General features: G+C 71.2%; 109 protein-coding genes, 2 pseudogenes and 1 riboswitch (2 of these 112 running past the window's edge). Of the genes and pseudogenes, 38 read left to right on the top strand and 73 right to left on the bottom strand.

What is annotated here, in order from left to right; all coding sequences use genetic code 11:
• The 8 genes in view from nuoH to ACZ7L4_RS21065 are tightly spaced (at most 34 nt apart) and all read right to left on the bottom strand, a layout consistent with a single transcriptional unit that may run on beyond the window.
• Positions 1-204, bottom strand: the 5' portion of a protein-coding gene (gene nuoH / locus ACZ7L4_RS21100; RefSeq protein WP_450817110.1) for an NADH-quinone oxidoreductase subunit NuoH. The gene continues 1,170 nt to the left of window position 1, outside the view; only the first 204 of its 1,374 coding nucleotides appear in the window; the start codon lies at positions 202-204; its stop codon lies beyond the left edge, outside the window.
• A 26-nt stretch (positions 205-230) separates the two neighbouring features.
• A complete protein-coding gene (locus ACZ7L4_RS21095; protein WP_472104564.1) occupies positions 231-2,732 on the bottom strand; it encodes an NADH-quinone oxidoreductase subunit G in 2,502 nt (833 codons plus the stop codon).
• Positions 2,729-4,096: an NADH-quinone oxidoreductase subunit NuoF gene (gene nuoF, locus ACZ7L4_RS21090; RefSeq protein ID WP_450817082.1), complete on the bottom strand. Its 1,368-nt coding sequence runs from the start codon at positions 4,094-4,096 to the stop codon at positions 2,729-2,731. The genes ACZ7L4_RS21095 and nuoF overlap by 4 nt, the downstream gene beginning before the upstream one ends.
• Positions 4,096-4,956, bottom strand: coding sequence for an NADH-quinone oxidoreductase subunit NuoE (gene nuoE, locus ACZ7L4_RS21085; RefSeq protein ID WP_472104562.1), 861 nt, complete (start codon positions 4,954-4,956; stop codon positions 4,096-4,098). Before nuoE ends, nuoF begins: the two co-directional genes overlap by 1 nt.
• Positions 4,953-6,275: an NADH-quinone oxidoreductase subunit D gene (locus ACZ7L4_RS21080; protein ID WP_472104560.1), complete on the bottom strand. Its 1,323-nt coding sequence runs from the start codon at positions 6,273-6,275 to the stop codon at positions 4,953-4,955. Before ACZ7L4_RS21080 ends, nuoE begins: the two co-directional genes overlap by 4 nt.
• Entirely contained in the window at positions 6,275-7,027 is a 753-nt protein-coding gene (locus tag ACZ7L4_RS21075; protein ID WP_472104558.1) for an NADH-quinone oxidoreductase subunit C, read from the bottom strand. The genes ACZ7L4_RS21080 and ACZ7L4_RS21075 overlap by 1 nt, the downstream gene beginning before the upstream one ends.
• On the bottom strand, positions 7,024-7,578 hold the full coding sequence (locus tag ACZ7L4_RS21070) for a NuoB/complex I 20 kDa subunit family protein (RefSeq protein WP_450817078.1): 555 nt from the start codon (positions 7,576-7,578) through the stop codon (positions 7,024-7,026). Before ACZ7L4_RS21070 ends, ACZ7L4_RS21075 begins: the two co-directional genes overlap by 4 nt.
• A 34-nt stretch (positions 7,579-7,612) precedes the next feature.
• On the bottom strand, positions 7,613-7,972 hold the full coding sequence (locus ACZ7L4_RS21065) for an NADH-quinone oxidoreductase subunit A (protein WP_306321116.1): 360 nt from the start codon (positions 7,970-7,972) through the stop codon (positions 7,613-7,615).
• Between the two features lie 710 nt (positions 7,973-8,682).
• Here ACZ7L4_RS21065 and ACZ7L4_RS21060 point away from each other — a divergent pair.
• Complete coding sequence (locus tag ACZ7L4_RS21060) at positions 8,683-9,516, top strand: C40 family peptidase (RefSeq protein WP_450817077.1); 834 nt, start codon at positions 8,683-8,685, stop codon at positions 9,514-9,516.
• Positions 9,517-9,701: 185 nt separating this feature from the next.
• On the opposite strand, the gene ACZ7L4_RS21055 is transcribed toward ACZ7L4_RS21060, so the two are convergent.
• Positions 9,702-10,022: a putative quinol monooxygenase gene (locus ACZ7L4_RS21055; protein WP_472104555.1), complete on the bottom strand. Its 321-nt coding sequence runs from the start codon at positions 10,020-10,022 to the stop codon at positions 9,702-9,704.
• A 74-nt stretch (positions 10,023-10,096) separates the two neighbouring features.
• Positions 10,097-11,389, bottom strand: a complete 1,293-nt coding sequence (locus tag ACZ7L4_RS21050) for a geranylgeranyl reductase family protein (RefSeq protein ID WP_472104553.1) — start codon at positions 11,387-11,389, stop codon at positions 10,097-10,099.
• 96 nt (positions 11,390-11,485) lie between these two features.
• Between ACZ7L4_RS21050 and ACZ7L4_RS21045 the strand changes: the two genes are divergently transcribed.
• Positions 11,486-11,989 carry a GNAT family N-acetyltransferase gene (locus ACZ7L4_RS21045; protein WP_472104551.1) on the top strand — a complete coding sequence of 168 codons (504 nt, stop codon included), beginning with the start codon at positions 11,486-11,488 and terminating at the stop codon, positions 11,987-11,989.
• 162 nt (positions 11,990-12,151) lie between these two features.
• On the top strand, positions 12,152-12,457 hold the full coding sequence (locus ACZ7L4_RS21040; protein WP_472105628.1) for a PASTA domain-containing protein: 306 nt from the start codon (positions 12,152-12,154) through the stop codon (positions 12,455-12,457).
• A 90-nt stretch (positions 12,458-12,547) separates the two neighbouring features.
• Here the strand turns inward: ACZ7L4_RS21040 and ACZ7L4_RS21035 are convergent, their stop codons facing one another.
• The 6 genes from ACZ7L4_RS21035 to ACZ7L4_RS21010 all read right to left on the bottom strand — a co-directional run bounded on the left by ACZ7L4_RS21035 (position 12,548) and on the right by ACZ7L4_RS21010 (position 19,810).
• Entirely contained in the window at positions 12,548-13,243 is a 696-nt protein-coding gene (locus tag ACZ7L4_RS21035; protein WP_472104549.1) for a demethylmenaquinone methyltransferase, read from the bottom strand.
• Positions 13,244-14,367: 1,124 nt separating this feature from the next.
• Entirely contained in the window at positions 14,368-14,970 is a 603-nt protein-coding gene (locus ACZ7L4_RS21030) for a hypothetical protein (protein WP_472104547.1), read from the bottom strand.
• Positions 14,971-14,977: 7 nt separating this feature from the next.
• A complete protein-coding gene (gene mqnC / locus ACZ7L4_RS21025; RefSeq protein ID WP_472104545.1) occupies positions 14,978-16,177 on the bottom strand; it encodes a cyclic dehypoxanthinyl futalosine synthase in 1,200 nt (399 codons plus the stop codon).
• 126 nt (positions 16,178-16,303) lie between these two features.
• Positions 16,304-17,017, bottom strand: a complete 714-nt coding sequence (locus tag ACZ7L4_RS21020; RefSeq protein WP_472105626.1) for a prepilin peptidase — start codon at positions 17,015-17,017, stop codon at positions 16,304-16,306.
• 22 nt (positions 17,018-17,039) lie between these two features.
• On the bottom strand, positions 17,040-18,689 hold the full coding sequence (locus tag ACZ7L4_RS21015) for a serine/threonine-protein kinase (protein WP_472104543.1): 1,650 nt from the start codon (positions 18,687-18,689) through the stop codon (positions 17,040-17,042).
• 269 nt (positions 18,690-18,958) lie between these two features.
• On the bottom strand, positions 18,959-19,810 hold the full coding sequence (locus tag ACZ7L4_RS21010) for a menaquinone biosynthetic enzyme MqnA/MqnD family protein (protein WP_472105624.1): 852 nt from the start codon (positions 19,808-19,810) through the stop codon (positions 18,959-18,961).
• Positions 19,811-20,122: 312 nt separating this feature from the next.
• Here ACZ7L4_RS21010 and ACZ7L4_RS21005 point away from each other — a divergent pair, with 312 nt between their 5' ends.
• A complete protein-coding gene (locus tag ACZ7L4_RS21005) occupies positions 20,123-20,326 on the top strand; it encodes a cold-shock protein (RefSeq protein ID WP_003998944.1) in 204 nt (67 codons plus the stop codon).
• A gap of 112 nt (positions 20,327-20,438) precedes the next feature.
• Here ACZ7L4_RS21005 and ACZ7L4_RS21000 read toward each other — a convergent pair whose 3' ends face one another.
• From ACZ7L4_RS21000 to ACZ7L4_RS20975, 6 genes are read right to left on the bottom strand one after another with little or no spacing between them, the layout of a single operon-like run.
• The gene (locus ACZ7L4_RS21000; RefSeq protein ID WP_472104541.1) at positions 20,439-21,254 is read right to left on the bottom strand and encodes an ABC transporter ATP-binding protein; all 816 of its coding nucleotides are present in this window, start codon (positions 21,252-21,254) and stop codon (positions 20,439-20,441) included.
• A complete protein-coding gene (locus ACZ7L4_RS20995; RefSeq protein WP_472104539.1) occupies positions 21,251-22,270 on the bottom strand; it encodes an ABC transporter ATP-binding protein in 1,020 nt (339 codons plus the stop codon). The genes ACZ7L4_RS21000 and ACZ7L4_RS20995 overlap by 4 nt, the downstream gene beginning before the upstream one ends.
• A complete protein-coding gene (locus ACZ7L4_RS20990) occupies positions 22,270-23,112 on the bottom strand; it encodes an ABC transporter permease (RefSeq protein ID WP_472104537.1) in 843 nt (280 codons plus the stop codon). Before ACZ7L4_RS20990 ends, ACZ7L4_RS20995 begins: the two co-directional genes overlap by 1 nt.
• A complete protein-coding gene (locus ACZ7L4_RS20985) occupies positions 23,109-24,077 on the bottom strand; it encodes an ABC transporter permease (protein ID WP_472104535.1) in 969 nt (322 codons plus the stop codon). Before ACZ7L4_RS20985 ends, ACZ7L4_RS20990 begins: the two co-directional genes overlap by 4 nt.
• Positions 24,074-25,747 (bottom strand): ABC transporter substrate-binding protein, encoded by a 1,674-nt coding sequence (locus ACZ7L4_RS20980; protein ID WP_472104533.1) that lies wholly within the window; start codon positions 25,745-25,747, stop codon positions 24,074-24,076. Before ACZ7L4_RS20980 ends, ACZ7L4_RS20985 begins: the two co-directional genes overlap by 4 nt.
• 8 nt (positions 25,748-25,755) lie before the next feature.
• Positions 25,756-26,922, bottom strand: a complete 1,167-nt coding sequence (locus tag ACZ7L4_RS20975; RefSeq protein ID WP_472104531.1) for a C45 family autoproteolytic acyltransferase/hydolase — start codon at positions 26,920-26,922, stop codon at positions 25,756-25,758.
• A gap of 147 nt (positions 26,923-27,069) precedes the next feature.
• On the opposite strand from ACZ7L4_RS20975, the gene ACZ7L4_RS20970 reads away from it, so the two are divergent.
• Positions 27,070-27,948 carry a MurR/RpiR family transcriptional regulator gene (locus ACZ7L4_RS20970; RefSeq protein WP_472104529.1) on the top strand — a complete coding sequence of 293 codons (879 nt, stop codon included), beginning with the start codon at positions 27,070-27,072 and terminating at the stop codon, positions 27,946-27,948.
• A gap of 27 nt (positions 27,949-27,975) precedes the next feature.
• Here the strand turns inward: ACZ7L4_RS20970 and ACZ7L4_RS20965 are convergent, their stop codons facing one another.
• A complete protein-coding gene (locus ACZ7L4_RS20965) occupies positions 27,976-28,584 on the bottom strand; it encodes a helix-turn-helix domain-containing protein (RefSeq protein WP_472104527.1) in 609 nt (202 codons plus the stop codon).
• Between the two features lie 110 nt (positions 28,585-28,694).
• Here ACZ7L4_RS20965 and ACZ7L4_RS20960 point away from each other — a divergent pair, with 110 nt between their 5' ends.
• Together ACZ7L4_RS20960 and ACZ7L4_RS20955 are read left to right on the top strand one after the other, a co-directional pair.
• Entirely contained in the window at positions 28,695-29,420 is a 726-nt protein-coding gene (locus ACZ7L4_RS20960) for an AzlC family ABC transporter permease (RefSeq protein ID WP_472104525.1), read from the top strand.
• Entirely contained in the window at positions 29,417-29,731 is a 315-nt protein-coding gene (locus ACZ7L4_RS20955) for an AzlD domain-containing protein (protein ID WP_472104523.1), read from the top strand. Before ACZ7L4_RS20960 ends, ACZ7L4_RS20955 begins: the two co-directional genes overlap by 4 nt.
• Positions 29,732-29,736: 5 nt before the next feature.
• Here ACZ7L4_RS20955 and ACZ7L4_RS20950 read toward each other — a convergent pair whose 3' ends face one another.
• A complete protein-coding gene (locus ACZ7L4_RS20950) occupies positions 29,737-30,228 on the bottom strand; it encodes a DUF2000 family protein (RefSeq protein ID WP_472104522.1) in 492 nt (163 codons plus the stop codon).
• Here ACZ7L4_RS20950 and ACZ7L4_RS20945 point away from each other — a divergent pair.
• Positions 30,227-31,069 carry a helix-turn-helix domain-containing protein gene (locus ACZ7L4_RS20945; RefSeq protein WP_472104521.1) on the top strand — a complete coding sequence of 281 codons (843 nt, stop codon included), beginning with the start codon at positions 30,227-30,229 and terminating at the stop codon, positions 31,067-31,069. The two genes, ACZ7L4_RS20950 and ACZ7L4_RS20945, sit on opposite strands and share 2 nt — an antisense overlap.
• A 31-nt stretch (positions 31,070-31,100) precedes the next feature.
• Here the strand turns inward: ACZ7L4_RS20945 and ACZ7L4_RS20940 are convergent, their stop codons facing one another.
• Complete coding sequence (locus ACZ7L4_RS20940) at positions 31,101-32,528, bottom strand: MFS transporter (RefSeq protein ID WP_472104519.1); 1,428 nt, start codon at positions 32,526-32,528, stop codon at positions 31,101-31,103.
• 242 nt (positions 32,529-32,770) lie between these two features.
• Between ACZ7L4_RS20940 and ACZ7L4_RS20935 the strand changes: the two genes are divergently transcribed.
• Positions 32,771-33,613: a helix-turn-helix domain-containing protein gene (locus ACZ7L4_RS20935; protein ID WP_472104517.1), complete on the top strand. Its 843-nt coding sequence runs from the start codon at positions 32,771-32,773 to the stop codon at positions 33,611-33,613.
• Positions 33,614-33,681: 68 nt separating this feature from the next.
• On the opposite strand, the gene ACZ7L4_RS20930 is transcribed toward ACZ7L4_RS20935, so the two are convergent.
• The gene (locus ACZ7L4_RS20930; RefSeq protein WP_472104515.1) at positions 33,682-35,004 is read right to left on the bottom strand and encodes an acetyl-CoA C-acetyltransferase; all 1,323 of its coding nucleotides are present in this window, start codon (positions 35,002-35,004) and stop codon (positions 33,682-33,684) included.
• Positions 35,005-35,092: 88 nt separating this feature from the next.
• On the opposite strand from ACZ7L4_RS20930, the gene ACZ7L4_RS20925 reads away from it, so the two are divergent.
• A complete protein-coding gene (locus tag ACZ7L4_RS20925; protein WP_472104513.1) occupies positions 35,093-36,427 on the top strand; it encodes a 3-oxoacyl-ACP reductase in 1,335 nt (444 codons plus the stop codon).
• Positions 36,428-36,720: 293 nt separating this feature from the next.
• Positions 36,721-37,599, top strand: a complete 879-nt coding sequence (locus tag ACZ7L4_RS20920; protein WP_472104511.1) for a MaoC family dehydratase — start codon at positions 36,721-36,723, stop codon at positions 37,597-37,599.
• On the opposite strand, the gene ACZ7L4_RS20915 is transcribed toward ACZ7L4_RS20920, so the two are convergent.
• The 4 genes from ACZ7L4_RS20915 to ACZ7L4_RS20900 form a co-directional block, all read right to left on the bottom strand.
• A complete protein-coding gene (locus ACZ7L4_RS20915) occupies positions 37,596-38,210 on the bottom strand; it encodes a TetR/AcrR family transcriptional regulator (RefSeq protein ID WP_472105622.1) in 615 nt (204 codons plus the stop codon). The genes ACZ7L4_RS20920 and ACZ7L4_RS20915 overlap by 4 nt on opposite strands.
• 167 nt (positions 38,211-38,377) lie before the next feature.
• Entirely contained in the window at positions 38,378-39,697 is a 1,320-nt protein-coding gene (locus ACZ7L4_RS20910) for a dicarboxylate/amino acid:cation symporter (RefSeq protein ID WP_450817249.1), read from the bottom strand.
• A 368-nt stretch (positions 39,698-40,065) separates the two neighbouring features.
• Positions 40,066-40,362 (bottom strand): DUF4229 domain-containing protein, encoded by a 297-nt coding sequence (locus tag ACZ7L4_RS20905; RefSeq protein WP_472104509.1) that lies wholly within the window; start codon positions 40,360-40,362, stop codon positions 40,066-40,068.
• Between the two features lie 114 nt (positions 40,363-40,476).
• Positions 40,477-41,055 carry a DoxX family protein gene (locus tag ACZ7L4_RS20900; RefSeq protein ID WP_472104507.1) on the bottom strand — a complete coding sequence of 193 codons (579 nt, stop codon included), beginning with the start codon at positions 41,053-41,055 and terminating at the stop codon, positions 40,477-40,479.
• Positions 41,056-41,215: 160 nt separating this feature from the next.
• Between ACZ7L4_RS20900 and ACZ7L4_RS20895 the strand changes: the two genes are divergently transcribed.
• Positions 41,216-41,755, top strand: a complete 540-nt coding sequence (locus ACZ7L4_RS20895; protein WP_472104505.1) for a GNAT family N-acetyltransferase — start codon at positions 41,216-41,218, stop codon at positions 41,753-41,755.
• A 57-nt stretch (positions 41,756-41,812) separates the two neighbouring features.
• Here ACZ7L4_RS20895 and mqnE read toward each other — a convergent pair whose 3' ends face one another.
• Positions 41,813-42,976, bottom strand: coding sequence for an aminofutalosine synthase MqnE (gene mqnE, locus ACZ7L4_RS20890; protein ID WP_472104503.1), 1,164 nt, complete (start codon positions 42,974-42,976; stop codon positions 41,813-41,815).
• 45 nt (positions 42,977-43,021) lie between these two features.
• A complete protein-coding gene (locus tag ACZ7L4_RS20885) occupies positions 43,022-43,477 on the bottom strand; it encodes an Lrp/AsnC family transcriptional regulator (protein ID WP_450817254.1) in 456 nt (151 codons plus the stop codon).
• A gap of 148 nt (positions 43,478-43,625) precedes the next feature.
• Here ACZ7L4_RS20885 and ACZ7L4_RS20880 point away from each other — a divergent pair, with 148 nt between their 5' ends.
• A complete protein-coding gene (locus tag ACZ7L4_RS20880) occupies positions 43,626-43,760 on the top strand; it encodes a hypothetical protein (RefSeq protein ID WP_399237854.1) in 135 nt (44 codons plus the stop codon).
• 11 nt (positions 43,761-43,771) lie between these two features.
• Here the strand turns inward: ACZ7L4_RS20880 and ACZ7L4_RS20875 are convergent, their stop codons facing one another.
• Complete coding sequence (locus tag ACZ7L4_RS20875) at positions 43,772-44,455, bottom strand: UbiX family flavin prenyltransferase (protein WP_472104501.1); 684 nt, start codon at positions 44,453-44,455, stop codon at positions 43,772-43,774.
• Positions 44,456-44,629: 174 nt separating this feature from the next.
• Between ACZ7L4_RS20875 and ACZ7L4_RS20870 the strand changes: the two genes are divergently transcribed.
• Complete coding sequence (locus tag ACZ7L4_RS20870; protein ID WP_472105620.1) at positions 44,630-45,157, top strand: rhomboid family intramembrane serine protease; 528 nt, start codon at positions 44,630-44,632, stop codon at positions 45,155-45,157.
• A gap of 30 nt (positions 45,158-45,187) precedes the next feature.
• Here the strand turns inward: ACZ7L4_RS20870 and mqnP are convergent, their stop codons facing one another.
• Both mqnP and ACZ7L4_RS20860 read right to left on the bottom strand, forming a co-directional pair.
• Entirely contained in the window at positions 45,188-46,093 is a 906-nt protein-coding gene (gene mqnP, locus ACZ7L4_RS20865; RefSeq protein WP_472104499.1) for a menaquinone biosynthesis prenyltransferase MqnP, read from the bottom strand.
• Positions 46,093-47,550 (bottom strand): menaquinone biosynthesis decarboxylase, encoded by a 1,458-nt coding sequence (locus ACZ7L4_RS20860; RefSeq protein ID WP_472104497.1) that lies wholly within the window; start codon positions 47,548-47,550, stop codon positions 46,093-46,095. The genes mqnP and ACZ7L4_RS20860 overlap by 1 nt, the downstream gene beginning before the upstream one ends.
• Positions 47,551-47,637: 87 nt before the next feature.
• Between ACZ7L4_RS20860 and ACZ7L4_RS20855 the strand changes: the two are divergent.
• The 3 genes and pseudogenes from ACZ7L4_RS20855 to ACZ7L4_RS20845 form a co-directional block, all read left to right on the top strand.
• Positions 47,638-47,916: pseudogene (locus tag ACZ7L4_RS20855) on the top strand (PLD nuclease N-terminal domain-containing protein); the annotation flags it as partial.
• Between the two features lie 8 nt (positions 47,917-47,924).
• Positions 47,925-48,383, top strand: a complete 459-nt coding sequence (locus ACZ7L4_RS20850) for a nucleoside deaminase (protein WP_472105618.1) — start codon at positions 47,925-47,927, stop codon at positions 48,381-48,383.
• A 189-nt stretch (positions 48,384-48,572) separates the two neighbouring features.
• Positions 48,573-49,166 (top strand): TetR/AcrR family transcriptional regulator, encoded by a 594-nt coding sequence (locus ACZ7L4_RS20845; protein ID WP_472104495.1) that lies wholly within the window; start codon positions 48,573-48,575, stop codon positions 49,164-49,166.
• Between the two features lie 54 nt (positions 49,167-49,220).
• On the opposite strand, the gene ccsB is transcribed toward ACZ7L4_RS20845, so the two are convergent.
• The 7 genes from ccsB to hemL form a co-directional block, all read right to left on the bottom strand.
• Positions 49,221-50,312, bottom strand: coding sequence for a c-type cytochrome biogenesis protein CcsB (gene ccsB, locus ACZ7L4_RS20840; RefSeq protein ID WP_472104493.1), 1,092 nt, complete (start codon positions 50,310-50,312; stop codon positions 49,221-49,223).
• Positions 50,309-52,027: a cytochrome c biogenesis protein ResB gene (resB, locus tag ACZ7L4_RS20835; protein WP_472104491.1), complete on the bottom strand. Its 1,719-nt coding sequence runs from the start codon at positions 52,025-52,027 to the stop codon at positions 50,309-50,311. The genes ccsB and resB overlap by 4 nt, the downstream gene beginning before the upstream one ends.
• Positions 52,028-52,030: 3 nt before the next feature.
• Positions 52,031-52,795, bottom strand: coding sequence for a cytochrome c biogenesis CcdA family protein (locus ACZ7L4_RS20830; protein WP_472104489.1), 765 nt, complete (start codon positions 52,793-52,795; stop codon positions 52,031-52,033).
• Between the two features lie 6 nt (positions 52,796-52,801).
• Positions 52,802-53,422 (bottom strand): TlpA family protein disulfide reductase, encoded by a 621-nt coding sequence (locus ACZ7L4_RS20825; RefSeq protein WP_472104487.1) that lies wholly within the window; start codon positions 53,420-53,422, stop codon positions 52,802-52,804.
• A 66-nt stretch (positions 53,423-53,488) separates the two neighbouring features.
• Positions 53,489-54,724 carry a polysaccharide deacetylase family protein gene (locus ACZ7L4_RS20820; RefSeq protein WP_472104485.1) on the bottom strand — a complete coding sequence of 412 codons (1,236 nt, stop codon included), beginning with the start codon at positions 54,722-54,724 and terminating at the stop codon, positions 53,489-53,491.
• Between the two features lie 166 nt (positions 54,725-54,890).
• Entirely contained in the window at positions 54,891-55,583 is a 693-nt protein-coding gene (locus ACZ7L4_RS20815; RefSeq protein WP_472104483.1) for a histidine phosphatase family protein, read from the bottom strand.
• Positions 55,580-56,905 (bottom strand): glutamate-1-semialdehyde 2,1-aminomutase, encoded by a 1,326-nt coding sequence (gene hemL, locus ACZ7L4_RS20810; RefSeq protein ID WP_472104481.1) that lies wholly within the window; start codon positions 56,903-56,905, stop codon positions 55,580-55,582. The genes ACZ7L4_RS20815 and hemL overlap by 4 nt, the downstream gene beginning before the upstream one ends.
• A 205-nt stretch (positions 56,906-57,110) precedes the next feature.
• Between hemL and ACZ7L4_RS20805 the strand changes: the two genes are divergently transcribed.
• Positions 57,111-57,683 carry a hypothetical protein gene (locus ACZ7L4_RS20805; RefSeq protein WP_385755655.1) on the top strand — a complete coding sequence of 191 codons (573 nt, stop codon included), beginning with the start codon at positions 57,111-57,113 and terminating at the stop codon, positions 57,681-57,683.
• A 9-nt stretch (positions 57,684-57,692) separates the two neighbouring features.
• Here ACZ7L4_RS20805 and ACZ7L4_RS20800 read toward each other — a convergent pair whose 3' ends face one another.
• A complete protein-coding gene (locus tag ACZ7L4_RS20800; RefSeq protein WP_472104479.1) occupies positions 57,693-58,559 on the bottom strand; it encodes an LLM class flavin-dependent oxidoreductase in 867 nt (288 codons plus the stop codon).
• Between the two features lie 136 nt (positions 58,560-58,695).
• Here ACZ7L4_RS20800 and ACZ7L4_RS20795 point away from each other — a divergent pair, with 136 nt between their 5' ends.
• The gene (locus ACZ7L4_RS20795) at positions 58,696-59,898 is read left to right on the top strand and encodes a glycosyltransferase family 4 protein (protein WP_472104477.1); all 1,203 of its coding nucleotides are present in this window, start codon (positions 58,696-58,698) and stop codon (positions 59,896-59,898) included.
• Positions 59,899-60,289: 391 nt separating this feature from the next.
• Here the strand turns inward: ACZ7L4_RS20795 and ACZ7L4_RS20790 are convergent, their stop codons facing one another.
• From ACZ7L4_RS20790 to ACZ7L4_RS20780, 3 genes are all read right to left on the bottom strand, one after another.
• On the bottom strand, positions 60,290-60,937 hold the full coding sequence (locus ACZ7L4_RS20790; RefSeq protein ID WP_472104476.1) for a CE1759 family FMN reductase: 648 nt from the start codon (positions 60,935-60,937) through the stop codon (positions 60,290-60,292).
• Complete coding sequence (locus tag ACZ7L4_RS20785) at positions 60,934-62,025, bottom strand: LLM class flavin-dependent oxidoreductase (RefSeq protein WP_472105616.1); 1,092 nt, start codon at positions 62,023-62,025, stop codon at positions 60,934-60,936. Before ACZ7L4_RS20785 ends, ACZ7L4_RS20790 begins: the two co-directional genes overlap by 4 nt.
• A 122-nt stretch (positions 62,026-62,147) precedes the next feature.
• Positions 62,148-62,738, bottom strand: coding sequence for a TIGR03086 family metal-binding protein (locus tag ACZ7L4_RS20780; RefSeq protein WP_472104474.1), 591 nt, complete (start codon positions 62,736-62,738; stop codon positions 62,148-62,150).
• A gap of 94 nt (positions 62,739-62,832) precedes the next feature.
• Here ACZ7L4_RS20780 and ACZ7L4_RS20775 point away from each other — a divergent pair, with 94 nt between their 5' ends.
• Positions 62,833-63,642, top strand: coding sequence for a DUF6597 domain-containing transcriptional factor (locus ACZ7L4_RS20775; RefSeq protein ID WP_472104472.1), 810 nt, complete (start codon positions 62,833-62,835; stop codon positions 63,640-63,642).
• Between the two features lie 11 nt (positions 63,643-63,653).
• On the opposite strand, the gene ACZ7L4_RS20770 is transcribed toward ACZ7L4_RS20775, so the two are convergent.
• From ACZ7L4_RS20770 to ACZ7L4_RS20760, 3 genes are all read right to left on the bottom strand, one after another.
• On the bottom strand, positions 63,654-63,851 hold the full coding sequence (locus tag ACZ7L4_RS20770) for a hypothetical protein (protein ID WP_472105614.1): 198 nt from the start codon (positions 63,849-63,851) through the stop codon (positions 63,654-63,656).
• Positions 63,826-64,605 (bottom strand): SDR family NAD(P)-dependent oxidoreductase, encoded by a 780-nt coding sequence (locus ACZ7L4_RS20765; RefSeq protein ID WP_472104470.1) that lies wholly within the window; start codon positions 64,603-64,605, stop codon positions 63,826-63,828. Before ACZ7L4_RS20765 ends, ACZ7L4_RS20770 begins: the two co-directional genes overlap by 26 nt.
• 67 nt (positions 64,606-64,672) lie before the next feature.
• On the bottom strand, positions 64,673-65,866 hold the full coding sequence (locus tag ACZ7L4_RS20760) for an RtcB family protein (protein WP_472104468.1): 1,194 nt from the start codon (positions 65,864-65,866) through the stop codon (positions 64,673-64,675).
• Positions 65,867-66,066: 200 nt separating this feature from the next.
• Here ACZ7L4_RS20760 and ACZ7L4_RS20755 point away from each other — a divergent pair, with 200 nt between their 5' ends.
• The 3 genes from ACZ7L4_RS20755 to ACZ7L4_RS20745 all read left to right on the top strand — a co-directional run bounded on the left by ACZ7L4_RS20755 (position 66,067) and on the right by ACZ7L4_RS20745 (position 69,280).
• Positions 66,067-66,939: a DUF3558 domain-containing protein gene (locus tag ACZ7L4_RS20755; RefSeq protein ID WP_472104466.1), complete on the top strand. Its 873-nt coding sequence runs from the start codon at positions 66,067-66,069 to the stop codon at positions 66,937-66,939.
• 149 nt (positions 66,940-67,088) lie between these two features.
• Positions 67,089-67,892: a DUF3558 domain-containing protein gene (locus ACZ7L4_RS20750; RefSeq protein ID WP_472104464.1), complete on the top strand. Its 804-nt coding sequence runs from the start codon at positions 67,089-67,091 to the stop codon at positions 67,890-67,892.
• Between the two features lie 137 nt (positions 67,893-68,029).
• Positions 68,030-69,280: a DUF2637 domain-containing protein gene (locus tag ACZ7L4_RS20745; protein WP_472104462.1), complete on the top strand. Its 1,251-nt coding sequence runs from the start codon at positions 68,030-68,032 to the stop codon at positions 69,278-69,280.
• Positions 69,281-69,340: 60 nt separating this feature from the next.
• Here ACZ7L4_RS20745 and lysS read toward each other — a convergent pair whose 3' ends face one another.
• Positions 69,341-71,110 (bottom strand): lysine--tRNA ligase, encoded by a 1,770-nt coding sequence (lysS, locus tag ACZ7L4_RS20740; protein WP_472105612.1) that lies wholly within the window; start codon positions 71,108-71,110, stop codon positions 69,341-69,343.
• A gap of 140 nt (positions 71,111-71,250) precedes the next feature.
• On the opposite strand from lysS, the gene argS reads away from it, so the two are divergent.
• A complete protein-coding gene (gene argS / locus ACZ7L4_RS20735) occupies positions 71,251-73,011 on the top strand; it encodes an arginine--tRNA ligase (RefSeq protein ID WP_472104460.1) in 1,761 nt (586 codons plus the stop codon).
• A 22-nt stretch (positions 73,012-73,033) separates the two neighbouring features.
• Positions 73,034-73,398 (top strand): annotated as a pseudogene (locus tag ACZ7L4_RS20730) (PH domain-containing protein).
• Positions 73,399-73,410: 12 nt separating this feature from the next.
• Here the strand turns inward: ACZ7L4_RS20730 and ACZ7L4_RS20725 are convergent.
• Positions 73,411-74,991, bottom strand: a complete 1,581-nt coding sequence (locus ACZ7L4_RS20725) for a FadD3 family acyl-CoA ligase (protein ID WP_472104458.1) — start codon at positions 74,989-74,991, stop codon at positions 73,411-73,413.
• A gap of 109 nt (positions 74,992-75,100) precedes the next feature.
• Here ACZ7L4_RS20725 and ACZ7L4_RS20720 point away from each other — a divergent pair, with 109 nt between their 5' ends.
• From ACZ7L4_RS20720 to ACZ7L4_RS20710, 3 genes are all read left to right on the top strand, one after another.
• Positions 75,101-76,249: a lipid-transfer protein gene (locus ACZ7L4_RS20720; RefSeq protein WP_472104456.1), complete on the top strand. Its 1,149-nt coding sequence runs from the start codon at positions 75,101-75,103 to the stop codon at positions 76,247-76,249.
• 82 nt (positions 76,250-76,331) lie between these two features.
• Entirely contained in the window at positions 76,332-76,790 is a 459-nt protein-coding gene (locus ACZ7L4_RS20715; protein ID WP_472104454.1) for a Zn-ribbon domain-containing OB-fold protein, read from the top strand.
• A complete protein-coding gene (locus ACZ7L4_RS20710) occupies positions 76,787-77,563 on the top strand; it encodes an enoyl-CoA hydratase/isomerase family protein (protein ID WP_472104452.1) in 777 nt (258 codons plus the stop codon). The genes ACZ7L4_RS20715 and ACZ7L4_RS20710 overlap by 4 nt, the downstream gene beginning before the upstream one ends.
• A gap of 9 nt (positions 77,564-77,572) precedes the next feature.
• On the opposite strand, the gene ACZ7L4_RS20705 is transcribed toward ACZ7L4_RS20710, so the two are convergent.
• From ACZ7L4_RS20705 to ACZ7L4_RS20695, 3 genes are all read right to left on the bottom strand, one after another.
• A complete protein-coding gene (locus tag ACZ7L4_RS20705) occupies positions 77,573-78,046 on the bottom strand; it encodes a hypothetical protein (RefSeq protein WP_472105610.1) in 474 nt (157 codons plus the stop codon).
• Between the two features lie 86 nt (positions 78,047-78,132).
• The gene (afsK, locus tag ACZ7L4_RS20700; protein ID WP_472104450.1) at positions 78,133-80,535 is read right to left on the bottom strand and encodes a protein serine/threonine kinase AfsK; all 2,403 of its coding nucleotides are present in this window, start codon (positions 80,533-80,535) and stop codon (positions 78,133-78,135) included.
• A 158-nt stretch (positions 80,536-80,693) separates the two neighbouring features.
• Positions 80,694-81,410, bottom strand: a complete 717-nt coding sequence (locus tag ACZ7L4_RS20695; RefSeq protein ID WP_472104448.1) for a VOC family protein — start codon at positions 81,408-81,410, stop codon at positions 80,694-80,696.
• Positions 81,411-81,573: 163 nt separating this feature from the next.
• On the opposite strand from ACZ7L4_RS20695, the gene ACZ7L4_RS20690 reads away from it, so the two are divergent.
• Positions 81,574-82,221 (top strand): TetR family transcriptional regulator, encoded by a 648-nt coding sequence (locus ACZ7L4_RS20690; RefSeq protein ID WP_472104446.1) that lies wholly within the window; start codon positions 81,574-81,576, stop codon positions 82,219-82,221.
• Positions 82,222-82,299: 78 nt separating this feature from the next.
• Here the strand turns inward: ACZ7L4_RS20690 and ACZ7L4_RS20685 are convergent, their stop codons facing one another.
• Together ACZ7L4_RS20685 and ACZ7L4_RS20680 are read right to left on the bottom strand one after the other, a co-directional pair.
• Positions 82,300-82,776 (bottom strand): nitroreductase family deazaflavin-dependent oxidoreductase, encoded by a 477-nt coding sequence (locus ACZ7L4_RS20685; protein ID WP_472104444.1) that lies wholly within the window; start codon positions 82,774-82,776, stop codon positions 82,300-82,302.
• On the bottom strand, positions 82,776-83,975 hold the full coding sequence (locus ACZ7L4_RS20680; protein ID WP_472104442.1) for an acyl-CoA dehydrogenase family protein: 1,200 nt from the start codon (positions 83,973-83,975) through the stop codon (positions 82,776-82,778). The genes ACZ7L4_RS20685 and ACZ7L4_RS20680 overlap by 1 nt, the downstream gene beginning before the upstream one ends.
• Before the next feature lie 116 nt (positions 83,976-84,091).
• On the opposite strand from ACZ7L4_RS20680, the gene ACZ7L4_RS20675 reads away from it, so the two are divergent.
• Positions 84,092-85,261, top strand: a complete 1,170-nt coding sequence (locus ACZ7L4_RS20675; protein ID WP_472104440.1) for a thiolase C-terminal domain-containing protein — start codon at positions 84,092-84,094, stop codon at positions 85,259-85,261.
• A 114-nt stretch (positions 85,262-85,375) separates the two neighbouring features.
• Positions 85,376-86,050 carry a pyridoxine/pyridoxamine 5'-phosphate oxidase gene (locus tag ACZ7L4_RS20670; protein ID WP_472104438.1) on the top strand — a complete coding sequence of 225 codons (675 nt, stop codon included), beginning with the start codon at positions 85,376-85,378 and terminating at the stop codon, positions 86,048-86,050.
• Here the strand turns inward: ACZ7L4_RS20670 and ACZ7L4_RS20665 are convergent.
• The 3 genes from ACZ7L4_RS20665 to ACZ7L4_RS20655 form a co-directional block, all read right to left on the bottom strand.
• Positions 86,028-86,930 (bottom strand): GNAT family N-acetyltransferase, encoded by a 903-nt coding sequence (locus ACZ7L4_RS20665; RefSeq protein WP_472104436.1) that lies wholly within the window; start codon positions 86,928-86,930, stop codon positions 86,028-86,030. The genes ACZ7L4_RS20670 and ACZ7L4_RS20665 overlap by 23 nt on opposite strands.
• 64 nt (positions 86,931-86,994) lie before the next feature.
• Positions 86,995-87,417 (bottom strand): Zn-ribbon domain-containing OB-fold protein, encoded by a 423-nt coding sequence (locus ACZ7L4_RS20660; protein WP_472104434.1) that lies wholly within the window; start codon positions 87,415-87,417, stop codon positions 86,995-86,997.
• Positions 87,414-87,866, bottom strand: coding sequence for a DoxX family membrane protein (locus ACZ7L4_RS20655; RefSeq protein WP_266718772.1), 453 nt, complete (start codon positions 87,864-87,866; stop codon positions 87,414-87,416). The genes ACZ7L4_RS20660 and ACZ7L4_RS20655 overlap by 4 nt, the downstream gene beginning before the upstream one ends.
• A gap of 198 nt (positions 87,867-88,064) precedes the next feature.
• Here ACZ7L4_RS20655 and ACZ7L4_RS20650 point away from each other — a divergent pair, with 198 nt between their 5' ends.
• The 3 genes from ACZ7L4_RS20650 (at position 88,065) to ACZ7L4_RS20640 (ending at position 92,505) form a co-directional block, all read left to right on the top strand.
• Positions 88,065-89,225: a flavin-containing monooxygenase gene (locus ACZ7L4_RS20650; RefSeq protein ID WP_472104432.1), complete on the top strand. Its 1,161-nt coding sequence runs from the start codon at positions 88,065-88,067 to the stop codon at positions 89,223-89,225.
• A gap of 195 nt (positions 89,226-89,420) precedes the next feature.
• Entirely contained in the window at positions 89,421-91,643 is a 2,223-nt protein-coding gene (locus ACZ7L4_RS20645; RefSeq protein ID WP_472104430.1) for an acetate--CoA ligase family protein, read from the top strand.
• 43 nt (positions 91,644-91,686) lie between these two features.
• Complete coding sequence (locus tag ACZ7L4_RS20640) at positions 91,687-92,505, top strand: enoyl-CoA hydratase/isomerase family protein (RefSeq protein ID WP_472104428.1); 819 nt, start codon at positions 91,687-91,689, stop codon at positions 92,503-92,505.
• 72 nt (positions 92,506-92,577) lie between these two features.
• On the opposite strand, the gene ACZ7L4_RS20635 is transcribed toward ACZ7L4_RS20640, so the two are convergent.
• The 3 genes from ACZ7L4_RS20635 to ACZ7L4_RS20625 all read right to left on the bottom strand — a co-directional run bounded on the left by ACZ7L4_RS20635 (position 92,578) and on the right by ACZ7L4_RS20625 (position 94,373).
• A complete protein-coding gene (locus ACZ7L4_RS20635; protein WP_472104426.1) occupies positions 92,578-93,204 on the bottom strand; it encodes a 50S ribosomal protein L11 methyltransferase in 627 nt (208 codons plus the stop codon).
• Between the two features lie 68 nt (positions 93,205-93,272).
• Entirely contained in the window at positions 93,273-93,911 is a 639-nt protein-coding gene (locus ACZ7L4_RS20630; protein WP_472104424.1) for a GNAT family N-acetyltransferase, read from the bottom strand.
• Between the two features lie 10 nt (positions 93,912-93,921).
• A riboswitch (SAM riboswitch) is annotated at positions 93,922-94,008 on the bottom strand.
• Between the two features lie 74 nt (positions 94,009-94,082).
• Complete coding sequence (locus tag ACZ7L4_RS20625; protein ID WP_472104422.1) at positions 94,083-94,373, bottom strand: winged helix-turn-helix domain-containing protein; 291 nt, start codon at positions 94,371-94,373, stop codon at positions 94,083-94,085.
• Between the two features lie 470 nt (positions 94,374-94,843).
• Here ACZ7L4_RS20625 and ACZ7L4_RS20620 point away from each other — a divergent pair, with 470 nt between their 5' ends.
• Entirely contained in the window at positions 94,844-95,113 is a 270-nt protein-coding gene (locus tag ACZ7L4_RS20620; protein WP_472104421.1) for a hypothetical protein, read from the top strand.
• Between the two features lie 444 nt (positions 95,114-95,557).
• On the opposite strand, the gene ACZ7L4_RS20615 is transcribed toward ACZ7L4_RS20620, so the two are convergent.
• Complete coding sequence (locus ACZ7L4_RS20615) at positions 95,558-96,556, bottom strand: GlxA family transcriptional regulator (RefSeq protein WP_472104419.1); 999 nt, start codon at positions 96,554-96,556, stop codon at positions 95,558-95,560.
• 19 nt (positions 96,557-96,575) lie between these two features.
• On the opposite strand from ACZ7L4_RS20615, the gene ACZ7L4_RS20610 reads away from it, so the two are divergent.
• Positions 96,576-97,958 carry an MFS transporter gene (locus ACZ7L4_RS20610; RefSeq protein WP_472104417.1) on the top strand — a complete coding sequence of 461 codons (1,383 nt, stop codon included), beginning with the start codon at positions 96,576-96,578 and terminating at the stop codon, positions 97,956-97,958.
• On the opposite strand, the gene ACZ7L4_RS20605 is transcribed toward ACZ7L4_RS20610, so the two are convergent.
• The 4 genes from ACZ7L4_RS20605 to ACZ7L4_RS20590 all read right to left on the bottom strand — a co-directional run bounded on the left by ACZ7L4_RS20605 (position 97,947) and on the right by ACZ7L4_RS20590 (position 101,811).
• The gene (locus ACZ7L4_RS20605; RefSeq protein WP_472104415.1) at positions 97,947-98,564 is read right to left on the bottom strand and encodes a flavin reductase family protein; all 618 of its coding nucleotides are present in this window, start codon (positions 98,562-98,564) and stop codon (positions 97,947-97,949) included. The two genes, ACZ7L4_RS20610 and ACZ7L4_RS20605, sit on opposite strands and share 12 nt — an antisense overlap.
• A gap of 74 nt (positions 98,565-98,638) precedes the next feature.
• Positions 98,639-99,688, bottom strand: coding sequence for a Zn-dependent alcohol dehydrogenase (locus tag ACZ7L4_RS20600; RefSeq protein ID WP_472104413.1), 1,050 nt, complete (start codon positions 99,686-99,688; stop codon positions 98,639-98,641).
• Positions 99,685-100,881 (bottom strand): acyl-CoA dehydrogenase family protein, encoded by a 1,197-nt coding sequence (locus tag ACZ7L4_RS20595; protein ID WP_472104411.1) that lies wholly within the window; start codon positions 100,879-100,881, stop codon positions 99,685-99,687. The genes ACZ7L4_RS20600 and ACZ7L4_RS20595 overlap by 4 nt, the downstream gene beginning before the upstream one ends.
• A gap of 15 nt (positions 100,882-100,896) precedes the next feature.
• Entirely contained in the window at positions 100,897-101,811 is a 915-nt protein-coding gene (locus tag ACZ7L4_RS20590; protein WP_472104409.1) for an SDR family NAD(P)-dependent oxidoreductase, read from the bottom strand.
• 101 nt (positions 101,812-101,912) lie between these two features.
• Here ACZ7L4_RS20590 and ACZ7L4_RS20585 point away from each other — a divergent pair, with 101 nt between their 5' ends.
• Positions 101,913-102,839 carry a cyclase family protein gene (locus ACZ7L4_RS20585; RefSeq protein ID WP_472104407.1) on the top strand — a complete coding sequence of 309 codons (927 nt, stop codon included), beginning with the start codon at positions 101,913-101,915 and terminating at the stop codon, positions 102,837-102,839.
• 55 nt (positions 102,840-102,894) lie between these two features.
• On the opposite strand, the gene ACZ7L4_RS20580 is transcribed toward ACZ7L4_RS20585, so the two are convergent.
• The 4 genes from ACZ7L4_RS20580 to ACZ7L4_RS20565 all read right to left on the bottom strand — a co-directional run bounded on the left by ACZ7L4_RS20580 (position 102,895) and on the right by ACZ7L4_RS20565 (position 107,047).
• Positions 102,895-103,350, bottom strand: a complete 456-nt coding sequence (locus ACZ7L4_RS20580; protein WP_472104405.1) for an ATP-binding protein — start codon at positions 103,348-103,350, stop codon at positions 102,895-102,897.
• Positions 103,351-103,835: 485 nt separating this feature from the next.
• Positions 103,836-104,693: an acyl-CoA dehydrogenase family protein gene (locus ACZ7L4_RS20575; protein WP_472104404.1), complete on the bottom strand. Its 858-nt coding sequence runs from the start codon at positions 104,691-104,693 to the stop codon at positions 103,836-103,838.
• Between the two features lie 2 nt (positions 104,694-104,695).
• The gene (locus tag ACZ7L4_RS20570) at positions 104,696-105,844 is read right to left on the bottom strand and encodes an acyl-CoA dehydrogenase family protein (protein ID WP_472104402.1); all 1,149 of its coding nucleotides are present in this window, start codon (positions 105,842-105,844) and stop codon (positions 104,696-104,698) included.
• Between the two features lie 9 nt (positions 105,845-105,853).
• A complete protein-coding gene (locus ACZ7L4_RS20565) occupies positions 105,854-107,047 on the bottom strand; it encodes an amidohydrolase family protein (protein ID WP_472104400.1) in 1,194 nt (397 codons plus the stop codon).
• A gap of 147 nt (positions 107,048-107,194) precedes the next feature.
• On the opposite strand from ACZ7L4_RS20565, the gene ACZ7L4_RS20560 reads away from it, so the two are divergent.
• Positions 107,195-108,727: a class I adenylate-forming enzyme family protein gene (locus tag ACZ7L4_RS20560; RefSeq protein ID WP_472104398.1), complete on the top strand. Its 1,533-nt coding sequence runs from the start codon at positions 107,195-107,197 to the stop codon at positions 108,725-108,727.
• An 89-nt stretch (positions 108,728-108,816) separates the two neighbouring features.
• On the opposite strand, the gene ACZ7L4_RS20555 is transcribed toward ACZ7L4_RS20560, so the two are convergent.
• Both ACZ7L4_RS20555 and ACZ7L4_RS20550 read right to left on the bottom strand, forming a co-directional pair.
• Entirely contained in the window at positions 108,817-109,314 is a 498-nt protein-coding gene (locus tag ACZ7L4_RS20555; protein WP_472104396.1) for an EF-hand domain-containing protein, read from the bottom strand.
• A 120-nt stretch (positions 109,315-109,434) separates the two neighbouring features.
• Positions 109,435-109,766 carry the 3' portion of an STAS domain-containing protein gene (locus tag ACZ7L4_RS20550; protein WP_399237791.1) on the bottom strand. It continues 43 nt past the right edge of the window, so the window shows 332 of its 375 coding nt (coding positions 44-375); its start codon lies off the right edge, out of view — the gene reads right to left on this strand; the stop codon is at positions 109,435-109,437.

Genomic DNA, 109,766 nt, shown 5'->3' with positions numbered 1-109,766 from the left:
GGCGAGCGACTGGAGCATGCCCCAGGGGCCGTGCCGGTTCGGGCCGATGCGCAGCTGCATCCAGGCGACGACCTTGCGCTCCCACACGATGGAGAACAGCACGGTCACCATCAGGAAGGCGAAGCAGAAGACCGCCTTGACGACGACGAGCCACCAGGGGTCGCGCCCGAACATCGAGAGATCCTCGGCGGCCAGGGGGCTCAGCGCCACCTGGCTCATTCCCAGTGAGTTCATGACTGCACCTCCGGGGCTCCGGCGGCGACGGCCGGGCCGATCTTCACCAGGTCGCCGGGGACGGCCCCCGTGTCCGAAGCGACGCCGCCGCCCTCGGAGTTGAGCGGCAGCCACACGACGCGGTCGGGCATCTCGGTGACCTGGAGCGGGAACGCGACGCTACCCAGGGCCCCGGTGACCGTCAGTACGTCGCCGTCCTTGACGCCCGCCTCGGCGGCGGTCGCAGCGGACACGCGCGCGTGGGCGGCGTGCCGGGTCCCGGCGAGCGCTTCGTCGCCCTCCTGGAGGCGGCCCAGGTCGAGCAGCAGCCGGTGCCCGGCGAGGACGGCCTCTCCGGAGGAGGGGCGCGGCAGCTGACCTGACGTCTCCAGCGGCTCGGTCGCGTGCGGCCCGTCCCAGTTGCCCAGCCGGTCCAACTCGCCGCGCAGCGACCGCAGATCCGGCAGCCCCAGGTGGACGTCCATGGCGTCCGCCACCATCTGCAGCACGCGCGCGTCCGTGGGCGCGACCTGCCGCGTCATCTGGTCGGGCTTCAGCGCGGCCTCGAACATCCGGGCGCGTCCCTCCCAGTTGAGGAACGTGCCCGCCTTCTCGGCGACCGCGGCCACCGGAAGGACGACGTCGGCGTGGTCGGTGACCTCGCTGGGCCGCTGCTCCATGGAGATCAGGAAGCCCACCTCGTGAAGGGCTTCACGCGCGCGTGCCGGGGACGGCAGGTCGGCGACCTCGACGCCGGCGACCACCAGGGCCCCCAGTTCGCCGGTGGCCGCGGCCTCCACGATCTGCCCGGTGTCCCGCCCGAAGCGGTGCGGCAGCTCGGCCACACCCCAGGCGGCGGCGACCTGGTCCCGCGCGCGCGGGTCGGTCGCGGGCCTGCCGCCCGGCAGCAGCGACGGCAACGCGCCCGCCTCGACGGCGCCGCGCTCACCGGCCCTGCGCGGGATCCACACCAGCTCGGCCCCGGTCGCGGAAGCGGCCCGTACGGCGGCGGTGAGACCACCGGACACGGCCGCGACCCGCTCGCCGACGACGATCACGGCGCCTTCGCCGCGCAGCGCCTGCGCGGCGTCCGCTCCCCCGCCTTCGAGGCCGACACCGGAGGCGAGCGCGTCCAGCCACTCGGGCTCGGTGCCGGGAGCGGCCGGCAGCAGCATGCCGCCCGCCTTCTCCAGGCCGCGCGTCTCGTGCGTGGCCAGCGAGTAGACCTTCTGCCCGTGCCCCCGCCAGGCCTTGCGGAGCTTGAGGAAGACGCCGGGCGCCTCCTCCTCCGACTCGAACCCGACGAGGAGAACGGCCGGGGCCTTCTCCAGCTTCGTGTACGTGACGCCGCTGCCGTCCAGATCGCGACCGCGACCGGCGACGCGCGCCGCAAGGAAGTCCGCTTCCTCGCTGCTGTGCACGCGCGCGCGGAAGTCGATGTCGTTCGTGTCGAGGGCGACGCGCGCGAACTTGCTGTACGCGTAGGCGTCCTCGACGGTGAGACGGCCACCGGTGAGCACCCCGGCCCGGCCGCGGGCGGCGGCGAGCCCGCGCGCGGCGGTCTCCAGCGCCTCCGGCCAGGCAGCGGGCCGCAGTTCACCGCTCTCCGCGTCCCGTACGAGAGGGTGGGTGAGCCGGTCGGGCTTCTGCGCGTACCGGAAGCCGAAGCGGCCCTTGTCGCAGATCCACTCCTCGTTGACCTCGGGGTCGTTGGCCGCGAGGCGGCGCATGACCTTGCCGCGCCGGTGGTCCGTGCGGGTCGCGCAGCCGCCGGCGCAGTGCTCGCACACGCTCGGCGACGACACGAGGTCGAAGGGCCGGGAGCGGAACCGGTACGCCGCCGAGGTCAGCGCGCCGACCGGACAGATCTGGATCGTGTTCCCGGAGAAGTACGACTCGAAGGGGTCGCCCTCACCCGTGCCGACCTGCTGGAGCGCGCCGCGCTCGATCAGCTCGATCATCGGGTCGCCCGCGATCTGGTTGGAGAACCGGGTGCAGCGCGCGCACAGCACGCACCGCTCGCGGTCGAGCAGCACCTGCTTGGAGATCGGGACCGGCTTCTCGTAGGTCCGCTTCTTGCCCTCGAAGCGCGAGTCGGCCTGGCCGTGCGACATCGCCTGGTTCTGCAGCGGGCACTCGCCGCCCTTGTCGCAGACCGGGCAGTCGAGGGGGTGGTTGATGAGCAGCAGCTCCATGACCCCCTTCTGCGCCTTCTCGGCGACCGGGGAGGAGAGCTGGCTCTTGACCACCATGCCGTCGGTGCAGGTGATGGTGCAGGACGCCATCGGCTTGCGCTGGCCCTCCACCTCCACGATGCACTGCCGGCAGGCGCCCGCCGGGTCGAGCAGCGGGTGGTCGCAGAAGCGCGGGATCTCGATGCCGAGCATCTCGGCGGCCCGGATGACCAGGGTCCCCTTGGGGACGCTGATCTCGATGCCGTCGATCGTCAACGACACGAGGTCCTCGGGCGGAACCGCCGCCTCGCCGCCCCCGGAGGGAGCGCTAGCGGTCACAGTCATGCGTTCACCTCCGTGCGGTGCTTGTCGGCCCGGTCCGCCCAGAGCGTGGACCTGGCCGGGTCGAAGGGGCAGGCCTTGCCCGTGATGTGCTGCTCGTACTCCTCGCGGAAGTACTTGAGCGAGGAGAAGATCGGCGAGGCGGCGCCGTCGCCTAGGGCGCAGAACGACTTGCCGTTGATGTTGTCGGCGATGTCGTTGAGCTTGTCGAGGTCGGACATCGTGCCCTTGCCGGCCTCGATGTCGCGGAGCAACTGGACGAGCCAGTACGTTCCTTCACGGCACGGCGTGCACTTGCCGCAGGACTCGTGGGCGTAGAACTCGGTCCACCTCGTGACCGCGCGCACGACGCAGGTCGTCTCGTCGAAGCACTGCAGCGCCTTGGTGCCGAGCATCGATCCGGCGGCGCCGACACCCTCGTAGTCGAGGGGTACGTCGAGGTGCTCCTCGGTGAACATCGGCGTCGAACTGCCGCCCGGGGTCCAGAACTTGAGGCGGTGGCCCGGGCGCATGCCGCCGCTCATGTCGAGCAGCTGGCGCAGCGTGATGCCGAGCGGCGCCTCGTACTGGCCGGGGCTCGCGACGTGGCCGCTGAGCGAGTACAGCGTGAAGCCCGGGGACTTCTCGCTGCCCATCGATTTGAACCAGTCCTTGCCCCGATTGATGATGGCGGGAACCGACGCGATGGACTCGACGTTGTTCACCACAGTGGGGCAGGCGTAGAGGCCCGCGACGGCAGGGAAGGGGGGACGGAGTCGCGGCTGACCACGGCGGCCTTCGAGCGAGTCCAGGAGTGCGGTCTCCTCACCACAGATGTACGCGCCCGCGCCGGCGTGCACGGTGAGTTCGAGATTGAGCCCGCTGCCCAGGATGTTCTGCCCGAGATACCCCGCGGCGTAGGCCTCGCGCACGGCCTCGTGCAGGCGCCGCAGTACGGGGACCACTTCACCCCGAAGGTAGATGAACGCGTGCTCGGAACGGATCGCGTAACAGGCGATCACGATGCCCTCGATGAGGCTGTGCGGGTTCGCGAAGAGGAGCGGGATGTCCTTGCAGGTCCCCGGCTCCGATTCGTCGGCGTTGACAACTAGATAGTGCGGCTTGCCGTCTCCCTGCGGGATGAACTGCCACTTCATCCCCGTCGGGAACCCGGCGCCACCACGCCCGCGGAGCCCCGCGTCCTTCACATACGCGATCAGGTCGTCCGGTGCCATGGCGAGGGCCTTGCGCAGCCCCTCGTATCCCTCGTGCCGGCGGTACACATCCAAAGACCAGGACTTGTCCTGGTCCCAGAAGGCCGACAGGACCGGAGAGAGCAGCTTCTCCGGGCTGGTGTCGTTGTTCTCGATCTCGGCTGCCAAGGTCATCACTCCCCCTCCTCGGCGGTCGGTCCCGCTGGGTGCTGCGGGTCGGAGGCCGACGTGTCCTGCGGCGCGTCGTGCGAGCTCAAGTGCTCGGTGGGCGACGGGTCGTGGGGCGGCTCGCCCTCGATGCCCTCGCCGCGCGGGTGGACCACGCGCGCGGGCTCCGTCTCGCCCTTGGCCAGGCGGAGCCCGATCAGCGAGGCGGGCCCCGCGCTGCCGCCGGCCTCGACGGCCCCCGCGCGCTCGTCGGGGAACCCGGCCAGGATGCGCGCGGTCTCCTTGAAGGTGCACAAGGGAGCGCCGCGCGTGGGCGTCACCTCGGCGCCCGAGCGCAGGTCGTCGACGAGCTGCTTGGCGGTCTCGGGCGTCTGGTTGTCGAAGAACTCCCAGTTGACCATCACCACGGGAGCGAAATCACAAGCGGCGTTGCACTCGATGTGCTCCAGCGTGATCTTGCCGTCGTCCGTCGTCCCGTTGTTGCCGACCTCGAGGTGCTCCTGGAGCGACTCGAAGATGGCGTCACCGCCCATGACGGCGCACAAGGTATTGGTGCAGACACCCACCTGGTAGTCGCCGCTCGGCTTCCTTCGGTACATCGTGTAGAAGGTCGCGACGGCCGTGACCTCGGCGGTGGTCAGGCCGAGCATGTCCGCGCAGAACTGCATGCCGGTGCGCGTGACATGGCCTTCCTCCGACTGCACGAGGTGCAGCAGCGGAAGCAGCGCCGAGCGGGAGCCGGGGTAGCGGGAGATGATCTCCTTCGCGTCGGCCTCCAGGCGGGTTCGGACGTCGTCCGGGTACGCGGGCGCGGGCAGCTGTGGCATGCCCAGACTCACGCCCTGCTCCGAAGAACTGGTGGTCACCGGTCGACGCCTCCCATCACGGGGTCGATGGACGCGACGGCGACGATGACGTCGGCGACCTGGCCGCCCTCGCACATCGCCGCCATGGCCTGAAGGTTGGTGAAGGACGGGTCGCGGAAGTGGACCCGGAACGGGCGGGTGCCGCCGTCGGACACGGCGTGCACACCCAGCTCGCCCTTGGGCGACTCCACGGCCGCGTAGGTCTGTCCCGGCGGGACGCGGAAGCCCTCGGTCACCAGCTTGAAGTGGTGGATGAGGGCCTCCATGGAGGTGCCCATGATGTTCTTGATGTGGTCCAGCGAGTTGCCGAGACCGTCCGGGCCGAGGGCCAGCTGGGCGGGCCAGGCGATCTTCTTGTCGCCGACCATGACCGGGCCCGGCTCCAGGCGGTCCAGGCACTGCTCGACGATGCGCAGCGACTGGCGCATCTCCTCCAGGCGGATCAGGAAGCGTCCGTAGGAGTCGCAGGTGTCGGCGGTCGGGATCTCGAAGTCGTAGTTCTCGTAGCCGCAGTAGGGCTGCGCCTTGCGCAGGTCGTGCGGCAGGCCTGCGGAGCGCAGGATCGGTCCTGTGGCGCCGAGGGCCATGCAGCCCGCGAGGTCGAGGTAGCCGACGTCCTGCATACGGGCCTTGAAGATGGGGTTCCCGGTGGCGAGCTTGTCGTACTCGGGAAGGTTCTTCTTCATCTTCTTCACGAACTCGCGGAGCTGGTCCACCGCGCCGGGCGGCAGGTCCTGGGCGAGCCCGCCGGGCCGGATGTACGCGTGGTTCATGCGCAGGCCGGTGATCAACTCGTAGATGTCGAGAACGAGTTCACGATCGCGGAATCCGTAGATCATGATCGTGGTCGCGCCGAGCTCCATGCCGCCGGTGGCGATGGCCACCAGGTGCGAGGACATCCGGTTCAGCTCCATGAGGAGCACGCGGATGATGTTGGCGCGGTCCGGGACCTCGTCCTCGATGCCGAGGAGCTTCTCGACGGCGAGGCAGTACGCCGTCTCGTTGTAGAAGGGCGTCAGGTAGTCCATGCGCGTCACGAACGTGGTGCCCTGGGTCCACGTGCGGTACTCGAGGTTCTTCTCGATGCCGGTGTGGAGGTAGCCGATGCCGCAGCGGGCCTCGGTGACCGTCTCGCCGTCGATCTCCAGGATCAGGCGCAACACCCCGTGCGTGGAGGGGTGCTGGGGACCCATGTTGACGATGATGCGCTCGTCGTCGGACTTGGCGGCCGCCTCGGCGACCTCGTCCCAGTCACCTCCGGTGACCGTGTAGACGGTGCCTTCGGTGGTCTCGCGCGGGGAGGCAGAAGAAGTGGTCATCAGGAGTACGACCTCCGCTGGTCCGGAGCCGGGATCTGGGCGCCCTTGTACTCGACGGGGATGCCGCCGAGGGGGTAGTCCTTGCGCTGCGGGAAGCCCTGCCAGTCGTCCGGCATCATGATCCGAGTCAGCGCGGGGTGGCCGTCGAAGACGAGCCCGAAGAAGTCGTACGCCTCACGCTCGTGCCAGTCGTTCGTCGGATACACCGGGACCAGGGACGGAATGTGCGGGTCCGCGTCGGGCGCGGAGACCTCGAGGCGGATCAGCCGGTTGTGGGTGATCGAGCGCAGGTGGTAGACGGCGTGCAGCTCGCGGCCCTTGTCCTCGGGGTAGTGCACCGCCGAGACCCCCGTGCACAGTTCGAAGCGCAGGGCCGGGTCGTCGCGCAGCGTGCGGGCGACGCGGACCAGGTGCTCGCGCTCGATGTGGAAGGTGAGCTCGTCGCGGTCGACGACCGTCTTGTCGATGGCGTTCTCGGGGACGAGGCCCTGTTCCTCCAGGGCGCCCTCCAGCTCGTCCGCCACCTCGTCGAACCAGCCGCCGTAGGGGCGGGAGGATTCTCCGGGCAGCCGGATGGAGCGGACGAGGCCGCCGTAGCCGGAAGTGTCACCGCCGTTGTTGGCGCCGAACATGCCGCGCTGGACGCGGATCTCCTCGCCCTGATCGCCGCGCTGCCCCGGAAGGTTGGAAGCGCTGAGGTCCTTTTCGGGGTTGACCCCGTTCGATCCCTTGTCGCCGTGCGCGTCGCTCACCGCAGCAGCCCCTTCATCTCGATCGTCGGGAGCGCCTTGCGCGCCGCTTCCTCCGCCTCACGGGCCGCCTCCTCGGCGTTCACGCCGAGCTTGCCGCCCTGCACCTTCTCGTGGAGCTTGAGGATCGCGTCCATCAGCATCTCGGGCCGGGGCGGGCAGCCGGGCAGATAGATGTCGACCGGAACGACGTGGTCGACGCCCTGCACGATCGCGTAGTTGTTGAACATCCCGCCGGACGAGGCGCAGACGCCCATGGAGATGACCCACTTGGGGTTCGGCATCTGGTCGTAGACCTGGCGGAGGACAGGCGCCATCTTCTGGCTCACCCGCCCGGCCACGATCATCAGGTCCGCCTGGCGGGGCGATCCGCGGAAGACCTCCATGCCGAACCGCGCCAGGTCGTAGCGGCCCGCGCCCGTCGTCATCATCTCGATGGCGCAACAGGCGAGTCCGAACGTGGCGGGGAACATGGACGACTTGCGCACCCAGCCCGCGGCCTGTTCGACGGTGGTCAACAGGAATCCGCTCGGCAGCTTTTCTTCGAGTCCCATTGGTCTGTGGCTCCTGGTCTCCCCTATACGGGGCTCAGTCCCATTCCAGGCCGCCGCGCCGCCATACGTACGCGTACGCGACGAAGACGGTGAGCACGAAGAGCAGCATCTCTACGAGCCCGAACACCCCGAGGGCGTCGAAGGTGACGGCCCAGGGGTAGAGAAAGACGATCTCGATGTCGAAGACGATGAAGAGCATCGCCGTCAGGTAGTACTTGATGGGGAAGCGCCCGCCACCGGCCGGCGTGGGGGTCGGCTCGATCCCGCACTCGTAGGCTTCCAGCTTGGCCCGGTTGTACCGCTTTGGACCGACAAGCGTGGCCATGACCACGGAGAAGATCGCAAAGCCTGCCCCGAGGGCTCCCAGTACGAGGATGGGCGCATAAGCGTTCACCGCTCCTCGCTCCTCTCAGTCGGCATTGACTGCTGGCGGTTGCATGAACCCGCGCCCCGCACCCCACGTCCTGCGAACGGTCGAAGATCGCCTACATGTGAAGCGGGTCACAAGCCCAACTTGCCCCGCATCCTATGCCTGCAACTCTGTGATCTGCGACACGGGGTGCGCCAACTACTTTGTGATCTCCACCACCTGACGAAGGATCATGAAGTCGGATGAGCGGTGATCTTCACACGCGAAGCACCTGAGTGATCACCAGTGGTGACAACTTGGCGCGTTACCCCTGGTCGGGGCGGTGCGTCCACTATCAAGAGGTGGCGCATGCAAGCAAATTGGTGCTGGACGGGGTTGGCTGATAGTGGACGCCGTTCACACGTTGGAGGGATGGGTGTGAATGGAAGTGGACGCGAGATGTGTTCATCGCGTGTGCACCGCACCCCCTAGGGGTCCACTTGTGACCTGCATCACGTGGTAGTCACACCGTCAGAAACCGGGCTTGGCCAACGGCCTCAACGGGTGGTAAGCGTCGGGCAATTCGGGCGTATTGCTGAAAACCCGTGCTCAGCGCGGTGCGAAGGCTTGTCCAATATGCCCGTTACGGCGTCAATAAAGCCTGTCGGGCGCCGGTTTCGGCTCTCCGCTCCACAACTGTGGCGCACCACACGTTTCTTGAAGGGATCGGGGAGGCCCTGATACCGGTTGGTCTCATGTCCCACACCGCTCACATACCCAGCCACCGGAAGCCCCGTCGCAGCGCCTCGAAGATGGCCCTGCGCGCCGGAGTTACCGGTGGCGTCCTCAGCACCCTGGCAGTCGCTGGTGCGGCTGGTTCGGCCAACGCCGCCGAGCCGGTGACGCAGACCATCGAGATGCCCACGCTCACCACCGACCTCTCTTCCCAGGTCGCCCAGTCCGCGGACGCCACCCAGCAGGCCGCGGCCAACTACCAGGTCCAGGCCGAGCGCGACGCCGCGTTCGACAAGGCCGCGACCCAGGCGAAGAAGGACCAGGTCGCCGCCGAGAAGAAGGCCGAGGCCCAGAAGAAGGCCGAAGCGAAGGCCAAGGCCGAGGCCGAGGCGAAGCGCCAGGCCGAGGCGAAGGCCGAGGCCTCCCGCTCCAGCGAGCGCACCACGCTGGCGTCCACCGCCGCGTCGTCCTCCTCGTCGGAGGCCCCCGCGCCGGCCAGCGGCTCCGCCGCCGCCATCGTGTCGTTCGTGAAGTCGCACATCGGCGACGCCTACGTCTCCGGTGGCACGGGCCCCAGCTCGTGGGACTGCTCGGGCCTGGTGCAGGCCGCGTACAAGCAGGCCGGTGTCGACCTGCCGCGCGTCTCGCAGGACCAGTCGACGCAGGGCACCCAGGTCGGCCTCGACAACCTGCAGCCCGGCGACATCCTCTACTGGGGCAGCGCGGGCAGCGCCTACCACGTGGCGATCTACGTCGGCGGCGGCAACTTCGTGGGCGCGCAGAACTCCTCGACCGGTGTCGTCGAGAAGCCGCTCTCCTACGACCAGCCGACCGGCGCGGTGCGCGTGCTCTGAGCGCTCCCCGAGCGTTCTGCGAGGTTTCTGTGAACCTCAGGGCCCCCGGGGCCCCGCGGCCGACTGAGGGCCGCACACGGCCGCCTGACGCCCCTTGAGGGACGAAGGCGACAAACAGTGGCATACGGCGAAGGCCGCCGCTCCCCTCGTGGGGTGCGGCGGCCTTCGGCGTCTGCGAATCCGGACTACTGGGCCAGTTCGCCCATTTCACCCCAACCCGAGTTCGGGATGTCGGCGTTGATGATCTCCGGGGTGGAGGCGATGAGCGGCTTCATGGTCTCGAGGCCCGCCTTGAAGTGGTCGGACCCCACGTGCGCGGCCCCGGCGTCGCCGTCCCGGAAGCCCTCCAGGAGCACGAACTGGTGGGGGTCCTCGACGCTGCGGGACCAGTCGAAGAAGAGGTTGCCCTCCTCGGCGCGGGTGGCCGCGGTGAACGCGGCGGTCTTCTCCAGCCACGAGTCGGCGTGCTCGGGGCGGACGGTGAACTTCACGGCGATGAAAATCATGGGTCCACCCTCCCCCGAGCCGCCCGGCCCGGCAAAGCCGGGGCCGGACGGAAACCCTGGTGAGCAGGCCTGGGTCAGGCCTTCGGGGCGACCTTGCTCAGCCCGTTGATGACCCGGTCCATCGCGTCGCCGCCGGTCGGGTCCGTCAGGTTCGCGAGCATCTTCAGCGTGAACTTCATCAGCATCGGGTGGGTCAGACCCCGCTGCGTCGCGATCTTCATGATCTTCGGGTTGCCGATGAGCTTCACGAAGGCGCGGCCCATCGTGTAGTAGCCGCCGTAGGTGTCCTTGAGAACCTTCGGGTAGCGCTGCAGGGCCAGTTCGCGCTGGGCGTCGGTCGCGCGCGCGTGGGCCTGCACGATGACGTCGGCCGCGATCTGGCCGGACTCCATGGCGTACGCGATGCCCTCACCGTTGAACGGGTTGACCAGGCCGCCCGCGTCGCCGACCAGGAGCAGGCCCTTGGTGTAGTGCGGCTGGCGGTTGAAGGCCATGGGGAGGGCGGCGCCGCGGATCGGCATCGTCATGTTGTCCGGGGTGTACCCCCAGTCCTCGGGCATCGACGCGCACCAGGCCTTGAGGACCTCGCGCCAGTCCAACTCGCGGAAGGCCTTCGAGGAGTTGAGGATGCCCAGGCCGACGTTGGACGTGCCGTCGCCCATGCCGAAGATCCAGCCGTAGCCGGGAAGCAGCCGGTCCTCGGCGCCGCGCCGGTCCCACAGCTCCAGCCAGGACTCCAGGTAGTCGTCGTCGTGTCGGGGCGAGGTGAAGTACGTACGGACGGCGACGCCCATCGGGCGGTCCTCACGGCGGTGCAGGCCCATCGCGAGCGAGAGCCGCGTGGAGTTGCCGTCGGCCGCGACGACCAGCGGGGCGTGGAAGGTGACCGGGGTCTTCTCCTCGCCCAGCTTGGCGTGCACGCCGGTCATGCGGCCGGTGCGCTCGTCGGTGATCGGGGCGCCGACGTTGCACCGCTCGTAGAGCCGCGCGCCCGCCTTCTGCGCCTGGCGCGCGAGCTGCTCGTCGAAGTCGTCGCGCTTGCGAACGAGTCCGTAGTCCGGGTACGAGGCGAGGTCGGGCCAGTCGAGCTGGAGGCGGACGCCGCCGCCGATGATGCGCAGGCCCTTGTTGCGCAGCCAGCCGGCCTCCTCGGAGATGTCGATCCCCATGGAGACGAGCTGTTTCGTGGCACGGGGGGTGAGGCCGTCGCCGCACACCTTCTCGCGCGGGAAGGCCGTCTTCTCCAGCAACAGGACGTCGAGGCCGGCCTTGGCGAGGTAGTAGGCGGTCGTCGAACCGGCGGGTCCGGCCCCGACGACGATCACGTCCGCGCTGTGCTCGGAGAGGGGCTTGGGCTGCTCGGTCACGGCGGGTTCTCCCCAGGCTCGAAAACGGTGTGCCGTCCGGCACGGACATGGGCAGTCTATTCAGCGACTGAGATCACCCAGCCGAAGGGCCAGCCCATGAGTCGAGTTCTGCCCGCCGTGGATCTGCGCGTCCCCACCCATGAGGACGCGCTCGCCTGGCACGGGGTGTTCGACCACCCCGAGGTCATGGAGTTCCACGGAGGCGCGTCGGCGGAGCTCTCCGTGTACGAGGAGCTGACCGCGCGGCAGCGCAGGCACGAGGCGGAGCACGGGTTCTGCCTGTGGACGATGACCGACGGGGAAGGCGACGTCATCGGGTTCACGGGCGCGCAGCCCTGGGAGCGGGAGTGGGGGCCGACCGGCGAGATCGAGATCGGCTGGCGGCTCGGGCGCGCGTACTGGGGGCAGGGGTACGCGACGACGGCCGCGCAGCTGACCCTTGAGCGGGTCCGGGCGGCGGGCATACCGAGCGTCGTCGCGATGGTCGACGCCCGCAACGAGCGCTCGATCGCGGTGACCCGGCGCCTCGGCATGGAACTGGCCGAGACGTTCGTGACGCCGACCGGGAGGCAGGGGCACTGCTTCCGCCTGGAGCTCTGACCCCGCGCGCGGGAGCGCTGACCGGACCTTCCGGACACCACGCCCCAGGAGCTACCCTTCCGGTACCTCCTGGGGGTGACATCTGTGGTGAAGACACCCAAGACGCCCAAGACACCGGATGCCGGGCCGCCGGACGTGCCCGTGCCGAAGCTCGTCGGCCTGATGGCGGTCGATGCGCGGCAGGCGGCCCGTGAGCAGGGCGTGCTGATCGTGGCGGCGGACCGGGACGACGTCGACCGGGTGGTGGTGGAGTACGTGGTGCGCCAGTACCCGCTGCCCGGCGTCGAGGTGCCGCGGGACGCGGTCGTCACGGTCTGGTTCGACCTCGGTGAGGGCGAGGGCGGTGGCGGCGGGGCCGGTGTGCGCGTGCCGCGGGCGCCGGGGCCACGGGGTGGCGGCATGCGCAGGGAGCTCGGCGAGCCGGACGAGCCGCCGGCGCGCGCCGGGTCGTTCAGTCCGTGTCCGTGAGGGGCTTGTCCGGGTCGCCGGGCTCGCAATGGGTTTGCCGTCAGGGGCGGTTGAACCGTTACGCGGGCGTGCTCACGTACGCGCGCGTGCTCACGCCTTCTTGTAGCCGCGGTGCAGCGTGACGATGCCGCCGGTGAGGTTCCGCCAGGCCACCCGCTGCCAGCCGGCGTCCTGCATCAGCGCGGCCAGCTCGGGCTGCGTGGGCCAGGCGCGGATGGACTCGGCGAGATAGACGTACGCGTCCGGGTTCGAGGACACCGCGCGCGCGACCGGCGGCAGGGCGCGCATCAGGTACTCGGTGTAGACGGTGCGGAAGGGGGCCCACGTCGGGTGGCTGAACTCGCAGATGACGACGCGGCCGCCGGGCTTGGTGACGCGGTGCAGCTCGCTCAGCGCGGCCTCGGTCTCCTGGATGTTGCGCAGCCCGAAGGAGATCGTCACGGCGTCGAACGTGTCGTCCTTGAACGGCAGCTTCGTGCCGTCGCCAGCGGTGAACGGCATCCACGGGTGGCGCTGCTTGCCCACGCGCAGCATGCCGAGGGAGAAGTCGCAGGGGACGACGTAGGCGCCGGCCTGGGCGAAGGGCTGCGAGGAGGTGGCGGTGCCGGCGGCGAGGTCGAGGACCTTCTGTGCGGGGCGGGCGTCGACGGCCTTGGCGACCTCCTTGCGCCACAGGCGGGTCTGCCCGAGCGACAGCACGTCGTTCGTGAGGTCGTACTTCTCCGCCACGTCGTCGAACATCGAGGCGACTTCGTGGGGCTGCTTGTCCAGGGATGCACGGGTCACCGCGCCATTGTGTCAGGCGGCGTGGGGCCTCCGGCGGTGACCCGTGCCGGGGCGGGGGCCGCGGTGAGGGTTCCGGGGGCCGGGGTGGCGCCTTGTCGGGGTTGACGCCTGTCGTGAGGGTGGCGCGGGGCCGGGGCGGCGCCATTGCCGGGGTCGACGCCTGTCGTGAGGGTTCCGGGAGCCGGGATGGCGCGTAGTCGGGGTCGACGTCTGTCGTGAGGGTCGCATGGAGCCGGGGTGGTGCGTAGTCGGGGTTGGCACTCACCGCGAGGGTTGCGCCGGGCCGGGGGTGGCGCCTTGCCGGGGCCCGCCCGTCGCGAGAGTCGCGCGGAGCGTTTCCCCGGGGTGGCGCCTGTCGTGAGGTTTGCGCGGCACCGCCTTTTGCTCCGGTTCCCGCTCATCTCCCGCCCACCCGCCCCCTCCGGGGGCTCGGCCCCCGTGGCCCCGGGGCCGTGCCGGGGCGGCGCTCGTCGTGTCCGTGACGCGGCGCCGAAGACGGGGCTCGGCCCCGCATCACCGTTGCGCGGCACCGAGCTGATGGGCTGTACCGGGGCGTGGTCCGTCGTCCCTGTTGCGCGGCACCGGGGGCCGCCTTGCCCACCCTGCCGCCCCAGGCGGCAGATTGCCCAAGGTGGGGGGGGCGGGCAACCGCAACGGTGGGGAAGCGAGCCCCCGCGGCAGTTGCCAGCGGCGGGGCAACTGCCGAGCGCGATGGGCGGGAACCGGGCCTGGCTGCGGTTCGTAGTAGGCGGGGCGACACCGCGTGTGGCCGACGCCCCTGGAGGGGGCGGGTGGGTGGGAGATGGGCGGCGGCACGAGGCCGTAGTGCCGGTGCCGGTGGCGATTCGCGGCCCGGGGCCGGTTCGGGTCCGGGGCCGGTTCGAGTCCGGGGCCGGTTCGAGTCCGGGGCCGGTTCGAGTCCGGGGCCGGTTCGGGGCCGGGTTCGAGTCCGGGTCCGTGTCCGGGCCGCGAACGCCTGCCGCGGGTGGGCAAATCAAGCCCCGCCGGCGATTGAGGCGCGGGGTCCGGGGCGGAGCCCCGTGGCCGGAACGCCGGTGCCGGTGCCGGTGCCGGTGCCGGAACGCCGGTACCGGTAGACGAAACCCCGCCCCCCGACCGCCCCGTCAATGGGCCCGGTACACCAACCGCCCGCCGACCACCGTCGCCACGCACGTGGTCGCCCCCTGGGCCACAAGGTCCGCGCGGTCCGTCACGTCGAAGATCGCGAAGCGGGCCGGGCCGTCGACCGTCAGGGGCGGGAGCAGGACCATGGGCCGCGGGGACAGTGACACCGGGCCCGGCAGCCGCTCCGGGCGGGCGCCGAACGCGAGGCCGGAGCGGCGCGCCACCTCGAGGACCGCCTTGGAGCGGAGCTCCCCCGCGAGCGCCACCGTCCCGTGCGCGAACAGCCGTTGCACACCGCGCCGGGCACTCGCGCCGAGCCGGGACGGGTCCCCGCGGAAGATCTCCCGCGCCCGCTCCCCGCCGATCGGCGCCGTCCCGTACGTGTCCGCCTCACGCGAATCCGGGTGGTACGTGTGCTCGAGGATCTCGGGACCGTACGGGTTGAGGAGGCCGGGCGTCAGGATGCCGGGCCAGCGCCGCACCCGCGCCTGCGACGAGGCCTCAAGCGCGGCCAACTCCTCGTACGGGCCCAGCGCCTTGATCGTCTCGCCCTCGACGAGGACGGCCGAACCGTCCGCCTCGGTGACGTGAAGTGTCGCCAAGGCGGGCTCAGTTGGTGGAGACGAGCTTCAGCTCGGGGTGAGCCGTCCCGCCGTCGATCGCGGTCGACGAGATGTGCGAGGTGACGCGGTCGTCGACCGGGTCGTTCGCCGGGTCGTCGTGCACGACGAGGTGCTCGTACGTCGTGGCGCGCTGCGCCGGCACGCGGCCCGCCTTGCGGATCAGCTCGATGATCTCCATGCGGTTGGAGCGGTGCTTGGCACCGGCCGAGGAGACCACGTTCTCCTCCAGCATGATCGAGCCGAGGTCGTCGGCACCGTAGTGGAGCGACAGCTGACCGACCTCCTTGCCGGTCGTCAGCCACGAGCCCTGGATGTGCTGGACGTTGTCCAGGAAGATCCGGGCGATCGCGATCATCCGCAGGTACTCGAAGAGCGTCGCCTGCGTGCGGCCCTTCAGGTGGTTGTTCTCCGGCTGGTACGTGTACGGGATGAAGGCGCGGAAGCCACCCGTCTTGTCCTGCGTGTCACGGATCATGCGCAGGTGCTCGATGCGCTCGGCGTTGGTCTCGCCCGTGCCCATGAGCATCGTGGACGTCGACTCGACGCCCAGCCGGTGCGCCGTCTCCATGATCTCCAGCCAGCGCTCGCCGGACTCCTTGAGAGGGGCGATCGCCTTGCGGGGACGCGCCGGGAGGAGTTCCGCACCCGCGCCCGCGAAGGAGTCGAGCCCGGCGGCATGGATCCGCTGGATCGCCTCCTCGACCGACACCTTGGAGATGCGGGCCATGTGCTCGACCTCCGAAGCGCCGAGGCTGTGGATGACGAGCTCGGGGTACTCCTTCTTGATGGCCCCGAAGTGCTCCTCGTAGTACTCGACGCCGTAGTCCGGGTGGTGGCCGCCCTGGAACATGATCTGCGTGCCGCCCAGCTCGATCGTCTCCGCGCAGCGCCGCAGGATGTCGTCGAGGTCGCGGGACCAGCCCTTCTTGGTGTCCTTGGGGGCCGCGTAGAAGGCGCAGAACTTGCACGCCGTGACGCACACGTTCGTGTAGTTGATGTTCCGCTCGATGATGTACGTCGCGATGTGCTCGATGCCCGCGTACTTGCGGCGGCGGATCGCGTCGGCGGCGGCGCCGAGCGCGTGCAGCGGGGCGTCGCGGTAGAGGGCGACGGCCTCCTCGGGGGTGATCCGCCCACCGTCGGCGGCGCGGTCGAGGACGGACTGAAGCGCGGCCTTCTCGGTCACCGGGCGAGCCCCTTTCGGAGGATTCTGACGAGTCCGAGCTGGAATCTCGACGAGTCTGAGCTGAAATCTCAGCGTACGTCAGGCCCCCGCTCCCCTTACACGTCAGGCCCCCGCTCTCCCCGCGCGTCAGGCCCCCAGGCCGCCCAGCAGAACCCCCGCGAGGGCGCCCAGAATCATGAAGGGCCCGAAGGGGATCTCGGTCCCCTTCCCGGCCCGCCGCGTCACCACGAGGACCAGGGCGTACAGGCCGTTGAACAGCACTCCGGCGAACGCCCCCAGGAACAGCACGCCCCACCCGTACCAGCCGAGCGCCGCGCCGAGCCCCACCGCGAGCTTCACGTCCCCGAAGCCCATGCCCTTCGGGTACGCGAGGAGCAGGAGCAGATATCCGGCGCCGAGGCCGAGCGCGCCCCACAGTGCGCCGCTCCACGCCCCGCCCGCCTCCGGCAGCAGCGCCGCCGCGCCGAGCGCCAGCAGGGCGAGCCCGGCGAGCGGCAGCGTGAGCACGTCGGGCAGCCGCTTCACCGCGAAGTCGACGGTGGCCAGGAGCACGCCGAGCGGCGCGAGCAGCAGCCAGGCGCCCAGTTCGGGGCGGGTGCCTGTGGTGGTGGCGAGCAGCGCGCAGACGAGCGCGGTGACGGCGGCGAGCCCTGCGGCCCTGGGCCCGGGGCGGGCCCCCAGCCAGCCGCGGGCCGGACGCCACGGCTCGCCGGGTTCGACGGACAGCCGGTACGCGGGCCGCGGCAGCAGCAGCCCGCAGGCCGCGCCCCACACCGCGGCGAGCACGACCAGCGCGACCGGCGCTCCCGCCTCGGTGGCGATCAGCGGCCCCCCTTGCACCACGCCTCCCTCTCCCCCTGCCTCAGCCGCTCTTGACCCGGTCGAGGTCCGCCGTCGGGTCACCGGCGGCCGGGTACCGCGAGGTGTACTTGAGGGAGGCGCCCTCCCGGGTGAGGCGCACGGTGTGCGGGCCCTTCGCGCAGGTGCCCGGGTTGCCGGGGGCGGCCCGGCCCGCGGCGACCAGCGCCTTCCCGTCGGCGGACGTCAGGGTCAGTACGTCGACGCACTGGATGCCCAGCGGGTCCGTCGACGTCACCTTGCCGACCTGCTTGCCGGCCTCGGCCTGCTTGAGGTCGACGCGGAAGGTGCCGAAGGAGATCCCCGCCTGTTTCGCCGGGCCGTCCCACGAGCCCAGGTAGAACTTCGGCACGCCCGGCGCGCTCGGCGTCCTCGGCGCGGCGGACGAGGCGGGCCCGGCATCGCTCGCGCTGCCCTGGTCGCTGCCGCCGCCCTCGCTCGGCAGCACACTGAACAGGACCACTCCGCCGACGGTCACCGCCGCGAACGCTCCGGCCACGGCGAGCGCCACCGTGCAACTGACGCGGCGGCCCCTGCCGTTCGGCTTGTCGGGGGTCGAGCTCGCCGTCACGGACATCGACAGGCGCCCCGGCGCGGCGTCCTGCTTCGGCCCCTCGGTGGGCGGCTCCTGGGTACGGGGCGTGGGCACGGGCGCGTACGAGGGATCCGGCGGTCCGAAGACGCCCGCGGGCCCCGACCCCCCGGGGACGGCGGGGCTGCTGAACTCCATGGGCCCCGAGTGCGGGACGTCGGCGGGCGCGCCCTCCAGGTCCAGGAGCCGCACCGCGTCGCGCGAGACCTCCTCCACCATCGGGCCGGGCAGCCATCCCGCCTGGACGAGCCGCGCAGCTCCGTCCGGGGCGAGGCGCCGGGCGATCTCCCCGGGAGCGGGGCGCGCGGCCGGGTCCTTCGCGAGGCAGGCCGCGGCGACCTCGCGCAGCTCGCCGGTCAGCGAGCCGAGTTCGGGCTCCTCGTGGACGACCTTGTAGAGCAGCGCGGCGGACGAGTCACCGGGGAAGGGGGACGACCCCACGGCCGCGTACACGAGGACCGCGCCGAGCGAGAAGACGTCGGCGGCGCCCGTGACGCCCTTGCCGAGGATCTGTTCGGGCGACATGTAGCCGGGCGAGCCGATGGAAACGCCGGTGGAGGTGAGGGAGGCCGTGCCGTCGGTGGCGCGGGCGATGCCGAAGTCGATGAGCCGCGGCCCGTCGAGGGTCAGCAGCACGTTCGAGGGCTTGACGTCGCGGTGCACGAGACCCAGGCCGTGCACCGCGGCGAGCGCCTCGGCGAGGCCGGCGCCCAGGACCCGTACGGAGTGCTCGGGCAGTCCCGCGCCCTCGCTCGCGGCCTGGGTGAGCGAGGGGCCCGCGACGTATCCCGTCGCCACCCACGGCACCTCGGCGTCCGGGTCGGCGTCGAGCACCGGCGCCGTCCAGGCGCCGCCCACCCGGCGGGCCGCCTGCACCTCGCGCTTGAAACGCGCCCGGAATTCGTCGTCGAGCGCGAAGTGCGGGTGCACGATCTTCACGGCGACGGTGCGTCCCCCGACGCTGCGGCCCAGATAGACCCGGCCCATGCCGCCCGAACCGATCCTGCCGAGCAACCGGTAGGGCCCCACCGCCGTGGGTTCCCCGGTCTGAAGCGGCTGCATGATGCGGACCTCCCCCGTGTGCACGCACGCATCAGCAGCGTAGCCCCGCGCCTCACCCGCGCACATGCCTCTCGAACGCACCGGAGCACATCCGGAACGCACCCGGGAACACATACGGAACGCATCGGGAGCACACGGGAGAGCGGAGCGGATCACCGCGAATTCATGCCGAATTCACCCCACCGGTGCGGAATTCCCGTACAAGGTTCCGGAAATCCCGCGCCGGAGAACGCCCGCGACCCACGGGCCACGGGCGCGTACAGGGGAATTCACGACATCAGCAGCTCGACCCGTACATCCGCGGGAAATCCCGTCGTGGGTCCGACCCTGCGCGCGAACTCCGTGACGCCTTCCAGCTGCGCGGGACCGAAGCGGAAGTCGAGCGTCGTGAAGTACTCCTCGAGGACCTTCTCGTCGAAGACCTCCCAGCGGGCCGCCTGCTCGGCGACCTTGGCGACCTCTTCGAGGGACAGATCGCGCGAGGCGAGGAACGCCTCGTGCACCTTCTGCGTGATCTGCGGCTCGCGCTCCACGTACTCCTTGCGCGCCGCCCACACCGCGAAGACGAACGGGAGACCCGTCCACTCCTTCCACAGCGCGCCCAGGTCGTGCACCTCCAGGCCGAGCCGCGGGGCGTCGTGCAGGTTGGCCCGCAGCGCCGCGTCCCCGATCAGTACGGCCGCCTCCGCGTCCTGCATCATCAGACCCAGGTCGGGCGGGCACGTGTAGTAGTCGGGCCGGACGCCGAAGCGCTCGGCCAGCAGCAGCTGCGCGAGCCGCACCGACGTGCGGGAGGTGGACCCGAGGGCGACACGCCGGCCGTCCAACTGGTCGAGGGGGACCTGCGAGACGATCACGCAGGACATCACGGGGCCGTCGCAGCCCACCGCGAGATTGGGGAACGCGACGAGGTCGTCGGCCGCCTTGAGGAACTCGACGAGGGTGATGGGACCGATGTCGAGGTCACCGTTCACCAGCTGCTCGCTCAGCTTCTCCGGCGTGTCCTTCGTCAGCTCGAAGTCCAGGAGCGAGCCCGTCCTGGCAAGTCCCCAGTACAGGGGCATGCAGTTCAGGAACTGGATGTGGCCCACTCGCGGACGAGTGCGCCGCGCGGCCTTCAGGGTCTCGGGAGAATTGTCCACATCGCGAGACTAAACCCAGTGCGGTACGGTGCAGGATCCGGGTCCGGCGCGGCCCCGGGTCAACCCCCACGGGAACCAGATCAAACCTGAGGGTGAAGTGATCTTGCCCTCTATTGCATTCGGCTGCCTGCGTGCTAGGCTCGCCGCAAGTTGCAGTTTGGTTTCCCTTGCAGTACAGAGCCTGCGGAGCATGTGACCGCGGGCTCTCGTCGTTTTCAGACTTTTGCAGTTGTTCGCAAGCGCATTTGCAGGTTCTGGAGCAGGGCAACCCTTTGGCCCATGGGAGGGCTTATGGCTACCGGAACCGTGAAGTGGTTCAACGCTGAAAAGGGCTTTGGCTTCATCGCCCAGGAAGGCGGCGGCCCGGACGTTTTCGTCCACTACTCCGCGATCAACGCAAGCGGCTTCCGCTCCCTCGAGGAGAACCAGGCCGTGTCCTTCGACGTCACGCAGGGCCCGAAGGGCCCGCAGGCGGAGAACGTCACCCCCGTCTGATCCCCTTCGTGATCACACGGTGGTTGCCGTGATCTGATCCGGAACCTAGTGCAGTACCCAAGGAGCCCCGCGCCTTACGGCAGCGGGGCTCCTGCCTTTTCTCCGTGAATTTCTACGTGAGCGCGGCGCGGGCCGCGACGGCGTCCGCCGGGTCCCAGCCCCTGCCCGGCACCGAGGCGAGCAGCAGCTTTGTGTACGGGTCGGTGGGCTCGCTCAGGACGCGGCGCGTGGGCCCCTGCTCGACCACTCGGCCCCGCCGCATCACCAGGACCTCGTCCGTGACGTGCTGGACGACCGCCAGGTCGTGGCTGACGAAGACCAGGGCCACCGCGGTGTCCCGGCGGATCTCGTCGAGGAGCCGCAGGATCTGCGCCTGGATGGAGACGTCGAGCGCGGCGACCGCCTCGTCGAGGACCAGGATGCGGGGGTCGACGGCGAGGGCGCGGGCGATGGCCAGGCGCTGGCGCTGGCCGCCGGAGAGGTGGCGGGGCAGGGCCGTGGCCTCGCGTGCGCCGAGGCCCACCTGGTCGAGGAGCGCGGACGCGGTGGATTCGTCGCGGCCGTGCAGGCGCAGGGCGGAGCGCAGGCACTGTTCGGCGGTGAGGCGGGGGTCGAGGGAGACGTACGGGTCCTGGAACACCATCTGGATCTGGCGGGCCCTGGCGAGGCGGGGGGCCTTGCCGCGCGGGGGTTTCGCGGGTCTCGGGGTGCCGTCGACCTTGATGGTGCCGTGGTCGGGGCGGACGAGGCCGACGAGCATGCGGGCGACGGTGGTCTTGCCGGAGCCGGATTCGCCGACGATGCCGAGGGCTCCGCCGGGGGTGAGGGTGAAGGTGATGGCGTCCGCGGCGGTGTGGCTGCCGCCGGTCGGCAGGGGGTACGTCTTGCGGAGGTCCGTGACCTCCAGGAGTGGTGGTTGCGTGGTCACTTGGGGCCTGCCCCCTCTTTCTCGTTGCGCGGCACCGGGGGCTGTGCCCACCCGTCCCGCCGTGCGGGACGCCTGCCCACAGCGATGCACATCGCCGAACCGTCGTCCACCTCGTGTGCCTGGGGTGTCCATGTGTGGCAGTCGGGCTCCGCGTCCGGGCAGCGGTCCGCGAACGGGCAGCCCGGGAACGTGTCCGACAAGGACGGGGGCCTGCCCGGGATCGGGGTCAGGGTGCTGGACTCGCCCAGGGTCGGGGAGCAGGTGAGGAGGCCGCGGGTGTACGGGTGGGCCGGGGTCGTGAACAGGGCGTCCGCCGTGCGGTGTTCGACGACGCGGCCCGCGTACATGACGTGGACGCGGTCGCAGTAGGCCGCTGCCAGGTGCAGGTCGTGCGTGATGAAGAGGAGGCCGGCGCCCCGGGACTCACGGGCCTCGCGGAGTTGCGTGAGGATCTCCGCCTGGGTCGTCACGTCGAGCGCGCTGGTCGCCTCGTCGGCGAGGAGGAGCCGGGGGCGGGCCGCCAGGGCTCCCGCGATGACGACGCGTTGGAGCATGCCGCCGGAGAGTTCGTGCGGGCGCTGGCGCAGGTGGCGGGCGGGGGCGGGCAGGCCGACCGCGGCGAGCAGGTCGAGCGCCTCGTCCTTCGTCGCGCCGCGTTCGGTGAGGAAGTCGCCGATGCGGCGGACGGGGTTGAGGGCGGCGCGCGGGTCCTGGTGGATCATCGCGACGGTGTCCGACCTGTGCCTTCGCAATTCCTCTCCGCGCAGGGACAGGACGTCCGCGCCCTCGACCTGGACCGTTCCCGTGGTCGTGGCCCCGTCCGGCAGCAGGCCGAGCGCGGCCTTCGCCGTCGTCGACTTGCCCGAGCCGGACTCCCCCACCAGGCCGACGACCTCGCCCTCGGCGACGTTCAGGGAGACCTGGTCGAGGAGGGGGCGGGCGGCGCCGGGGACCGTGACCGTGAGGTTCTCGATCGAGAGCAGCGTCTTCGTGGTGGTGTTCATCGTCGTGGTCATCAGTTCTGCCTTCCGAGGCGGTCGGCGGCCCAGACCCCGACGACGTTGAAGGAGACGACGACCAGGGCGATGGCCGTGCCGGGGACGAGGGCGGGCAGGAGCGCGCCCTGGACGATCGCGGCCTGGCCCTCCTGGACCATCAGGCCCCAGTCGGAGGACGGCGGTTGAGCGCCGAAGCCCAGGTAGGAGAGGGTCGCGAGCGACATCAGGGCCTCGCCGAAGAGGACGACCACGTAGCCGAGGATCGACCGGCCCAGGTTCGGGACCAGGTGCAGCGCGCAGATCCGGGCGCCGCCCATGCCCTGCACGCGGTACGCGTCGACGTACGGCTTGCGGGCCTCGGACAGGGCGAGGGAGCGGGTGTACTTGGCGATGGTCGGGGTGAAGGCGAGGCCGAGGGCGAGGATCGCCGTCGTCATGCCCGCGCCGAACACGGCGATGATCAGGACCGTGAAGAGCAGCCCGGGGAAGGCGTACATCACGTCGGTGAGGCGGGAGACGAACGTGTCCACCCAGCCGCCGCGCCAGGCGGCGAGCACGCCGAGCGTCACCCCGAGGGCCGCCGCGACCGCGAGCAGCGCGACCGGTGCGACGAGGCTGGACCGGGCGCCGTAGAGCACGCGCGAGAGCAGGTCCTGGCCCGAGGAGTCGGTGCCGAGGAGGTGCTCGGCGCCGGTGCCGACGAGGGAGGCGGAGAGGTCGATGGCGTCGGGGGCGTAGGGCGCGAGCAGGGGTGCGGCGAGGGCCGCGAGGACGACGAGGGCGAGCACCGCCGCGGCGAGGGTGACGCCGAGGGGGCGTCGCGTGGTCCTGACGGGGGTCAGGGTGAGGGCCGCCGTCATGCGTGGGCCTCCTTCACTCTCGGGTCGAGGAGGGGGTGGGCCAGGTCGACGAGCGTCGTCACGACCACGTAGCCGGTGACCATCAGGAGGAGGACCGCCTGGGCGACCGGGAAGTCATGGGTGTTGATGGCGTTGACCAGCAGGGAGCCGATGCCGCTGATGCCGAACGCCGTCTCGACGACGACGGTGCCGGCGAGCATGCCCGCCATGACGAGGCCGCACATGGTGACGATGGGGCCGAGGGCGTTGCGCAGGACATGGCGGCGGACGATGTCGCGTTCCGGGACGCCGGAGGCGCGGGCCGCCTCGACGTGGTCGGAGGCGGCGGCGTCCGCCATGGCCTGCCGGGTGACGCGGCTGATGATGGCGAGCGCGCCGAGGGCGAGGGAGACGGCGGGCAGGGTGAGGTGGTGGACGGTGCCGGCGAAGCCGTCGCCCGCCCCGGTCACCGGGAACCAGCCGAGCTGGACGCCGAACAGCGAGACCAGCGCGATCGCGGCCACGAACGAGGGGACGGACGCGGCGAGGGTCGTGCCGCCGACCACCGCCGAGTCGACCCAGGTGGAGCGCCGTACGGCCGCGAGGATCCCGGCGCCGACGCCGAGGATCACGTACAACACCGTTGCGTACGCGACGAGTTCGAGGGTGGTGGCGAGGCGGGAGGAGATGAGGTCCGCGACCTGGTCGCCGTACTTGAAGGAGCGGCCGAGGTCGAGGTGGACGGTGTCCCACAGCCAGCGGCCGTACTGGACGGCGAGCGGTTCGTCGAGGTGGTACTGGGCGCGGACCTGGGCGAGCCGTTCGGGGGTCAGCTTGTCGCGGCCGCCCGCGAGGAAGACGGCGGGGTCGCCGGGCGCCGCGTACACGGCGGCGAAGATGACGAACGAGGCGGCGACGAGGGTCGCGACCAGACCGGCGATGCGGCGCGAGAGGAGTGTCACCGCGCGCAGGGGCAGCGTCTTCACTGGTGGCCCCCTCGCGCGCCGAGCCCGGCGGCCCACGGGTAGTAGAGGTAGGACTGCGAGGCCGTCGGCCCGGTCAGCTTCTTGTTCAGGACGAGGATCGTGGGGACCTGCGCCACCGGGATCCACACCGCGTTCTCGACGAAGGTGCGCTGGACGGTGGTGGCGAGCTTCGCTCGGGCCGCGTCGTCGAGGGTGCCGAGGGCCTGCTTGACCTGCCGGTCGTACGTGGCGTCCTTGAAGCCGACCCAGTTGTTCGGGGAGTCGGAGAGCCCGTTGTCGTAGAACCCCATGGGGTCGGCCTTGGAGATGTACCAGTCGCCCACGAGTACGTCGATGTCGGCGCGGGCCGTCGGGTCGCTGTAGAACTCCTCGAACTGGGCCGTCGGCACGGTCTTGATCTCCGCGCGGACGCCGACGCGCTGGAGGGCGGCGCGGGTGGCGTTCGCGATGACGGTGCGGCCCTGGCTGGCGTCGGTGCCGATGACGACGGGTTCTGTGGGGGCGCCGGCCTCCTTGACGAGCTTCTTGGCGCGGGCGAGGTCGGACGCGGTGGGCGAGGCGGGGGCGAGGCGCGTCAACTTCTTCTGCGCGGCGGCGAACGCGGCCTTCTCGTAGCCCCAGGCGCCCGAGCCGACCGGGGACGCCCACGGCTGGACCAGGCCGCCGTAGCCGGAGTCGGCGATGCCCGTGCGGTCGAGGGAGAGCGAGAGCGCGCGGCGGATCCGCGGGTCGGTGAGGCCGCCGCGGTCGGTGGAGATGAGGGCGAGCGATGCGGTGGAGGGGCCGTAGTACTGCGCCAGGTCCTTGTCCGCGCGCAGCGCCGCCGCCGTGTTCGGGGACTCCGCGTACGCGCCGTCGGCCGCGCCCGTCTTGAGCGCGTTGACCAGGGCGCTGTCGGAGGCCCAGCGGAAGACGACTTCGCGGGTGAGGGGCTTCTTGCCCCAGTAGTCGTCGTACGCGCGGATGGCTATCGAGTCGCCGGACTTCCAGCGGGCGAGTTCGTACGGTCCCGAGCAGGCGTCCGGCTGTCCGGGTGTGCCGAACTCCTTTCCGGAATCGGTGACTTGCCTCTTGTTCCAGACGATGCCGGCGTCGCCTGCCATGGCCTTGAGGAACATGGCGTCGGGCGCCTTGAAGGTGACGGTGACGCGGTGGGGTGCCGTCTTCGTCATCGAGGTGACGTTCTCGAACTCGTCGGACTGCTCCATGTCCTTGGCGGCGTGCCGCTTCAGGGACCACAGCACGTCGTCGGCGGTGAGCTTCGTGCCGTCGTGGAACGTGACGTCGTCGCGGACGGTGAAGGTCAGCTTGCGGCCGCCGTCGGAGGTCTCGGCCTTCTCGGCGAGCAGCGGCTTCGTCGTCATGTCGGGCTGGAGCTGGTAGAGGCGCTCGCAGACGTTGGTGAGGACGACGCGGCCCGCGCTGGTGCCCTGCGCGTCCAGGTCGAGGGAGTCCGGCTCGTCCTCCAGGAGCCAGTTCGCCTTCTTCACCGGGCCTTTGGCGGCGGGCGTGGTCGCGTCCAGCTTCAGGTCGGCGGCCGGGGTGCCGGCGCCCTGGCCCTCGGGGCGGTCGGCGCCCGCGCAGGCGGTGGCGGCGAGGAGGGTGGCCGTGGCGAGCAGGGCCGCGGCCGGCACTCTTCGGGACTTCGTCGTCGCCAAGGGCAGTCTCATCGGGCGTCTCATCGGGCGTCTCCGTACGGGCCGTCGTAGAGGTTCCAGGGCAGGTGCTGGTAGTCGCGGTCGCAGGGGGTGCCCGCGGTGACGTGGTAGTCGCCGCTGGTCAGGTCGACGCAGGACGAGACGAGCGTCATCCAGTGCTTGACCTCGGGCTCGCGGGCGTCGGGGTGGGTGCACAGGGACTCGGGCAGGCCGAGGTGGTCCGACATCGCCTCCTTGATGAGCTTGCGGGACGCGTCGGGGTCGGCGGATCCCCGCAGCGCGGCGAGGCCCTGTTCGGCGCGCGGGACGCGGACCAGGGAGTCGGAGGACATCGGCCGGTAGTCGGCGGCGAGAGCCGCGGGGACACCGGCCTGGTAGTGGTTGCCGTGCACGAGCAGGCCGCCCGTCGGGTACAGCCAGCCGATGCCCGCGGGCGTCGTCTCCAGGTCGACGGCGAAGCCCTCGCGGCAGGTCAGCAGGGCGTTGCTGGCGATGTGGGCGCGGGTGCGGCACAGCACGTCGAGGGCGTCGGTGACGGTGTGGGTGTCGAGGACGCTGCGGCGGACGACCGTCTGCGGGAGGCCGATCGCGTCGTTGAAGCGGCCGCCGAGGCCGTTGGCGTTGAGGGCGATTCCGGCGGAGTTGGCGCCCTGGCGGCCGATCTGGCCCGCCTCCACCTGCATGATCACGGTGGGCTTGGGCGGCTGCACGATCCGGATCATGACGACGGTGTCGGCGACGCCGGCCCGCCAGTCCCAGTTCTGGCCCGCCCAGACGTGGCCGTCGCCGCTGGCCTCGCCGAAGGCGGCGAACGAGGTGCAGCCCTCGGCGGGTTCCTCCTCCCGCTCGGCCGCCATGTCCTTGAACGAGCGGTCGTAGATGACCTCGCCGCGGGCGTTGAGCGCGAGGACGTCGAGCACGTCGACACCCGCCCCGTCGGCGATCCCCCGCATCTCGTCGAGGAGTTCGGGGGCGTACGCGCGCACCGGCTCCAGCCAGCGGGCGGCGCGGGCGGTGACCCGGTCCCAGGTCAGACCGGCCGACTGGCCGAAGGCCTGCTCGTAGTAGCCGATGGCGGCGTGCAGTTGGGGCCTGACGGCCTCGCCGTACTGGCGGCCGCGGTCCAGAGGGGCGCCGCTGATCTCGACGACCGGGAGGGTTCGGGGTGCGGTGGTGCGGGGTGCCATTGTTCTCCTCGCCACGGAGAGGGTCCGTGCGGGCCCGGAGGGGTCCGCCTCCCGAAACCGTGCTGTAACGTCGATTACGAGATGCTCTCCACTTGGAATGCGTTGCCCAGGAGAGTAACGGCCGTCACACGAGAGTCAATAGCTGTAATGGAAATTACCGATGGGGTCGCCAGACTGCGCGGCGCCGTGCGCGAGCACTGGGACGAACTGTCCGCGTCCGAACGGGCCGTGGCCCAGTACCTGGTGAGCGCGCCCGCCGAATCACTCCTCTTCGCCTCCGCGCAGGAGCTGGGGGCGGCGAGCGGCACCAGCAACGCGAGCGTGGTGCGGACGCTGCAGCGGCTCGGGTACGCGGGGCTGCCCGCGCTCAAGCGGGAGCTGGCCTCGGACCTCACGTCCGCGGTGGCCCCCGAGGTGCGGCTGAAGCAGCGCATCGACCACGTCGGCCGGGACCTGGACGCGATCTGGGGCGAGGTCTTCGACGAGGCCGCGGAGCGCATCGAGCACGCCCGGCGGCTGACGCCCGGCGACGCGCTGCGGGCGGCGGTGGGCTTCCTCGCGGAGGCCGGCGAGATCCACTGCTACGGGGTCGCCGCCTCCGAACTCGCCGCGCGGCACCTGGCGTTGGCGCTCGGCAGGGTCGGACGCCGGGCACAGTACATCGGCTCCACGGGCTTCGCCCTCGCGGACCAGCTGCTGCGGCTGCGCCGGGGCGACGCGGTCGTCATCTTCCAACCCGGCCGCGATCTGCCCGAGTTGACGGTCCTCATCGACCGGGCGCGGGCGGTGGGCGCGCGGGTCGTCCTGGTCACGGACGAACTGGCCGAGCGGTACGGGGAGCGGGTCGACGCGGTCCTCACCGCCCCGCACACCCCCACGGGAATCACCGCGGAGGCCCTGACGGCCCTCGTGGTGGCGGACGCCCTGCTGCTGGCGATGACGACGCTGGACGAGGGGCTCGCCGTGGAGACGTCGCACCAGCTCACGATGGTGCGGGAGCAGTTGCTCAACCACCGCAAGAAGTAGGCCCGCCCGCGAAGGCCCCGCGACCGCCTACGTGTGCTGCATCACCAGCACGCAGGTCGTCCCCGGCTCCAGCGCCCGGCACGTGTGGGACACGTCGCCGGGGTACGAGAGGTAGTCGCCGGGGGCGAGTTCGACGGGGTCCTCCGTCGGGCCCGCGAGGACCCGGCCCGTCGCGACGATCAGGTGCTCCGTGGTGCCGGGCATGTGCGCGTCCGAGTCGCGCGGGCTGCCCGGCTCGACCTGGAGGAAGTACAGGTCACGACGGGCGCCCGGCGGGCTCGCGGAGAGCAGCGCCGCGCTGTAGTTGGCCACCTCGGAGGGGACGGCCGGGCCCTGGCCCGCGCGGATGACGTGGACCGCGGTGCGCGGCGGGTCGAGGAGCACGCTCGGCGGGACCTCCAGGGCGACGCTCAGCGCCCACATGGTCTCCAGGCCCGGCTTGCCGTGCGCGGCCTCCAGCTGGGACAGCGTGGACTTCGCGATGCCGGCGCGCTTGGCCAGTTCGGAGAGGGAGAGCCCGGCGCGGGTGCGTTCGCGGCGGAGCGCCGCGGCGATGCGGTCGAGCGGGAGGCGGGCGGAGGTGGCGGCAGGGGCGGGTGCGGAGGCGGGGGCGCCCCCACCGGTCGGCTCGGTCATGCGTGCGCTCCCGTCGTTGCCCGGCGTCCGTGCGGTTCGGACTGTCGTTCGCTGCAGCAAGCCTATCGTTCGGCTTGACGAACACCCAAGGATGCGCGCATGCTCCTGCCATGCGTTCGCCGGACCGAACACTCAGCCCGCCACACCGAACACTGTCGGGTCGCGCACCCGCCATCGACCCCCGCCTGCTCCGCGACTGCGCCCTCGTCTGGCTCGCCGACGCGGTCGTCGGCCTCTCCTTCGGCGCCGTCTCGGTCGCGAGCGGGCTGCCGGTGTGGCTGCCCGTCGCGATGTCGCTGCTCGTGTTCGCGGGATCCGCGCAGTTCAGCGCGGTGGGAGTGTTCGCCGCCGGGGGCGGTCCTCTCGCCGCGGCCGCGACCGGTCTGCTCCTGAACACCCGGACCGCCGCCTTCAGCCTGGCCATCTCCGACGCGCTCGGGACGTCCTGGTTCGCACGGCTCGTCGGCGCGCACCTCGTCACCGACGAGACGGCCGCGTTCGTGATGGCGGAGAAGGACCCGGCCCGCAGGCGCACCGCCTTCTGGCTCTCCGGCCTCGGCCTCTTCGCCGCCTGGAACGTGAGCGTCCTCGCCGGGGCGCTCGCCGGAACCGCGCTCGGGGACACCGACCGGTTCGGGCTCGACGCGGCGTTCCCCGCGGTGCTGCTCGCCCTGGTGCTGCCCGCGCTGCGGGACGGCCACGGGGTGCGGCGGGCCGCGGCGGCGGGCGCCGTGATCGCGGTCGCCGCCACCCCGTTCCTGCCCGCGGGCGTGCCCGTACTGCTCGCCCTGGCCGGGCTGCTGTTCGCCAAGAGTCCGGCCGGGAGGCCCGCGTGAACGCCCAGTTGATCGCCGTCCTCGCACTCGCGGCGGGAACCTACGCCTTCCGACTCGCGGGCCCACTGCTGCACGGCCGGGTCCAACTCCCCGTACGCGTACAGGAGTTGCTCACCGACGGCGCGACCGTCCTGCTCGTCGCGCTGCTCGCCACCGGCGCCCTCATGGCGGGCCAGGAGTTCGCCGGCTGGGCGCGGCCCGCCGGGGTGCTGGTCGGCGGGGTCCTGGCGTGGCGCCGGGCACCGTTCGCGGTGGTGGTCGTGGGTGCGGCGGCGGTCACCGGGCTGTTGCGGCTCGCCGGGCTCCCGTAGAACCCTCACCGGTGCATACGCGCGCCCTTCAGCACCTTGTCCACCGCGTTCTTCGGCCCGTGCACCGCGAGGCCCACCAGATCCAACTCGGCCGTGGTGACGGCTCGTACCGCCGCCCTGTTGTCGGTGTCGTTGCCGGTGGTGAAGAGGTCGGACGTGAAGACGGCGCGGGGCACGGCGCGGCGCAGGGCGCGTTCGTGGGCGGTCTTCAGGAGGGCCTTGTCGCCCTCGAAGACCAGCACCGGCTGGCGGAGCATCGGCAGGTACGGGGTGCCGTCCGCGTCCTCGTAGGGCTCGCCGATCACCTCGGGCAGCTCGGTGCCGAGGCCGCTGACCAGGAAGGCCGTCACGTTCAGGCGCTGCCAGGTCTCCAGGTCGTCCCGGAGCAGGACGGCGATCTTGGTGTCGAAGCGGACGGGGGCCGGGGCGGGGGTCTCGGTGCTCATGCCTTGAGACTGCCGTCCGCCCCCGCGCCCGGTCTTGTACGTTTTTTGCATGCCCAGCGGCAGTGACAGCGAGCAGATCACCGCGTGGAAGCCCCGCGTACCGGGGGTCGCGGAGGTCTTCCACGCCCACTTCACGCGGCACGCCTATCCGATGCACGTCCACGACACCTGGACGCTGCTCATCGTCGACGAGGGCGCGGTCCGCTACGACCTGGAGCGGCACGAGCACGGGACGCCGCTCGGCACCGTCTCGCTGCTGCCGCCGCAGGTCCCGCACAACGGGCAGGCCGCGACGCCGGAGGGGTTCCGCAAGCGGGTGCTGTATCTGGACGCCGCCGGTGACGGGCCGCTCGACCCCTCGTTCATCGGGGCCGCCGCGGACAGCCCCGACCTGGTGGATCCGCTGCTGCGGCGGCGGATCGGGCAGCTGCACGCCGCGCTCGCGCAGCCCGGCGACGAGCTGGAGGCCGCGGCCCGGCTCGCGCTCGTCGGGGAGCGACTGCGGGAGCGGTTGCGTCCTGCGCTCGCCGAGGACCGCAGGCCCCCGCCGGACCGGCGGGTCGCGGCCTCGTTGCGGGAGCTGCTCGACGCGCGGGTGACCGAGGGCGTCGGGCTCAAGGAGGCCGCCTCCCTGGTGCACGCGCACCCGGCGCATCTGGTGCGGTCGTTCGGTGCCGCGTACGGGATCGCGCCGCATCAGTACGTGATGTCACGGCGGGTGGACCGGGCGCGGGGGTTGCTGCTCGGCGGGCGGGCACCGGTCGAGGTGGCGGAGGCGTGCGGGTTCTATGACCAGGCGCATTTGTCGCGGTGCTTCAAGCGGGTGGTGGGGGTTCCGCCGGGGCGCTATGCGCGCGGCGGTCGGCGTGATGGTGCGGTCCACCGGGGTTGACGTCTCGGGGCTCCGCCCCGGGCCCCGCGCCTCAATCGCCGGCGGGGCTTGATGGGGTCGCCTTGCGCAGCAAGGTTCCACTCAGGGCCGCTGTCGCCACCAGCAGCACCCCCGCCACCACCAGGCTCACCCGCATCCCGGTCAGGGAGAACGTTCCCTCGCCCTGGCCCGCCAGCAAGGTGCCGAACAGGGCCACCGCCAGGGCGCCGCCCGTTTGGCGGAGGGCGTTGAGGAGGCCGGAGGCCGTGCCCACGCGCGGGCCCGGGACCGCGTCCATCAGCATCGCCGTCACCGCGGGGATCGCGAAGGCGCCGCCGAGGCCCGTCGGGACGAGCAGCGTCAGGAGCAGCCACGTGGGCGTGTGCGCCGTCAGCGGGAGCAGCGCGAACATCGCGAGGGCAAGCACCAGTTGACCGATGACGACGACCGGGCGCCGACCGAAGCGTTCGGCGACGCGGGGCGAGATCAGGTTCGTGCCGGTGATCAGTACGGCCAGCGGGACGAAGACCAGGCCCGCCGCCGTCGCCGTCATGCCGCGCAGTTGCTGGAGGTACAGGCCGAGCAGGAACACCACCCCGTAGAAGCCGACGTTGATGGCGAAGCCGACCGCGAGGGACACCGAGACCGTGCGGTCGCGCAGCATGCTCAGCGGGACCATCGGGGCGCGGTGGCGCCGCTCCGTGACGTAGAAGGTGATGGCCGAGACGACCGCGACGGCCAGTGCCGCGAGGCCCGCGCCGCCGCCCTCGATGACCGCGAAGGTCAGGCCCGCCAGCGTGAGGACCGCGGTGATCTGGCCGGGAACGTCGAGGGGTGCCAGGCGGCGCGGGGACGGGGCGACTCTCGTCAGGAGGGCCAGGATCGCCGCGCCGACGGGCAGGTTCAGGAAGAACACCGCACGCCAGCCGACGTGTTCGGTGACTACGCCGCCGAGCACCGGGCCCGCCGCCATCGCCACCGAACCGCCGACCGTCCACAGGGCGATCGCCCGCGCCCGCCTCCGCGCGTCGTCGTACGCCTCCCGGATCAGCGCGAGCGACGCGGGCATCAGCACGGCGGCCGCCCCGCCCTGGACGACGCGCGCCGCGATCAGCGCACCGAGTCCGGGTGCGAGTGCGCAGGCCAGCGACGCGAGGGTGAACAGAGCCGTGCCGAGGACGTAGGCGCGGCGGGCGCCCGTGCGGTCGGAGAGGGCCCCGGCCGACAGCATCAGCCCCGCGAACATCAGCGTGTACGCGTCCGCCACCCACTGCAGCCCGGTCATCCCACCGTGCAGATCGTCCCGGATGCCCGGCAGCGCGATGTTCACGGCCGACACGTCGATGGTGATCACGGCGAAGCCGAGCAGCGCGGCGAGCAGGGCGGCGGTCCGGCCGCCGCGGCCGGGTGCGGCCGCCTCGGTGTCGAGTACGGGTCGCGTACGAGTACGGGTACGGGCTCTGGCGGCGACGGTGGTCACGCTGTCCTCCTGGGGCGGTGTTCGAAGTGCGGGTGGGCGGCAGGCACGGGCCGCGGCCCTGTGACATGCACTCCCTGGGCCCGGGCCCCTCGAAGGAAGGGCCCTTGCCTGCCGGCCACCCGCAGCGAGGACAACTCTGCGGCCGCGCTGCGAAAGGTGGCAGGCCGCGCTCCACCGGGGTGCCGCGTTCCTGGCCCTGACACGGCCCCCCACCGCACTCGACGACCGTGGACAATGCACGTATGGCTGAGACCACGGAACTGGGCCGCTACCTGCGGGCCCGCAGGGGGCAGGTGACACCGGCCGACGCGGGCCTGCCCGCGGGCACGGGCCTGCGGCGCACGCCCGGGCTGCGCCGCGAGGAGCTCGCGACGCTCGCCGGGGTGAGCGTCGACTACTACACACGCCTGGAGCGGGGCCGCGAGACCAACCCGTCCCCCGCCGTGATCGACGCCATCGCCCACGCGCTGCGGCTGCGCGGCGACGCCCACGAACGCCTCCACGACCTGGCCGAGATGGCCTCGGGCCGGCACACCGAGCCCCGCCCCACCACCGACGACACGGTCCGCGAGTCCGTGCTCCGGATGCTGGAGGCGCTGCGGCCGCTGCCCGCGTACGTGGTCAGCCGCTTCAACTACGTGCTCGCGGCGAACCCGGCGGGCCGCCGCCTGCTGCCCGGCCTGTGGGACCTGCCCGCCGAGCAGCGCAACATCACCCGCTACCTCTTCCTGCACCCCGTCGGGCGGGCCCTGTACGTGCCGTGGGAGGAGACGGTGACCGCGTCGGTCGCCCATCTGCGGGCCATCGGCGGCACGGAGGCGGACGACCCGAGGATGGCGGCGCTGGTCGGCGAACTCCTCCTGAAGTCACCGGACTTCGCGCGGATCTGGAACCGGTACGACGTGCACGAGCGCAGCGGCGGCACGAAGTCCTTCGACCATCCGAAGGTGGGCGCGATGACGCTCACCTTCGAGGTGATGCAGCTTGCCCGTACGGGTGGGCAGCGGATGGTCGTTTACCAGGCGCCTGCGGGGTCGGCGGACGAGGAAGCGGTGCTGAAGTTGGACCCGGCTTCCTCGCCCTGAACCGGGGGTGACGTCTCGGGGCTCTGCCCCGGACCCCGCTGCTCAATCGCCGCAGGGGCTTGAACAACTCAGGCGCGCTCCAGGATGGCCGTGACGCCCTGGCCGCCCGCCGCGCAGATCGAGATCAGGCCGCGGCCCGGGCCGCCGCGGTCCGCCAGCAGCTTCGCCAGGGTCGCGACGATCCGCGCCCCCGTCGCCGCGAACGGGTGACCGGTCGCGAGGGACGAACCCGCCACGTTCAACCGGTCCCGGTCGACCGGCGCGAGCCCCGCCTTCTCCCACGCCGCGAGCGTGGCCAGAACCTGCGAGGCGAACGCCTCGTGCACCTCGAACAGGTCGAAGTCCTCGACCCCGAGCCCGGCCCGCTCCAGCATCCGCGGCACGGCGTACGCGGGCGCCATCAGCAGCCCGTCGCCCTCGCCGCCCTTGACGTCACCGTCGACGAAGTCCACCGCCGCCGTCTCGTAAGCGGTCAGATACGCCAGCGGTTCGAGGCCCCGCGCGGCCGCCCACTCCTCGCTCGCGAGCAGCACCACCGCCGCGCCGTCCGTGAGCGGAGTCGAGTTCCCGGCGGTCATGGTCGGGTTCTCGCCCTTGACCCCGAACACCGGCTTCAGCGTGCCGAGTTTCTCGACCGTCGAGCCCGGCCGCAGGTTCTGGTCGCGCTCAAGCCCCCGGTACGGCACGACGAGTTCGTCCAGGAGGCCGCGCTCGTACGCCGCCGCCAGCCGCTGATGACTGGTGGCGGCCAGTTCGTCCTGGGCCTCGCGGGCGATGCCCCACGCGCGCGCGGTGACGGCCGCGTGCTCACCCATGGACAGGCGGGTGCGCGGCTCGGCGTTGCGGGGGATGTCGGGGATCAGATGGCCCGGCCTGACCTTGGCCAGCGCCTTGAGCCTGGCGCCCGCCGACTTGGCCCGCCGCGCCTCCAGGAGGATCTTGCGCAGCTCGTCGTTGACGCCGAGCGGGGCGTCGCTCGCGGTGTCGGAGCCGCCCGCGATCGCGCTCTCGGTCTGACCCAGCGCGATCTTGTTGGCGGCGGCGATCACGGCCTGCAGACCGGTGCCGCACGCCTGCTGGATGTCGTACGCGGGCGTGCGCGCGTCCAGCATCGAACCGAGGACGGTCTCGCGCGCGAGGTTGAAGTCGCGGCTGTGCTTGAGCACGGCGCCCGCCACGAACTCGCCGACGGCGCCCGGCTCGTGGAGCTTCGCCCGCCCGACGAGGCCGTCGAGCGCGGCGGTCAGCATGTCCTGGTTGGACGCGGTCGCGTACGGGCCGTCGGAGCGCGCGAACGGGATGCGGCTGCCGGCGACGACGGCGACGCGGCGCGGAGCGTTCCCTGCAACGGGAGCGGCGGGGGCAGCGGGGGCCTTCGGGGTTCGCGCCATGTTCGGCAGCTCCTGAGCTCTCGACAAGTACTGACCATTGAGTAACCTTACTCTCTAGTAAATTTACGACCGAGCTGGGAGCTGGACAATGGCCGACCGCTACCTGAACTTCACCGGCACGGCCCCGGGCCGGTTCCTGACCCGCCGCCTCGGCCTGCCACAGCCCGCACCGCTGCACCGCTTCAGCCCCGAACACCCGCGCCTCGACGGGCAGTTGCTGCACCTCACGGCGGGCGAGTCCGTCCACAGGGACGAGCTCGCCACGCTGCTGGCCGGCACCGGACTCGACGTCGCGTCCTCAGCTTCGTCCGCCGAGCGGCCCGCCGCCGCCGTCGTGGACGCCACCGCCGTGACCGGCCTCGACTCCCTCGCCGACGTGCACGCCGCGCTACACCCGGTCGTCCGCTCCCTCGCGCCCGGCGGGCGCGTGATCGTCCTCGGCGCGCCGCCGTCGCCCGAGGACCACCACCAGGCGGCCGTGCAGCAGGGCCTCGAAGGCTTCGTGCGCTCGCTCGGCAAGGAGATCGGGCGCGGCCGCACCGTGAACCTGGTGCGCGTCGCGGGCCCGGTGGCCGCCGCTGAGTCGACCCTGCGCTTCCTGCTGTCACCGAAGTCGGCGTACGTGAGCGGGCAGGTGATCCAAGTGGGCGCCACGGAAGGCGAGTTGACGCTCCCCGAGAACTGGGACCGGCCGCTCGCCGAGCGCACCGCGCTCGTCACCGGCGCCGCCCGCGGCATCGGCGAGGCCGTCGCCGAGACCCTCGTACGGGACGGGGCCGAGGTCGTCCTGCTCGACGTGCCGTCCGCCGAGGCCGACCTCGCGAAGGTGGCGGAGCGGCTCGGCGGGCGCGCGCTGCCGCTGGACATCACGGCCGACGACGCGGGTGAGCGGATCGCCGAGTTCACCGCCGACTCCGGCCTCGACGTCCTCGTGCACAACGCGGGCATCACGCGTGACCGGCGCCTCGCCAACATGCCCGCCGAGCGCTGGAGTTCGGTCCTGGACGTCAACCTCGCGAGCGTGCTGCGGACGACGGACTCGCTGCTCAAGGCGGGGGCCGTGCGGCGCGGCGGGTCGATCGTCGCCACCGCCTCCATCGCCGGGATCGCGGGCAACGCCGGGCAGACCAACTACGCGGCGAGCAAGGCGGGCATCGTCGGCCTCGTCCGGTCCCTGGCGCCGCGGGCCGCCGCGGAGCACGGGGTCACGGTGAACGCGGTGGCCCCCGGGTTCATCGAGACCAAGATGACGGCGGCCGTTCCGCTCTTCATCCGGGAGGCCGGGCGGCGCATGAACTCCCTCGCGCAGGGCGGGCTTCCGGTGGACGTGGCGGAGACGACGTCCTGGTTCGCGTCCCCGGGGTCGGGGGCGGTGAACGGGCAGGTGGTACGGGTGTGCGGGCAGTCCTTGCTCGGAGCGTAAGCCCTCCGGGCGCGGCGGGACGGGTGGGCGGGCCGACTGGTCCGCCCGACCGTCCGCCGGCCTCGGGGCTCCGCCCCGGACCCCGCGCCTCAATCGCCGGCGGGGCTTGGTCATGCCGACCGAGCCTTGATCATGCCGGTCGAGCCCGGATCATGCCGACCGAGCCTTGGGCAATCTGCCGCCTTGGGCGGCAGGGTGGGCAAGGCGGCCCCCGGTGCAGCGCACCCATCGCCACGGCCCCAGCCACGCCCCCGCAACACACCCGCACCGCACGCCCCTCCCCGAGGACCGCAATGACCCACACCGTCACCCTCGACGCCGCCCCCTCCCTGCTCCCCCTCATGCTCCGCGGCGCCGCGCTCTCCCCCCTCAAGCGGCCGCGGCACGACGCTCCGGTGCCCGACACGCGGCTCACCGTCCCCGGCCTCCGGATCACGCAGAGCCACCTCACCGCGTACGAACGCGCCTGCGGATTCGCCACCGAGCGGCCCGAGGTGCCCGTCACGTACCCGCACGTACTGGGATTCCCGCTGGCCATGCGGCTGATGTCGGAGCGCGCGTTCCCGCTGCCGCTGCTCGGCCTCGTCCACACGTCGATCGCCATCACGCAGCAGCGCGACCTGACCCCCACGGAGACGTTCGAACTGGCCGTCCACGTACGGGAGTTGCAGCCGCACCGCCGCGGCACCGAGGCCGTCGTCGTCACCGAACTGCACGCCGAGGGGACACCGGTGTGGCAGTCGACCAGCACGTATCTGGCACGGCACAGGACATCGACGTCGACGTCCGAGCCCGCCACCGAGCAGCCGCAGGAGGACACCCCCGCCCAAGCCGCCGAACCGCTCCCCGAACTCGCCCGCTGGCGCCTCGGCGACGACCTCGGCCGCCGCTACGCCGCCGCGTCCGGCGACCGCAACCCCATCCACCTGCACCCGCTGACGGCCCGCCTCTTCGGCTTCCCGCGCGCCATCGCGCACGGCATGTGGACGGTCGCCCGCTGCCTGGCGGAGCACAAGACGCACGGCCCCGTCCACGTACAGGCCCGCTTCAAGGCGCCGGTGCTGCTGCCGGGCGAGGTGGTGTACGCGGCGCAGGGCCCGGCCTTCGAACTGCGGGCCGCCAAGGGCGACCGGGTGCACCTCACCGGCGAGGTGCACGGGCTGACCGGCTAACGGGCCGACCAGCGCTCCCCGGCCATCAGGTTGCCGAGGCCGGACCACGCGAAGTTCATCATCGTCGTGGCGGCCTCCTTCGCGGACACGGACGCGTCGCCGTTCGCCCAGCCGGCCAGCGCCTCCGCCGCGCCGACCAGGGCCTGGGCGAGGCCCGCGACCTCCCGCTCGGCCAGCTCCGGATTGTCGTGCGCCTCGCGCGCGGCCTCCACGATCAGATGCGTCACGAACGCCACGATCTCCTCGCGCATCGCGACGACCTCGGCGACGAACGGATCGCCGCCGGAGCGGGCCTGGCTGTGCAGCACTGCCCAGCCGTCGGGACGCTCGGCGGTGTGCGCGAAGAAGGCGGTGAGGCCCTCCCAGAGCTGCCGGTCGGCGGCCACGTCCGTGCGTACGCCGGCCCGGATCGCCTCGACGAGCGCCGCCGCCTCACGCCGGATGCAGGCGCTGAACAGGTCTTCCTTCGAGTTCAGATACAGGTACACCAACGGCTTGGACACACCCGCCAGTTCGGCGATCTCGTCCATGGACGCGGCCCGGTACCCCCGCTTCCCGAACACCCGCACCGCGGCATCCATCATCTGCCGCTCCCGCTCGGCCCGCGGCATCCTCTTCTGCCGCACCTCGCCACCCACCCCAGCCACCTTTCCTCGCCCGCTCTCCACACATCAGCGTACGCAGTCCGCCCCACGCCACCGCTCCCCACCGCGAACGCACGACTCCCGCCCCCGGGGATCCGGAAGCGGGAGTCGTGTGCGGGACGAGCCGGGGGACGTCAGGCGGCGGCCGTCACGGCCACCTCCTGCGGCTCGTCCACCGGGGAGGACGTCGCACTGTTGTAGGCGTCGCGGTCGAGGATCTTCTCGCGGGCGGAGACGATCACCGGGACGAGGGCCTGGCCCGCGACGTTCGTCGCCGTCCTCATCATGTCCAGGATCGGGTCGATCGCGAGGAGCAGGCCGACGCCCTCCATCGGGAGGCCGAGCGTCGACAGGGTCAGCGTCAGCATGACCGTGGCGCCCGTCAGGCCGGCCGTGGCGGCGGAGCCGATCACCGAGACGAAGGCGATGAGCAGGTAGTCACCGACGTTGAGGTCGATGCCGAAGATCTGCGCGACGAAGATCGCGGCGATCGCCGGGTAGATCGAGGCGCAGCCGTCCATCTTGGTCGTCGAGCCGAACGGCACGGAGAAGGAGGCGTACTCCTTCGGGACGCCGAGGCGCTCGGTGACCCGCTGCGTCAGCGGCATGGTGCCGACGGAGGAGCGGGAGACGAAGGCCAGCTGGATCGCGGGCCAGGCGCCCTTGAAGAACTGCAGCGGGCTGAGCTTGGCGACCGTGGCGAGCAGGAGCGGGTAGACGCCGAAGAGGACCAGGGCGCAACCGACGTAGATGTCGGCGGTGAACGTCGCGTACTTGCTGATGAGGTTCCAGCCGTACGTGGCGATGGCGTTGCCGATGAGGCCGATGGTGCCGATCGGGGCGAGCTTGATGACCCACCACAGGGCCTTCTGGAGGAGTTCCAGGACGGACTCGGAGAGGGTGAGGATCGGCTGGGCCTTCTCGCCGACCTTCAGGATGGCGATGCCGGCGACGGCGGCCATGAAGACGATCTGCAGCACGTTCAGCTCGGTGAACGGCGTGATGATGTCCGTCGGGATGATGCCGGTGAGGAAGTCGATCCAGGAGCCGGCCTCTTCGGGCTTGGCGCCGTCCTTCGGGGTCAGTCCGGTGCCGGCGCCCGGGTTGGTGAGCAGCCCGATGGCGAGGCCGATGACGACCGCGATCAGCGACGTGACCATGAACCAGATCAGCGTGCGCGAGGCGAGCCGGGCGGCGTTGTTGACCTTGCGGAGGTTGGTGATCGACACCAGGATCGCGAAGAAGACGAGCGGGGCGACGGCCAGCTTCAGGAGCTGGATGAAGGTGTCGCCGACCTTCTGCAGGGTGGTGACGAGCCAGGATATGTCCTGGCTGCGGGCCAGCCAGCCGAGCAGCACACCCAGGACGAGGCCGCCGAGGATCTGCGCCCAGAACGGGATCTTGGGTATGCGGAAGCCGGACTTCTGTTCGGCTGCGGGGGTGTTCGCGGACACGGAGGCACTCCAGTGATGACGCGCGGGGTTTCGGGGCAACGTGCGGGAGCGGCCACCGCTGGATCCTCGGATCCGGTCAACGGCGCCGCTGCAGTACTTCGGAATTTCGCGATCAGACGCGACACGCCGCGGACATGCAGCGGCAGAGATCGACATGCAGGCGCTCCACGAGCGGGACGCTCATGGCCTTCTGGTGCGCTGCTGATGTCTTCATGACAGGAACGTTAACACTGCACCTTTGAGTACATCAAAGGGCTTCTTTGGGGAAGACGAGGCACGCGTACGCCCCCAAAGCGGGATTTACCTTGAAAACGCAGGCGACCCCGGCACCAGATCCGGTACCGGGGTCGTGCGAGGTGTGAGGAAGCTTACGAGGCCGACTGCGTGCGGGCGGCGTCGTCCGCCTCGTCCTCCATGGTGCGGTTGGCCGTCATGTTCGCCTTGGCGCGGTCCACGCGGGCGACGACCTTCTCGGAGGCGCGGTCGCGCTCACCGCGCAGCACGATGTAGCTGATGGGGGCGGAGATCACGAGGCCGAGCAGTGCGATCCAGAGCCAGTAGGAGCCGCCGATGCCAGCGGGCACGATGCCGGTGGCGACGAGACCCCAGACGACGAGGAAGCAGCCCACGAAGATTCCGAGCCGCATCAGCGTGTAGCGGAGCATGTCAATCCACTCTTCCGTTCCGAAATGGTGCCCTTACAGGACGAGCGCCCCTCCAGTGAAGCACGGGGAGGGGCGTCCGATTTCGGCGGGGGTTCGTGGAGCCGAGTCCCGGTGTCAGACCAGCCAGCGGTTCTTGCGGACGGCGGGCAGCTGGGCCCACACCCCGCCGAGGCCGTAGTAGCGGCCGGCGCCGGTCGCCGCGGTGACGATCAGGACGAGGGCGATCATCCAGTGGTCGTCCATGAACGGGTTGCTGTCGGGCCACAGGGTGACGAGCCACATGAAGGCCATCATCAGCGTGCCGGCGGCGGCCGCGATCCGCATGCCGATGCCGAGGACCATGGCGAGGCCGACGCCGAGCAGGCCGAGCATGAAGACCAGGTCGAGCCACCAGGCGCCGGCCACGGCGTCAAACATGTGGGCGAAGGGCCCGGTCGTGCCGTGCAGCAGGAAGCCCTCGGTGGGGCTGCCGCCGTTGAGCCAGCTTCCGCCGGAGGGCGTCGCCCTGCCGAGGCCGAAGGTCTTGTCGAGGAAGGCCCACAGGAAGTAGAAGCCGACGAGCACGCGGGACGCGGCGAGGACCTTGCGGGCGGCGGGCGCGCGGACGAGCACGTCGTCCTGGCTGCCGGCGTCGCGGCGCGGGGCGCCCGTGGCGCCGTGTCGGGCGGGACTGTCCGATGCGTGGAGAGCCATGGCCGTTGCCTTCTTCCTTGGGCACCCTGCGGTGCGATCCGCTCGTGAATACATTCACAAGCTACGCCCGGTGCTTAGCCCGCCCCTACGGCCGAAGGTCCCGATCCCGGCATACGAACGTCCCGACCTCACCGGGAATCCCGTGGTTACGCTCGCTCACATGTCCCTCCGCTTCACCCTCGACCCCGCGGTCGACCCCGCCCTGCGCGACGGGCTCCTCGCGCTGTGGTCCGATGTCACGAACGCGGGCGGCGCGGTCGGCTTCGTGCCGCCGGTCACGCCCGACGACATACGCCCCGAACTGGTCAAGCGCCTCGCCGATCTCGCGGAGGGCCGGACCCGGCTGCTCGTGGGCCACGACGAGGACGGGGAGATCGCGGCGTCGGCCTTCCTCGCGTACAACCAGCACCGGCTGATGAAGCACCATCTGTGGCTCTACACGGTGATGGTCCATCCGCGGCACCAGGGCAAGGGCTACGGCCGCGCTTTGATGTCGGCGGCCGCCGACGCGGCCCGCACCTTCGAGGGCATCGAGGCCATCCGCCTCACGTGCCGCGGCGGCACGGGCGCGGACGCCTTCTACGCGGCCTGCGACTACAAGGAGGTCGGCCGCGTCCCCGGCGCGATCCGCGTCTCCCCGGGCGACGACCGCGACGACGTCCACATGATGCTGCCCATTGGAAGCCCCGCCGGCGATTGAGGCGCGGGGCCCGGGGCAGAGCCCCGCGACCCAGGCAACCGCCTACCGCAACAGAACTCAGACCCGCATCGGCTGCGGCTCATCCCGCCGCCCCGGGTCGGCCCCGTCATACTCACGGATGATCTCGTACCGCGTATTCCGCTCCACCGGCCGGAACCCCGCGTCACGAATGAGGTCGAGCAGATCCTCACGCGTCATCTTGTTCGGCGTCCCGTAGTTGTCCGCGTCATGCGTGATCTTGTACTCGACGACCGAGCCGTCCATGTCGTCCGCCCCGTGCTGCAGCGCGAGCTGCGTGGTCTGCAGGCCGTGCATGACCCAGAAGCACTTCACGTGCGGCACGTTGTCGAACAGGAGGCGGGACACGGCGAAGGTCTTCAGCGCCTCCGCGCCCGTTGCCATCGTCGTCCGCGCCTGCAGCTTGTTGCGGACCTTGCCGTCCTGCATGTCGACGAAGTCGTGCTGGTAGCGCAGCGGGATGAAGACCTGGAAGCCGTTGGTCTCGTCCTGCAGTTCGCGCAGGCGCAGCACGTGGTCGACGCGGTGCCGGGGCTCCTCGATGTGCCCGTACAGCATGGTGGAGGGCGTCTTGAGGCCCTTCTCGTGTGCGAGCCGGTGGATCCGCGACCAGTCCTCCCAGTGGGTGTCGTGGTCGACGATGTGCTGGCGGATCTCCCAGTCGAAGATCTCGGCGCCGCCGCCGGTGAGGGACTCGAGGCCGGCCTCGATCAGCTCGTCGAGGATCTCGCTCGCGCCCATCCCGGAGATCTTCTCGAAGTGGTGGATCTCGGTGGCGGTGAAGGCCTTGAGCCCGACGTTCGGCAGGGCCTCCTTGAGGGCCTTGAGCGAGCGCGGGTAGTAGCGCCACGGGAGGTTCGGGTGCAGCCCGTTGACGATATGGAGTTCGGTGAGGTTCTCCGACTCCATCTCCTTGGCGAGCTTGACGGCCTCCTCGATGCGCATCGTGTAGGCGTCCTTCTCGCCGGGCTTGCGCTGGAAGGAGCAGTAGGCGCACGACGCGGTGCACACGTTCGTCATGTTCAGATGACGGTTGACGTTGAAGTGCACGACGTCGCCGTTCTTGCGCGTGCGCACCTCGTGGGCGAGGCCGCCGAGCCAGGCCAGGTCGTCCGACTCGTAGAGCGCGATGCCGTCCTCGCGGGACAGCCGCTCACCGTCCCTGACCTTCTGCTCCAGCTCGCGCTTGAGCCCTGCGTCCATGCCCGTACCTCTCCTCGCTCAAAGACCGGTCCCAACCGTACGCCGTCACACTTCCTCGGGAAGTTCCCCCACCCGGTTCTCCCACTTGGTGGAGAGAATGATGGTGGTGCGCGTGCGGGACACGCCCTTCGTGCCGCTGAGGCGGCGGATCGTGCGCTCCAGGCTGTCGACGTCGCCCGCGCGGACCTTGAGCATGTACGAGTCGTCGCCCGCGATGAACCAGCAGTCCTCGATCTCGTGCAGGTCGCGCAGGCGGGCCGCCACGTCCTCGTGGTCGGCCGCGTCGGAGAGCGAGATGCCGATGAGGGCGGTGACACCGAGGCCGAGCGAGGCGGAGTCGACGGTGGCGCGGTAGCCGGTGATCACGCCGGCCGCCTCGAGGCGGTTGATGCGGTCCGTGACGCTGGGTCCGGACAGGCCGACGAGCCGGCCCAACTCCGCATACGAGGCGCGGCCGTTCTCGCGCAGGGCCTGGATGAGCTGCCTGTCCACGGCGTCCATAAGGTCCAATGCCTTTCATTATTCAGCGTTGACGCGAGCTTATGTGTACGATCGAAGGCGCGCTAGGGTTTATCCCCGCAAAATCTAAAGTCCATCCCTTGGATCAGCGAAGATCCATCGGATATCGAACCCCCAGGAGAGTGTCAGCGTGTTCACGATCGAGATGGCGTACGCCCGCATGCGCGAGATGCAGGCCGAGGCCATTCGTTCGCGTGCCGAGCAGCCCGCCCCCGCGCGCCGCGCGAAGGGCCGGCACGCCGCCCGCCCCGCCAAGAAGCGCTGAGCGGCGCCGGGTCACTCCGCATCACGGGAGCCTCCCCCGAGCTCTCCCTCCCAGCGGCGGTACAGCGTGTGCGGCACCCCCGCCGCGTCCAGCGTCCGCCCCGCGACGAAGTCCACCAGGTCCTGGATGTGCGTCGCCCCCGCGTAGAACGCCGGTGAGGCGGGCAGCACCACGGCGCCCGCCTCGTCGAGCGCGACCAGGTGCTTGAGCGTCTGCCCGTTCAGCGGCGTCTCGCGTACGGCGACGATCAGCGGCCGCCGCTCCTTGAGCGTCACACTCGCCGCGCGCTGCAGCAGGTCCTTCGAGAGCCCGAGCGCGACACCGGCCACGCATGCCGTCGAGGCGGGCACGATGATCATGCCCTTGACCGGGTACGAGCCGGAGGAGGGCCCGGCGGCGAGATCGCCCGCGGGCCAGTACCGCACGTCGTCGAGGCCGATCCCGCCGAACGTGTCCGGCTTGCCGTCGGCGCCGCGCGCCAGCCACTCCGCCAGGTCCTCGCGCCAGTGCGCGTCCCGCAGCGGGATCCCCGTCTCGTCGAGCAGCGTGAGCCGCGAGGCCCGCGAGACGACGAGGTCGACCGATTCGCCCGCCGCGAGCAGGGCCCGCAGCACGGAAGCGGCGTACGGGGTACCCGACGCTCCGGACACCCCGACGACCCAGGGCCTGCGGCTGCTTGCTTTGACGTGCTCCACACCACGAGCCTATCCGGCGGCCCGGCGGGGGAACTTGAGCAGGGGCGGCGAGCGTTCCTTCGATGACGGGCGGGGGGGGCTGGGATGACGTACGAGGACGGACCGGTCGGGTCGGGCCGGGCGGCGCCGCGGCGGCGGCCTGCGCGCGAGCGGGCGCCGGCGGCGGGCAAGGTGATGCTCGCCTGGGTGGCCCTGCTGTGGCTGCTCGAAGCGGTCGACATGGCGTCCGGCAACGCCCTGGACACCTTCGGCATCCAGCCGCGCGACCCGTCCGAACTGGTCGACGTGGTCCCGGCGTCCTTCATCCACTTCGGCTTCGCCCACGTCGCGGCGAACTCGATACCCCTGCTGGTCCTCGGCTTCGTCGCGGCGCTCGGCGGGCTGCGCCGCTTCTTCCTGGCCTGCGCCCTGATCGTCGTCGCGGACGGCCTCGGGGTGTGGCTGGTGGCCCCGGCCCATACGAACACGGCGGGCGCATCGGGGCTGATATTCGGCCTGTTCGCCTTCGTCGTCCTGTCCGGCTTCGTGGAGCGCCGCCCGCTCGGCATCGTCGTCGGCGTACTGATAGCCGCGTACTGGGGCACGTCGTTCCTGGCGGGCCTCTCCCCCACGAACGACGGGGTGAGCTGGCAGGGCCACCTGATCGGCCTCGCGGCGGGCGTGGCGGCGGCGTTCGTGTTCCGCCGCCGCCCGTCGGACTGATGCCCTGAGGGCTTGAGGGCCTGGCCTGTCCTAGACCGACAGTCCCCGCACCAGCAGGTCGAGCAGCGCGCACACGAAGAGGGCGATGCCGATGAAGCCGTTGACCTGGAAGAAGGCCCGGTTGAGGCGGGACAGGTCGTGGGGCTTCACGATCGTGTGCTCGTAGAGGAACGCGCCCGCGACGATCACGAGGCCGACCCAGAAGAAGGTGCCCGCGTCGGTGGCGAGGGCGTACCAGACGAACAGGGCGGTCGTGATCGTGTGGCAGGCGCGGGCGCCCCAGATCGCGCCGGGGATGCCGAAGCGCGCCGGGACCGACTTCACGCCGACCTCGCGGTCCGTCTCCACGTCCTGGCAGGCGTAGATCAGGTCGAAGCCGCCGATCCAGATGCCGACCGCGAGGCCGAGGATCACCGCGGTCCAGGACCACTCGCCCGTGATCGCGATCCACGCGCCGATCGGGCCCATCGCCTGGGCGAGGCCGAGGATCGCCTGCGGGAAGTTCGTGAACCGCTTGCCGTACGGGTAGACGACCATCGGGATCACCGCGATGGGCGCGAGCGCCAGGCAGAGCGGGTTCAGGAGCGCCGCCGCGCCGAGGAAGACGACGAGCGCGACCAGCGCGCCGGTCCACGCGGTCTTCACCGACATCGCGCCGGTGACGAGTTCGCGGTGGGCCGTGCGCGGATTGCGTGCGTCGATCTCCCGGTCGATGATCCGGTTCGCCGCCATCGCGAACGTACGCAGGCCGACCATCGCGACGGTGACCAGGAGCAGGCGCCCCCAGTGGATGTTCCCGTCCAGCTCGAACATGGCCGTCAGCGCGGCGATGTAGGCGAAGGGCAGCGCGAAGACCGAGTGCTCGATCATGACCAGGCGCAGAAACGCCCTGGTCCGTCCCGGCTGCTGCGGGATTGCTGCTGAAGCGCTGGTCACTAGAGTCCGTACTCCTTCCAACGGCGGTCCACCAGGGCCGCCGTACGGGGGTCGGAGACGACCATCTCGGGCCAGCCTCCGTCCCTCGTGTAGCCCTCCTCGGGCCACTTCTTCGTCGCGTCGATGCCCGCCTTGCCGCCCCAGAACTGCTGGTACGAGGCGTGGTCGAGGTGGTCGACCGGGCCTTCGGTGACCATCAGGTCGCGGGCGTAGTCCGTGTTGCCGAGGGCCCGCCACGAGACTTCATGAAGGTCGTGGACGTCGCAATCGGAGTCGACGACGACGATGAGCTTCGTCAGCGACATCATGTGCGCGCCCCAGATCGCGGACATGACCTTCTGGGCGTGCTTCGGGTACTTCTTGTCGATCGAGACGATCGCGCAGTTGTGGAAGCCGCCGGACTCCGGCAGGTGGTAGTCCACGATGTCCGGGACGATCACCTTGAGCAGCGGCAGGAAGAAGCGCTCCGTGGCGCGGCCCAGCGGACCGTCCTCCGTCGGCGGGCGCCCCACCACGATCGACTGGAGCAGCGGGCGCTTCCGCATCGTCACGCAGTCGATCTTCAGCGCGGGGAACGGCTCCTGCGGCGTGTAGAAACCGGTGTGGTCGCCGAACGGCCCCTCGGGGAGCATCTCGCCGGGCTCGAGCCAGCCCTCGATGACGACTTCCGCGTTGGCCGGGACCTGCAGCGGCACCGTCTTGCAGTCGACCATCTCGACGCGCTTGCCCTGGATGAACCCGGCCAGCATGTACTCGTCCATGTCGCCGGGCAGCGGGGCCGACGACGCGTACGTCACGGCGGGCGGACACCCGAAGGCGATCGCGACCGGGAGCTTCTCGCCCTTGCGGGCGGCCACCTGGTAGTGGTTCCGGCTGTCCTTGTGGATCTGCCAGTGCATGCCGATGGTGCGCTTGTCGTGGCGCTGGAGGCGGTAGAGCCCGAGGTTGCGGACGCCCGTCTCGGGGTCCTTGGTGTGGGTGAGCCCCAGGTTGAAGAAGGAGCCGCCGTCCTCGGGCCACGTGAACAGCGCGGGCAGCTTGTCGAGGTCGACGTCCTCGCCGTGCAGCACCACTTCCTGCACGGGCGCGTCGTCCGACTTCACCTTCTTCGGCGGTACGTGCGTCATCGCGCCGAGCTTGCCGAACGCCTCGCGGATGCCGACGAACCCGTGCGGCAGCTCCGGCTTGAGGAGGCCGCCGATCTTCTCGCTGATGTCGTCGTACGACTTGAGGCCGAGCGCCTTGAGCAGCCGGCGGTCGGTGCCGTACACGTTCATCGCGAGGGGCATCGACGAGCCCTTCACGTTCTCGAAGAGGAGCGCGGGGCCGCCGGCCTTGTTCACCCGGTCGACGATCTCACCGACCTCCAAGTACGGGTCGACCTCGGCCTTGATGCGCTTCAGGTCGCCCTCGCGGTCCAGAGCCCTGAGCAGGGAGCGAAGATCGTCGTAAGCCATGCGTTCCAGTATCCGGCAACCGTTACCCTGGCCCGGTCACCGGGGGCCCGATGGGCCCCGTTCCGCTCCGTGGGGGATCTCGACCCGATGCTGCGCTACTTGCCCTTTCTGCTGGTCCTGGCGCTCTGGATCTACACCTTCATCGACTGCCTGAACACCCCGGAGAAAGAGGTGCGCAAGCTGCCCAAGGTGGTCTGGGTCATCATCATCCTGCTGTTCGGCGAGGTGCTCCTCGGACCGATCGCCTGGCTGGCGGTGGGCAGGCCGCGGCGCGCCCCCGCGGGCGGCGGCGGCACACGGTTCGTCGCGCCCGACGACAATCCCGAGTTCCTGCGGTCCCTGAGGGACGACGACAAGAAGGACGAATGAGCACCATGGATCTCGACCTCGCCCGCACCTGGCTCGCCACCGCCGTGGCGGAGGCCAGGGCAGGGCTCGCCGAGGGCGGCATCCCGATCGGCGCCGCCCTCTACTCCGCCGACGGCGAGGTCCTCGGCCGCGGCCACAACCGGCGTGTACAGGACGCCGACCCGTCCGTGCACGGGGAGACCGACGCGTTCCGCAGGGCGGGCCGGCAGCGCACGTACCAGGGCACCACGATGGTGACCACGCTCAGCCCCTGCTGGTACTGCTCGGGCCTGGTGCGGCAGTTCGGCATCTCGCGGGTCGTCATCGGCGAGGCGCGCACCTTCCACGGCGGGCACGACTGGCTCGCCGAGCACGGCGTGGAGATCGTCCTGCTCGACGACCCCGAGTGCGCCGGCCTGATGGCGGACTTCATCGCGGCGAAGCCGGAGCTGTGGCACGAAGACATCGGGGACATCGGCGAGTGAGCCGGTGAGCTCGTAACCGGCGGCGCCGAGCGGACCCCCGTGCCGCTCGACGCCCCCGGGCCTGAGGTTCCCCCCTCGGGCCGTACGTGGAGTTCAGTGTGGCTCAGCACCTTACTGAACTGGAGTGAATTTCTAGAAATTCACTATAGAAACACAGCCCCGAAGCGGTGCCTTACGCTGGTCGTCGACATGAGCCCCAAACAACTGCGCGGCGCCGAGACCGTCGACCGACTGCTCGATGCCGCGCTGCGCGTGTACGCGGAATCGGGCGAACAGGGCGTCACCGTCAGCGCCCTGACGGGCACGAGCGGGGCCAGCCCGGGCAGCCTCTACCACCACTTCGGCAGCGTCGACGGACTGATGCGGGAGCTGCTGCTGCGCTGGCTCGGCCGGCTCCTCGGCGAACTCACCACCGCCCTGGGTCACTCGCGCACCCCGCACACCGGGATCCGCGCGATCGTCGAGGCGTACCTCGGCTTCATCGAGGAACACCCGGACGCCGCCCGCCTGTTGCACTCCTCCTACGCCGACCGGCTCACGATGGAGCACGCCCGGCAACTGCGCGACGCGCAGGAGGCCCGGCTCTCGCCGCTCACCGAGTGGATGCGGCGGCACGTGGAGTCCGGCGCCGTCGCCCCGCTGCCCGCCCCGCTCATCGAGGCGCTCGTCCTCGGCCCGGTCATCGCCGTCGCCCGCAGCTGGCTCGCCGGGGTGGGCGACATCGACCTCGCCGAGGCCGCGCGCACCCTGCCGGACCGGATCTGGCGCTCGCTGGCGCCCTGAACACGCCGAAGGCCGGCCCCGCCGCGCGGGACCGGCCTTCTTCTCGCTTCGGAGTCACACCCCGGCGTACGAGTGCTTTCCGGTGACGAAGATGTTCACGCCGTAGTAGTTGAAGATCCAGCAGCCGAACGCGATCAGCGCCAGGTAGGCGGCCTTGCGGCCCTTCCAGCCGGCCGTCGCGCGGGCGTGCAGGTACGCCGCGTAGGCGACCCAGGTGATGAACGACCAGGTCTCCTTGGGGTCCCAGCCCCAGTAGCGGCCCCACGCGTCGCCCGCCCAGATGGCGCCCGCGATGATCGTGAACGTCCACAGCGGGAAGACGGCCGCGTTCACGCGGTAGGAGAACTTGTCCAGGGACTGCGAGGCGGGCAGCCGCTCCATGACGGACGTCGCGAAGCGGCCGGGCTGGCCGCCGGACGCGAGCTTGTTCTCGTAGGAGTCCTTGAAGAGGTACAGGATCGTGCCGACCGCGCCGACGTAGAAGACCGCGCCGCAGAAGATCGCCGTCGAGACGTGGATGTACAGCCAGTACGAGTGCAGCGCCGGGACCAGCTGGTCGCTGGAGGTGTAGAGCACCGTGGTGGCGAGGCCGAGGTCGAGCAGGACCGTGATGACCAGCGGCAGGCCGAGCCAGCGCACGTTCTTCTTCAGCGCGAGCAGCACCAGGTAGATGCCGACGGCCACGGTGGAGAAGGTGATGGAGAACTCGTACATGTTGCCCCACGGGGCCCGCTCCACCGAGAGCGCGCGCGTGAGCACGCCGCCGAACTCGATGATGAACGCGAGGGCCGTGAGCGAGATGGCGATGCGCCCGTACAGGTCGCCCTGCACGTCACCGGCGGCGGCACCGGGACCGTCCGGCACGTCGCGCGCGCCGGCGGCGGCGCGGGTGACGACCTTCGGCCGGTCGAGGACGGCCGTGCCGCCCTCCTTCTTCTTGACCGTGACGGCGGGCGCGGCGGCCGCCGCCTTCGTCTCGGCCTTGCCGGTCAGCGCGGCGGCGGTACGGCCGACCTTGCTGCGGCTGCCGAAGATCCACTCGGCCATGTTCGCGAAGAACGCGAGCAGGTACACGGCCATCGACGAGTAGATGAGGACGTTACTGGTGTGAGCCAGGTTCTCGTTGACTGCGGCGGCGAGATTCACTTCTCAGCCCCTTCGGCGGCAGGAACAGCAGTAGGTGATTCGGTGGATTCGGGGGTCTCGGGCGCGCTCGGCGCCTCGCTGTGCAGCTGGTCGACCAGGGAGCCGAGCTCCTCCGGCAGCTTCGCGGACTCGCTGCGGCCGAGGCCCGCGAGTTCGACGACGGTCACCCCGTCGGGGCCCGCCTCGGCGCGCACCCAGACGCGGCGGCGCTGGATGAACAGGGAGCCGGCCAGACCGCCGATCGCGGCGATGGCACCGCCGAGTGCCCAGGTGTCACCGGGCTGGTGGGAGATCTGGAAGGTGACCCATTCCTTGATGTCCTTGTCGAACGTGATGGAGCCCGCCCCGTTCGGCAGCTTCATCGTCTCGCCGGGCAGCAGCCGCTGCTTGAGCGCCTTGCCCTTGGAGTCCTTGAAGGCCTTCATGTGCGAGGTGTCCAGCTGGTACACGTTCTGCGGCAGGCCCGCGTCCACGCCGAGGTCGCCGTGCGTCGCGTTCAGCGCGAGGACGGGGAAGTCGAGCGCCGGGAACTGGGAGAGCATCGTGCCCTTGCCCGCGCCCGCGAACGTCGGCACGAACCAGGCGGCGAAGCCCAGCTGTTCCTTCTTGCCCTGCGCGTTCTTGTAGCCGTCCATCACCTTGATGGCGCCCTGCGAGGAGATGTTGGAGTCGATCGGCAGCATCGGCACGGTCTGCTGCGAGACGACCTTGCCCTTGCCGTCCCGGACCGTGACGGGGACCGCGTAACCGTGCCCGTTGAGGAAGATCTTGGTGCCGTCGATGTCCAGCGGGTGGTTGGACTCGATCTTGCCCTGCTTCGTCTTGTCGCCGGAGCCCTCGGTGTAGCTGACGTTCGCGCGGAACGTGCGCGGGGTCCCCTTCTCGGGTCCCGTGCGCTCGTACGTGGCCGTGAACTTGTCGAGGGTGAAGCTGAACGGCGACAGGTCGTGGTCGCTGTCGAAGAGGTTGCCCGACTTGAAGTCGTCGTACTGGGTGAGCGTGTTGGCGAAGCCGTCGCCCTCGGTGACGAGCTTGCCGCCCTCGAACTTGAACAGCTGGCCCCAGGCGAAGGAGACGAGCATCACGATCAGCGCGATGTGGAAGACGAGGTTGCCGACCTCGCGCAGATAGCCCTTCTCGGCGGCGACCGCGGTCCCGGTGACGTGTGCGCGGTAGCGGCGCTTCTTCATCATCGCGAGGGCGGCGGCGCGCACCTGCTCGGGGTCCGCCTCGGTGCGCCACGTCGCGTACGCGGGCAGCCGGGTGAGCCGCTTGGGCGCGCCCGGCGGCCGGCCGCGGAGCTGGCCGACGAACTGCCAGGTGCGCGGCACGATGCAGCCGATGAGGGAGACGAAGAGGAGCAGGTAGATCGCGGAGAACCACACCGAGCTGTAGACGTGGAAGAAGCCGATCTTGTCGTAGAGCGGCGCGAGCACGTCGTGTGCCTTGCGGAAGTCCTCGACCTTGGTCGGGTCGGTGCCCTGCTGCGGGATCAGGGAGCCGGGGATGGCGCCGAGGGAGAGCAGGAACAGCAGGATCAGGGCGACCCGCATGGAGGTGAGCTGCCGCCAGAACCAGCGGACCCAGCCGATGACACCGAGCTTGGGCAGGTTGGGCGCACGGTCCTCCTGGGGAGCCGTGCTCAGCTGGGACGCGGCCTCGGCCTCAGTGGTCTCGCCACCGGTCGTCGGCAGGTCGTCGGTCGTGTTGCTCATGGATCAGATTCCCACCTGGAAGCCGGTGGACCAGGTCCGCATCTGCCCGACAAGGGCGTCCCACGCGCCCGTGAGCAGAAGAACTCCGGTCAGGATCATCATGATGCCGCCGATGCGCATCACCCACGTGTAGTGCTGCTTGACCCAGCCGAACGCGCCGAGCGCCTTGCGGAAGGCGATGGCGGCGAGCACGAAGGGCACGCCGAGGCCGAGGCAGTACGCGATGGTCAGTATGGCTCCGCGGCCGGCGGTGCTCTGCACCGAGGAGAGGCCGATCACGGAGGCGAGGGTCGGGCCGATGCAGGGGGTCCAGCCGATGCCGAACAGCGCGCCGAGGACCGGGGCTCCGGCGAGCCCGGCGGCGGGCTTCCGGTGGAAGCGGAACTCCCGCTGCGTCATCCAGGGCATGAAGCCCATGAAGAAGACGCCCATCAGGATCATCAGTCCGCCGAGCACCTTGGTCAGTACGGGCTGGTACTCCTGGAGCGTCTGGCCGAAGAAGCCGAACAGGGCGCCGCCGGAGACGAAGACCGCGGTGAACCCGAGGACGAACAGGCTGGCGCCCGCCGCCATCCGGCCCCGCCGCTGTTCCATCAGGTCGGTGCCGGTGATGCCGGTCACGTACGACAGATAGCCGGGTACGAGGGGCAGCACGCACGGCGAGAAGAAGGAGACGAGGCCGCCGAGCAGGGCGATGGGGACGGCGAGGAGCAGCGCGCCGTCCGTGACGGTGTCACCGGCGGCGAGCGCGACGAGGGAGGAGCTCACCGTCGCTCACTTCTCCGCGACGACCGGCGCGACCATCTTGCGCAGGGCCTTCTCGCTGAGCGGCTTGAGGGAACGCGCCGCGATCTTCCCCTCGCGGTCGACGACGATCGTCGAGGGGATGGCCTGCGGGTTGAGCGTGCCCTTCTCGAACTTGAGGAGCAGCCGGCCGGTCGGGTCGTAGAAGCTCGGGTACGGGACCCCGTAGGACTCCTCGAACTTCTTGGCCGGGTTGGTGCTGGTGTCGCGGGTGTTGATGCCGAGGAACTGGACGCCCTGCTTCTCGGTGTCCTTGGCCACCTTCACGAAGTTCGGCGCCTCGGCGCGGCACGGCGGGCACCAGGAGCCCCAGACGTTGAGGACGACGACCTTGCCCTTGTAGTCGGACATGTGGAGCGTCTTGCCCTCGAGGTCCTTGCCGCTCAGGTCGGGGGCGTTGTGGCGCTCGCCCTTCTTGACCGTGGCGATGCCGCCGGACCCGGTGACGAAGTTGGTGTTGTTGCCGCCGCCGGACGTGCCGCCGGAGCCGCAGGCCGTCAGCGCGAGGGCCGCCACGGCGGCTCCTACGGTCAGCTTGGCGGCGCGGCGCTTCGTCGCGGTGGTGCGGGGGGCGCGGGAGGCGGCACTCATGTGAAAAGTTTCGCATGTCTGTTTAGGGGATCTTCCGCACCCCCCTCGCGGTGGGAAAAGCCCACTTCAGGAGGGGTTTGCGAGGAACTTGCGCCAGCCTTCGGAGGGCTGCTGTCCCACGTCGAGCGTACGCAGCTTCGCGAGCGTTTTCGGGTCCTGCGCGTCGAGCCAGTCGACGAACTGCCGGAAGGAGACGAGCCGCACGTCATCGTGCTTGTCGGCGGTGGCCGCGATGTGTTTCAGCGCGTCCTCGACGGCGTCCATGTAGATGCCGCCGTTCCACTCCTCGAAGTGGTTGCCGATGAAGAACGGCGCCCGGTTCGTCTCGTATGCCCGCTTGAATCCCTGGATGTACGCCTGCGTCGACTGCTTGCGCCAGCCCGGGTAGTTGTAGGCGGGCGCGCGCGTGGAGTTGAGGGACTGGTTGGCCAGCATGTTGTAGTCCATCGACAGGACCTCGAAGCTCCGGCCGGGGAACGGGACGGCCTGCAGCGGCAGGTCCCACACCCCGAGCCGCTTGTCGGGCCAGCGCTGGACGCCGCCGGGCGAGGATGCGTCGTAGCGCCAGCCGAGGTCGCGGGCGGCGGGCAGCAGGTTCTCCTGGCCGAGCAGGCAGGGCGTACGGCCGCCGACGAGTTCCTTGTCGTAGTCGAAGGGCAGCGCGGGCAGGTCGTCGCGGCCCGTGTGCGTGCGCCACTTCTTCACGAAGGACGTCGCCTGGTCGATCTCGTCGCACCACTGCGCGGGCGTCCAGTTGGCGACGGTGCCGGGGCCCGCGCAGAAGTGCCCGTTGAAGTGCGTGCCGATCTCGTGCCCTTCGAGCCAGGCCCGGCGGACGTACTTCAGCGTCTCCTCGATGTGCGCGTCGGTCAGATAGCCGATGTCGGAGGCGCCGACCGGGTTGTTCGGCGGGCGGTAGAGCCGCTTCTTCGACTCGGGCAGCAGGTACAGGCCCGAGAGGAAGAAGGTCATGTGCGCGCCGTGGTCCTCGGCGAGCTTCAGGAAGCGGGGGAAGAGGCCGTTGCCCACCTCGCCCGCGCCGTCCCACGAGAAGACGACGAACTGCGGCGGCTTCTGCCCCGGTTCGAGCCGCTCGGGCCTGGCCGGCTGATGCGGCTGCTTCCCGGTGTACGCCGTCGAGCCGTCGCCGATGGGCCTCAGCCGCCGGGCGGGCGGGCCCGCCTTGCCGTGCCCCTGCGAGGTGACCGTCCGGCCACCGCCCGTACCGCACCCCGCGAGCAGCGCCCCGCTCGCCGCGCCCGCACCGAGCCCGAGCAGTCCCCTGCGACTCACGTCCCGCATTCCGTCGTCCCCATTCCTCACGCCACCCCATTCACAGGGGCGCCCGGGAAGAGGGATCGAGGAACACGCGGGTTCCGGTAAACGGTCCGCTTTTGCGGCGATTTGAAGAGGTACGCGAAAGGCCGCCGGGTTGACGGCGGCCTCTCAGCGAAACGATTGCGCGGGATCAGGCCCCGAAGGCCTTGTCCTTCCCCTTCACGGGCTTGGCGCCCGCGAGGAGATGCGCGGGAACGAGATCGCGGGCGGGCTCGGTGTAGCCCACGGACACGATCTTGTCGCCCTGGTACGTGAACGTCGTCAGCGAGGCCAGCGTGCACTGCCGCTTGCGCGGGTCGTGCCACAGCCGCCGCTTCTCCACGTAGGAGCGGACGATCCAGATGGGCAGCTGGTGGCTGACGCACACCGCCTCGTGCCCGCGCGCCGCGTCCTTCGCCGCGTCGAGCGCGCCCATCATCCGCACGACCTGGTCGATGTACGGCTCGCCCCAGGACGGCTTGAACGGGTTGACCAGGTGCTTCCAGTTCTCCGGGTTCTTCAGCGCGCCGTCGCCGACGCCGAAGGTCTTGCCCTGGAAGACGTTGCCCGCCTCGATCAGCCGCTCGTCACTGTCCAGGTCCAGGCCGTGCGCCTTCGCGATCGGCGTCGCCGTCTCCTGCGCACGGTCCAGCGGGGACGCCACGACGTGCGTGATGTCGCGCGCCGAGAGGTGCTCGGCGACCCGGTCGGCCATCCGCCGGCCGAGCTCGGACAGGTGGTAGTCGGGCAGGCGCCCGTACAGGATCCCGTCCGGGTTGTGCACCTCGCCGTGGCGCATCAGATGGACGACGGTGATGTCGTCGCCCGACTTCGGGGCGCTCATGCCGTGGCCTCCGCGGCGGCGCGGGCGGCGGCCGGAAACGCCGCCGCGATCCGCTCGATCGCCCGCTCGTCGTGCGCGGTCGACACGAACCAGGACTCGAACGCCGACGGCGGCAGGTACACGCCCTGCTCCAGCATCGAGTGGAAGAACGGACCGAAGCGGAAGGCGTCCTGGCCCTTCGCGTCCTCGTAGTTCGTCACCTCGTTCTCCGTGAAGAACACGGTGAACATGTTCGTCGCGTTCTGCACGCGGTGCGCGACGCCCTCCTTGGTGAGCGCCTCGGAGACCAGGCCGCGCAGCTGCTCGCTGGTCGCGTCGACCTTCGCGTACGCCGCGTCGTCGAGCAGCCGCAGCTGGGCGACGCCCGCGGCGGTGGCGACGGGGTTACCGGACAGCGTGCCCGCCTGGTACACGGGACCGGCCGGTGCGAGGTACGCCATCACGTCGGCGCGGCCACCGAACGCGGCGGCCGGGAAGCCACCGCCCATGACCTTGCCGAACGTCATCAGGTCGGGCACCACACCGTCGACGCCGAACCAGCCGGCCTTCGAGGTACGGAAGCCGGTCATCACCTCGTCGGAGATGAACAGCGCGCCGTTCTCCGCGCACACGTCCTTCAGCCCCTGGTTGAAGCCCGCCTTCGGCGGCACGACGCCCATGTTGCCGGGCGAGGCCTCCGTGATCACGCAGGCGATCTGGCCGGGGTGCGCGGCGAACGCGGCCCGCACGGCCTCGATGTCGTTGTACGGCAGCACGATCGTGTCGCCGGCCTGCGCGCCCGTGACACCCGGGGTGTCCGGCAGGCCGAGCGTCGCGACGCCCGAACCGGCGGCGGCGAGCAGCGCGTCGACGTGCCCGTGGTAGCAGCCCGCGAACTTGATGACCTTCGCCCGGCCGGTGAAACCGCGCGCCAGCCGGATCGCCGACATGGTCGCCTCGGTGCCGGAGGACACCAGACGCACCTGCTCGACCGGGTCGATCCGCCGGACGATCTCCTCGGCCAGCTCGACCTCGCCCGCGCCCGGCGTACCGAAGGAGGTGCCGCGCGAGACGGCCTCCTGCACCGCCGCGATCACCTCGGGGTGGGAATGGCCGAGGATCATCGGCCCCCACGAGCACACGAGGTCGACATACTCGCGCCCGTCGGCATCGGTGAGATACGGACCGTTACCGGACACCATGAACCGGGGCGTTCCGCCCACCGCACGAAATGCGCGCACGGGCGAGTTCACGCCACCGGGCGTCACCGCTTCCGCACGGTCGAAAAGCCCCTGCGACGCGGGTGCCTCATAGGGATAGGGAGTGTTGTTCGCCTCTGCCATACCTCTCAGCGTACGGCCCACCCTCGCGCGCCCCAGCGCGCGGACCCGCGGGACTCTAGACTCTGCATCGCGCCACGGCGCGCCGACACGTTTCGGCGGGGGACCGTGGGGGAGGTCACTGACACGATGATCGGGTTGCGCGCAGGCGGTCGCGCGGCCTACAAAAGGGCTTGCGCGGCCCGGGGAACAGCAGTCGGGTGGAGATATGCATCGCGGTGGCGGACTGGGCGAGGGGACCGGCGACCTGGGCCCCCGGCGTGCCCGGCGGGGGAAGCACCGACGCGAAGAGGGCGAAGAGGCCCGGGACATCAGGGACGGGGACATCGGGAATGGTGGCCGGGTGGGGGTGACCTACAAATACTTCGGCGCGCCCGACGGCGCGACCGCCGCCCGCGTCCCGATCTCCATGCGCCCCGAGGAGCTCGGCGGTGACGAGCTGGGCATGGGCGGCATGTTCACCAAGATCAAGCCGGAGACGATGGCCGCGATGGTTCTCACCGGCATAGAGGGCATACCCCTGCACAAGGTTCCGCCCCTGGAGCTCGTCGTCCTGCACCCCGACTACGCGGTGGTCAAGCTCCCCATGACGGTCGTCGACCCGCTGCGCGGGGTCGGCGAGGAGTCCGTCGGCGCCGCGGCGTTCATCTGGTCCACGGTCCCCGACCGCGGCGGCCCGCGCGACGCGTTCAACGTGTACCAACTGCTGCACGAGTGGCAGGACTTCAGCCACCGGCTGCACGACGCGGGGCATCAGGCGTACTGCCTGGTCTGGCCCTGACCCCGGGCCCTACAGCACCGGCGGCCCCGCCTCGATCCTGCGCAGCACCGCCTCGTACGAGTCGATCGACCCGCCCGTCTGCAACTGCCGCTCGTCCCACCACGTCGCCCCCGCGTCCGCCAGCGGCCCCACGATGTCGAGCGCGGCCGCCTTGCCGGGCGGCGTGAGCCCGCCGACGACGAACTCGAAGGGGCCCTCGGCCGACTCCCGGTGCTCGGTCACGTACCGGACGACCTCCGCGAACCGGTCCGGGCGCGGCGGCACACCGTGCAGCGCGTCGGCGAACAAGGGGGCCGCGCCGTCCCAGCGGGCCGCGCGGCGCATCGGCCGCCGGGCGGGCCAGAAGCCGCCGATCCAGACGGGCGGGCGGGGCCGCTGGACGGTCGCGGGCAGCAGCTGCGTCTCCCGTACGCGGAAGTGGGCGCCGTCGTGGTCCACGTCCTCCCCCGACCAGTACCGGGCGAGCAACTCCAGGCCCTCGTCGAGGCGTTCGGCGTGCACGACCCGGTCGACGGTGTCGCCGAAGCTCCCGAACTCGTCATCCGCGGGGCCGCCCAGACCCGCGCCGAACACGACCCGGCCGCCGCTGAGCGCGTCCAATGTGGCGACCTGGCGAGCGAGTTGCTCGGGCCGGTAGCGGGGCACGGCCGCGACCAGCGTGCCCAGCTTGATCCGGGACGTGGCCAGGGCCGCCGCCGTGAGCAGCATCCACGGGTCACCGAAGGGCTTCCCGCGCTGCTCCTTCTTGTCGTGCACGACGTGGTCCCACAGCAACAGGCCGTCCCAGCCCGCCTGTTCGGCGGCCTGAGCCGTGCGGGCGACGGTGCGGGCGTCGGCGAAGTCACCGAAGTTCGGGATGTTGACCGAGAAGCGCATGACGCCATGATGGCGGCCGGGGCGGCCGCCCGACAGGGCCGCGGCCCGACGGAGGGTCCCCTGTTCGGTGGTCGGCCGAAGGGCTTCTTCCCCGGATCTCACCCGCGGCGCGCGCCCGGCGGGGAACACATGCGCCATGAAGATCGCGTTCCTGCTGCACAACGTGTACGCCGTCGGCGGCACGGCGCGCACCACGCTGAACCTCGCCACCGCGCTCATCGAGCACGGCGGCCACGAGGTGGAGATCGTGTCGGCGTCCCGGCACCGGGAGGACCCCCGGTTCCCGGTCGACCCGCGGATCGGCCTCGTACCGCTGGTGGACCTGCGGCCGGGGACGGCCGACACGCTGAAGTCCGCGTACGGAAAGCGGGCCCGGGTCTACCCCGCCGCCGACAAGCGGCACCGGCAGTACACGCTGCTGCACGACCTGCGCGTACGCGAGTACCTCCAGGAGCGCTGCGAAGCCGACGTCGTCATCGGGACGCGGCCCGGGCTCAATGTCTGCCTCGCCCAGTGGGGGCCGAAGCGGGCACTGCGGATCGCGCAGGAACACCTGCGGCACGACGCACACAGCACCAGGCTGCTCAGGACCCTCGCCCGGCGCTACCGGACGCTGGACGCGCTCGTCACGGTCACACGGGAGGACGCGGAGGTGTACCGGGCGCGGATGCGGCTGCCCGGCGTGCGGATCCTCTCCGTGCCGAACATCGTGCCGCCGGTCGATGTGCCGCCGTCGGACGGCACCTCGAAGATCATCGCCGCGGCCGGGCGGCTCTCCCCCGGCAAGCGCTACGACCTGCTCCTGGAGGCGTTCACCGCGGTGTCGGCGCGCCACCCCGACTGGGAGCTGCGGATCTACGGGGGCGGGCGGCAGGAACCGCGGCTGCGGGCGCTCGTGGACGAGCTCGGGCTGCGCGGGCGGGCCCGCCTCATGGGGACGGTGTCGCCGATCGAGCCGGAGTTCGCGCGGGCGTCGATCGTGGTGAGCGCCTCCGACGCGGAGTCCTTCGGGATGACGCTGGTCGAGGCGATGCGGTGCGGGGTACCGGTCGTCTCCACGGACGCGCCGCTCGGTCCCGCCGAGATCATCACGGACGGCGTCGACGGGCGGCTCGTGCCGGTGGGCAACGCGAGTGCGCTCGCCGAGGCGGTCCTCGACCTCATCGAGGACGGGCCGGGGCGGAGGAGGATGGGGGTGGCGGCGAGGGCGGCCGCGCGGCGGTACGACCCGGAGCCGATCGTGCGGCGGTACGAGGCGCTCTTCGAGGACCTGGGGGCGTCTCGGCGGCGGCGGGCGTGGCGGAGGATCGGGGGGCGGCTGCGGCCGGGGGACGGGTGACATCGACGCCACCCGGTCCCCGGCCACGGGGCTGTCCTTGCCGAACCGGCGTTGCGCTCTCGGGGCTCCGCCCCGGACCCCGCTGCTCAATCGCCGCAGGGGCTTGATTTACCTGCCCGCACCGCCCCACCAGGCCACTGTTCCCCGGCCCGTTCCCTCCAGGGGTGTCGGCCCCACGGGGTGACGCCCCCACTCAGGGCGAGCCGCCGCATGCCCGGCTCCCCACCCGTCGCGGTCGGCCGCAACCGCCTTGGGCAATCTGCCGCCACCACGGCTCCCCACCCGTGACGGCCGGCCGTCACCGCCTTGGGCAATCTGCCGCCTTGGGCGGCAGGGTGGGCAAGGCGGCGCCCCGGTGCCGCGCGATGGGCACCGGGACGCCGGCCACGGGTCAGCCGACCCGCAATGCCTCCAGGCGTTCCGCGAACGGGGTGACCTCGAAGCCGTCCGCCGGGTCCACCGAGGTGACCGCTCCGTGCAGGGAGCGCGGGGCGATCGCCGCGGAGGTGTCGACGTCGGGGGCCGCGGCCGACGGGACCATCAGACGGGCAAGCTCACCGCCCGCCCGGGCGATACGGGACGCCAGGCCCTCGTCGCCCCAGTCCTCCGACGCCGCGTAGACCGCCGTGGGAAGGACGACCGCCCGCAGATACGTGAACAGCGGGCGCAGCGCATGCTCGGTCACCAGCGAGTGGCGGGCCGTACCGCCCGTCGCCCCGACCAGCACCGGCTTCCCGGTCAGCGCGTCCTTGTCGATCAGGTCGAAGAACGACTTGAACAGGCCGCTGTAGGAGCCCGAGAAGACCGGCGTGACCGCGATCAGACCGTCCGCCGCCGCCACCGCGTCCAGCGCGGCGGCGAGCCGGGCCGGCGGAAACCCGGTGACGAAGTGCTGGGCGATCTCCGTGGCGTAGTCACGCAGCTCAAGCACCTCGACCTCCGCGTCCACGCGCTCCGTGGTCGCGACGGCCAACCGGTCGGCCAGCAGCCGAGTGGACGACGGGGAGCTCAGCCCCGCCGACACGACGACGAGCTTCATGCGCTCTTGACCTCCTCGTTCTTCGCCGCGACGCGCGCCGCGTGGGTGGGCGCGTCCGGCACGTTCGCAGGACGCTTGTTCGCGAACTCCTTGCGCAGCACCGGCACGACCTCCTCGCCCAGCAGGTCGAGCTGCTCCAGGACCGTCTTGAGCGGCAGCCCCGCGTGGTCCATGAGGAACAGCTGGCGCTGGTAGTCGCCCACATGGTCACGGAACGACAGGGTCCGCTCGATGACCTCCTGCGGCGAGCCCACGGTCAGCGGCGTCTGCGAGGTGAACTCCTCCAGGGACGGACCGTGGCCGTACACCGGCGCGTTGTCGAAGTACGGGCGGAACTCCCGCACCGCGTCCTGCGAGTTCTTCCGCATGAACACCTGGCCGCCGAGCCCGACGATCGCCTGCTCCGGCGTGCCGTGCCCGTAGTGGGCGTAGCGCTGCCGGTAGAGGTTCACCATCTGCTTGGTGTGGCTCATGGGCCAGAAGATGTTGTTGTGGAAGAAACCGTCGCCGTAGTACGCGGCCTGCTCGGCGATCTCCGGCGAGCGGATCGAGCCGTGCCAGACGAACGGCGCGACGCCGTCCAGCGGGCGCGGCGTGGACGTGAAGGACTGCAGCGGCGTGCGGAACTTGCCCTTCCACGACACCACGTCCTCGTCCCACAGGCGCCGCAGCAGCGCGTAGTTCTCGATGGCGAGGTCGATGCCGTCACGGATGTCCTTGCCGAACCACGGGTAGACCGGGCCGGTGTTGCCGCGGCCCATCATCAGGTCGACCCGGCCGTCCGCGACGTGCTGGAGCATCGCGAAGTCCTCGGCGATCTTCACCGGGTCGTTCGTCGTGATCAGCGTCGTCGACGTGGACAGGATCAGGTTCTCGGTGCGCGCCGCGATGTGGCCGAGCATCGTCGTCGGCGAGGACGGGACGAACGGCGGGTTGTGGTGCTCACCGGTGGCGAAGACGTCGAGCCCGACCTCCTCGGCCTTCCGCGCGATGGCGAGCATCGCCTTGATGCGCTCGTGCTCGCTCGGCGCGCGTCCGGTCGTCGGGTCGACGGTGACGTCACCGACGGTGAAGATCCCGAACTGCATGCTGCTCACCTTGCTCACCTTCCGCAGGTTGTTGACGCTTCAACTATACCTGCCGAACGGTGCGCCGTCGCGAGCTATTCCCGCCCCCCGGGCCTGCCCCTCCCTCCTGCCCCTCCACTCCCCTACTCCCCGTACGGGTCCCGGCCCGTGGCGGCGAGCATCCGCGCGAACGGATCCGCGTCCGCACCCACCGGCACCGCCGCCCCGAACGCCCCCATCTCCCGGCCCGTCGGCGCAAGCCGCTCCACCACTCCCGTGAGCTCCGCGACCACCGCCGGATCGGCCCCGTACTCCTGACCGGTCGCCCGCGCCAGATCCCACGCGTGCGCGGTCAGATCCAGCAGCGCCATCCCGCCCACGGTCCGCGCCGGCATGTTCAGCGCCCCGGTCGTCCCCTCCTCGGCGCCGGGCGTCGACCACGCCTCTACCAGCGCGTCCGCCTCGCTAGCGAACCGCTCACGCCAGCCGCCCTCCGCCACGTAGTCCGGCGGCGAGGAGAAGTCGGAGTCCCGCTTCACCGCCAGCTTCTGGAACTCGACGACCACGTGCAGAAGGTGATTCACCAGCGTCCGCACGTCGTAGTCCGCACACGGCGTCGGGGCGTCGAGGTCCTTGTCCTCGACACCCGCGACCACCGGGACGGCACGGGAGGCGGCCGCGGCGAGCAGCCCGCCCAGAGGCTTCATGTCCGTCTGCTTCTCGTTCGTGTCCATACCTCGACGCTACGAGCGCGCGGACCGCCCGGCTTGAAGAAACACGACGCCCGACGCCACGGCCACTGTCAGTGCCCCGCTCTACGCTCGCCTCATGTCACAGGACCGCCGCCGTCCCGACACCCGCGGGATCGTCGAACCGACCGCGCTGCTCACGCGCGTGCGGCTGCGCCGGCACGAGCCCGCCGAGCCGCTGCGCCCGCACGTCGAGCACTACTGGTTCATCGACTGGGACCTGCCGGAGCCCTACGCCTCGCACGTACTGCCCCACCCGTCCGTGCACCTCACCTTCCAGCAGGACGACATCGACCAGCCGCCGTACGGGGAGCTGACCGGCGTCGCCGCGCCCGGGCTCTACGTCCGCAAGATCCACGGACGGGGAAAGGTGTGCGGGGTGAAGTTCCGGCCGGGGGCGTTCCGCCCGTTCGCGCCGGACGCGCCGGTCTCGCAGTGGACGGGCCGCGTCCTGCCCTACGAGGAGATCTTCCCGGCCACGGACCCGGCGGCCGTCCTCTCCCCCGCCGACGACGCGGGCCGGATCGCCGCCCTCGACGCGTACCTGCTGCCGCTGGCCCCCGCCGAACCCGACCCGCAGGCCGAACTCGCGATCGGACTGGTCGACCGCATACGGGCCGACCGAGGAGTCCGCCGCGTGGCCGACTTCGCACAGGCCGAGGGCATGACGGTCCGCTCGCTCCAGCGCCTCTTCCACGCGTACGTCGGCGTCAGCCCCAAGTGGTGCATCCTGCGCTTCCGCATCCACGAGGCCGTGGAGACGGCCGCGGCCCGCCGCGACATCGACTGGGCCGCCCTCGCAGCCGACCTCGGCTACGCGGACCAGGCCCACCTCGTCCGGGACTTCACGGCGACGGTGGGCGTGCCACCGACGGCGTACGCGGGCTGAGACCAGCCGCGCTAATTGGCGTGCTTGATCGCGTAAATCATCACGAACGCGACGATGTGAATCCCGAACAGGAAGTACCCCAGGTACCACCACATGTACCGCTCGCCGCGCTTCTCCTCCGCACGCCGCCGCTCGTCGTACTCCCGCTGCAACGCGTCCAGCGGATCGGGCGAGCCCGGCTGCTCAGGACTGGTCGGACTGCTCACGATGCACCTTCGTATTGGACGCCTGCGCACGCGGCCGCACCACCAGCAGGTCGATGTTCACGTGCGGCGGCCGGGTCACGGCCCAGCCGATCGTGTCGGCGACGTCGTCCGCGCTCAGCGGCTCCGCCACGCCCTGGTACACCTTGGCGGCCTTCGCCTCGTCCCCGCCGAACCGGGTCAGCGCGAACTCGTCGGTCTTCACCATCCCCGGCGCGACCTCGATGACCCGCACGGGCGTCCCGACGATCTCAAGCCGCAACGTCTCCGCGAGCACATGCTCCCCATGCTTGGCAGCGACGTACCCGCCCCCACCTTCATAGGTCCCGTGCCCCGCGGTCGACGACAGCACGACCACAGTCCCATCCCCACTCGCCGTGAGGGCGGGCAGCAGCGCCTGGGTGACATTGAGCGTGCCGATGACGTTCGTCTCGTACATCTGCCGCCACTGATCCGGATCCCCGGTGGCAACGGGATCGGCCCCGAGCGCACCACCGGCATTGTTGACGAGAACCCCAATGGTCTTGAACGCCGAAGCGAACTCATCAACGGCAGCCCGATCGGTCACATCCAGCGCGTACGCGACGGCATCGTGCCCGGCAGCCGTGATCTCCTTGGCGACCGCCTCGATCCGGTCCTCCCGACGAGCGGTGAGCACCACGCGATACCCCTCGGCCGCGAGCCGCCGAGCAGTGGCAGCACCAATGCCACTGCTCGCGCCCGTGACGACGGCAATACGAGATGCGGGGGCGGGAGCCATGGCCTTGCCCTACCTTTCGGCGACGATCCACTGAACCGAAGCCCAGGGTACGCGCGGCCCGAGCAGGTCAGCCCTTCACGCAGACGACCTGCTTGAGCTTGGCCACGACCTCCACCAGGTCCCGCTGCTGCTCGATGACCTGCTCGATCGGCTTGTACGCGCCCGGGATCTCGTCCACGACGCCGGAGTCCTTGCGGCACTCCACGCCCCGCGTCTGCTCCTCCAGGTCGCGCGTCGAGAAGCGCTTCTTCGCGGCGTTCCGGCTCATCTTCCGGCCGGCGCCGTGCGACGCGGAGTTGAAGGACGCCGCGTTGCCGAGGCCCTTCACGATGTACGAGCCCGTGCCCATGGAGCCGGGGATGATCCCGTACTCGCCGGAGCCCGCCCGGATCGCTCCCTTGCGGGTGACCAGCAGGTCCATGCCGTCGTAGCGCTCCTCGCTCACGTAGTTGTGGTGAGCGCTGATCTCCGGCTCGAACGTCGGCTTCGCCTTCTTGAACTCCTTGCGGATCACGTCCTTGAAGAGCGCCATCATGATCGAGCGGTTGTACTTTGCGTACTCCTGCGCCCAGAACAGGTCGTTCCGGTACGCCGCCATCTGCGGGGTCTCCGCGATGAACACGGCGAGGTCGCGGTCGACGAGGTTCTGGTTGTGCGACAGGCCCTGCGCGACGCCGATGTGATGGTCCGCCAGCTCCTTGCCGATGTTCCGGGAACCGGAGTGCAGCATGAGCCAAACCGCACCCTCTGAATCGAACGTAAGTTCGAGGAAGTGGTTGCCCCCGCCGAGCGTCCCCATCTGCTTCACGGCCCGCCCCTCCCGGAACTTCACCGCATCGGCGACCCCGCCGAACCGTCCCCAGAAGTCGTCCCACCCCGCCGTGGCGAAGCCGTGCAGCCGCCCCGGATCCACCGGATCGTCGTGCATCCCCCGCCCCACCGGAATCGCCTGCTCGATCTTCGAGCGGAGGCGCGACAGGTCGCCCGGGAGGTCGTTCGCCGTCAGGGACGTCTTCACCGCGCTCATGCCGCAGCCGATGTCGACGCCGACCGCCGCCGGGCAGACCGCGCCCTGCATCGCGATCACCGAGCCGACCGTGGCGCCCTTTCCGTAGTGGACGTCGGGCATGACGGCCAGGCCCTTGATCCAGGGCAGCGTCGCCACGTTCTGGAGCTGCTGCAGCGCGCCCGGGTCCACCTTGGCCGGGTCGGTCCACATGCGGATCGGGACCTTGGCTCCCGGAACCTCTACGTATGACATGAAATCCCCCGAGGATCGGATGAGTTGGTCGTAAGGGTTGAAACAAGTGAAGTGGATGTAGCGCAAATACCTGCGCCAGGGCGGCAAATCGGATGCCGGACCGGCGTCCACGGCGGCGCGTGCGATAGACATAGTGCCCATTGGCCGCCCCGCCGCGGCAACCGATTAACCAGGCGCAAGGCGCCGAGAGGAGCCTCAGGGTGCAGCGGAAGTCGTACGCGTTCGTACCGGGTGTCGCCGTGCTCCTTGCGGCCGTGCTCGCCGGCTGCACCAGCGGCTCCGACGACGACGGCGGGGCCGACGACTCGAAGCCCGGTGAGCCGAGCGCCACCGCGTCGACCGCGGAACCGGGCAAGTACCGGACGCTGCCCGAGCCGTGCAGCCAGCCCGGCCAGGACACGCTGAACGAGATGCTCCCCGGCATCAAGCGGCTCCCGGACGCGGAGCAGCGCGAGAAGGCGTACGAGGGCACGGCCACGGTCACGTACGACACGGACCGTCGGGTCGGGTGCCGGTGGAAGGACGATTCGGCCCGGGGCGGCACGCATCGGCTGAGCCTCGATTTCGAGCGGGTGGTGTCGTACGACACGGCGGTGAGCGACGACGACCGCGCGGCGGCGGTGTTCGCGTCGAAGGCGGAGGCGGCTGATCTGCCGGATCCGCTGTCGTCGGAGGCGTCGGCCTCGGCCTCGACGGAGGCCGAGAAGGAGGCTTCGGAGCCCGCGTCGTCCTCCCCGTCCGACAAGGCGTCCGGGAAGGCGTCCGGCAAGGCGTCCGACGAGCCGTCGGACGGCGCCTCCGGCTCCCCGTCCGCGTCCGCGTCCTCCGTCGATGATCTTCAGCCGCGGCTGCTCGACGACCTCGGCGACGAGGCGTTCGTGGATGACGTGCTGGCGGGTCCGACGACCGGTCGGCACCGCACGGTGACTGTGGCGTTCCGCACGTCGAACGTGTTGGTGACCGTCCAGTACGAGGTGCAGACGGCGACCGCCGAGAAGGTGCCGGACAGCAAGGAAATGCAGGACACAGCCCGGAATCTGGCCGGGAACCTGGTCGGCAAGTTCGGCGATTAGGGGCATTCGGGCACAGCCCGATGGCATGGTGAAGGCGAGACGCACGCGTCGGGCACGGCGTACGGTGACCCATCGAGCCCCACTCGTGAAGGTCGAATGGTCGTCACGTGGCGGGGCCGTGGCCCTGTCAGCGTCCTAGTGAAGGAACCATGCACCGTCCGACCAAGCGACTCACCCGCACCCTTGTCTGCGCGGCCGCCGTGCCTGCGGTTCTCGTCGTAGCCGGCTGCTCGTCCTCCGGTTCCGACAGCGCGAAGGACGACTCGCAGGCGAAGGCCTCGGCCTCGACCTCGGGCGCCAAGGCGAAGAAGGTCGCGCCCGCGACGTACAAGGAGCTTCCGCAGGCCTGCTCGTCGTTCTCGAAGAGCACGCTGGGCGACCTGGTCCCGAAGGCCGAGAGCAAGGCCGGCGCGTCCGACGACGAGTCGACGCGTGCGAGCTGCTCCTGGTCGAGCCTGGACAACAACGGCGTGAAGGGCTCGCAGTTCCGCTGGCTCAATGTGTCGTTGGTCCGTTTCGACTCGGATGTGAACCGGGGCAGCGGCGACAAGCTGGCCGAGGCGTACTACGCGAAGCAGATCGAGGACGCCAAGGCGACCAAGGGCGCGAAGGACGTCAAGACGACGCCGGTGTCCAAGACGGGCGACGCGGCGACGCAGATCAGCTACGACCGTAAGTACAAGGACAAAAAGGACGACGTCACGTCCAAGCAGCAGACGATCGTCTCGCGCGTGGACAACGTCGTGGTGACGGTGGACTACAACGGTTCGGGTCTCGCGGGCGAGGACGCCCCGGCCGCGGGCTCGCTGTCGAAGGACGCGCAGAAGGCGGCGAAGGAAGCGGTGGCGAAGGTCATCGAGTCCGCCAAGGGCGGCGACGCGGGCGGTTCGGCGAAGCCGTCGGCCTCCTCCCCGGAGTCCAAGGAGTCCAAGGAGTCGAAGAAGGGCGCGTGAGCGCAGCCCGCTGACCTCCTGCTGGAAGCCCGGTTCCCCCTTGGGGAGCCGGGCTTCCGCGCGTACCGGCCCGCGCCCCGGCCCGTGCATGTGCCAGTCTGTTGGCCGCAACAGCCGGAACTGGGAGGGGAAGTGGAGTGGCCGCGCCACTGAAGCTGACACGGACGCACCGGATACTCGTGGGGGTGGTGATCGCCGGAGCGGTGGTCATCGCGGCCATCGGGTTCGCCGGTTCGTACGCCGCCGTGCGGGAGTTGGCCCTGCAAAAGGGCTTCGGCAACTTCTCGTACGTCTTCCCGATCGGTATCGACGCCGGTATCTGTGTGCTCCTCGCGCTGGATCTGCTGCTGACGTGGATCCGGATTCCGTTCCCGTTGCTGCGGCAGACGGCGTGGCTGCTGACGGCGGCGACGATTGCCTTCAACGGCGCGGCGGCCTGGCCGGATCCACTGGGCACCGGTATGCACGCGGTGATCCCGGTGCTGTTCGTGGTGGCCGTGGAGGCGGCGCGGCACGCGATCGGGCGGATCGCGGACATCACCGCGGACAAGCACATGGAGGGTGTGCGGATCACGCGTTGGCTGCTGTCTCCGGGGCCGACGTTTCTGTTGTGGCGGCGGATGAAGCTGTGGGAGCTGCGTTCGTACGACGAGGTCATCAAGCTGGAGCAGGAGCGGCTGGTGTATCAGGCGCGGCTGCGTTCGCGGTTCGGGCGGGCGTGGCGGCGGAAGGCTCCGGTGGAGTCGCTGATGCCGTTGCGCCTGGCGCGGTACGGGGTGCCGTTGGCGCAGACGGCTCCGGAGGGGCTTGCGGCGGCTGGGATCGAGGCGCCGTTGTTGCCGCCTGCTCCGCGGGTGGCGGCGCCGGAGCTGGAGCGGGGGCCTGTGGAGCGTCCGCCGGTGGCGGAGGACGCGCCGAGCCAGTGGTTCGCCGAGCCGCGGCCGAAGGAGTACCGCGGGGACTACGACCCGTCGTTCGAGCCGCAGCCGCAGCCGCACCCGGAGCCCGATCCGGAACCGGAACCGCAGCCTCAGCCGCAGGCGGCTCAGCAGCAGCCCGCGCAGCAGCAGTTCCCCGTGCCGGCGCCGCGCGCGCCCGAGCCGGAGCCGGTCGCCGAGCCCGAGCCCGACTTCCCTGTGCCGAACGGTGCGGGCGGTACGCGGCCGTTGGGCGACGGTGTGCCGACGGTCGCGGAGGACCCCACGGACGACGAGCTCTACCAGGTGTTCCGCAGCTCGATAGCGGGCGAGGGGCTGCCGACGCCGCGCGCGTTCGCGGCGAACGTGGAGGCGCAGTACGGGCACCGGATGTCGACGGACGACGCGAACCGGTATCTGAGCCAGTTCGCGGTGCGCTTCGACCAGGACCTGATGGGCGACTACGCGTAACCCGGCGTGAAGAGGGGCGGCACCGGATCGGATCCGGTGCCGCCCCTCTTTCGTGTCCGGTTACGCCCCGAGCAGCTTGCGCACGCGGTCCGCGCCGACGGCGAGGAGCAGCGTGGGCAGTCGCGGCCCGGTGTCACGGCCGACGAGCAGGTGGTAGAGCAGCGCGAAGAAGGAGCGCTGGGCGGTCTTGATCTCCGCCGGGAGCTCCTTCGCCGTGGCGTCGGCCGGGAAGCCGGCCTGCACCTTGGGAACGCCGTAGACGTGGTGGGTCAGTCCGTCGAGCGACCAGTGCTCGTCCAGGCCCTCCAGGAGGAGGCGGATGGACTCGCGGCCCTGTTCGTCGAGCGCGGCGAGCGCCTCGGTGTCGGGCTCGGTGCGCACGATGGTGCGGGACTCGGCGGGCACGTACTTGGTGATCCAGGCCTCGGCCTTGTCGAGCCGGGGTCGGACGGTGTCGAGGTCGGTGACCGGGTTCGCCGGGTCGAGCTCGGAGAGGATGCGCTGGGTCTGCTCCTCGTCGCCGGCCGTGACGTCGGCGACGGACGCCAGCGTGCGGTACGGAAGCGGGCGCGGCGTGCGGGGCAGCTCGCGGCCCGCGACGCCGACGGCGCGGCTGTACGCGGCGGCGTCGGCGGGCAGCACCGTGCCGTCGGCGACCTTGGCGCCGAGCTTGTCCCACTCGTCGTAGAGCCGCTGGATCTCCTGGTCGAAGGCGATCTTGAACGACTGGTTGGGCTTGCGGCGGGCGTAGAGCCAGCGCAGCAGCTGCGGCTCCATGATCTGGAGCGCGTCGCCGGGGGTCGGGACCCCGCCCTTCGACGAGGACATCTTGGCCATGCCGGAGATGCCGACGAAGGCGTACATCGGGCCGATGGGCTGCTTGCCGCCGAAGATCTTGCCGACGATCTGGCCGCCGACCTGGAACGACGAACCGGGCGAGGAGTGGTCGACACCCGAGGGCTCGAAGATGACGCCCTCGAAGGCCCAGCGCATCGGCCAGTCGACCTTCCAGACCAGCTTGCCGCGGTTGAACTCCGACAGCAGGACGGTCTCGGTGAAGCCGTCGAGCGTGCAGGTGTAGGACAGCTCGGTGGTCTCGTCGTCGTAGGAGGTGACCGTCGTGAGGTCCTTGCCGCACTGGCCGCAGAACGGCTTGTACGGGAAGTAGCCGGCCGAGCCGCTGGAACCGTCGTCCTCGGACGCGGCGCCGGAGCCCTCGGCGGCCTCCAGCTCGGCCTCGTCGACCGGCTTCTGGTTCTGCTGCTTCTTGGCCGGGGCCTTCTTGGTGCGGTACTGGTCGAGGATCGCGTCGATGTCGCCGCGGTGCTTCATCGCGTGCAGGATCTGCTCGCGGTACGTACCGGCCTGGTACTGCTCGGTCTGGCTGATGCCGTCGAACTCGACGCCGAGGTCGGCGAGCGCCTGGACCATGGCGGCCTTGAAGTGCTCCGCCCAGTTCGGGTACGCCGAGCCTGCCGGGGCCGGGACGCTGGTCAGCGGCTTGCCGATGTGCTCGGCCCAGGACTCGTCGGTGCCGGGGACGCCGGCCGGGACCTTGCGGTAGCGGTCGAAGTCGTCCCAGGAGATCAGGTGCCGCACGGTGTACCCGCGGCGGCGGATCTCGTCGGCGACCAGGTGCGGGGTCATGACCTCGCGGAGGTTGCCGAGGTGGATCGGGCCCGACGGGGAGAGGCCTGAGGCGACGACGACCGGTTTGCCCGGGGCACGACGCTCGGACTCGGCGATGACATCGTCCGCGTATCGGGAGACCCAGTCCTGGGTCTCCGCGCCTGTGCTCTGGGCCACGATCGGTTGTCCCTCTCTTCGAATCCGGGGTGGGGCTGCACCTCTGCCCACCCCATTCTCCCAGCTTCCCGGTGCGGAACGAAAACGCGTTACGGCTTCGCCGCGCGGCTCTGGGATACTGGCGGTGCATTCCAGCCCACCCCGACCAGAACGGCAGCCCCTACATGGCCCCGGTCAAGTCCATCACCGCCAACGTCAACGCACGCCTCGCCGACGCCCTGACTTCCGCCCTGCCGGAGGCCGGCGGCGCGGACCCGTTGCTGCGACGTAGCGACCGGGCCGACTTCCAGGCCAACGGGATCCTGGCCCTCGCCAAGAAGGCGAAGGCGAACCCGCGGGAGCTGGCGACGCAGGTCGTCGAGAAGATCACGAGCGGCGAGCTGATCGCCGACGTCGAGGTCTCGGGCCCCGGCTTCCTGAACGTGACGGTCACCGACAGGGCGATCACCGACACGCTCGCGGCGCGCGCCGCCGACACGGACCGGCTCGGCGTGCCGCTGAAGGACGTCCCCGGTACGACGGTCATCGACTACGCGCAGCCGAACGTGGCGAAGGAGATGCACGTCGGCCACCTGCGGTCCGCCGTGATCGGTGACGCGCTGCGCGGCATGCTCGACTTCACGGGCGAGAAGACGATCGGCCGGCACCACATCGGTGACTGGGGCACCCAGTTCGGCATGCTCATCCAGTACGTGATCGAGCACCCGGACGAGCTGCCGGCGGCCGGTGCGGACGCGGACGGCGAGCAGGCGATGTCGACGCTGAACCGGATCTACAAGGCCTCGCGCGCGGTCTTCGACGCGGACGAGGACTTCAAGGGGCGGGCCCGCAAGCGGGTCGTGGACCTCCAGTCCGGCGACAAGGAGACCCTCGCCCTGTGGCAGCGGTTCGTCGACGAGTCGAAGGTCTACTTCTACTCGGTCTTCGAGAAGCTCGACATGGAGATCCGGGACGACGAGATCGTCGGCGAGTCCGCGTACAACGACGGGATGCCGGAGACGGCCCGCCTCCTGGAGGAGATGGGCGTCGCGGTCCGCTCCGAGGGCGCGCTCGTGGTCTTCTTCGACGACATCAAGGGCAAGGACGACCAGCCGGTGCCGCTGATCGTGCAGAAGGCGGACGGCGGCTTCGGCTACGCGGCGTCCGACCTGACGGCGATCCGCAACCGTGTGCAGGACCTGGACGCGACGTCGCTGCTGTACGTCGTGGACGTGCGGCAGTCGCTGCACTTCAAGATGGTCTTCGAGACGGCGCGGCGCGCGGGCTGGCTGTCCGACGAGGTGAGTGCGCACAACATGGCGTACGGCACGGTGCTCGGCGCGGACGGCAAGCCGTTCAAGACACGTGCGGGTGAGACGGTGCGCCTTGAGGACCTGCTCGACGAGGCGGTGCAGCGTGCCGCCGAGGTCGTGCGGGAGAAGGCGCGCGACCTGACCGAGGAGGAGATCCAGGAGCGGGCCGCGCAGGTCGGCATCGGCGCCGTGAAGTACGCGGACCTGTCGACGTCGCCGAGCCGCGACTACAAGTTCGACCTGGACCAGATGGTGTCGCTGAACGGCGACACGTCGGTGTACCTGCAGTACGCGTACGCCCGTATCCAGTCGATCCTGCGCAAGGCGGGCGAGGCGAAGCCGACCGCGCACGCCGAGCTGGAGCTGGCTCCGGCGGAGCGGGCGCTCGGCCTGCACCTGGACGCGTTCGGTGACACGGTCTTCGAGGCCGCCGCCGAGTACGCCCCGCACAAGCTGGCCGCGTACCTGTACCAGCTGGCGTCGCTGTACACGTCGTTCTACGACAAGTGCCCGGTCCTGAAGGCGGATTCGGCGGAGCAGGTGGAGAACCGGCTGTTCCTCTGCGACCTGACGGCGCGGACGCTGCACCGGGGCATGGCGCTGCTCGGCATCCGCACGCCCGAGAAGCTCTGACACATCACAAACGGGGGGCCTCATGGCACTGTTCGGCAACGCTCATCCGATCGACCCGGCCAAGGCCGCGCACGACTACGCGCGGCTGCTCGGCCAGGGTGAGCAGATATTCGGCGCCTATCAGTTGATCAGGGACGCGATCCTGCTCACGGACCGGCGCATGACCTCATCGACAAGCAGGGGATGACGGGCAAGAAGGTCGAGTACCACTCGGTGCCGTACCGCAGCATCTCGCACTTCGCGGTGGAGACGGCCGGGCACTTCGACCTGGACGCCGAGCTCAAGATCTGGATCTCGGGGAACTCGGTGCCGATCGAGAAGACCTTCACCAAGGGCGTCGACATCTATGAGGTGCAGGCGATCCTGACGCAGTTCGTCGCGCGCTGACGGCGGGGGACGTCAAGGGCGGCGTGCGGCCCGCAACTCGCCCTTGACCACCTTCCCGCTCGCGTTGCGCGGGAGTTCCGTCATGAACTCGACGGACCTGGGGACTTTGTAGTTCGCCATCTCGCGCCGCGCCCAGGCGATGAGGTCGTCCTCGGTGAGGACGCCGCCGGACCTGCGGACGACGTACGCCCTGCCGACCTCGCCGAGGCGGCCGTCGGGGACGCCGACGACGGCGACGTCGGCAACCGCCGGGTGCAGGCCGAGGAGTTGCTCGATCTCGGCCGGGTAGGCGTTGAAGCCGCCGACGATGAACATGTCCTTGATGCGGTCGGTGATCCGGAGGTTGCCGGCCGCGTCCATGATCCCGACGTCGCCGGTCCGCAGCCAGCCGTCCGCGGTGATGGTCTCGGCGGTGGCGGCGGGGTCCTCGAAGTACTCGCGCATGACGTTGAAGCCGCGGACCAGGACCTCGCCCGGCTCGCCGGGGGCGGCGGACTCGACGCGGACCTCAGTGCCCGGTATCGCCCGCCCGGAGGTCTCGGCGATCACCTCGGCCGGGTCGCCGCGGCGGCACATGGTGGCGATGCCGCTGGCCTCGGAGAGCCCGTACGCGGTGAGGACCGTGGCCACGCCGAGTTCGCCGCGCAGCCGTTCCACGAGGCGCAGCGGGACGACCGCGGCGCCCGTCACGACGAGCCGCAGCGCCGACAGGTCGTGGGAGTCGCGCGAGGGGTGGTCGAGCAGCGACTGGTGGAGCGTGGGCGGGCCGGGGAGCACGGAGATCCGCTCGGAGGCGATGTTGGCGAGGGCCGTGTCCACGTTGAAGACGGGCTGCGGCACCATCGTCGCGCCGCGCATCAGGCAGGCGAGGACTCCGGCCTTGTAGCCGAAGGTGTGGAAGAACGGGTTCACGATCAGATAGCGGTCGCCCTCGCGCAGGCCCGCGAGTTCGGCCCAGATCTCGTAGCCGCGCAGGGTCTGGGCGTGGGTGATGACGGCGCCCTTGGGGCGGCCCGTCGTGCCGGAGGTGAAGATGATGTCCGAGGGTTCGGTGGGGTCGACGGCGGCGGAGCGTGCGCGGACCTCGGCGGCCGTGATCTTGTCGCCGGCGGCCAGGAACTCCTTCCAGCTCCGGTAGCCGGGGGCCTCGGGCGTGCCGTCGCCGAACACCACCACCTGTTCCAGGTCGGGCAGTTCGGCGCCCGCCTCCTGCGCGCGGCGCAGTGACGCCACGTAGGACGTGCCGAGGAAGGTGCCCGTGACGAACAGCAGGCGGGCCCGGGAGCGGGCCAGGATGTCGGCGGCCTCGCCGCCCTTGAAGCGGGTGTTGAGCGGTACGAGGACGGCTCCCGCGCTGACGGCGCCGAGCGCGGAGACGATCCAGTCCAGGGTGTTGGGCGCCCAGACGGCGATCCGGTCCCCTGTCTCGACGCCTGCCGCCATGCACGCGGCGGCGGCCCGCTCGACGCGTTCGCCGAGTTCCGCGTAAGAGATCCGGGCGCGGCCCTCGACGACGGCCTCGCGCTCGCCGTACCGTTCGGCGGCATCCCGCACCAGCTCCGGGACCGTTCCCCACTCGCCATCCGTACGCATCGAACGACCTCCCACAACGCCGTAGCTGACTATCCGTCAGATTAGCTGTAGCCTGACGCGCTGTCAGCAGATGGAACCGGCGGCAGACGGAACCAGGTGGGGTGTGCCCATGGCGGGACTCAAGGACGCGACGGCCATCGTCGGCATCGGACAGACGGCCTTCGCGAAGCAACTCCCGGAATCCGAGAAGACATTGGCGTGCCGGGCGATCGTCGACGCGCTCGACGACGCGGGGATATCCCCGTCCGAGGTCGACGCCTTCGCCTCCTACACGATGGAGGAGACCGACGAGGTCGAGGTGGCCAAGGCCATCGGGGCCGGCGACGTCACCTTCTTCTCCAAGGTCGGCTACGGGGGCGGCGGTTCGTGCGCGACCGTCGCGCATCTCGTCGCCGCGATAGCCACCGGACAGGCGAGCGTCGGCATCGCCTGGCGCTCCCGCAAGCGCGGCTCGGGGCCCCGCCCCTGGAAGAACACCACCGTCCAACTCCCCACGCCCGCCCAGTGGACGCGGCCGTACGGGCTGCTCCGTCCGGCCGACGAGATCGGCATGCTGGCCCGCCGCTACATGCACGAGTACGGCGCCACGCGGGACCACCTCTTCAACGTCGCGCTCGCCTGCCGCAACCGGGCCAACCAGAACCCCGCCGCGATGATGTACGAGCGCCCCATGACCCGCGACAGCTACATGACCTCGCGGTGGATCAGCGAGCCGCTCTGCCTCTTCGACAACTGCCTGGAGACGGACGGCGCCCTGGCCTGCGTCATCGTGTCCGCCGAGCGGGCCCGCGACTGCCGGCAGAAGCCCGTGTACGTCCACTCCGCCGCGCAGGGGCTGCCCGCGCAGCACCACGGCATGGTCAACTACTGGAACGACGACCCGCTGACCGGTCCCGCGTGGACGGCGGCCCGCCACCTGTGGAAGAACGCGGACGTCACCCCCGAGGACGTCGACGTCGCCCAGATCTACGACGCGTTCACCCCGCTCATCCCGCTCTCCCTTGAGGGATACGGGTTCTGCGGGCGCGGCGAGGGCGCGGCGTTCACGGAGGGCGGGGCGCTCGAGATCGGCGGACGGCTCCCCATCAACACGGGCGGCGGCGGCCTCTCGGAGGCGTACGTCCACGGCTTCAACCTCATCAACGAGGGCGTGAAGCAGTTGCGGGGGGTCAGCACGGCGCAGGTACCGGACGCGGAAACCTGCCTGGTGACGGCGGGTGAGGGAGTCCCGACGTCGGCGCTGCTGCTGCGCAGCTAATTCAAGCCCCTGCGGCGATTGAGCAGCGGGGTCCGGGGCAGAGCCCCGAGACCGCAACCCCTCTTGAGCGAAGGACGACCTCATGACGGAAGCGACGACGACCTCCCAACTCCTCACCCCCACCCCCGACGACGACGGCGCCCCCTTCTGGGAGTACGCCGCCCGCGGTGAACTGCGCGTACAGGCCTGCGCCGACCCCGACTGCGGAGAGCTCCGGTTCCCGCCCCGGCCCTGCTGCCCGCACTGCCAGTCCTTCGACAGCGAGTGGCGCCGGATGAGTGGCCGCGGACGGGTCTGGTCGTACGTGATCCCGCACCCGCCGCTGCTCCCGGCCTACGCCGCCCAGGCCCCGTACAACGCGATCGTCGTCGAGCTGGCGGAGGCGCCCCGGATCCGGCTCGTCGGCAATCTGGTCTCCGCCGCCGACGCCCCGCTGAACTCCGTCGACCCCGACCGCATCAAGATCGGCGCGCGGGTGCAGGTGGTGTTCGCGGAGGTCGACGGGGTGACCGTGCCGCGCTGGGTGCTGGAGCGCTCATGACGGTGCGCACGGAGATCGACAAGGGCACGGGCGTCGCCACCGTCACCCTCGACCGTCCGCACCGCCACAACGCCCTCGACCAGGAGACGGTCGCCCAACTGGCCGCCGCCTGGCGGGAGTTCCGTTTCGACGACACCGTGCGGGCGGTCGTCCTCACCGGGGCCGGCGAGCGGGCGTTCTGCACGGGCATCGACCGCGGGTGGGACCTGCCGCAGCCGGACTCCCCGTACTCGGCGGACGATCCGCTGCCCACGGTCGGCCCGAAGGCCAACGACCTGTGGAAGCCGGTGATCGCCGCGGTCAACGGGATGGCGTGCGGCGGCGCGTTCTACCTGATCGGCGAATCGGAGTTCGTGGTCGCGGACGAGACGGCGACCTTCTTCGACCCGCACACCACCTACGGCATGGTCAACGCCTTCGAGTCGATCCATCTGGCCCAGCGGATGCCGCCCGGCGAGGTGGCCCGGCTCGCGCTGATGGGCTCGGCGGAGCGGATGTCGGCGCGGCGCGCGTACGAGGTGGGCCTGGTGTCGGAAGTCACGGGCCCCGGTGGGGCGTTGGAGGCGGCGCTGCGGTGCGCCGCCTCCATCGCCTCGTATCCGACGGAGGCGGTCCAGGGCACGGTCAAGGCGGTCTGGGCGGCCACGGAGGCCGCCCGGGGTCACGCCTTCACGCGGGCCCCGGACCTGATCAAGCTGGGCAACCTGCCGCCGGAGCGGCAGGCCGAGCTCTTCAACTCCCGTACGCAGAACCGGGAGTTCAGGGTGCGCTGAGGGCCCGGGTCAGCGCTGCACGAGGGCTTCGCGGGCGATGTCGCAGTGGTCGACCTTCGCGGCGAGGTCCTTGCCGCCGACCGGCACCTTGGCGGTCACCGTGCCGTTCGCCGGCACGTCCACCTTGTGGAAGAGGGAGCTCACGTTCGTGCCGCGGGTGTCGCGGAAGGAGGCGTGGACGTCGAACCGCGCGCGCCTGCTGTTGGGGTTGGTGACCTGCACGGTGGCGTACGCCTGCCGTGCGTCCGCGCACTTGATGAGCCGGACGGTGCCGTCCCGCAGGCTCGTCGAGGATGCGGACGAGGTGGTCCTGGGTGTGCTGTGCCTGGTGTGCCGGGTGTAGCCGCTGCCGCCCTTGGAGAGGCCGGACGACGAGTCGTGCTTCTGCGAGGAGCTGCTGCACCCGCCCCCGCTGCCGCCCCGGCTCTTGGAATGTCCGTGGCCCCGGCCGGTGGTGAACCCCGTGAGGGCCACCACCACCATCGTCGCCACCGCTGTCAGTTTCAGTCCCCGTTTCATCACGCGGGGCACCCTATCGGCGGCAGCGGCCCCGGACACCGGGAACCCCACTACCGGCTGGTACCCGTCCCCTTCTCCGCGTCGAGCGCGTACACGCAGCGGTCCTTGCTGCACGCGTAGACGACGCCGTCCTTGACGACCGGGGTGCCGGTGATCTCGCCGCCGGTGGCGAGCTTCCAGCGCAGCCGGCCGTCGTCGGCCTTCAGCGTGTAGAGCAGGTGGTCCGTGGAGCCGAAGTGGATCCGCTCGTCCGCGACCACGGGCGCCCCGACGATCTCGCCGCCTGCCTGGAAGCGCCACTTCGGGGTGCCGGTCACGGCGTCCAGGGTGTAGAGCCCCTGGCCGCTGCCGACGTGCACGTGGCCCTGCGCGACCAGGACCGGGTCGACCGACGAGGGCCGGGCCTCGGTCGCGATGCGCCAGCGGTCGCGGCCGTCGGTGGCGTCGAGCGCGTACACGGTGCCGAGGTGGTCGACGAGGTACACGCCGCCGCCGGTGACCGCGGGTCCTGGGGCGAAGGCGGGCGGCGACAGGAATACGGCGGGCGCCTCGAAGTGCCAGCGGACGTGGCCGGACGCGACGTCGATGGCGAGGACGCGGGTGCCCGCCGCGACGTACACATAGCCGTCGGCCGCGGGCGTCAGGCGCATCGGGACGCCGCCGCAGGAGCCCGCGTCGCCGATCGGGTAGGACCAGCGCTCGTCCCCCGTGCGGGCGTCGAGGGCGCGCAGGCGGGCGTCCTGCCACACGTAGACCGTGCCTTCGTGCACGACGGGTCCGGCCTCGGTGGCCTCGAAGTCGGTCTGGCAGCCGGTGATCTCCCACAGCAGGTCGCCGCTGACGGCCTCGCGGGCCTGGACGCCGCCGCCGCGCGTCGCGGTGACGACGGTGCCGCGGTCGGCCTGGAGCGCGTACACCCAGGCGTCGGTCTGGATCCGCCACAGGTCGCCGCCGTCGCGGGCGTCGAGCGCCCACAGGGTGGGGCCGTCGGAGGCGTGGATGCGGCCGTCGGCCACGGCCATGGACCAGGCGACGTCGCGGGTCTTGAAGCGGCGCCGCCCGGTGGCCACGTCCAGGACGTGCACCTCGAACGACGTGACGTAGACGAGGTCGCCGGCGACGGCGGGCGTGCCCCACACGTCGTTCGACATGCGGAACCGCCAGGGCCGCCAGGCGGCGCCCTCGGCGACGGACGGCGCGGGCACGACCGGTTCGTGCGAGCCGTTCACGGCGGGCTTGGAGCGGGACCAGGAGCCGGCGAGGCCCGATTCGGCGGGCGGCGCCTTCACGGCGGCGGCGCGGGCGTCGGCGACACGCGGTCCGGGGCCGATCGGCACCTGCGCGCCCGCGAGGTGCACGGGCCCGTCGGCGACGAGGCTCTGGCCCGCGGGCACGGGCGAGTGCCGCCAGCCGTCCGTGGCCACGGGGTGCGGGGCGGGGGCCATCGGCGGGGCGGGCGGCTGCGAGGGCATGGCGGGGATGGGCCCGCCGTGGCCGTTGGGCGCGGCGTGCGCGCCGGGGCCCGGCGGCCGGGTCGCGGGGGCCTTGGGTGCGGGGCGGCCGCCGCGGCGCGACTCGATCAGGGCGACGGAGCGCTCGGGCAGCCAGGCGGACGCGGTGCCGCTGTCGTCGCTGCCCGCGCCGAACAGGTGCGGGGCGAGCTGGGCCTGGAGGTCGGCCGGGGAGGGCCGCTGGCCCGCCTCCATCTGCATGCACGCCTCGAGCAGCGGCCGCAGCTCCTCCGGGAGGCCCTCCAGGTCCGGGCCCTCGCGCAGCAGCATGAACACGGTCTCGACGGGGTTCGCGCCGTGGAACGGGGCGTGCCCGGTCGCCGCGAACACGAGCGTCGAGCCGAGCGAGAAGACGTCGGAGGCCCCGGTCACGCTGCGGGAGTCCTTCGCCTGCTCGGGCGACATGTACGCGGGCGTGCCCACCGCCACGTTCGTCATCGTCAGGCGCGTGTTCGAGACGCCGGACGCGATGCCGAAGTCGATGACGCGCGGGCCGTCCTCGACGACCAGGACGTTCGACGGCTTGAGGTCGCGGTGCACCAGGCCCGCGCCGTGGATGGACTGCAGGGCCTCGGCGACGCCCGCGGCCAGCCAGCGGACGGCCTGGGCGGGCAGCGGCCCGGTCTCGTTCACTATTTCTTCGAGGGAGGGCGCCGGTACGTACGCGGTGGCGAGCCAGGGCACGGCCGCGCGCGGGTCGGCGTCGACGACGGCGGCCGTGTAGAAGCCGGACACCGCCCGTGCCGCCTCGACCTCGCGCGTGAAGCGGACCCGGAACAGCTGGTCCTCGGCGAGCTCCGTACGCACCGTCTTGATCGCCACGCGTCGGCCCGAGGCCGAGCGCGCCAGATAGACCAGGCCCATGCCGCCCGCGCCGAGCCGTCCAAGGACCTCGAACGGACCGATCCGCCTCGGATCGTGCTGCGTCAGCTGATCCATCACTTGCCTGCCACCTCCCCGTGCGGGCCACCGCACTCACGGCCCCCGTCAGCGTCTCACCACCGAAGCGCCACGGCGGCACGCACCCCGATTCTTCCTGTCTCGGCCCTCAGTTGCGAACCTCGGGTCAAAACGGGGTGTCTCGGAGCATTCGGGGCCTCTTACGCCTGCTCGCACACCGCGAACACCGCCCCTTGATCATCCTCGATCACGGCGGCACTTCCGTACGCCGTCGGGTGCGGCCCCTTCCGCACCCGCCCGCCGAGGCGGACCGCGGCCGCCGCTGTGGCCTCGACGTCGGCGCAGCCGAAGTGGAGCAGGAACCTGCCGGGCCCTTCGGTGACGACCCTACGGCGGACCGCCGCCCCGAAGTCCCCCTCTTCGAATACGGACCCGTAGAAGGAATCGCTCAGCGCGGCGTCGGGTGTGAGCAGTTCCGCGCCGCAGAACGCGCCGGCCCCGCCCACCCGCTCGAAACCCCGGTGGCTCCCCGCCTGGCGCAGCACGAACGCCGCCCCCTCGGGCCCCCTCGCGAGCGCCACGGTCGCCTCCGTCCCGCCGGACAGCGGTCCCGCCACGATGTGCCCGCCCGCCGCGAAGACCCGTTCGGCGGCGGCGTACGCGTCGCGCACGGCCAGGTGCACCCGCCATTCGACGCCCAGGTTCGCCGGGGCGAGGGCGGCGACGGAGCGGTCCTCGCTGTAGGCCGCCGTGTAGTAGCCGCGCTCGGCGCCCGCGCCCTCGTCGAAGGTCCAGCCGAGGAGATCGCCGTAGAACCGTTTTCCCGCCTCGACGTCCGCGAGCCGGGCGTCGGCCCAGCACGGGGACCCTTCGGGAAATTCGGGGACGGCGAGCTCGTCGCGGCGTGCGGGGCGCATGAGCGTCACGCTAACCAGGCCGAACGGGCCGATGCGCTTTAAATTCGAACGTTTGGCCAATTCTGCTCGCTCGCGGCGCGTCATTTGACCGGAGGTCATGACGGCCAACCCCATTTGCAGTCGGCCAGATCGCGCTCCGATCACCCCTCGGTAAGCTGACGGCATGACAGGACAAGTACGGACCGTCGACGGCCGCGTGGCCGGACGGCGTGGTCAGGCAACACGTCAGAAGCTGCTCGACTGCCTCGGCGAGATGCTCAGCTCCTCGCCCTACCGGGACGTCAAAGTCATTGATGTCGCGCGAAAGGCGGGCACTTCGCCCGCGACCTTCTACCAGTATTTCCCGGACGTCGAGGGCGCCGTCCTGGAGATCGCCGAGCAAATGGCCACCGAGGGAGCGGGGTTGACCGAACTGGTCGCCGACCGCTCCTGGGTCGGCAAGGCCGGCTGGGCCACCGCGCAGGAACTCGTGGACGGCTTCTTCGAGTTCTGGCGCAAGAACGACGCGATCCTGCGCGTCGTCGACCTCGGCGCGGCCGAGGGCGACAAGCGCTTCTACAAGCTCCGCATGAAGATCCTGAACTCCGTGAACAACTCCCTCACGGACGCGGTCAAGGACCTTCAGGACAAGGGCAAGGTCGACAAGGACGTGAGCCCGGCCGCCGTCGCCGGTTCGCTGGTCGCGATGCTCGCGGCGGTCGCCTCGCACCAGAAGGGCTTCCAGACCTGGGGCGTCAAGCAGGCCGAACTCAAGCCGAACCTCGCGCTGTTGGTGCACCTCGGCGTGACCGGAAAGAAGCCCGTCAAGTAACTCTTCTGGTCCTGTCGTGCAGCGGCGGTTCGCGTGGTGCAACGTGAGCCGCCGCTGTTGCAGTTCCCGGCCCGCCGCTCAGCGGCGCTCCAGGCGGAACAGCCGGATCTCCCGCTCCACCCGCCGCTGGTACGTGGCGTAGGGCGGCCAGAACTTCAGCGCCGCCGCCCAGGCCTCCTCCCGCTCGCTCCCCGCGAGGAGCCGGGCCGTCACCGGGACGTCCTTCCCGCGCCAGTTGATCTCGGCGTCCGGATGCGCGAGCAGATTCGCGGTCCAGGCGGGATGGCCCGCCCGCCCGAAGTTCGACCCGATGAGCAGCCAGGTCCCCCGCTCCTCCTCGGGCATGCACGCGAGTGGAGTACGCCGCTCGATCCCGCTCTTCGCGCCGCGCACGCAGAGGATCACGCCCGGCAGCATCTGCGCGCTGAGCAGCACCTTTCCGCGGGTGAGCCGGTGCACGGCGCGGTCGAGGGCGGGGATGACGTGCGGCGCGAGGCGGCCGAACGTCCGCGTCGACGACACCTTCTGCACCAGCTTGATGCCCGGCGGTGCCATCAGACCGCCACCTCCAGGCCGGGACCCGGCGCGAACAGCTCGGCGGCCTGCGCGGCCCGGTCCCGCAGCAGATGCACCGGGCCGAACAGCAGCTCGTCGCCGGTGGCCCGCTTCAGGTACAGGTGCGCCTCGTGCTCCCAGGTGAAGCCGATGCCGCCGTGCAGCTGCACGGCCTCCCCGGCCCCGGTCCGCAGCGCTTCGAGGGCCTGGGCGAGCGCGAGCCCGCCGACGGGCGCCTCGTCGTCGGTGCTCGCGGCCCACGCGGCGTAGTAGGCGGCCGAGCGCGCCGCCTGCACCTGTACGTAGACGTCGGCGAGCCGGTGCTTCACGGCCTGGAAGGAGCCGACGGGCCGGCCGAACTGCTCCCGTTCCTTGACGTAGTCGACGGTCCGCTCGAGCGCCCGGTCGGCGGCGCCGACGGCCTCGGCGGCGAGCAGGGTGGCGACGGTGTCCCCGACGGCGGCCAGCGCCCCGGTCACATCGCCGTCCTCCTCGCCCAGCAACTCGGCCTCGACGTCGCGGAGTTCGATGCGCGCCTGCGGCCGCGTCTCGTCCATCGCGGTCTGGCGTACGCGGACGAGCCCGGGGGCGTCCGCGCGCACGAGGAACAGGAGCGTGCGGGAGCGGGCGAAGCCTCCGGTGTGCGCGGCGACGAGCAGCAGCCCGGCGCTGTGGCCGTCGAGCACCTGCTCGGCCTGTCCGTAGAGCCGCCAGCCGTTCTCCTGCCGGGCGGCCTGCACGCCGCCGGCCCGGCCGCCGCCCGCCCAGTCCCCCGCGTTGTCGGCGACGAGCCCGAGGGCGGTGGCGAGCCCCGTGCCGGGCACGGCGAGCGTCGCGGTCAGGTCGCCCTCGGCGATCCTGGGCAGCAGCGCGGAGCGCTGGGCCCCGGTGCCGAGGGCGGAGATCAGCGGGGCCGCGAGCCCGCTGGTCGCGAGGAGCGGCGTGGGCGCGAGGGCGCGCCCCAACTCCTCTGCCGCGAGCGCGAGTTCCACGAAGGATCCGCCCACGCCCCCGCACTCCTCCGGGAGCGCGAGCCCCGGCAGGCCGAGGTCGGCGCTGAGGGTGCCCCACAGGGCGAGGTCATGGCCGGCCGGCGTGCGGGTGGCGGCCTTGACGTCGTCCGGGGTGCAGCGCTTGGTGGCGAGTTCGCGCAGGGTACGGCGGATCTCTTGCTGTTCCTCGGTGAACCTGGCGTCCATGTGGGCCCCTTTCTGACGGGGCGTCATGTTAGGACGCCGACCGCCGGATGCCCAGAGGCGCGCACACTCCCACGCACACTCCTCCGCACCCCCGTATCTGATGTACCGTCAGATTCATGACTCAGACCGGAAGCAAGGTCGCCATCACGGGCATCGCCCTCTCCGACTGCGGCCGCGTCGACGAAGCCACTCCCTACGCCCTGCACGCCCAGGCCGCCCGCCGGGCGCTCGCCGACGCGGGGCTCACCCCCGACGTCGTCGACGGCTTCGCGAGCGCGGGCCTCGGCACCCTCGCGCCGGTCGAGGTCGCCGAGTACCTGGGCCTCAAACCCCGCTGGGTCGACTCCACTTCGGTCGGCGGCTCCACCTGGGAGGTCATGGCGGCGCACGCGGCGGACGCGATACGGGCGGGCCACGCGCGCGCCGTCCTGCTCGTCTACGGCTCCACGGCCCGCGCCGACATCAAGGCGAAGCGGCGCACCTCCAACCTGTCCTTCGGGGCGCGCGGCCCGCTCCAGTTCGAGGTGCCGTACGGCCACTCGCTGATCGCCAAGTACGCGATGGCGGCCCGCCGCCACATGCACGAGTACGGCACAACCTTGGAGCAGCTGGCCCAGGTCGCCGTCCAGGCCCGCGCCAACGCGTCCCGCAACCCGGACGCCATGTTCCGCGACCCGATCACGGTCGACGAGGTCCTGGACGGGCCGATGATCGCCGACCCGTTCACCAAACTGCACTGCTGCATCCGCTCGGACGGCGGCGCGGCGGTGCTGCTCGTGGCCGAGGACCTGGTGCGCGACTGCGCGAAGCCGCCGGTGTGGGTGCTGGGTTCGGGCGAGCACGTGTCGCACACCACGATGTCCGAGTGGGACGACTTCACGGTCTCCCCGGCGGCGGTGAGCGGCCGACTGGCGTTCGAGCGGGCGGGGGTGAGTCCGTCCGAGATCGACATCGCGGAGATCTACGACGCCTTCACGTACATGACGCTCGTGACCCTGGAGGACCTCGGCTTCTGCGCCAAGGGGGAGGGCGGCGCCTTCGTCGAGAAGGGCCGCCTCCTGCACGACGGCGAACTCCCCACGAACACCGACGGTGGCGGCCTCTCCGCCCAGCACCCCGGCATGCGCGGCCTGTTCCTCCTGGTGGAGGCGGCACGACAGCTGCGCGGGGAGGCGGGCGGCCACCAGGTCCGGCGCCCGGACGGTTCACTGCCGCGCCTCGCGGTGGCGTCGGGAACGGGCGGGTGGTTCTGCTCGGCGGGGACGGTGGTGCTGGGGCGGGACTGAGGGGCGGGGACGGAGGTGCTGGGGCAGGACTGAGGTGCAGGGACGGTGGTGCTGGGGCGGGACTGAGGGGCGGGGCAGGGCGGGACCGAGGGGCGGCGGGGCGAGAATCGGGGGATGGAACCGGAATCCGACTCCCCCGACCTGGACGCCCTCCTGCGCTCCCTGCGCGTCTGGGACACCGAGCTGCCCGCATTCGACCCCGAGGACACCCCCGCCGCTCCCCTCCCGCTGTTCACCCGGTGGTTCGCCGCGGCCGTGGCGGCGGGCCAGCCCGAACCGCACACCCCGTCGCTCGCGACGACGGACGCCGAGGGCCGCGCCGATGTCCGTACGGTGATGCTGCACGGCGCCGACGAGGCGCACGGCTGGCACTTCGCCTCGCACGCGGGCAGCGCCAAGGGCCGCCAGCTCGCCGCGCGCCCGTACGCGGCGCTCGGCTTCTACTGGCCCGCGCAGGGCCGCCAGATCCGGGTCCGCGGCCCCGTCCGCACGGCGGGCCCCGAGGCCGCCCACGCCGATCTGCACGCCCGCTCGACCGGCGCGCTCGCCTCCGCCCTCGTCGGCCACCAGAGCGAACCGCTCGGCTCCTACGAGGAGTTGGAGCGCGCCTCCGACGCCGCGTGGGAGCGCGCGCAGCGCGAACCGGACGCCGCCGCCCCGTCCTGGACCGTCTACGAGCTGGCCCCGGACGAGGTGGAGTTCTTCCAGGGCGACGCGCGACGCCGCCACGTGCGCCTCCGGTACCGGCGCACGGCGGACGGCTGGGTCAAGGAGCTGCTGTGGCCGTGAACTCCCACACCGCGAACTCCCGGACCGGGCGGTAGCCAAGGCGCTGGTAGAGGGCATTGCTCGTCGGGTTGGCCAGGTCGGTGAAGAGCAGCACCTCTTCCGCCCCCTCGGCCCGCGCGGCCCGGCTGACCTCGGCGGTGACGGCGGCAGCGTAGCCGCGGCCGCGTACCGCGGGCGGCGTGTAGACGGGGGCGACCCGGACGGTGGCCAGCGAGCCGCGGGTGAGGCCCGCCATCGAGACGGGTGTGCCGTCGGCGTCCTCCCAGAGCGTGATGCCGCCGTAGGCGATGCGCTCGTCGGCCCAGGCGTCGGCCCGTTCGCGCGACGGGGCGTCGCGCGGGTGTGCCTCCGCGTCGAAGGCCATGTGCCAGTCAGCGAGGAGGCCCCGGTCGGCCTCGCCCGCGATCCGGGGTCCGCCCGCGGGCAGGCTCTTCGGCGGCGTCAGCTCGCCGAGCCGGAACAGCCGCTGCCGCATCACGCGCTCGGCCCGCGCGCCGGGACGCCGCTCGAGCCAGGCCTCGGCGAGAGCGGACGTCGACTCCAGTGCGCCGTTCGCGCCGTCTACGGGCAGTTCGGCGAGGGCATCGACCAGGGTGCCGGCCGCCTCCTTGCGGCCCGCCTCCTCGCCGGGCAGCGCCACGTACAGGAAGTGGGGCGGCGTCCAGAAGAAGTAGCCGGCCACCCGACCGCCGGGCCCCGTCCACACGCCGAAGCGCGCGCCGTCCACCATCCAGCCGGACGCCCGCATGCGCGCGGTGACGCTGAGCGCCACCGTATGCAGGGTCGGGTCGGAGGCCAGCAACTCCCTTGTGCGTTCGGTGAATTCGTCGAGGTCCGACGTCAGCAGCCACTCGCCCGTGCGTGCCCGTGAGGTCGTCATCGGGCCATGATGGCCGCACCCGCGGAGGCCCGGCCACCGGATTACGGCGTCGGCCACCGCACGGTCATCGCGCGGGCCGGAACACCGGCACCGCGAAGCCGCCCCCGCCCTCCCGGAAGTCGACCGTCAGCTCCATCCCCATCCGCAGGTCGGCCTCCGCGCACTCCACGATCTCCGTCATCATCCGCGGCCCCTCGGCGAGGTCGACGACGGCGGCGGTGTACGGGGTGCGGGCCCCGAAGGGCGGCAGGTCGTTGCGGTGCACGACGGACCACGTGTAGAGCGTGGCCCGGCCGCTCGCGTCCCGCCACCCGCCGTTCTCGCTCCAGCAGAACGGGCAGAACTCCCGCGGGTAGTGGTGGTCCCGCCCGCAGTCCGCGCAGTGCCTGAGCAGCAGCCGCCCCCCGGCGGCCGCGTCCCAGTAGGGCCGCGTGAAGGCGTCGGGTTCGGGAACATCGAAACGTACGTCGGCGGAAGCAGCGCTCACGAGAACAGTCCGATCGCGTGGTCGAGGGACCAGGCCTGCCAGGACATGGCGAACAGCGCGACGAGCGAGATCAGGCCCATCATCGCGTTCTGCCCCTGCTCGGCCCAGTCGTGGATCATCAGCGTGAAGTAGAGGAGGTTGAGCAGCAGCCCGCCGACCAGCGCGATCGGCGTGAGGAATCCGAGGATCAGCCCGACCCCCAGCGCGAGTTCGGCGTACACCACGACGTACGCCATCGTCTTCGGCCGCGGTTTCACGACGACCTCGAAGCCGCTGCGCACCGCGTTCCACTTGTGCTTGCCCGCCACGTCCGCGGCCCACGCGATGCCGGTGCCGCGCTCGAACCAGCCCTTCTTGTCCTTGTGCCGCCAGCTCTCCAGCCACCACAGGCCGAGCCCGATGCGCAGCACGGCGAGCCACTCGGCGCCGCTGAGCCCTATCGCGTCCATGAAGTCCGGCCCCTCTCCCACTTTCTGACGGTACGTCAGTTACTCGGGCAGACCAGTTCAACGCATCCGGCACCGCCTCCGCAAGGGCCCCGCACTCACCAACGACCGACCGCCCGAGCCCCGGCCCGTGATCAATTCGCAACCGGTTTCCGTCTTGACCGGTCCCGCTCAATCCGGCGACCGGAATACGCTCCGTGCATGGCCGACTCCCCACAAGCACCGGCACGCAGTCACGAACGTCCGCCCGTGTACGTCATCGGGGGCGGCCCCGGCGGACTCGCCGCGGCCGTCGGACTGAAGGCGCACGGCGTCCGGCCCGTCGTCCTGGAGAAGTCCGACCGCGTCGGCACCTCCTGGCGCGGCCATTACGACCGCCTCCACCTGCACACCACGCGCCGCCTCTCGGGCCTGCCCGGCCTGCCGATGCCGCGCCGCTTCGGCCGCTGGGTCGCCCGCGACGACGTCGTGCGCTACCTGGAGAAGTACGCCGAGCACCACGACCTGGAGGTCGTCACCGGCGTCGAGGTCACCCGCGTCGAGCGGACCCCCGACGACTCGGGGTGGCTCCTGCGGGCGACCGGCGGCCGCGAGCTGACCTCGACCGCCGTCGTCGTCGCCACCGGCTACAACCACACCCCGCACCTGCCCGACTGGCCCGGCACCGCCACGTACACCGGGAAGCTGCTGCACGCGGGCGAGTACCGCAATCCGGCCCCCTTCACCGGCCAGGACGTCCTCGTCGTCGGCGCGGGCAACACCGGCACCGAGATCGCCGTCGACCTGATCGAGGGCGGCGCCGCGCGCGTCCGCATCGCCGTGCGCACCACGCCGCACATCGTGCGCCGCACCACGCTCGGCTGGCCCGCCCAGCGCACCGGCATCCTCTGCCGGCGCCTGCCGGTCGGCATGGTGGACCGGCTCGCCGCGCCGCTCGGCAGGGCGAGCGTGCCCGACCTGTCGGCGCAGGGCCTGCCCCGCCCCGACACCGGCCTCTACTCGCGGGCACGCCAGGGCGCCATCCCGGTGCAGGACGTCGGCTTCGTCGACGCCGTACGGTCCGGGAAGGTCGAGCCCGTCGCCGCCGTCACCTCCTTCGACTCGGACGCGGTGGTCCTCTCCGACGACACCCGGGTCACCCCGGACGCCGTGATCGCGGCCACCGGATACCGGCAGGGCCTGGAGGACCTGGTGGGCCACCTGAACGTCCTGGACCCCGCCACGGGGCGACCCCTCGGGACCTCTTCGGCGCCCGGCCTCCACTTCACCGGCTACACCAACCCGATCTCCGGCATGCTCCGCGAACTGGCCCTGGACGCGGGCCGCATCGGCAAGAAGGTGGCGGCACAACTACCCGCGTGACCGCCTCCCGGGCACCCGCCCGAGCACCCGTGCGAGCACGCCCCTCGGAACATTCGCCCCATCTCTTTGCCTGCAGCCCTGTTCCTGACACAGTGTCAGTTCAGTAATCTGACTATGCGTCAGTTATCCCTCGGGGGGACTTCGAGGCACTGCACAGGCAAGAGATGTCGCTGACACACAGGAGCGGGCGGACCGATGCTTGGATCGACGTATGGCACCCTGACCACCGACTCCCGCCGGGCCCGCGTGATCGCCTGCGGTGAGCAGCCCGGACCCGCCGTGCACGGGCGGGCCGGTACCGAAGAGCTGGACGTCAGCGGGCGCCCGCTGCACTCCGACGTCCCCGATCTCGACCGGTTCTTCCGGCCCGAGTCCGTCGCCGTCGTCGGCGCGTCCGACGCGGAGGGCCGGCCGAACACGGGCATCACACGGCAGCTCATGAACTGGGCGGAGCGGGTCGGCGCGCGCCTGTATCCGGTGCACCCCACCCGCGAGACCGTCTTCGGCCTCCCCTGCTCCCCCTCCGTCGCCGAGCTGCCCGAGCAGGTCGACCTCGCCGTGCTGCTCGTCGCCGATCCGCTGCCCGTCATCGAGCAACTCGCGGACACCAAGGTGAAGTTCGCCGTCGCTTTCGCCTCGGGGTTCGCCGAGACGGGCGACGAAGGCGCCGCGGCGCAGACCCGGCTGTCGTCGGCCGTGGAACGCTCCGGCATGCGGCTGCTCGGCCCCAACACCAACCTCAACGCCTTCGAGCGGTTCCGCGACGACCTCGAGGGTCCCGCCATCGCGCTGATCACCCAGTCCGGCCATCAGGGCCGCCCCGTCTTCTCCCTCCAGGAGCTGGGCATCCGCCTCTCCCACTGGGCGCCGACCGGCAACGAGGCCGACCTGGAGACCGCCGACTTCATCTCCTACTTCTCCCAGCGCCCCGAGGTCGGCGCCATCGCCTGCTATGTCGAGGGCCTCAAGGACGGCCGCTCCTTCCTCCTGGCCGCCGACCGGGCCGCGCGCGAGGGCGTGCCGGTCGTCGCGGTGAAGGTGGGGCGGACCGAGACGGGCGCCCGCACCGCGGCCTCGCACACCGGCAAACTCACCGGCGCGGACACCGTCGTGGACGCCGCCATGCGGCAGTTCGGCGTCATCCGCGTCGACGGGCTCGACGAGCTGCAGGACACCTCCGCCCTGCTCGCCCGCGCCCGGCCGCCGCAGGCCGACGGCGTCGTCGTGTACTCGATCTCCGGCGGAACGGGCGCCCACTTCGCGGACCTGGCGACGGAAGCGGGCCTCGACCTGCCGACCCTCCCCCAGGAGAAGCAGGACGAACTGCACCAGTGGATACCCGACTATCTGAGCGTGGCGAACCCGGTCGACAACGGTGGCCACCCGGTCGGCGACTGGCGCGGCCGCAAGATCATCGACGCGATCCTCGCCGACCCCTCCGTCGGCGTCCTGATCTGCCCGATCACCGGCCCCTTCCCGCCCATGAGCGACAAGCTGGCCCAGGACCTGGTGGACGCGGCGGAACAGACGGACAAACTGGTGTGCGTGGTGTGGGGCTCGCCGGTGGGCACGGAGGAGGCCTACCGCACGACGCTCCTCGGCTCCTCCCGCGTGGCCACCTTCCGCACCTTCGCCAACTGCATCACCGCGGTCCGCTCCTACCTGGACCACCACCGCTTCACGGCCTCGTACGTCTCGCCCTTCGACGAGGCGCCGCGCACGCCCTCCCCGTCCTTCCGCAAGGCGCAGGCCCTGATGCGCCCCGGCCACCAGCTGAGCGAGCACGCGGCGAAGCAGCTGCTGCGGGCGTACGGGATCCGGGTGCCGCGCGAGCAGCTGGTGACGAGCGCGGCGGCGGCGGTGCGGGCGGCGTCCCTCGTCGGCTACCCCGTCGTCATGAAGGCGTCGGCCCCGCAACTGGCCCACAAGTCCGAACTCGGCCTGGTCAAGGTCGAGTTGACCTCCGCCAGCCAGGTACGGGACGCGTACCGCGAACTCACCGACATCGCCCGCTACGAGGGCATCGAGCTCGACGGCGTCCTCGTCTGCCAGATGGTCGAGCGGGGCGTCGAGATGGTCGTCGGCGTCACGCGCGACGACCTGTTCGGCCCCACCGTCACCGTCGGCCTCGGCGGCGTACTGGTGGAGGTCCTGCGCGACACCGCCGTCGCCGTACCGCCCTTCGGCGAGACCCAGGCGCGGGCGGTCCTCGACCAACTCCGCGGGCGGGCCCTGCTCGACGGGGTCAGGGGGGCGCCGCCCGTCGACATCGACGCACTGGTCGAGGTGATCCTGCGGGTGCAGCGCATGGCACTCGAACTCGGCGACGACCTCGCCGAACTGGACATCAACCCGCTGATGGTGCTGCCGCGCGGCCAGGGCGCAGTCGCCCTCGACGCGCTCGCGGTGTGCCGCTGACCCGGCCGCCGCCACCGACCTTCTCCCGAGACGGAGCTCCCCCATGACCCAGCCCTCCCCCGACGAGTCCTTGCACTCATTGGTACTGCACGCCACTGACAACGGCGTCTCGTGGATCACCCTCAACCGGCCCGAAGCCATGAACGCCGTCACCTGGGACCAGCGCGAACGCGTCATCGCGCTGCTCGCCGAGGCCTCCGCCGACCCGGACGTACGGGCCGTGGTGATCACCGCGACGGGCAAGGGTTTCTGCGCGGGCGCGGATCTGCGGGGCGGGAGCGCGGACGCCGGGGAACGGGTCGTGGGGGACGTCGCCCGCATGATCCGCCTCGGGGCGCACCGGTTGATCGCCGCGGTCCAGGACTGCGAGAAGCCGGTGATCGCGGCGGTCAACGGGACGGCGGCCGGCATCGGCGCGCACCTCGCGCTCGCCTGCGACCTGGTCCTGGCCGCCGAATCGGCGCGCTTCATCGAGGTGTTCGCCCGCCGCGGCCTCGTCCCGGACGGCGGAGGCGCCTACCTCCTCCCCCGCCTGATCGGCCCGCAACGCGCCAAGGAACTCATGTTCTTCGGCGACGCGGTCCCCGCCGCCGACGCGGAACGCCTCGGCCTGGTCAACCGGGTCGTCCCGGACGACGAACTCCCGAAACTGACCCGCGACTGGTCGGAACGCCTCGCATCGGGCCCGACGCGCGCGCTGGCGCTGACCAAGTCCCTGATCAACGCCTCCCTGGATTCGGACCGCACCACAGCCTTCGCGGCAGAGGCGACAGCCCAGGAGCTGAACATGACCACCCACGACGCGAACGAGGGCGTAGCAAGCTTCGTGGAACGCCGGAGGCCGGAGTTCCGGGGCCGCTGAGGCGATTGAGGCGGCTGAGGCGGCTGAGCGTCTGACTGTGGCGGGAAATGACAGCCCAGTGGCCATCTCCCGTCACAGTCGCCCGTTGCGTGGTTCTCGGGAGAACTCCCAAATACCCACCCGCCCGCGCAAATCCGGGACGAGGGTGCGCCACGCGGGAGCAAAAGGCAGCCACGCGTCGGCGATCAGCCGGGGTGCGGACCAATCAGCGTAGGTACGGATGTCCATCCGTAGCGCTGCGGCGGCAGTGGTGCGTACGCGTCGCGCCTTGGCGTGTGCCAGGACCAGACGGATGCCGTCCAGACCGTCCGCGCCGCCCCCGTCGTGCAGGTGGCGCTGGTCGTGCGGAACGTCGGGCATCAGCGCGGTCGGCCGCTGCGGCGGATTGACCGCCAGAACGTCCGCGGCCATCGGGCCGAGCTGCCGCCAGTCGGCTTCCCACAACGAAAGGCGCTCGCACGCCTTGGGGCCGAGGATCCGCGTGACATTGCGCATCGTGTCGTTGAGCGCGGCCGGGTCGTAGTCCTGTGCCACGACATGGCGGGCGCCGCTTGATAGGGCCGCGATGGTGACGAGCCCTGCGCCGCACCCCACGTCGACCACGACCTGATCCTGGGTATCCAGCACATTGGCCGCCAGGAACGCGGAGAAGACGGAGGGGCGGTGCACCCTCGGGCCGACGTCGAGGTCCTGGGCCATGCCAACCCATGAGTCGATCCGCCTCGCACCCGCGGCGTCATCGCGTTCCGCTGCCTCCACCCCATGCCTCACACTCCCCGGACCGGCTCACTGCGACGCACGGCCAACCGCCGGAGAAGGTGGTCCCGTACGGCGTTCCACTCGGTTCTCACCACGGAGTACATGGCGGAGTCCCTGAGCTTGCCGGTCTCTCCCGGCGCCCAGGACGGCGACCAGTTCCTCAGCACGCCCTCGTAGGAGGCTCCGAGGTTCTCGATCGCCTTGCGTGACTGCTGGTTGCGGGCGTCGGTCTTGAGGTCGACCCGTTCCACGCGCAGGCGCTCGAAGGCGTGCCGCATCAGCAGCATCTTGGCCTCGGTGTTGATGCCGCATCCTTGCGCACGGGCGCCGAGCCAGGTGAAGCCGATCTCCACGGCTCGCAGGTCCCTGCTTCCCGGCCAGTGGCGCGGGTCCCAGTACGCCGTGCATCCGACGGCCCGCCCGTCGCTCTGCCGGATCTGCGCGAACGGGACGAGTCCCTGTTCCACGCGCTCGAATTGGGCCTCCAGATAGCCGACGACCCCCTCGGCGCGGGGGACGAGCGTGAAGGCGTACGTGCTGCGGTCCTCCTCCGCCGCCAGAGCGAGATCCTCGGCGTGGTCGAGGGACAGTGCCTCGAGCCGGACCAGGGAGCCGTTGAGCGTGGGTACGTCGAACCAAGGTCGCATGCGGTGCCGCTCCTCATCGTTCCTGGCGTTGGCACCTTGCTGTCGCAGGTTGCCGGACCGTCACGGGGCCAGGTCCCTCAAGTCCTCTGGATGAACGCGGCTGATCCTTGCCGTCGCGGGCGTCTCGGTCAAGGTGATTTGTGAGGAACGGTGCCGATCAACGCACTCCTGCTACTTGGCGCGCGGCTTCGGGGGCGGGCCGAAGGGCTCGTTCTTGGCGAGTTCCGGGCCGTCGTCGTCGACGAAGGTGCCCAGCCCGTGCTCCATCCTCAGGAGGCCGGCGTCGCGGAGTTGGTAGAGGGCCTTCTGCCCGGTACTCGTGGACACGTCGAACTCGGCAGCGACGTCCGCGACCGAGGGGAATCGCTTCCCCAGCGGGTACTCCTCGGTCGCGATGCGGTGCGCCAGTACGGCGGCGATCTGACGCCAGACGATGCGGGTGCGGTCAATCTCGTAGTCCACGCAGTGACCGTATTCCTTCACCTCTGCGCATGCACCTGCACATATATGATCACCTCCAGGATTTGACCACACCTGTGCGCAGGTCTGCATAGAGTTGGCGCGTCAGCCGAAGACTGACCCCCGCGACCGCTGCAACCGGCCCGGGGGCATGGTCAACGCCACGTAGGAGGCGCCGACATGCTGGACCTTATCGTTCGAATCCTGACCTGGGTGCTGAGTCTCTGTACCCCACCACCCCCAGGCCGCCACCGACTCATCGTCCTCACGCCCGCCATTCCGGCGCCACCACCCCGCCACACCGAACCGCTCGACGCCGCGGCGCACGCTCTCGTACGCCCCTACGTCCTGACACCCGAGGAACATCGCCGCCAACGCGAACGCCGCCGGGCCCTCTACCTCGCCACATTAGGCATCGACACCGGCCCCCGGCACATCCACGGCGTCCGCGTCCCGGTGGCGGGAGGCGTGCGATGAGCGCGCGGCTTCTGCCCTGGCCGGGCGAGAACGGGTGCGCCGCGTACCTGGTGACGGACAACCCGGACGGCTACCTTTCGCGGTTGGCGGACCGGATCGAGTACGAGCAACTGGTGGACGCGCGGGAGGTGTTGGCGTTGTCCAGCGGATTGCTGGTCGACGTGGACGTGGCGGCGGTCGAACTCCGCTTCATCGCACGCCGGTTGACCGAATCCCTGACGCAGACCCTGCGCATCGCCGACTCCCGAGGCGCGCGCCTCCCGTAACCCCCACCTCGCCTTCGGCCCTGGGTACCTCATTCTCGCCCAGGGCCGAAGCGTGGGAAATTGAGCGGCGGAGTCATGCGGCCCGGCAGCGGGCCGCCTGGTGGGCCGGCGCAGGCAGGTAGATCAAGCCCCGCACCGGGACGAGAGCCAGCGGGGTCCGGGGCGGAGCCCCGAGGCGTAAGGACAGGTGGCTGCGCGCTCCGGCGAGGCGGTGCGCGACCGCACCCCGGCGGACCGGGAGCCCCCGGAGGGGGCGGGCGGGTGGGAGAAGGGCGAAGCCCGAGGCGTAAGGGCGGGTGGCGGCGGAGCCAAAGGGGCCAGGCAGCGGGCTGCCTGGTGGGCCGGCGCAGGCAGGTGGATCAAGCCCCGCACCGGGACGAGAGCCAGCAGGGTCCGGGGCGGAGACCCGTGGCGTAAGGACGGGTGGTCGGTGGGGGCCGCGCCTCACCCCGGCACCCCCGCCCGGAACGTCCTCCGGTACGCCGTCGGCGTCACCCCCACCGCCGCGTGGAAGTGCTGGCGCAAGGACTGGGCTGTGCCGAAGCCGGACTGGTGGGCCACCTCGTCCATGGATGCCGGCGACGTTTCCAGCAAGTGGCGGGCCCGCTCCACCCGTTGGGCCGTCAGCCACTGGCCGGGGCTCGCGCCGACCTCCTCGCGGAAGCGGCGCGTGAACGTGCGGACGGAGAGGGACTCGCGGGCCGCCAGGTCGCGGAGCTGGATGGGCTCGCCCAGGTGCTCGAGGGCCCACGCGCGGGCGCGCGCGGTGGACGCCAACCGGGGCTCGGGCAGCGGGCGTTCGATGTACTGGGCCTGGCCGCCGTCCCGGTGCGGCGGCACCACCGTGCGGCGCGCCACATCGTTGGCGACCGCCGCCCCGTGGTCGCGCCGCACCAGGTGCAGGCACAGGTCGATACCGGCCGCGACGCCCGCCGATGACAGCACGTCGCCGTCGTCGATGAACAGGACGTTCGGGTCGACCTTGATGTGCGGGAAGAGGCTCTGGAAGTGGTCCGCGTCCGCCCAGTGCGTGGTCGCGGGCCTGCCCTCCAGCAACCCCGCCGCGGCGAGGACGTAGCTGCCGGTGCAGATGGACACCATGCGCGTACCGGGGCGGATCCAGGCGAGCGCTGCCGCCAACTCCGGTGTGAGGATGCCCTCTTCGTACACCGGGCCCATCTCGTACGACGCCGGGACGATCACCGTGTCCGCCGACCCCAGCACCTCCGGGCCGTGCTCGACGTGGATCGCGTAGTCGGCGTCGGTCTGCACGCGGCCCGGCTCACGGACCGCGCAGGTCACCACCTCGTACAGCCGCCGCCCCGCCGCGTCACGGGCGCGGCCGAAGATGCGCTGGGGGATGCCGAACTCGAAGGGGATGAGGCCGTCGAGCGCGAGCACCGCGACGCGGTGCGGGGCGTGCCGTTCACTGCGGGAGGCCATGGCCCGATCCTAGCGAACAATGGCATTCGGGCCACTCGTTCCGCGGGAGGAGATCCCCGAAGCTGCTCGTGTGACCGATACGCAGACGCAGCCCCAGCCGCAGCCGGACGCGCGGCCCGGCACCCGCCCGAGACGCCGCCCGCACCGGGCCTGGGCCGTCGCCGCCGTCACCTTCGTGACGATCGTCGGCGCCGCCGCCTTCGCCTCCCTGCCGGGGCTGCTCATCGAGCCGCTGCACGACCCCGACACCGGTTTCGGCTGGTCGCGCGGCACCATCGGCTTCGCCGTGTCCGTGAATCTCGCGCTGTACGGGGTCACCGCCCCGTTCGCCGCCGCGCTCATGGACCGGTTCGGGATACGGAAGGTCGTGGCGGTGGCGCTGAGCGTCATCGCGGGCGGCTCGCTGCTCACCGTGTGGATGACCGCCGCCTGGCAGCTCGTCATGTTCTGGGGTGTGCTCGTGGGGCTCGGCAGCGGCTCGATGGCGCTGGCCTTCGCCGCCACCGTCACCAACCGCTGGTTCGTCGCCCGGCGCGGGCTCGTGACCGGGGTGCTGACCGCCGCCGGGGCCTCCGGACAGCTGGTGTTCCTGCCGCTCCTGTCCTGGATCGTCGACCGGCACGGCTGGCGGCCCGCCGCCGTGACCGTGGCCCTCTCCGCGCTCGCCGTCGTCCCACTGGTCTGGCTGCTGCTGCGCGACCACCCCGCCGACGTGGGCGTCGAGCCGTACGGGGCAAAGGAGTTCGTACCGAAGCCCGCGCCCGTACGGGGAGCGGGGAACCGCGCCGTGACCGTCCTCGTGAAGGCCGCACGCACCGGGCCGTTCTGGCTGCTCGCCGGGACCTTCGCGATCTGCGGCGCCTCCACGAACGGCCTGGTCAAGACGCACTTCGTGCCCGCGGCCCACGACCACCACATGCCCATCACCACGGCCGCGTCACTGCTCGCCGTGATCGGCGTCTTCGACGTCGTCGGGACCGTCGCGTCGGGCTGGTTCACGGACCGGATCGAGGCGCGCCGGCTGCTCGCGGTGTACTACGCGCTGCGCGGCGTCTCGCTGCTGTTCCTGCCGATGCTGCTGGCTCCTGATGTTCGGCCGCCCATGCTGTTCTTCATCGTTTTCTACGGGCTCGACTGGGTCGCCACCGTGCCGCCGACCATCGCGCTGTGCCGTGAGCACTACGGCGAGGACAGCGCGATCGTCTTCGGCTGGGTGCTCGCCTCGCACCAGGTCGGGGCCGCGGTCGTGGCCTTCCTGGGCGGTGTCGCGCGGGACGTCTTCGGGTCGTACGACGTCGTCTGGTACGCCTCGGGCGCGCTGTGCGCCGCGGCGGCGCTGATGTCGCTGATCATCCGGCGCGGCCGTGCGGACACCCCGGTCGCCGCGCCCTCAGTCGCGTAGACCGGAGAACGTGCCCTGGTGGAACACCAGCGGCCCCGCCCCGTTCCCCTCCGCGCCCAGCGCCGTCACCCGGCCGACCACGATGAGGTGGTCGCCGCCCGTGTGCACCGCGTGGATCACGCAGTCGATCCACGCGGCCACCCCGTCGATGCGCGGCGCCCCCGACACGGGCGCCGCGTCGTACCGCACGCCCGCGAACTTGTCCGCCCCGCTCACCGCGAAGCCCCGGCACAGCTCGCCCTGGCCGTCCGCGAGCACGTTCACGCAGAACGACCCGGCGCGCGCGATCCGCGGCCAGGTCGTCGACGTACGCGCCACCATGAACGCCACCAGCGGCGGGTCGAGGGACAGGGACGCGAAGGACTGGCAGGCGAATCCGGCCGCGCCCGACTCCGGGTCGTCCGCCGTCACCACGGTCACGCCGCTCGCGAACTCGCCCAGTACGCGCCGGAATTCGGCCGGGTCGACGGGCACCCGCTCGTCGTCGCCGACCGCCCGGAGATCGGGGCGCGGCAGCACGTCCACGGGAGGCGGCTCCGCCGTGGGAGCACCGACGGACCTGAGGTAGCGGACGACGGTGGCCGCCATCCCTGCGTGTCCCATCATGCACACCATTGAAGCTGACGGTGCGTCAGATTGGAAGGGGTGCGGCAGCCGTCGCACCCCTCCGCTCGCGGGCCTCAGAAAGTCAGCACTCCCCGCGCCACCTTCCCCGCCTCCGCGTCCGCGACCGCCGCCCCGAACTCCTCCACCGGGTACGTACGCGTCACCAGCTCGTCGAGCAGCAGCCGGCCCTGCGCGTACAGGTCCGCGTACAGCCTGATGTCGCGCTGCGGGCGCGAGGAGCCGTAGCGGCAGCCGAGGACGGACTTGTCGAGGAAGAGTTCGGCGGGCACGAAGCTCGCCTCCGCCTTCGCCGCCGGCATCCCGAGGATCACCGCCTGCCCGTGCCGGTCGAGGAGGTCGATCGCGGCCCGGATCAGCTCGACCCGGCCCACGCACTCGAAGACGTGGTCCGCGCCGTCCGGCAGCACGTCCCGTACGGCGCCGACGTCGGTGAGGAAGTCCGTCGCGCCGAACTGCCGTGCCACCTCCTCCTTCGCGGGGTTCGTGTCGACCGCGACGATCCGCAGCGCGCCCGCCACGCGCGCGCCCTGGAGCACGTTCAGCCCGACCCCGCCCGTGCCGATCACGACGACCGTGTCGCCGCGGTCGACCCGCGCCCGGTTCAGGACCGCGCCCACACCCGTGAGGACACCGCAGCCGATCAGCGCCGCCGAGGTCAGCGGGATCTCCTTGGGGATCTTCACGGCCTGCACGGCCTTCACCACGGTCCGCTCGGCGAACGCCGAGTTCGAGGCGAACTGGTAGAGGTCCTTGCCGCCCCGCGAGAACGGCTTCTGCGGCATCCCGATCGCCTTGCGGCACATCGTCGGCCGCCCCCGGTCGCACTCCGCGCAGGCCCCGCAGTTGGCGAGCGTGGACAGCGACACATGGTCACCGGGCACCACGTGGGTGACGCCCGCGCCCACCGCCTCCACCACGCCCGCGCCCTCGTGCCCGAGGACCACCGGGCGCGGGAACGGGATCGTGCCGTCGATCACCGACAGGTCGCTGTGGCACAGGCCCGCCGCGGCGACGCCGACGAGCACCTCGCCCGGGCCCGGGTCCCGTATCTCCAAGTCGTCGACGACGACGGCCTCTTGGCCGTCGAACACAACACCCCTCACGTGGCCTCCCTGGGCAGGCCGAGCACCCGCTCGGCGATGATGGTGCGCTGGATCTCGTCCGAGCCGCCGTAGATCGTGTCGGCCCGGCTGAAGAGGAACAGCCGTTGCTGTTCGTCGAGTTCGTACGGGGCTTCGGGCGTCCAGTCCGCGGGGCCGACGGCCGCCCGGGCGCCGCGCACCCGCAGGGCCAGCTCGCCGAGCCGCTGGTGCCAGCCGCCCCACAGCAGTTTGGCGACGCTCGGCGCGCCCGCGTCGGGCGCGCCGCCGAGGGTGCGCAGCGCGTTCCACCGCATGGTCCGCAGCTCGGCCCACAGGCGGACGAGCCCGGCGCGTACGAGCGGGTCCTCGATCGCGCCGCCCACGACAGCCGCCCGCACGACGGCCCGCAACTCCTCGACGAAGCCGACCTGTTGGGCCAGCGTGGACACGCCGCGCTCGAAGGCGAGCAGCCCCATGGCGACCTTCCAGCCCTCGCCCTCGCCGCCGACGACCTCCTCGGCGACGGCGCCGTCGAAGAACACCTCGTTGAACTCGCTCGTCCCGGTGAGCTGCCGGATCGGCCGTACGTCGATGTGCTCCGGCTGGTCCATGGGGACGAGGAGGAAGGAGATGCCCTTGTGACGGCGCTCGCGGCCCGCGTCCGGGTCGGTGCGGGCCAGCACGAAGCACCAGTCGGCCTCGTGCGCGAGCGACGTCCACACCTTCTGGCCGCTCACCCGCCAGCGGCCGTCCTTGCCGCGCACCGCCGATGTCCGCAGGGAGGCCAGGTCGGAGCCCGCCCCCGGCTCGCTGTAGCCCTGGCACCACAGCTCCTCGCCGCGCGCGATCGGCGGCAGGAAGCGGCGCTGCTGCTCCTCGGTGCCGTACGCGAGGAGGGTGGGGGCGAGGAGGTTCTCGCCGATGTGGCCGTAGCGGCCCGGCGCCCGTACGCGCGCGTACTCCTCCGCCCAGACGACCTGCTGGGTGAGCGTGGCGACCCGGTTGCCGAAGCCCTCGCGGCCCCAGCCGATGCCGATCCAGCCGCCCGTCCCCAGCTCCTGCTCCCAGGCGCGCCGTTCGGCGCCGCCCTCGTGCTCACTGCCCGGGCCGCCGCGCCCCACGGCGGCCGTGAACCGCTCGTCCAGATGTTTCTCGAGCCACTCCCGGACCTCGCCGCGGAAGGACTCGTCCGCCTTGTCGAAGCCGAACTCCACGCGCCACCACCCCCGTTACTGGTTGGGCCGTTCCTTGGCGGCCGCCGCCCGCGCCATCTCCTGCAGCTGTTCGAGCATCGGCATGGGGTCGGTGCCGACCGTCCCCGGCAGGAAGTCCGCGATCTTCTCCGGCGTCCAGGGGCCGCCGTCCGCGTACCCGGCGCGCAGCTCGCGCGGCTGCGCCCACACGGCGATCTTCGGCCCGGCCACCGTGTAGACCTGCCCGGTGATCTTCTCCTCGCGGGCCCGCTCGCTGAGCAGATAGACGACGAAGGCGGCGACGTCCTCCGGCTCCCCGATCTCCTTCAGCTCCATCGGCACGTTCGCCGACATCCGGGTACGGGCCACGGGCGCGACGGCGTTCGCGGTGACGCCGTACTTGTTGAGGCCGAGGGCGGCGCTGCGCACGAGCGAGATGATGCCGCCCTTGGCGGAGCTGTAGTTGGCCTGCGCCACCGAGCCCTGGTGGTTTCCGCTGGTGAAGCCGATGAGCGTGCCCGTCTTCTGCTTGCGCATGACGGCGGACGCGGCACGGAAGACGGTGAACGTGCCCTTGAGGTGGGTCTGGACGACCGGGTCCCACTCGTCCTCGGACATGTTGAACAACATCCGCTCACGGAGGATCCCGGCGACGCACACCACCCCGTCGATCCGCCCGTACTCGTTCACGGCCGTGTCCACGATCCGCTGCCCGCCCGCCATGGTGGACACGTCGTCGGCGACCGCGACCGCGGTGCCGCCCGCCGCCTCGATCTCCTTGACGACGCCCTGCGCCACGTCCGAGGTGGGCTCGCCGCCCTCGATGGACACCCCGTAGTCGTTGACGACGACCTTCGCGCCCTCGGCGGCGCACGCGAGCGCCACCGCCCGTCCGATGCCTCGCCCCGCTCCCGTGACGGCGACGACCTTGCCTGCCAAGAAGTTCCCCATGCCCGGCCCCTTCCCGCGGTTTCTGACGGTCCGTTAGATTTGCGGTCCGGTCGGAGTGTACGACCTGCCATCCACCGGAACACAAGACCCGGGAGGACCCGATGCCCCTGCCCGCCGAGTTCCATGACATCGCCAAACGCGTGAACAACTGGGGGCGTTGGGGGGAGGCCGACGAGATCGGCACCCTGAATCTCGTCACCGACGACGTCGTGCGCGAGGCCGCCACGGAGGTCCGCACGGGCCGCCGCGTCCCCCTCGCGCTGCCGCTGAAGGAGGACGGCGTGCAGTCGGGGCTCATCCCCGGCCGCATCAACCCGTTCCACACCATGGTGCAGATCAACCAGGAGATCTTCGGCCCGGAAACCGTCGCCACCAGCGACGACGCGGTGACGATGGGCCTCCAGGCGGCCACCCACTGGGACGCCCTGACCCATGTCTCGCACTCCGGCAAGCTCTACAACGGCCGCCCCGCCGACACCATCACGGCGCACCACGGCGCCCAGTTCAGCGGCATCGACAAGGCGCCGTACGTCGTCTCGCGCGGCGTGCTCCTCGACGTCGCGGCGGCGAAGGGCCTCGACCGGCTGCCCGGGGACCACGCGGTCACCCCGGAAGACCTCGACGAGGCGGCGGAGTTCGGCCGGGTGACGGTCCGGGCCGGCGACATCGTGCTCGTACGCACCGGGCAGATCCAGGTGTATCTCGCGGGCGACAAGCACGGCTACGGCTATCCGTCACCGGGCCTCTCGGTCCGTACGCCCGAGTGGTTCCACGCGCGGGACGTGGCGGCGGTCGCCAACGACACCCTGACCTTCGAGATCTTTCCGCCGGAGATCGAGAACCTGTGGCTGCCCGTGCACGCGCTCGACCTCGTCGAGATGGGGATGCTCCAGGGCCAGAACTGGAATCTGGAATCCCTGTCCACAGCCTGTGGAGAAGCGGGGCGCCACTCGTTCCTGCTGTCGGCGATGCCGGAGCCCTTCAAGGGCGGCACGGGGACGCCGGTGGCCCCGGTCGCCGTCTTCTGACGGGGCACAGGAAGCGGCGCGGACCCCGCCGGGACCCGCGCCGCTCCACAACCGCTCACACCGCTTCGAACGTCACACCCTGGAACGCGCCGCTCGTCGCGACCGCGCACTGGTCGATCTCGCACCAGATGGCCTTGCCCGCCCCCTCGGGGCGCCAGCCCCAGCGGTCCGCGAGCCCGTCGACGAGTTCGAGCCCCCGCCCGTTCGTCTCCTCGCCGTCCGCGTGCCGGGGCGTCGGCGGTCGCTCGCAGGTGTCGGCGACCTCGACGCGGACGGTGCCGAGGCACGCGGCGGGGACGCCGCTGGGCAGCGCCATGCGCAGCACGGCGGGATGTCCCGTGTGCACCACGGCGTTGGTGACCAGCTCCGAGACGATCAGAATCAGCGTCTCGGCCAAGGACTCATCGGCCTCTATGCCCGAACCGGCGAGACGCGAACGCGCCCACCTGCGGGCCCGCCCCACCTCCGCGGGGTCGGCCCCGACCTCCAGTTGAACCTGAAGCACCTGCACCGCTCACACCATCCGAATCCGGCGGGACCCCTGGAGTACTGCCTCGCGCCACTTACCGTGCTGTCCAGTGAGAGGGATCACGGAACGTGAACCCCTTGAGGTACAGCATGGTTGACGTTCAGTCACCCCAACAAGCGCTTCGGGCATATTCCAGCGCGAAGGAGTACGCGTGCGGCATACTGTGCGACGCGTCCCGCCGGGGCTCGAACAGACGGGGGCAGAACCCCGCCCTGCGCTGCGAGCGGCGCACATCCGGAGCCCCGGAGCCGCCTCGGAGGCAACACCGGAGCCGTCGCTCGGGTTCAGCACCACTCGCATCTGCCACAAGGTACCGGAGCGGGACGCCGACTCCGCGCCGTGACGAGCCCCGCGCAGGACACAACCCGATAACCACGCACGGTCACTGTGCGTGCACCCTTGCTCAGGCTCTCCGCTCAGACAGCCGCACGTTCGCTTTCCGGACGCGCGGCCGTCTTCGTACGGGGTCAGAGCGCGGCCGCGAGCACCTCTTCGGCGTCCCTGGCGCTGCCCGCCAACTCGGCCCGCACCCACGCCCGCTTCAGATACAGATGGACGTCTGCCTCCCAGGTGAAGCCCATGCCGCCGTGCACCTGGAGGCAGTCACGGGCGCCCTGTACGGCGGCCTCGTCGGCGAGCAGCCGGGCCGCCGCGACCTCGACCGGATCGGCGGTGACGGCCGCCGCGTACACGGCGGCGCGGGCCACCTCCACGCGTACGAGCATCTCGGCGCAGAGGTGTTTCACCGCCTGGAACGAGCCGATCGGCTGCCCGAACTGCTCGCGCTCCCGGGCGTGTTGGACCGCCATGTCGAGCGTGCGGCCGGCCGAGCCGAGCTGTTCGGCGGCGTACAGGAGGGTCGCCTCCAGGGGGACGGGGGCGGGCCCGGGGAGGGCGTGCAGGGGGGTGAGCGGGTCCGCGGAGGCGATCGGGCGGGCGCCGGACGCGTCGCCGCGCACCACGTCCGCCTCGTCCCGCCACGGCAGCAGCGGCCCGTACGGCGCGGTCACCACCGCCTCGCCGCTCACGGCGCCGGGCACCTCGCCCGCCGCGAGGAAGGTGGCCACGAGCGGTCCCGGCACAAGGGCCCGCCCCACCTCCTCGAACACGACGACCGCGTCGGGCAGGCCGAGTCCGACCCCGCCCTCCGCCTCCGGCAGGCACAGCGAGAAGAGGCCCGCCCCGCCCAGTTCGCGCCACAGCTCCCGGTCGATCGCCAGCGCGTCCACGGCGGCCCGCAGCGCGTCCCGCCCGAACCGCCCGGCGAGCAGTTCGCGCGTACCGTCGCGCAACGCCCGCTGTTCCTCGGTCAGTTGGAAGTGCACGTCTACCGTCCCCCCTTCGCGGACTTCGGCAGCCCGAGGATCCGCTCGGCGACGATGTTCCGCTGGATCTGCGAGGTGCCCGCGGCGATCGTGTACGACAGCGAGGAGAGCCGGTCGAGCGTCCACTCCTGGTCGGTGTCGAGGGCGCCCGCGCCGCCGAGGACCTTGGCGGCGGCGTCGTAGAGCCGCTGCCGGGCGTGCGAGTACCGCAGCTTGAACACGGACCCGCCCACCCCCGGCACACCGCCGGAGGCCTGCGCCTCGCTCACGTTCCACTGGGTGAGCCGCCACAGGGCGCTGAACTCGGCCGACAGCAGGGCGAGTTCGCGGCGGAGCACGACGTCGTCCCAGCGTCCGGTCTTCTTCGCGTGGGCGGCCAGCTCGCCGAGGGTGCGGCGGCAGGCGACGACCTCGCCGACGAACGCGGTGCCGCGCTCGAAGGACAGCGTCACCATGGTCACGCGCCAGCCGTCGTTCTCCTCGCCGACCCGGTTGCCGACCGGCACCCGCACGTCGTCGAGGAACATCTCGGCGAACTCGGTCGACCCGGCGAGCGTGCGCAGCGGCCGCACCGTGATGCCGGGGGCGTCCATCGGCATGGCGAGCCAGGTGATGCCGCGGTGCTTGGCCGCCGAGGGGTCGGTGCGCACGAGCAGTTCGCACCAGTCGGCGACCTCGGCGTGCGAGGTCCAGATCTTCGAGCCGCTGATCACGTACTCGTCGCCCTCGCGCCGGGCCTTCGTACGCAGCGCCGCCAGGTCGGACCCGGCGTCGGGTTCGCTGAACCCCTGGCACCACACCTCGTCGCCGCGCAGGATCGGCGCGAGCCAGCGGTCGCGCTGGCCGGGGCTGCCCTCGGCGGCGATGGTCGGCCCGGCGTGCAGCAGCCCGACGAAGTTCGCGCCCACGTAGGGGGCGCCGGCCCTTTCGGTCTCCTCCAGGAAGATGAGCCGCTTCGTGGGCGAGGCGTCCCAGTGCACGTCCCCGTACCCGGCGTCGTACAGGCGCCGCTGCCAGCCCATGTCGTACGCGCGTCTGCCCGGCCAGTCGCCGGGCGACGGCTTCGGCGGCAGCGTGGGCAGCACGCCGCCCAGCCACTCCCGCAGCCGCGCCCGGAACCCCTCTTCTTCGTCCGTGTACGTGAGGTCCATACCGGACCCCTACTTGTCGAGGTCGAGATCGAGCATGCGGATGGCGTTGCCGCGCATCAGCTTGTAGATCGTCTCGTCGTCGAGGCCCTTCACATGGTCGAGCGCGACCTCCTTGGTGTTCGGGAAGGTCGAGTCGACGTGCGGATAGTCCGTCTCGAACGTCGCGTTGTCCCGGCCGACGGTGTCGAGGGACGCGACCCCGTGCTTGTCGCGGAAGAAGCAGCAGAAGATCTGCCGGTAGTAGTACGTGGACGGCGGCTCGGGGATCAGGTCCCGGACGCCGCCCCACGCGCGGTGCTCCTCCCACACGTCGTCGGCGCGCTCCAGGGCGTACGGAATCCAGCCCATCTGGCCCTCGCTGTACGCGAGCTTGAGCCGCGGGAACTTCACGAGGACGCCGCTGAACAGGAAGTCCATCATCGAGGCCATCGCGTTGTTGAAGCTGAGCGAGGCCTGGACGGCGGGCGGCGCGTCCGGGGACGCGGCCGGCATCTGGGACGAGGACCCGATGTGCATGTTGACGACGGTCCCGGTCTCCTGGCACACGGCGAAGAACGGGTCCCAGTAGCCGGAGTGGATGGACGGCAGACCCAGGTGGGTGGGGATCTCGGAGAACGTCACGGCCTTGACGCCCCGCGCGGCGTTGCGCCGGATCTCCGCGACGGCCAGCTCGACGTCCCACAGGGGGATGATGCACAGCGGGATCAGCCGGCCGCCGCTGTCGCCGCACCACTCCTCGACCATCCAGTCGTTGTAGGCGCGCACGCAGGCGAGCGCGACCTCCTTGTCGTGCGCCTCCGCGAAGGTCTGCCCGCAGAAGCGCGGGAAGGTCGGGAAGCAGAGCGACGCCTCGACGTGGTTGAGGTCCATGTCCGCGAGCCGTGCCTTGGGGTCCCAGCACCCGCGCCGCATCTCGGCCCGCGTGATCCCTTCCAGGGTCATGTCGTCGCGGTCGAAGCCGACGGCCGCGATATTGCGCTTGTACGGGAACTTGAGGTCCTCGTAGATCCACCAGTCCGTCGGCGGCCCCGCCGGATCCATCGTGATCTGGTACTTGCCCGCCACGTAGGCGAGTTCGCCGATTCCCTCGGTCAGCGGCTTCGGCCCCTTGTCCCGGTACTTGGCGGGCAGCCAGGTCTCGAAGAGATGGGCCGGTTCGATCACATGGTCGTCGACGCTGACGATGCGCGGCAGTTCCGTCATGAGTGTTCAGCCCCTCGCCGTATCTGATGACCCGTCAGAAAGCAGGCTAGCCCCGCACCTCTGGACCGACAAGGAGCGCGGACTTACGCTCTCGGTCAGATCTGACAACCCGTCAGGTGACGGCACCGGCCGTGAAGGGGTATGGAGATGACCGACACCGCACACGCCCTGGGCGCCTCCCGCACGCTCTGGGAGCTGGTCGAGCGCCGCGCCGCCCTCACCCCCGACCACCCGGTGCTGCTCCAGGGCGAACGCACCCTGACCTTCGGCGCCCTGCGCGAGCGCGGCGAACGCGTGGCGGCGGGCCTGTACGACCTCGGCATCCGGCCCGGCACCGTGGTCGCCTGGCAGCTCCCCACCCGCATCGAGACGGCCCTGCTCTCCTTCGCGCTCGCCCGCATCGGAGCGGTGCAGTCGCCGATCATCCCCTTCTACCGGGACCGCGAAGTCGGCTTCGCGCTACGGGAGTCCAAGGCCGACTTCTTTGCCACACCGGGCGTGTGGCGCGGCTTCGACCACACCGACATGGCGCGGCGGCTCGGCGCGCGCGGCATCTTCGAGGCGTACGAGAACCTGCCGGAGGGCGACCCGGCCGTCCTGCCCCCGCCGCCCGCCTCCGGGACGGACGTCCGGTGGATCTACTGGACCTCGGGCACGACCTCCGACCCCAAGGGCGTGCTGCACACGGACCGTTCGCTCATCGCGGGCGGCTCCTGCCTCGCCCACGCGCTGCACCTGTCGTCCTCCGACGTCGGCTCGATGGCCTTCCCGTTCGCGCACATAGCGGGCCCCGACTACACGGTGATGCTGCTCCTGTACGGCTTCCCGGCGGCGATGTTCGAGCACTTCGCGATGCCGGACTCACTGGACGAGTACCGCAGGCACGGGGTGACGGTCGCAGGCGGCTCGACGGCCTTCTACTCGATGTTCCTGACCGAACAGCGCAAGCAGCCGGACGAGAAGTTGATCCCGACGCTGCGCCTCCTCGCGGGCGGCGGCGCCCCGAAGCCGCCGGAGGTCTACCACTCGGTCGTCCGCGAGATGGACGTCCAGCTCACCCACGGCTACGGCATGACCGAAGTCCCGATGATCACGATGGGCGCCCCGGACGACACGGCGGAGAACCTGGCGACGACGGAGGGCCGACCGCCCGAGGGCATGGAGATCCGCATCGTCGACGCCGACGGCAAGCAGGTGCCGCCCGGCGTCGACGGCGACGTACGGCTGCGCGGCGAGGCCGTCTGCCAGGGCTACCTCGACCCGCGCCAGACCGCGGACGCCTTCGACGCGGACGGCTTCCTGATCACCGGCGACCTGGGCCACGTCCTGCCCGAGGGCCACCTGGTCCTCACAGGACGCGCCAAGGACGTCATCATCCGCAAGGGCGAGAACATCTCGGCGAAGGAGATCGAGGACCTGCTCCACGAACACCCCGCGATCCAGGACGCGGCGATCATCGGCCTCCCGGACGCGGAACGCGGGGAACGGGTGTGCGCGGTCCTCGAACTACGCCCGGACCAGCCCCCGTTGACCCTGCCCACCCTCACGACGTACCTGCGCGACCAGGGCCTGTCCACATTCAAACTGCCGGAACAACTGGAGCTTCTGGATGCCTTGCCGCGCAACGAGACGCTACGAAAGGTCCTCAAGTACAAACTCCGCGAGCGCTTCAGCCAATGAGGCCCCGGCGCGGGTGAGCCATTCAAGCCCCTGCGGCGATTGAGCAGCGGGGTCCGGGGCAGAGCCCCGCGACCGCAACGCCGATACGGCTATTCCGGGACGGTGAAGTACCGCGCAAAGGCCCGCACGGCCACATCCTCCGAGATCCGCCCATCGCCATCCGCACCAAGCGCATCAACCGCCGCCCGCGCCACATCCGCCTCCACCCCGAACACAACAAGCACGCGCCGCGCGGTGTCCGGCTCGATCCCGGCCTCATCCGCACCGGCCACCGCGAACGCACCCCGCAGGAACGGACGGGCGATCTCGGCGAACCGGTCGGGGTTGTCCCGCAACCGCTTCACGGCCCCGGTCACGAACTCCTCCCGGGTCACCCGCTGGTCCCCGTCGACGTCCGCGATCCCCGCCATGCCCTGCCAGAACGCCTCGGCCCCGGCGAACAGCGACTGTCCCTCACCGGAGCGCGCCGTGACGCCGAACTCGGCGAGCAGCGCCTTCGCGGCGACGTAGAAGTCCTCGCGGTCGATGTATCCGTTGCCGTCCTGGTCGAAGCCGGCGAACCGGGCCGCGATCCTCCGCTCGTCCATGCTCATGGGCCGCCTCTCGGGTCGTTGGGTCTTACGCAACGGAGCGTACGACGGTCCCGTGCGCGCACGCCCCGAACTGCGGCGATTGTGTCAAGGCCGGTGAAAATCCGGTACAAGCCGTTACGCCGACATGGGGGCCGCGTCCTCGTCCACCGCCGAGGCGACGTCCGGGTAGACGTCGAAGAGGCGGCGCACGCCGAGGGCGCCGAGCACCCGGTTCACGTGGGAGCCGTCGACCGCGCCCTGGGCGGGCAGGATCAGTCGCAGCCGGCCCTGGCAGGAGCGCATGAGCCGACGCGAGGCGATCAGCACACCGACCCCGCTGGAATCACAGAACAGCACGTCGGAAAGGTCGAGGACCACGCTGCGGCGGCCGTCCGCCACCGCTTCGTGCACCTGCTGACGCAGCGCCGGGGAGGTCACCAGGTCCATCTCGCCCGACACGCACACGA

This window comes from Streptomyces sp. NPDC107575, from assembly GCF_055657265.1.
The sequence above is the reverse complement of the archived record's forward strand: the minus strand, read 5'-3'. Positions and strand labels throughout refer to the sequence as shown.

What these genes read in the sequence shown, in the direction of transcription:
- ACZ7L4_RS20665 (WP_472104436.1), bottom strand. Translation starts at nt 86,930, where the DNA reads ATGACGACCTCACGGGCACGCACGGGCGAGTGGCTGCTGACGTCGGAC.
- ACZ7L4_RS21060 (WP_450817077.1), top strand. Translation starts at nt 8,683, where the DNA reads ATGTCCCACACCGCTCACATACCCAGCCACCGGAAGCCCCGTCGCAGC.
- ACZ7L4_RS20720 (WP_472104456.1), top strand. Translation starts at nt 75,101, where the DNA reads ATGGCGGGACTCAAGGACGCGACGGCCATCGTCGGCATCGGACAGACG.
- ACZ7L4_RS20920 (WP_472104511.1), top strand. Translation starts at nt 36,721, where the DNA reads ATGACCCACACCGTCACCCTCGACGCCGCCCCCTCCCTGCTCCCCCTC.
- ACZ7L4_RS20990 (WP_472104537.1), bottom strand. Translation starts at nt 23,112, where the DNA reads ATGACGGCGGCCCTCACCCTGACCCCCGTCAGGACCACGCGACGCCCC.
- ACZ7L4_RS20715 (WP_472104454.1), top strand. Translation starts at nt 76,332, where the DNA reads ATGACGGAAGCGACGACGACCTCCCAACTCCTCACCCCCACCCCCGAC.
- ACZ7L4_RS20930 (WP_472104515.1), bottom strand. Translation starts at nt 35,004, where the DNA reads ATGGCGCGAACCCCGAAGGCCCCCGCTGCCCCCGCCGCTCCCGTTGCA.
- ACZ7L4_RS20805 (WP_385755655.1), top strand. Translation starts at nt 57,111, where the DNA reads ATGCATCGCGGTGGCGGACTGGGCGAGGGGACCGGCGACCTGGGCCCC.
- ACZ7L4_RS20975 (WP_472104531.1), bottom strand. Translation starts at nt 26,922, where the DNA reads ATGGCACCCCGCACCACCGCACCCCGAACCCTCCCGGTCGTCGAGATC.
- ACZ7L4_RS21055 (WP_472104555.1), bottom strand. Translation starts at nt 10,022, where the DNA reads ATGATTTTCATCGCCGTGAAGTTCACCGTCCGCCCCGAGCACGCCGAC.
- ACZ7L4_RS20635 (WP_472104426.1), bottom strand. Translation starts at nt 93,204, where the DNA reads ATGGCCCAGGACCTCGACGTCGGCCCGAGGGTGCACCGCCCCTCCGTC.
- ACZ7L4_RS20590 (WP_472104409.1), bottom strand. Translation starts at nt 101,811, where the DNA reads ATGGGGAACTTCTTGGCAGGCAAGGTCGTCGCCGTCACGGGAGCGGGG.
- ACZ7L4_RS20825 (WP_472104487.1), bottom strand. Translation starts at nt 53,422, where the DNA reads ATGAGTGCCGCCTCCCGCGCCCCCCGCACCACCGCGACGAAGCGCCGC.
- ACZ7L4_RS20800 (WP_472104479.1), bottom strand. Translation starts at nt 58,559, where the DNA reads ATGCGCTTCTCGGTCAACATCCCGAACTTCGGTGACTTCGCCGACGCC.
- ACZ7L4_RS20605 (WP_472104415.1), bottom strand. Translation starts at nt 98,564, where the DNA reads ATGATGGGACACGCAGGGATGGCGGCCACCGTCGTCCGCTACCTCAGG.
- ACZ7L4_RS20615 (WP_472104419.1), bottom strand. Translation starts at nt 96,556, where the DNA reads ATGGCCTCCCGCAGTGAACGGCACGCCCCGCACCGCGTCGCGGTGCTC.
- ACZ7L4_RS20980 (WP_472104533.1), bottom strand. Translation starts at nt 25,747, where the DNA reads ATGAGACTGCCCTTGGCGACGACGAAGTCCCGAAGAGTGCCGGCCGCG.
- ACZ7L4_RS21045 (WP_472104551.1), top strand. Translation starts at nt 11,486, where the DNA reads ATGAGTCGAGTTCTGCCCGCCGTGGATCTGCGCGTCCCCACCCATGAG.
- ACZ7L4_RS20570 (WP_472104402.1), bottom strand. Translation starts at nt 105,844, where the DNA reads ATGGACCTCACGTACACGGACGAAGAAGAGGGGTTCCGGGCGCGGCTG.
- ACZ7L4_RS20895 (WP_472104505.1), top strand. Translation starts at nt 41,216, where the DNA reads ATGTCCCTCCGCTTCACCCTCGACCCCGCGGTCGACCCCGCCCTGCGC.
- ACZ7L4_RS20850 (WP_472105618.1), top strand. Translation starts at nt 47,925, where the DNA reads ATGGATCTCGACCTCGCCCGCACCTGGCTCGCCACCGCCGTGGCGGAG.
- ACZ7L4_RS20965 (WP_472104527.1), bottom strand. Translation starts at nt 28,584, where the DNA reads ATGACCGAGCCGACCGGTGGGGGCGCCCCCGCCTCCGCACCCGCCCCT.
- ACZ7L4_RS21040 (WP_472105628.1), top strand. Translation starts at nt 12,152, where the DNA reads ATGGCGGTCGATGCGCGGCAGGCGGCCCGTGAGCAGGGCGTGCTGATC.
- ACZ7L4_RS21070 (WP_450817078.1), bottom strand. Translation starts at nt 7,578, where the DNA reads ATGGGACTCGAAGAAAAGCTGCCGAGCGGATTCCTGTTGACCACCGTC.
- ACZ7L4_RS21005 (WP_003998944.1), top strand. Translation starts at nt 20,123, where the DNA reads ATGGCTACCGGAACCGTGAAGTGGTTCAACGCTGAAAAGGGCTTTGGC.
- ACZ7L4_RS20845 (WP_472104495.1), top strand. Translation starts at nt 48,573, where the DNA reads ATGAGCCCCAAACAACTGCGCGGCGCCGAGACCGTCGACCGACTGCTC.
- ACZ7L4_RS20795 (WP_472104477.1), top strand. Translation starts at nt 58,696, where the DNA reads ATGAAGATCGCGTTCCTGCTGCACAACGTGTACGCCGTCGGCGGCACG.
- ACZ7L4_RS20675 (WP_472104440.1), top strand. Translation starts at nt 84,092, where the DNA reads ATGACTCAGACCGGAAGCAAGGTCGCCATCACGGGCATCGCCCTCTCC.
- ACZ7L4_RS21015 (WP_472104543.1), bottom strand. Translation starts at nt 18,689, where the DNA reads ATGCAGCCGCTTCAGACCGGGGAACCCACGGCGGTGGGGCCCTACCGG.
- ACZ7L4_RS20775 (WP_472104472.1), top strand. Translation starts at nt 62,833, where the DNA reads ATGTCACAGGACCGCCGCCGTCCCGACACCCGCGGGATCGTCGAACCG.
- ACZ7L4_RS21095 (WP_472104564.1), bottom strand. Translation starts at nt 2,732, where the DNA reads ATGACTGTGACCGCTAGCGCTCCCTCCGGGGGCGGCGAGGCGGCGGTT.
- ACZ7L4_RS20645 (WP_472104430.1), top strand. Translation starts at nt 89,421, where the DNA reads ATGCTTGGATCGACGTATGGCACCCTGACCACCGACTCCCGCCGGGCC.
- ACZ7L4_RS20725 (WP_472104458.1), bottom strand. Translation starts at nt 74,991, where the DNA reads ATGCGTACGGATGGCGAGTGGGGAACGGTCCCGGAGCTGGTGCGGGAT.
- ACZ7L4_RS20885 (WP_450817254.1), bottom strand. Translation starts at nt 43,477, where the DNA reads ATGGACGCCGTGGACAGGCAGCTCATCCAGGCCCTGCGCGAGAACGGC.
- ACZ7L4_RS20815 (WP_472104483.1), bottom strand. Translation starts at nt 55,583, where the DNA reads ATGAGCGCCCCGAAGTCGGGCGACGACATCACCGTCGTCCATCTGATG.
- ACZ7L4_RS20640 (WP_472104428.1), top strand. Translation starts at nt 91,687, where the DNA reads ATGACCCAGCCCTCCCCCGACGAGTCCTTGCACTCATTGGTACTGCAC.
- ACZ7L4_RS20560 (WP_472104398.1), top strand. Translation starts at nt 107,195, where the DNA reads ATGACCGACACCGCACACGCCCTGGGCGCCTCCCGCACGCTCTGGGAG.
- ACZ7L4_RS20945 (WP_472104521.1), top strand. Translation starts at nt 30,227, where the DNA reads ATGCCCAGCGGCAGTGACAGCGAGCAGATCACCGCGTGGAAGCCCCGC.
- ACZ7L4_RS20820 (WP_472104485.1), bottom strand. Translation starts at nt 54,724, where the DNA reads ATGCGGGACGTGAGTCGCAGGGGACTGCTCGGGCTCGGTGCGGGCGCG.
- ACZ7L4_RS20705 (WP_472105610.1), bottom strand. Translation starts at nt 78,046, where the DNA reads ATGGTGGTGGTGGCCCTCACGGGGTTCACCACCGGCCGGGGCCACGGA.
- ACZ7L4_RS20870 (WP_472105620.1), top strand. Translation starts at nt 44,630, where the DNA reads ATGCTCGCCTGGGTGGCCCTGCTGTGGCTGCTCGAAGCGGTCGACATG.
- ACZ7L4_RS20760 (WP_472104468.1), bottom strand. Translation starts at nt 65,866, where the DNA reads ATGTCATACGTAGAGGTTCCGGGAGCCAAGGTCCCGATCCGCATGTGG.
- ACZ7L4_RS20555 (WP_472104396.1), bottom strand. Translation starts at nt 109,314, where the DNA reads ATGGACGAGCGGAGGATCGCGGCCCGGTTCGCCGGCTTCGACCAGGAC.
- ACZ7L4_RS20585 (WP_472104407.1), top strand. Translation starts at nt 101,913, where the DNA reads ATGCCCCTGCCCGCCGAGTTCCATGACATCGCCAAACGCGTGAACAAC.
- ACZ7L4_RS20620 (WP_472104421.1), top strand. Translation starts at nt 94,844, where the DNA reads ATGAGCGCGCGGCTTCTGCCCTGGCCGGGCGAGAACGGGTGCGCCGCG.
- ACZ7L4_RS20900 (WP_472104507.1), bottom strand. Translation starts at nt 41,055, where the DNA reads ATGGCTCTCCACGCATCGGACAGTCCCGCCCGACACGGCGCCACGGGC.
- argS (WP_472104460.1), top strand. Translation starts at nt 71,251, where the DNA reads ATGGCCCCGGTCAAGTCCATCACCGCCAACGTCAACGCACGCCTCGCC.
- ACZ7L4_RS20950 (WP_472104522.1), bottom strand. Translation starts at nt 30,228, where the DNA reads ATGCAAAAAACGTACAAGACCGGGCGCGGGGGCGGACGGCAGTCTCAA.
- ACZ7L4_RS20650 (WP_472104432.1), top strand. Translation starts at nt 88,065, where the DNA reads ATGGCCGACTCCCCACAAGCACCGGCACGCAGTCACGAACGTCCGCCC.
- ACZ7L4_RS20685 (WP_472104444.1), bottom strand. Translation starts at nt 82,776, where the DNA reads ATGGCACCGCCGGGCATCAAGCTGGTGCAGAAGGTGTCGTCGACGCGG.
- ACZ7L4_RS20710 (WP_472104452.1), top strand. Translation starts at nt 76,787, where the DNA reads ATGACGGTGCGCACGGAGATCGACAAGGGCACGGGCGTCGCCACCGTC.
- ACZ7L4_RS20565 (WP_472104400.1), bottom strand. Translation starts at nt 107,047, where the DNA reads ATGACGGAACTGCCGCGCATCGTCAGCGTCGACGACCATGTGATCGAA.
- ACZ7L4_RS20750 (WP_472104464.1), top strand. Translation starts at nt 67,089, where the DNA reads ATGCACCGTCCGACCAAGCGACTCACCCGCACCCTTGTCTGCGCGGCC.
- ACZ7L4_RS20695 (WP_472104448.1), bottom strand. Translation starts at nt 81,410, where the DNA reads ATGCGCCCCGCACGCCGCGACGAGCTCGCCGTCCCCGAATTTCCCGAA.
- ACZ7L4_RS20935 (WP_472104517.1), top strand. Translation starts at nt 32,771, where the DNA reads ATGGCTGAGACCACGGAACTGGGCCGCTACCTGCGGGCCCGCAGGGGG.
- ACZ7L4_RS20860 (WP_472104497.1), bottom strand. Translation starts at nt 47,550, where the DNA reads ATGGCTTACGACGATCTTCGCTCCCTGCTCAGGGCTCTGGACCGCGAG.
- ACZ7L4_RS20690 (WP_472104446.1), top strand. Translation starts at nt 81,574, where the DNA reads ATGACAGGACAAGTACGGACCGTCGACGGCCGCGTGGCCGGACGGCGT.
- ACZ7L4_RS20905 (WP_472104509.1), bottom strand. Translation starts at nt 40,362, where the DNA reads ATGCTCCGCTACACGCTGATGCGGCTCGGAATCTTCGTGGGCTGCTTC.
- ACZ7L4_RS20785 (WP_472105616.1), bottom strand. Translation starts at nt 62,025, where the DNA reads ATGCAGTTCGGGATCTTCACCGTCGGTGACGTCACCGTCGACCCGACG.
- ACZ7L4_RS20765 (WP_472104470.1), bottom strand. Translation starts at nt 64,605, where the DNA reads ATGGCTCCCGCCCCCGCATCTCGTATTGCCGTCGTCACGGGCGCGAGC.
- ACZ7L4_RS20680 (WP_472104442.1), bottom strand. Translation starts at nt 83,975, where the DNA reads ATGGACGCCAGGTTCACCGAGGAACAGCAAGAGATCCGCCGTACCCTG.
- ACZ7L4_RS20670 (WP_472104438.1), top strand. Translation starts at nt 85,376, where the DNA reads ATGGAACCGGAATCCGACTCCCCCGACCTGGACGCCCTCCTGCGCTCC.
- ACZ7L4_RS20970 (WP_472104529.1), top strand. Translation starts at nt 27,070, where the DNA reads ATGGAAATTACCGATGGGGTCGCCAGACTGCGCGGCGCCGTGCGCGAG.
- ACZ7L4_RS20630 (WP_472104424.1), bottom strand. Translation starts at nt 93,911, where the DNA reads ATGCGACCTTGGTTCGACGTACCCACGCTCAACGGCTCCCTGGTCCGG.
- ACZ7L4_RS20960 (WP_472104525.1), top strand. Translation starts at nt 28,695, where the DNA reads ATGCGTTCGCCGGACCGAACACTCAGCCCGCCACACCGAACACTGTCG.
- hemL (WP_472104481.1), bottom strand. Translation starts at nt 56,905, where the DNA reads ATGGCAGAGGCGAACAACACTCCCTATCCCTATGAGGCACCCGCGTCG.
- ACZ7L4_RS20925 (WP_472104513.1), top strand. Translation starts at nt 35,093, where the DNA reads ATGGCCGACCGCTACCTGAACTTCACCGGCACGGCCCCGGGCCGGTTC.
- ACZ7L4_RS20790 (WP_472104476.1), bottom strand. Translation starts at nt 60,937, where the DNA reads ATGAAGCTCGTCGTCGTGTCGGCGGGGCTGAGCTCCCCGTCGTCCACT.
- ACZ7L4_RS20915 (WP_472105622.1), bottom strand. Translation starts at nt 38,210, where the DNA reads ATGCCGCGGGCCGAGCGGGAGCGGCAGATGATGGATGCCGCGGTGCGG.
- ACZ7L4_RS20780 (WP_472104474.1), bottom strand. Translation starts at nt 62,738, where the DNA reads ATGGACACGAACGAGAAGCAGACGGACATGAAGCCTCTGGGCGGGCTG.
- mqnE (WP_472104503.1), bottom strand. Translation starts at nt 42,976, where the DNA reads ATGGACGCAGGGCTCAAGCGCGAGCTGGAGCAGAAGGTCAGGGACGGT.
- ACZ7L4_RS20995 (WP_472104539.1), bottom strand. Translation starts at nt 22,270, where the DNA reads ATGACCACGACGATGAACACCACCACGAAGACGCTGCTCTCGATCGAG.
- resB (WP_472104491.1), bottom strand. Translation starts at nt 52,027, where the DNA reads ATGAGCAACACGACCGACGACCTGCCGACGACCGGTGGCGAGACCACT.
- ACZ7L4_RS20655 (WP_266718772.1), bottom strand. Translation starts at nt 87,866, where the DNA reads ATGGACGCGATAGGGCTCAGCGGCGCCGAGTGGCTCGCCGTGCTGCGC.
- nuoF (WP_450817082.1), bottom strand. Translation starts at nt 4,096, where the DNA reads ATGACCTTGGCAGCCGAGATCGAGAACAACGACACCAGCCCGGAGAAG.
- ACZ7L4_RS21080 (WP_472104560.1), bottom strand. Translation starts at nt 6,275, where the DNA reads ATGACCACTTCTTCTGCCTCCCCGCGCGAGACCACCGAAGGCACCGTC.
- ACZ7L4_RS20610 (WP_472104417.1), top strand. Translation starts at nt 96,576, where the DNA reads ATGGCATTCGGGCCACTCGTTCCGCGGGAGGAGATCCCCGAAGCTGCT.